The organism is Streptomyces sp. NBC_00210 (genome assembly GCF_045160975.1).
Taxonomy (GTDB): Bacteria; Actinomycetota; Actinomycetes; order Streptomycetales; family Streptomycetaceae; genus Streptomyces.
In genome coordinates this window covers 2,601,495-2,716,837 of record NZ_CP108120.1, presented here as the reverse complement: position 1 = coordinate 2,716,837, position 115,343 = coordinate 2,601,495, and the positions used below count along the sequence as shown (strand labels likewise).

Sequence of the window (115,343 nt, the reverse complement as noted above, 5' to 3'; positions counted from 1 at the left end):
CGACGAACTCAACCGCGATTTCGCGGAATGGGACGCGCGCGCCGAATTCCCCTGGGAGAAATGGAAAACGATCCAGCGCTCGGGAATTCTCGCCGTCCCCTTCGAGGAGCGGTACGGCGGCCGTGCCCACACCCTGACTGAGACGATGCGCGCCTTGGAGGGACTCGGCCACACGTGCCGCGATGCAGGTCTCAGCTTCTCCACCTCCACTCAGATCGTCAGCGTCGGCGTCCCGATGCAGGCTTTTGCCAAGCCGGAGCTCAAGTCGCGGTTCCTGCCGAAGATCGTCTCGGGTGAGTCGATCACTGCGCACGCCATCACCGAGCCCGGCAACGGCTCGGACGCCATGAACATCACCACCACCGCGAAGCGGGACGGCGACAACTACGTCATCGACGGCGGGAAGATGTTCATCACCAATGCGCCGATCGCCGATCTGTTCATGCTGTACGTACGCACAGGGACAGCCGGACCGTTCGGCCTGAGCGTCTTTCTCGTCGAGCGGGACGCCCCCGGCCTCCGGGTCGGCGAGCCGCTGGGCAAAATGGGCCTGCGCACCTCTCCACTGAGCGAGGTCACCTTCGACGGACTGCGCGTACCGGCCGAGCGCCGCATCGGCCAGGAGGGCGCCGGCTTCCTGATCCTCGACCACGTGATGAAGCGGGAGATCCTGTTCTCCTTCTCCATCACGCTCGGCGAGATGACCCACCGCCTGGAGCGCGTGGTCCAGTACGCGAAGTCGCGACACCAGTTCAGCCAACCCATCGGCGCGTTCCAGGGCGTCTCGCACAAGATCGCCGACATGAAGATCGCCGTGGAGACCGCCCGCAAGTGGCTCGCCGACACGGGTGCCAAGGTGGAGTCCGGCGAGGACGCCGCGATCGACATCGCCGCCACCAAGACCGTTGTCAGCGAGGCCAATACGCGTACGGCCCTCGACGCCGTCCAGATCTTCGGCGGCAAGGGCTATCTGACCAGCACCGGAATCGAGCAGGAGGTGCGCAACGCGGTCGGCGGCACCATCTACTCCGGCACCAGCGAGATCCAGCGCAACCGCATCGCCTCTCTCCTGGGCCTGTGAGGCAGGGGCTGACGAAAGGGCAACCCATGAACGCGATCACGGTCGACGAATTCGAGCAGCTCACCGCTCCCACAGCCTTCCTGGACTACGAGACCGAGGCGGTGCAGGGCTTTGTCGGCGGCGCAGTGAAGGACCGTGCCGCCGACAAGCGCCAGCTGGCCGTCGAGCTGTACTACGCAGTCCGCGACGACATCTTCTACGAGGTGTACGGAGCCGACCTATCCCGCGACGGCCTGAAGGCGAGCCACACCGCCTCTGTGCAGCAGGGTTTCTGCCTGCACAAGTCGGTGTTGTTCGCGGCAAGTTGCCGGGCGGTGGGCATCCCGGCGAGGGTCCACTACGGCGACGTACGCAATCATCTCGCCTCCGACCGGCTGCGGCAGCACATCGGCGGTGACGTCTTCTTCCACGGCCTTAACTCCGTATATCTGGACGGGAAGTGGGTGAAGGCGACACCGGTCTTCAACAACATTCTGTGCCGCTTGTACGGGATGAAACCGCTGGAATTCGACGGCACGGCCGACAGTCTGCACCACCCCTTCGACGACCAGGGGCGCAAAAGCATGGAGTTTCTGGTCGACCACGGGGGTTTTGACGACGTCCCCTACGAGTTCGTGATGTCGAACATGACGCGCAAGCACCCGAACTTCCTGGACAGCAGCGGCACGGGCACGGTACGCGGCGGCTCACTGACTGCCGAAGCAACGCCCTGAGCACGTCCGCTTCCACGAGTTCCCGCGGCTTCCACGGGTTTCCATGAAAGGAGAAACAGCGATGAGCAACTTGCAGTCGGAAAAGGACGGTTGGGAGGCGCGGGCCCGCGTGGGCGTGGTCGTGCCGCACGCGGACGTCGGCCCGGAGTCGGAGTTCCAGGCGATCGCACCGCACGACGTCTTCATCCACGGCTCGCGTGTGCACTTCGGGGCAATGCGGGCCGGCGGCGAGATGGACCCGAAGATCCCGCACGACCCGGTGCAGGCGTTCGTCGAGCCGCCGCACATCGACAACGCGGTGGAACTGCTCGCCGCGTCCCCGCTCGATGTGATCGCGCTCGGCTTCACCAGCTCCGCGTACGTGCTGGGAGCAAGCGGGGAGAAGGAACTCTTCGGGCGGCTGTCGCAGTACACACGGGGACTGCCGGTCACCGGCACCACCAAGGCGGCCGTCGCGGGCTTCACCGCGCTCGGCGCGCAACGGGTGGCGATCGTCAATCCGCCGTGGTTCGACGACAAGCTGTCAGGTCTGGGCTCCGACTACTTCACCGAACAGGGCTTCACGGTCGTCCATCACGGGCCGTGCGGCCTGCCGAGCAACCAGAAGCTGATCACGCCCGAGGCGCTGTCGGACTGGATCCGTACTACGGTGGCAGGGCACCGGCCGGACGCGGTGCTGGTCGCGGGGAACGGTATCCGGGCAGTGGGTGTCATCAACTCTCTGGAGAAGGAACTGGACTTCGCCGTACTGACGGCCAATCAGGTGCTGTTCTGGCATGCACTGCACCTGGCCGCCGCCGGCGAGGTGGCACGCGGGATCACGGACTACGGCAGCCTGTTCTCCGTCGCGCCCACGGACCGAGAGGCATGAGCCTGCTGCCGCCTGACGGTCATGTGGCGGACTTCGCCACCGCCGAGGGAGATACCTACCGCATTCCCCTGGTGTACTGGCGCGACGACGGCAGCTCGATGTACGGGATGGTCCTGTATCGGGGTTCGCTGCGCCGTGCCGACCAGGTGCCGGAATTCCGCCGCTACGCGATGGCTTCGGAGTTCGAAGGGCCCCGGCGCGGCCGATGAGGCGCCGCGGTTGGCGGCCGCAGAGAGATGGGCGGGGTGGCCCGCCGAGCTCGGACGGAATTGACCGTACGAGCTGTGGCGGGCTGCCGCCCACGGGCGAGACGTTCCGCTCTGCGAAATCCAGTCGGCCTCGCCCGCGGCCCGGTCCGTGGATGGTCACCGCAATCGGCGGAAGCCCGCTCAACTGCAACGGCTATCGCGCGGCTGGGTGATCCCCAACCACTCCTCGACTTCATCGAGCGGTCCATGGCCGGTGACGACGACGGAGAGACGGCGAATCTCAGCTACTGGGCATACTGGCTCGGGGCATTCACCCAACCCCAAGCCGATGACGTGGTCAGCGTGCCGGCCGCGTAGAGAGCCCGAGGCGAACCTGGCGCAAGTGGACGTTGATCGCGGCGATTTCGACGTCGACCTCGTCGCCGGGCCGCAGCTCGCTGCCCGCGAGATCGTCGTGCGGGACCAGGCCCACGATGCCCTCCTGCACTTCTACGAAAGCTCCCCACTCCATCACCTTGGTCACCCGGCCCGGCACGACGTCTCCGAGCCGCGTACGCGCCAACTCCCGCATCGGGTCGGGCGTCAGGTCCTTGAGCGAGAGCGAGACCCTCTCGCGTGACATGTCGACGCCCAGGACCGTGAAGGGCAGCTCCTCTCCCTCGCGGATCACGTCGGCCGGTGAGTCGACGGGGCTCCAGGACACCTCGGGAATGTTCATCTGCGCCTCTACGCCGCCCAGTTCCACGAAGGTGACACCGAAGCTCGCGATGTGGGAGACCACGCCGGCGACGACCTGGCCCCGCTCAAGGCCCTGGAGAAAATCGAGCCGTTCACCGTCCCGCAGGGTGAGCACCTCGCGTACGTCCGCCCACGCCGCCTCGCTCAGCAGCCCGCGCCACCTCGTGAACAGCCGCAGCAGCTCCCCGCCCCACCGCGCCCGGAACGCAGCGTCGCCCCGGGCCAGGTCGAGTTCATTGACCGCCGTCAGTTCGGCGAAGTCCTGCCGCTGAGCAAGACTCGGCGTGTACGTCACTCCCGTGAAGCGGTCGCGGAAGGCCGCGTCGGCGTCCGCGAGCGTTGCGTACGAAGCCGACCGGTCGCAGCTCGCGTAGAAGTACACGAGTGCCTCCGCCTCCGTGCCGATCACCGCCGCCAGCTCGGCCCGCCTCTCCAGTGGCAGCAGCCCGGTCGCGAAGCCGTCCGTGCCGTAGAACGCATGGCACAGGCCGGCCAGTTGGAGTTCCGGGCGGGCGCCCCACTCCGACAGGCGCTGCCGGACCCGGTCCAGGTGGGCGAGCAGTGTGCCGCCGGGGTGGTCCAGGTCTCCGGCGCCGCGGCTGCGCAGCAGTGCGGTTGCTTCTGTTGTGCTCCCCGATATGTCCACGAACACAAAAATACCCCGGAACCGAATTGACGGCCGGGGTCTTTCTCTGGGTATATTTGGTGTTTGAGTGTTCGCATGCGCTAAAGAACACAGAGAAGTTCAATAAAGGCACTGTATCGCGTCAGGAGCTGAATTGTCAACCGGGGAAATGCGGCAGGAACAACAATTCGTCTCGCTCGCCCACGAGCGGCTCGACCAGCTCAGGGCCGAGGCCGAAGCCGCCATGAACGCCACGATCGCGCAGGTCAGCACGGGTCGTCAGGCGCGTGTGGAACGCGATGTCGGCGTGCTCGAGCACTCCGCATCGCTCGCCACGCTGAATGCCGCCGATGCCGGGCTCTGTTTCGGGCGGATCGACCGGCGTGACGGAGTCACGTACCACATCGGGCGCACGGGAATCCGGCGGGACGATGCCGAACGGACTCCGTTGCTGATCGACTGGCGGGCTCCCGTCGCGCGGCCGTTTTATCTCGCGACCGGATATGAACCGATGGGGCTGCGCCGCCGCAGGCACATCACCACCCAGGGGCGCACCGTCACCGCCCTGCACGACGAGATCATGGATCTCGCCGACACCACCCGCACCGGATACGAGTCGCACGACGCCGACGAGGTGCTGCTCGCCGCACTGAACAGCGCCCGTACCGGCCGCATGGGCGACATCGTGTCGACCATCCAGGCCGAGCAGGACCACATCATCCGCGCCCCGCAGCGCGGCGTGCTCGTCGTCGAGGGCGGGCCGGGGACCGGGAAGACCGCGGTCGCTCTGCACCGGGCCGCGTATCTGCTGTACGCGTACCGCGAGCAACTGGCCAAGCGCGCCGTGCTGATCGTCGGGCCCAATCCGGTCTTCCTCGGCTACATCGGCGAGGTGCTGCCCTCGCTCGGTGAGACGGGCGTGCTGCTGGCCACGGTCGGCGAACTGTTCCCCGGCGTCACGGCCACGGGCACGGACAGTCCCGCGGCCGCGGCCGTCAAGGGCCGGGCGGACATGGCCGGCGTGCTGGCCGAGGCCGTACGGGAACGGCAGCAGGTGCCCGAGAAGGATGCGCCGATCGTCATCCGGCACGACGACGGGGATCTGCTGCTCGACTGGGACATGGCCGTCGAGGCCCGGCACAAGGCCCGTGAGACCGGTCTGCCGCACAACCTGGCCCGGCCGCACTTCGTCTTCCGGATCATCGACGACCTGACCACCCAGCTCGCCGACCGGATCGGCGCCGACCCGTACGGCGGCCCCAACTTCCTCGGCCCCGACGACATCGCCCAGCTCGGCAAGGGCATCGCCGCCAGCGCCGAGGTGCATTCCGCCATCGCGTCTCTCTGGCCCCCGCTCACCCCGGAGGGGTTCCTCGCCGAGTACCTGGAGAATCCGGCCCATCTGCCGGAAGACGATGCGGAGTTGATCCGGCGCACCAGCACCCCGCGCACCGCTACCGCGCGCACCGGCACCGCGTGGACCCCCGCCGACGTGCCCCTCCTCGACGAGGCCGCCGAGCTCCTCGGCGAGGACAACTCCGCCGCCCTGGCCGCCGCCGAGGCCGAGCGGGCCCGGCAGATCGCCTACGCACAGGGCGTTCTCGACGTCTCGTACGCCTCCCGTACCTACGAGTTCGAGGACAAGCAGGACATCGACGAAGACGCCTCCGAGGTCCTCGCCGCGCACGACGTCATCGACGCCGAGCGTATGGCCGAGCGGCACGAGGAGGCCGACCACCGCAGCGCCGCCGAGCGCGCCGCCGACGACCGGACGTGGGCCTTCGGGCACATCATCGTCGACGAGGCGCAGGAACTGTCGGCCATGGCCTGGCGGCTGCTGATGCGGCGCAGTCCGACCCGCTCGATGACCCTCGTCGGCGACCCGGCGCAGACCGGGGACCTGGCCGGCTGCGACTCCTGGCAGGAGATCCTCGCCCCGTACGTCCAGGACCGCTGGGAGCTGGCCCGGCTCGGCGTCAACTACCGCACACCTGCCGAGATCATGGAGTACGCATCCCAGCGGCGCCGGGTCACCGACCCCGCCTTCGAGCCGCCGCGCTCCATCCGCTCGACGGGGGTACCGCCCTGGGAGCGCACCCTGCCGCTCGGCGAGGTGGCCCGGCTCGCCGCCGAGGAGACCCCCGAGGAGGGCAGGCTCGCGGTGATCGCCCCGCGCGAGCGGCACGCCGAACTCGCCGGGCTGGAAGCGAACGACGGACCGCTGGATCTGTCCCGGCCCGTCGTGCTCATCGACCCCCGCCAGGCGAAGGGCCTCGAGTTCGACACCGTCCTCGTCGTCGACCCCGACCGGATGAGCGCCAACGACCTCTATGTGGCGCTCACCCGGGCCACCCAGCGACTCGGGGTCATCAGACCGGCCGCAGCCACACCGTAGCCAGCGGCGGCAGCGTCAGCTGGATGCTCCCGGGGCGGCCGTGCGACGCGACCGACTCGGGCTTCAGCGGGTCCGGGTTGAGCACGTCGCCGCCGCCGTAGCGGGCCTCGTCCGTGTTGAGGACCTCCGTCCACGCCTGAGCCGCGTCCGGCACGCCCAGGCGGTACTCATGGCGCACTACCGGCGAGAAGTTGCTCACGGCCAGCAGCGGGGAGCCGTCCGCGGCATGGCGCAGGAAGGCGAAGACATTGTCCTCGGCGGCGTCGCCCACCACCCAGGCGAAGCCCTCGGGGACGGTGTCACGCTGCCAGAGCGCGGGGGTCGCCGCGTACACCGTGTTCAGCTCGCGGATCAGGTCCCGTACACCCCGGTGGTCCGCCTCCGCCGCGTACGACGGGTCGAGCAGCCACCAGTCGGGGCCGTGGCCCTCCGACCACTCCGCGCCCTGTGCGAACTCCTGTCCCATGAAGAGCAGTTGCTTGCCCGGATGGGCCCACATGAAGCCCAGATACGCGCGATGGTTGGCGCGCTGCTGCCACCAGTCGCCGGGCATCTTGCTCACCAGCGCCTGTTTGCCGTGCACCACCTCGTCGTGCGAGATCGGCAGCACATAGTTCTCGCTGTACGCGTACACCATCGAGAAGGTCATCTCGTTGTGGTGGAACTTGCGGTGCACCGGCTCGTGCGCGACATAGCCCAGCGAGTCGTGCATCCAGCCCATGTTCCACTTCAGGCCGAAGCCGAGACCGCCGAAGCCGCCCGGGCCCACATGGTGGGTGGCGCGCGTGACCCCGTCCCAGGCCGTGGACTCCTCGGCGACGGTGACGACGCCGGGGCAGCGCCGGTAGACCGTGGCGTTCATCTCCTGCAAAAAACCGACCGCGTCCAGGTTCTCCCGCCCGCCGTGCTCATTCGGCGTCCATTCGCCATGCTCGCGGGAGTAGTCGAGGTAGAGCATCGATGCGACGGCGTCGACGCGCAGCCCGTCGATGTGGAACTCCTCGCACCAGTACACGGCGTTGGCGACCAGGAAGTTGCGCACCTCCTTGCGGCCGTAGTCGAACTCGAGCGTGCCCCAGTCGGGGTGCGCGGCCCGCGCCGGGTCCGCGTGCTCGTACAGCGGGCGGCCGTCGAACTGCGCCAGCGCCCAGTCGTCCTTCGGGAAGTGCGCCGGCACCCAGTCCACGATCACGCCGATGCCCGCCCGGTGCAGGGCATCCACCAGATGGCGGAAGTCGTCGGGGGTGCCCATCCGGGCGGTGGGGGCGTAGAAGCCGGTGACCTGATAGCCCCAGGAGCCGCCGAAGGGGTGCTCGGCGACCGGCATCAGCTCCACGTGGGTGAAGCCCAAGTCCTTGACGTACGCGGGTAGTTGGACGGCGAGCTGGCGGTAGGTGAGTCCGGGGCGCCAGGAGCCCAGATGCACCTCGTACACGGAGAGGGGGGACTCGTGGACCGGCCGGTCGGCGCGGTGTGCCAGCCACTCCTCGTCGTGCCACACATGGTGGGACTCCGTCACGATCGAGGCGTTGGCGGGCGGCACCTCGGTGCGCCGGGCCATCGGGTCGGCGCGCAGGGTGTGCGAGCCGTCCGGCCGGGTGATGTCGAACTTGTAGAGCGCGCCCTCGCCGACCCCCGGCAGGAACAGCTCCCACACGCCCGACGAGCCGAGCGAGCGCATCGGATACCCGGTGCCGTCCCAGTAGTTGAAGTCGCCCACCACCCGCACCCCTTGGGCGTTGGGTGCCCACACCGTGAAGCGGGTGCCGGTCACGCCCTGGTGCGTCATCGGGTGCGCGCCCAGCGCCCGCCACAGCTCCTCGTGCCGCCCCTCGCCGATCAGATGCAGATCGAGCTCCCCGAGCGAGGGCAGGAAGCGGTACGGATCCTGCACCTCGATCTCGATCCGGGCCCGGGTCCCGTCCGAAGCGTCGTCCGTGTCGCCGCCGATCTCGTCGTCCGACGCCTCGTCCGAGGTCTCGCCGCTGTCGTAGGCGACAAGCAGCTGGTACTCCGGGGCGGTGCGCAGTGGCAGCACCCCGGAGAAGAACCCGTCGCCGTCCTCGTGCAGTTCGGCCCGCAGGCCCTTGGCCAGCATGGTCACCGACCGTGCGAACGGACGCAGTACGCGCAGCTCCATGCCGCCGCGCACCGAGTGCACCCCCAGCAGGGCGTGCGGATCGTGGTGGGAGCCGGCCAGCAGCCGCCCCCGGTCCCCGTCCGCGAGCGGGCGGGCGGCCCGCACTCCATGGCTGGCCCCGGTGCGCGGACGTGGCGCCGCGCTCTGCCGGCGGCCGGGCCCGGTGTCGGACGTCCGCTTGGGCCCATCGGGGTCGGAGGAATTACGGGACGGGGGTCGGGCGGTCACGGGGGTCGGCCTCCTTGGGCAGTGGGATTCAGGTGAGGGCGGCGAGGCGGTCGATCGCCGCCATCGGCACCGGCAGCCAGTCGGGGCGGTGCCGGGCCTCGTAGACGACCTCGTACACGGCCTTGTCCGTCTCGTAGGCGCGCAGCAGTTCGGGCTCGGCGCGTGGATCGGCGCCGTCTGCCTCGGCATAGCCCTCGCAGTACGCCGTACGGCAGCGCTCGGCCCAGGCCGGGTTCCACGGGCGGTGGGTGCGCGCCGCGTAGTCGAACGAACGGAGCATGCCCGCGACATCGCGCACCGGGGGCTGCGGCCTGCGGCGCTCGCCGAGCGGGCGCGCGGGCTCGCCCTCGAAGTCGATGACCGACCAGTGGCCGTCGCCCCGCGCGCCGCCGCCGCGCAGCGTCTGCCCGAGATGGAGGTCGCCGTGGACGCGCTGGGCCCGCCAGGAGCGGCCGCGCATGCCCAGCGTGGCGATGGCGTCGAAGGCCGCGCGCAGCCGGGGTGCGTACGGCTGCAGGGCGGGCACCGCCTGCGCGGCCGCCTCCAGACGCTGGGTCATCGCGGCCGCCAGGTGCTCCGTCTGCGGCCGGGTCAGCATCACCGTGGGCAGTTCGCCCGCGAGCGCGGTGTGCACCTCGGCGGTGACCCGGCCGAGTGCGCGGGCCTCGTCGGCGAACGAGTGCCCGCCGGCCAGCGAGTCCAGCGCGAGCAGCCAGCCGTCCCGCGAGCCGCGCAGGAAGGGCTGCAGCACCCCGAGGGTGTACGGCTCGGGCGCGGTGGTCTCGTACCAGGCGACGGGCGCGGGCACCCGGCTGCACCCGGCGCGGGCCAGCGCGAGCGGCAGCTCCAGATCGGGGTTGGGGCCGGGTTGCACCCGGCGGAAGAGCTTGAGGATGTACGCATCGCCGTAGACCAGCGAGGAGTTGGACTGCTCGGCCTCCAGCGGGCGGGCGGCCAGGCCGCCGGGGATGGCCGGGGCCACCTCGGACCGGTCGAAACGCAGCGGCCCGAGCGCGCCCGGCGTACGCAGCCGCTCCAGGATCAGATCCGCCAGCCGCGGGTCGTGCAGGCCCTCGTAGACCGTGCGCCCGGCCAGCGGACCCTCGGTGAGATGGCCGATCAGCGCGGGCGCGAGATGCGGCGGCAGTGTCGTGCGTACGCCGAGGAGCAGTTGGTAGCAGTCCTGCGCCGAGGGGGCGGGCAGCCCCGGCTGCTGGACGCGCAGCAGCAGATGGAGCAGTCCCGGACCGGGCGCCGAGTCCAGGGGCAGCAGCTCGGTCGCGGAGACGAGCGAGAAGCCGGTGACGGGGTGCCCCTTGCCGGCGAACCACCGCTGCCTCGGCAGCCAGCTGTGCAGGAGTGGGGCGAGTGACGGGAGAAGAGCGACGGGAGTCCGGGTGGATGCAGCCTCCGACATGGCATCGCGTCCTTTCCCCGAGATGCACTCCAATGGCGCTGTATGCGCAGAGTGTCCCGGATTACAGCAGTGGCTGTCCGGCGGCGCGCGGGGATGAAGGGGAGAGTGCCCGGTGCGGGGCGGCGGAAACCGCCCCGCGGGAGGTACCTCTCGTTACACGTGCATCATGTGGCGCCGGCGTCCTTCCTCAGCCGGAACCAGTAGAAGCCGTGGCCGGCGAGCGTCAGCAGATAAGGCCACTGGCCGATGGCGGGGAAGCGGACTCCGCCGATCAGCTCCACCGGATGCCGTTCGGCGAAGGCGCGCAGATCGAGCTCGGTGGGCTGCGCGAACCGGGAGAAGTTATGCACGCAGAGCACGAGATCGTCCTTGTACTCGCGGGTGAAGGCGAGCACCGCCGGGTTCGACGAGGGCAGTTCCGTGTACGAGCCGAGCCCGAAGGCGCGGTTCTGCTTGCGGATCTCGATCATCCGCCGGGTCCAGTGCAGCAGCGAGGACGGGGACGCCATCGCCGCCTCCACATTGGTGACCTGGTAGCCGTAGACCGGATCCATGATCGTGGGGAGGTAGAGCCGGCCCGGGTCGCAGGAGGAGAAGCCCGCGTTCCGGTCCGGGGTCCACTGCATCGGCGTCCGCACGGCGTCCCGGTCACCGAGCCAGATGTTGTCGCCCATCCCGATCTCGTCGCCGTAATAGAGAATCGGCGATCCGGGCAGCGACAGCAGCAGCGCCGTGAACAGCTCGATCTGGTTGCGGTCGTTGTCCAGCAGGGGCGCGAGCCGGCGGCGGATGCCGATGTTGGCGCGCATGCGCGGGTCCTTGGCGTACTCCGCGTACATGTAGTCGCGCTCTTCGTCCGTGACCATTTCGAGCGTGAGCTCGTCGTGGTTGCGCAGGAAGATGCCCCACTGGCAGTTCTTCGGGATGGCCGGGGTCTTGGACAGGATTTCTGAGACCGGGTAGCGGGACTCGCGCCGTACGGCCATGAAGATCCGGGGCATCACAGGGAAGTGAAAGGCCATGTGGCACTCGTCGCCGCCGGCCGGAAAGCTGCCGAAGTAGTCGACGACGTCCTCGGGCCACTGGTTGGCCTCGGCGAGCAGCACGGTGTCGGGGTAGTGCGCGTCGATCTCCTTGCGCACCCGCCTGAGGAAGGAGTGGGTGGCGGGGAGGTTCTCGCAGTTGGTGCCCTCCTCCTGGTACAGGTAGGGCACGGCGTCGAGACGGAAGCCGTCGATGCCCAGGTCCAGCCAGAAGCGCAGCGCCGAGATGATCTCCTCCTGCACCGCGGGGTTCTCGTAGTTGAGATCGGGCTGGTGGGAGAAGAAGCGGTGCCAGTAGTACCGCTTGCGTACCGGGTCGAAGGTCCAGTTGGACGTCTCGGTGTCCACGAAGATGATCCGGGCGTCCTGGAACTGCTTGTCGTTGTCCGCCCAGACGTAGTAGTCGCCGTACGGCCCTTCGGGGTTGCTGCGGGACTCCTGGAACCACGGGTGCTGGTCGCTGGTGTGGTTCATGACGAAGTCGATGATGACGCGCATGCCACGCTGGTGCGCGGCGTCGACGAACTCCACGAAGTCGGCGAGGTCGCCGAAGTCGGGGAGGACCGCGGTGTAGTCGGACACGTCGTAACCGCCGTCCCGCAGAGGGGACTTGAAGAACGGTGGCAGCCAGAGGCAATCGACCCCCAGCCACTGCAGATAGTCAAGTTTGGCGGTGATGCCCTTGAGGTCGCCGATGCCGTCGCCGTTGCTGTCCTGGAAGGACCGCACCAGGACTTCGTAGAACACGGCCCGCTTGAACCAGTCGGGGTCGCGGTCCTTGGCGGGGGTGTCCTCGAACTTGTCGTGGACGGGCTCGTTGACGATCATGATGTGGGTGACCCTCCGGTCGGCGGGGACGGTCGCAGGACGACGATGTGCGCGGGCGTGACACCCGGCTCGAGGCGCACATAGGTGGCTCTGCCCCAGTGATAGGTCTCGCCGGTGAGCTCGTCGCGCACCGGCGCACTCTCGTGCCATTCGAGGCCGAGGTGCGGCATGTCCAACGAGACCGTGGCCTCCTGGGTGTGGTGGGGGTCGAGGTTGGCAATCACGATGACGGTGTCGCCGGTGTTCGACCCCGAAGGGCTCCCGGCGGATTTCGAATACGCGATCACCGCCTCGTTGTCGGTGTGATGGAAGTGGATGTCCCGCAGCTGCTGGAGAGCGGGGTGGCGGCGCCTGATCCGGTTGAGCGCGGTGATCAGGGGCGTGATGGTGCGGCCCTCGCGCTCCGCCGACTCCCAGTCCCGCGGTCGCAGTTGGTACTTCTCCGAGTTCAGATACTCCTCGCTCCCGTCCCGCAGGGGAGCGTTTTCGCACAGTTCGTAGCCCGCGTACACACCCCAGGAGGGCGACATGGTGGCGGCCAGTACGGCCCGCACCTCGAAGGCCGGGCGGCCGCCGTGCTGGAGGTAGGCGTGCAGGATGTCGGGCGTGTTCACAAAGAAATTGGGACGCATGTACGAGGCGGCGTCGCCGGACAGCTCGGTGAGGTAGTCGGTCAGCTCCTGCTTGGTGGTACGCCAGGTGAAGTACGTGTACGACTGCTGAAAGCCGATCGCGCCCAGGGTGTGCATCATCGCCGGACGGGTGAATGCCTCGGCCAGAAAGACCACATCGGGGTCGGTGCGGTTGATGTCCGCGATCACCTTCTCCCAGAAGACGACGGGCTTGGTGTGCGGGTTGTCGACGCGGAAGATCCGTACACCGTGGTCCATCCAGAAGCGCAGCACCCGCAGGGTCTCGTTGACCAGACCGCGCATGTCCTTGTCGAACGCGATCGGGTAGATGTCCTGGTACTTCTTTGGCGGGTTCTCGGCGTACGCGATGGTGCCGTCGGCGCGGTGGTGGAACCACTCGGGGTGCTTGTCGACCCAGGGGTGGTCCGGCGAGCACTGCAGCGCGAAGTCGAGGGCCACCTCCATGCGCAGGTCCCGCGCGGTCTCGACGAAGTGGTCGAAGTCGTCGAACGTGCCGAGGTCGGGGTGGAGCGCGTCGTGGCCGCCGTCGGCGGAGCCGATGGCCCAGGGGACGCCGACGTCATGGGCCGCCGGGGAGAGGCTGTTGTTCGGGCCCTTGCGGAACGTGGTGCCGATGGGGTGGACGGGCGGCAGATAGACGACGTCGAAGCCCATCGCGGCGACGGCGGGCAGCCGTTCGGCGGCGGTGCGGAAGGTGCCGGAGACGGGCGGGGCGCCTTCCTCGACGACGGCGCCCTCGGAGCGCGGGAAGAGCTCGTACCAGGAGCCGAAGAGCGCCCGGCGGCGCTCGACCTGCACGGTCAACGGGCGGGAGCACGTGACCAGTTCGCGCAGTGGGTGGCGGGTAAGGGCGGCGGTGGCGTCGGGGGCGAGGGCGGCGGCGAGCCGGGCGGCGGCGGACCGATCCTCGTCGCGCAGCGCGTCGACGGCGGCCAGTACGGCCTCCCGGCCGTCGCGCTTGGGGACGTCGGCGGCGGCCCGCTCGTACAGCTCCGCGCCCTCGGCGAGGACCAGAGCGGTGTCGATGCCGGCGGGGATTTTGATCTGGGCGCCCCGCCGCCAGGTGGCGACGGGGTCGCTCCACGCCTCGACGGCGTAAGTCCAGCGCCCCTCGGCGTCCGGGGTGACGTCGGCGCCCCACCGGTCGGTGCCGGGGGCGAGCTCGCGCATGGGGGTCCAGGGCCCGGGGTGCCCGCTAGGGTCGCGCAGCACGACATTGGCGGCGACCGCGTCATGGCCTTCGCGGAAGACGGTGGCGGTGACCGGGAAGGTCTCACCTTCCACGGCTTTCGCGGGCCTCCTGCCGCAGTCGACTTGAGGGCGGACGTCGAGGACGGGGATGCGACCGATCATGGGATCACCTGAGGGCTGAGCGGGCAGGGCGGTTTGAGCGGGTTGTTCCTTTTTGTGGGGCTGGTGGGTTCTTTGTAGCTGCTCAGTCGACGACTGGCGGGCTGCGGGCATGGCCGCTCCTGTCCGCGTTCACTCGGGTGGGCGGAAGAATGTTGAGAAGCGTGCGGTGGCCCCCGTACCGAATGAGCCTTCCCACGGTCTTCGGGTGGGCAATCCGGTGCTTTGTTAACTACTAGGACGTAGGTGCTCGCACAAGAGAGGAGGGACGCGGAGAGACCGGCCGCGTCCTGATGACGAGGCCGGTCCCAGTGGTCCGGTTCTGCTTCCTACGCGCCCCAGCTCGGCTCGGGCCTCGTTCGGCTCACGGCTGCTCACCCGACCACATCTGCCACGGCTGGCGTGCCACCCACTCGTCCACCTCGGCCGGCTTCAGCGACAGAGCCGCCGCCGACTCCCCCTGGTCGCCGGCCATCAGGCCCGGCTCCAGGCCCGTCGCCATGTAGTGGTAGATCCCCGCCACCCCGGCCGCCGACTCCCGGCCCAGGATCTGTGCGAGTCCCTGCTCGAAGACGGCCGGCTCCAGATGGACGTAGCGGATCTCGCGGCCCAGACCCTGGCCGAACGCCTTCGCCAGCTCGTCGCCCGTCAGTGTCTGCGCGCCGCCGATGTCGAACGTACGGCCCGCCACGCCGTCCACGGTGAGCGCCGCATAGACCGCCTCCGCCAGGTCGAGGTGGGAGATCCACGCCGTGGGCGCGTCGGCGGGCAGCGGATAGGCGAGCACGCCCTCGTTCACCAGGGCCGGGCCGTTCCACGGGCTGAAGAGGTTGTCCAGATAGATCGGCGGACGTACCACCACCAACTCCACGCCGCTCTGCGCAAGGCTCTCGCGGAACACGGTCTCCGCCAGGCGGCGCGTCTCGAAGGCCGCCACATTCGTTGTGCGGTCCGGGACACGGGTGTTGGAGTTGTAGACGAGCCGCCGCACGCCCGCCTCGCGCGCCGCCTTCGCGATGTGCTGGGCGTACCGCATGACCTTCTCGGCCTGGTACACCAGAGGCATCATCACCGCCGCGTGCGTGGCCCCCTCGAAGAGCTGGCGTACGTCCTCGTAGCGCCCGAGGTCGCCGCCCGCGACCGAGACGCCGGGGAGCTCCGGCCGGTCCGCCTCTGGTTTGCGGCTCAGCGTGCGTACCCGGTGGTTCCGCTCCGCCAGCAGACGGGCCGTCGCACCGCCCTGGAAGCCGGTCGCCCCCACGACCGCTACGCGCATCGGATTGTGATCGGACATGAGTCTGAAGAGCCCTTCGATAGGGTGTGGCTGCTGCCGTGAACGGCTCTTCCAGGCTCGCTTCGGCGGCTTCGGCCGATCAATTAACAAACCGGGGCGGGGGTTGAAGGATCGTCCATGGAACCGACGGAGCGCGAAAGCGAGGATCTCCTCAGCGAGCTGCTCAAACCCCTGCGTCTCACCGGGGTCTTCGACAGCCGCTGGCATGTCCGCGCCCCCTGGGCCATCGAGGGCGACGCAGAACAGAGCTGCGCCGTACTCCACTTCATCACCCAGGGCGGCTGCTGGATCACCGGCGAGGACCAGCCCCCGATCGAGATGCACGAGGGCGACCTCGCCGTATTCCCCACCGGGACCGCCCACCGGCTCGCCGACCGGCCCGACCGCCGGGGCCTCGCCCTGGCCGCCGTGCTGCCCGAGCGGGCCCCCGGCACCTCGGGCGAGATCCGGATCGACGGAGAGGGCCCCGAGAGCAGGCTGCTGTGCGCGGGGCTGCACTACGACGCCTCCGCGGCCACCGGCCTCTACCAGGCGCTGCCCTGGGCACTGGTGCTGGATCGCACCCAGGTGGACAAGGAGCCGCTGCTGCGGGACACGCTGCGGCTGCTCGCCGCCACCGACCGCCCGGTCGGACCCGGCGACCGGCTGATCACACTGCGCGCCTTCGAGATGGCACTGGTGCTCGCGCTGCGGCCGCTGCTGCGCGAACTCGCCCGCAACCCCTCAGCGCTGCCCGTGTTACGCCATCCCGGCATCAGCAAGGCGATGGTCATCATCGCCACCCGGTTCGCCGAGCCCTGGACCATCGAGTCGCTCGCCCGCGAGGTCGGCATGTCCCGCTCCGCGTTCACCGCCGCTTTCCGGGAGCTCGTCGGCGAGGCGCCCGCCCGGCATCTGACCGGCCGTCGGATGCAGGAGGCGGCCCGGCTGCTGGCCGAAACCACGCTGCCCCAGTCGGCGGTGCCGGAGCGCGTCGGGTACCACAGCGCTGTCGGCTTTCACCTCGCCTTCCGCAAGTGGTACGGCATGACGCCGGGAGAGTACCGAACGGGAAGCCCCTCAACTGCATCACTGGCCGGTTCTTAATCACCGCTGGACGGTCGTTCATTGCCCAGCGTCCATGGCTGGAGCGAGGCTCGGCTGTGTCGGGGGACATTCCGTTTGAGGAGAGACGTTGACCAGGTCCGGCCATGAATACCTCGAATCGCTCCAGGACGGGCGAGAGGTGTGGCTCGACGGCGAGCGCGTCAAGGACATCACCACTCACGCCGCGTTCCGCAACACCGCCGCGTCCGTCGCGCACCTGTACGACCTGGCGCACGACCCCGTCCACCGCGACGTACTCGTATCCGGCGGCGTCCACCGCACCTACGCCGTGCCGCGCAGCTACGAAGACCTCGTCGGGCGCCGCAGGGCGTACAAGGTGTGGGCCGAGTCGAGCTTCGGTTTCCTGGGCCGTACGCCCGACTACATGGCGGGCGGCGCCGCGGGCTTCGCCGCCGTGCCGCACATCTTCACCACCGACACCTTCGACGGCGCCGCCAACGCCCTCGCGTACCACCGCAGGCTCGCCGAGGGCGGTCTGTACTGCGCGTTCACCATCACCAACCCGCACTCGGGCAAGGGAGACGACGACCTGGTGGTGCGGGTCGTCGAGGAGAAGGACGGCGGGATCGTGGTGCGCGGCGCCAAGATGATCGGCACCGGCGCGGTCTTCGCCGACGAGGTGATCGTCGGCACCATCGAGCCGCTCGCCCCCGGGGACGTCGACCACGCCCTCTGCTTCTCCGTCCCGGTCGACACCGGCGGGCTGAAGTTCGTCTCGCGCACCTCGTACGAGGCCCAGGCGCGTGGCGTCTTTGACAATCCGCTCTCGTCCCGCTTCGACGAGAACGACTCGCTGCTGGTGTGCGACGACGTCTTCGTGCCCTGGGAGCGGGTGCTGACCTACCGCAACGTGGAGGCCACCGCCGCCATGTGGTGGCAGACCCCGGCCTACCTCAACTTCGTGCACCAGGCCGCCACCCGCTTCTGGACCAAGCTCGAATTCCTCACCGGCCTCGCCATCCTGCTGACCCGGGCAGGCGGCACGTACCAACTGCCGCCCGTGACCCAGGCGGTGGGACGGCTCCTCGGCATGGTCGCCCAGGCCAAGGCCTTCGTACTGGCCGCCGAGGCCTCGTACGAACAGGTCGACGGCGGCCGCGGCGGGGTGATGCCGGGGACGGAGATCTCCTATGCCCAGCGCATCATGGCCGGCGAGCTGTATCCGCGTGCCGTCCAGGAGATCAAGCAGCTCGCGGGCGGCTCGGTCATCCAGCTGCCCGCCTCGGCCGAGGACCTGCTCCACCCCGAGATCGGCCCGGTTCTCTCGACATATCTGCGGGCGCCCGGCACCGCGGCCGAGGACCGGATCAAGCTGCTCAAGCTGGCCTGGGACGCGCTCGGTTCGGAGTTCGCCGCGCGCCACGAGCAGTACGAGCGCTTCTACCACGGCGCCCCGCATGTCTATCTGACCATGCAGACATGGGCGGGCGGCGCCGAGAGCTGCGAGAACCTGGCCCAGAGCTGTCTCGACGGATATGGCCTGAGCCTTGGGACCGGCCAGTGACCTCGGCCCGCCCGGGTGCCGCCTGGGACCGGCCAGTGACCTCGGCCCGCCCGGGCGCCGCGCTCGCGCTGCTCGCGTCCACCCAGCTACTGCTGATCATGGACACGGCGATCATCAATGTCGCGCTGCCGTCGGTCGGCGAGGACCTCGGTTCCGGCTCGGCCGGACTGTCCTGGGTGGCAAACGCCTATCTGATCACCTTCGGCGGGCTGCTGTTGCTCGGCGGCCGCGCCGCCGATCTCCTCGGCCACCGGCGGCTCTACCTCACCGGCCTCGGCCTGCTGGCCGCCGCCTCCGCGGCCGGGGGCCTGGCCGGGACCGAGGGCATCCTCATCGCCGCGCGGGCCGTGCAGGGCATGGGCGCGGCCCTCGCCGCCGCAGCCGCCTTCGCGCTGCTGCTGGGCCTCTTCCCCGACGGGCCCGCACGGCACAAGGCACTCGGCGCGTTCGCGGCGATGGGCGGACTCGGCGGCGTCACCGGCACCGTGCTCGGCGGTGTGCTCACCGATCTGTTCGGGTGGCGTTCCACGTTCTGGCTCAATGTGCTGCTCGGCCTTGTCCTCGCGGCACTGGCACTGCGCGTTCTCAACGGGGGGACGCGCAGCGCCGGTGCCGGCTTCGACATCGGCGGAGCGCTCACCGCCACCGGCGGCCTGGGCCTGATCGCGTACGCACTCGTCGGCGCGGGTGAGGCGGGCTGGACCGGCCCGCGCACCCTCGCCGCGGGCGGCGCGGGACTCCTCCTGCTCGCCGCATTCGCCGTACTCGAGTCGCACATCGCCCGCCCACTGGTGCCGCCCGCAGTGCTCCGGCGCCCCGCACTGCGTGACGCCAACATCCTCAGCGCGCTGGCCCAGATGGCACTGTTCCCGATGTTCTTCCTGGTCAGCCTCTATCTGCAGAGCGTGCTCGGACAGACCCCGCTGACCGGCGGCCTCGGACTGCTGCCGCTGTCGCTGGTCGTCGTCGCCGTCGCACCGGGGACCGGCCGCCTCATCCACCGGATCGGGCTCAGGCCCGCCATGACGCTCGGCTTCGCACTCCTCTTCGCGGGAATGATGTGGCTCGCGCTCGCACTCACCGCCGACGGCACCTTCTTCACCACCGTCCTCGCGCCCAGCCTGGTCATCGGCGTCGCCCTGCCCCTGGTCATGGTCACCACCAATGTGGCCGCCACCGCCGAGGCGGCGCCCGAGGAGACCGGACTCGCCTCCGGACTCATCAACACCAGCCAGCAGTTCGGCTCGGTCCTCGGGCTCGCCGTCCTGGTGGCCGTCGCCACCGCCGGGCATGGCGCGACGGTCGCCGCTCAGACGGCCGGCTTCCGCTCCGCGCTGCTGGTCGCAGCCGCCTTCGCGGCCCTGGCCGCCCTGCTCTCCGTACGGCTTCGGCTGCCCGTGCCCGCCATGGCGCCCCCGCGCCAGGACCGTGTGGGCGGCGCCTTGGAGTGACCGTGTGAGGCGAGAGCGTGCGGCATACGCGCACGCAGGCGGCGGAAGCGTCCGGTGACCGCGTGACGCGAGCAACCCCGCATTCCACCCATTGAAGTGACATTGCCCGAGGGGGGCATTCCGTTGACCCTGTACGACCTAGTCGCGCCCGGTCCCGATCTCAGGGGCGAACCGCGCTACCGGATAGCCGAGATACGTGCGGCCGATCCGCTCGGCGCCGACGCCCTGCTCGCCGCACTGCCCGCGATGAATGCCGACGCCGATGTGCCCGCGCTCACCGTCGCCCTGCGCACCCTGGTGCCCGACCCCGACCGGGTCGCCGTCCTCGCCGTCACCGACGCGCTCGCCGCGATGCGCGACCTGGGCTTCCTCCTCGGCTCGCTCAAACGGCACGGCACCGAGCCCGTCGCGGCGGTCCCTGAAGTCCTGCCGGTGCTTCAGGAGCTGGGCAGGCGCACCGACATGGTGCCGCGCGACACGGTGCACCACTACACGACGTGGAACCCCCTCGGCGCCCGGCAGCGCATGTACACCGGCCACCCGATGGAGGGCAATCTCCAGGACGCGGTCCGGATGGTCTTCCCCAGCCTGGTGGCCGCTCTCGACACCTGCGCCGAGCTCGCCCGGAGGGAGCCGTACGAACCGGGCTTCTCCCTCGCGCTCGACCGCACCGCCCAGCATGTGCAGTCCATGGTCGACTCCATCGACTTCACCGTCGCCAATGTCTCCCCGGTCTTCTTCGCCAAGGAGATGCGCTCCTACTTCGAGGAGATCGACATCGCGGGCGTCGACTACCTCGGCCCGGCCGCCGCCCAGGTGCCGCTCTGGCTGGTCGATCTGACGCTGTGGCAGAGCGACCGCAGCAACCCCGCCTACGACGCGTTCCTCGACGATTCGGTGCAGTACAGCCTCCCCTCCTGGCGCGACCACTACGCCGCGCACAGGGGCGGCACCTCCGCGGTCTCCAAGCTGTCCGCCGCCATCAGCTGGGAGGACGCCGAGCGGCTGCCGCCGCAGCTCGCCGCGTCCGCTGTTTCCCTCACGCGCGTGCTGCGCATCCTCAAGACCTTCCGCGCCCGCCATATGACCATCGCCCGCAAGGCGTACAGCGAGGACGTGCGTCAGTATGAAGTGGGCAGCGGAGGGGCTCCGATCGAACTTCTACGCGCGGTGCTCGACCTGACCCGGGACAACGAGACCCTCGTGCGCCAGTCTGCCGAGCGGCCGCGGACCCCCGTCGCCTGACCGTCCCCAGGAGGTCCTCCCCATGCCCCACATAATGATCGCCGGCGGTGGAATCGCCGGTCTGACCGCGGCACTCGCCCTGCACACCGCCGGATTCCAGCGCATCACCGTCGTCGAGACGGTCCGCGACATGCAGCCGATCGGCGCCGGGCTGAACATCATGCCCAACGCGGTCCGCGAACTCGACGCACTCGGCCTGCTCGACCGGCTCGAAGAGCGCGCCGTACGCACCCGGGAACTGCGCTACTACCACTGCAGCGGCGGTCTCATCTCCCGCGACCGGCGCGGCCTGGGCGCCGGTTACCACTGGCCTCAGCTCTCCATCCACCGCGGCGAACTCCAGCTCGCGCTCGCCGAGGCGGTACGCACCCGGCTCGGCCGCGGAGCTTTGGTCGGCGGCGTCAAGGTCACCGGCGTCGAACCGCTGCCCGACGGCAGACCCCGGGTCCAGCTGGAGCACCGCGACGGCGCCCGGCGCGGCAAGGCATCGCTCGAACCCGATGTCCTCATCGGAGCCGACGGCATCCGCTCGGCCGTCCGGGCCGCGCTCAACCCGGACGAGGGCGAACCGCCGTGGAACGGCATGCTCATCTGGCGCGGCGTCTCCCGGATACCCGCCCACCGCATCGGCACCTTCATGTTCATCGCGGGCGACGACCGCCGCAAGGCCGTGGTCTACCCCATCACCGAGCCCGCCGGGGACACCGGCGAGGTGCTCGTCAACTGGGCGCTCGTGATGCCGGCCGACTCCGTCGAGGACGCCTGGCGCGGCGACTGGAACCGGCGGGTCCCCGTCGAATCGTTCCTGCACCACTACGAAGGCTGGGAGTTCGACGGAGTCAGCGTCCCCGACGTGGTCCGGGCGGCCGACACCGCGTACGAGTACCCCATGGTGGACCGCGAACCGCTCGCGCGCTGGTCCCACGGCCGTACGACGCTGATCGGCGACGCGGCCCACGCGATGTACCCGGTCGGCTCCAACGGCGCGACCCAGTCCATCGTCGACGGTCGCGCCCTCGCCCATGCCATGGCGCTGCACACCGACCCCGCCGACGCGCTCGCGGCATTCGAGGCCGAGCGCAGGCCCGCCATGACCGAACTCCAGCAGTCCAACCGGCAGCTCGGCCCCGAGGTCGTCATCAGCCTGGCCCATCAGCGGGCCCCCGGCGGCTTCAGCGACATCGACGAGGTGATCCCGCAGGCGGAACTCGCCGAGATCGCCGCCCGGTACGCGGCCACTGGAGCCTTCGACCCGGGGACCGTCAACCGCGGGTCCCCGTACGACCTGGCGATGCGTTCGCCGCGCTGAATGCCCCGGCGAGCGCCCCTCGGACGGCCGCGCGCCGTGGTTGCGGAGGGCGGGGTACAGATACCGTCATGGGTGACGGAAAGGACGCACACCGTCGTGCGTCCCCTCGGATGCGTACCTCCCCTGCAAAGGTGGAACCTGTGAAGGCCATTCGTCGATTCACCGTCCGCCCCGTCCTCCCCGAGCCGCTCCGGCCGCTCAGCGACCTCGCGCGCAATCTGCGCTGGTCCTGGCATGCCGAGACCCGAGACCTCTTCCAGTCCGTCGACCCCGAGGAATGGCAGGCGGCGGGCGGCGACCCCGTACGGCTGCTCGGGGCCGTATCCGCAGCCCGGCTCACGGAACTGGCCGGCGACCGGCCGTTTCTGCGCCGGCTGGCCGCCGTCGCCGACGACCTGGACGACTATCTGCACGGACGCAGGTGGTACCAGGCGCACAGCGGCGCCGGCGCACCCGAGGGAACCGAATTCCCTGCCGCGGTCGCCTACTTCTCGCCCGAGTTCGGCGTCACCGCCGCACTGCCCCAGTACTCCGGCGGTCTCGGCATCCTCGCCGGCGACCATCTCAAGGCAGCCAGCGACCTCGGCGTACCGCTGATCGGCGTCGGGCTGCTCTACCGGCACGGCTACTTCCGCCAGTCCCTGTCCCGCGACGGCTGGCAGCAGGAGCACTATCCCGTCCTCGACCCGAACGAGCTTCCCGTCAGTCTGCTGCGGGAGCCCGACGGGACACCCGCCCAGGTCTGTCTCGCACTTCCCGGCGGCCGCTCGCTGCGTGCGCACATCTGGGTCGCGCACGTCGGTCGCGTACCGCTGCTGATGCTCGACTCGGACGTCGAGGAGAACGGCTCGGGCGAGCGCAATGTCACCGACCGGCTGTACGGCGGCGGCAGCGAGCACCGGCTGCTCCAGGAGATGCTGCTGGGCATCGGCGGCGTACGCGCGGTGCGTACCTACTGCCGGCTGACAGCTCACCCCGAGCCCGAGGTGTTCCACACCAACGAGGGGCATGCCGGCTTCCTCGGCCTGGAGCGCATCCGCGAGCTCGGCGAGTCACCGCAAGACGGCGGCCGGGGGCTGGACTTCGACGCCGCTCTCGAATCCGTGCGCGCCGGGACCGTGTTCACCACCCACACCCCGGTGCCCGCGGGCATCGACCGTTTCGACCGGGAACTTGTCGCCCGTCACTTCGGCGAGCGCGGGGAGCTGCCCGGGGTCCCGGTCGAGAAGGTGCTCCAGCTCGGCATGGAGACCTATCCGGGTGGCGAGCCCAACCTCTTCAACATGGCGGTGATGGGGCTGCGGCTCGCCCAGCGCGCCAACGGGGTCTCCACCCTCCACGGCGCCGTCAGCCGCGGCATGTTCGCCGGGCTGTGGCCCGGCTTCGACGCCGAGGAGGTGCCGATCACCTCCGTCACCAACGGCGTGCACGCGCCGACGTGGGTGGCGCCCGAGGTGTTCCGGCTCGGCGCGCGCCAGATCGGCACGAGCCGCGCCGAGGACGCCCTGTCCGTCGGCGGCCCGCAGCGCTGGGACACCATCACGGACATCCCGGACGCCGAGATCTGGGAGCTCCGCCGGGAGCTGCGCGAACAGCTCGTCATGGAGGTGCGCGACCGGCTGCGTGCCTCCTGGCGGCAGCGTGGCGCCGGCGCCGCCGAACTGGGCTGGATCGAGGGGGTCCTCGACCCCGATGTGCTCACCATCGGCTTCGCCCGCAGGGTCCCCTCGTACAAGCGGCTCACGCTCATGCTGCGCGACCGGGACCGGCTGATGGAGCTGCTGCTGCATCCGACCAGACCGATCCAGATCGTTGTCGCGGGCAAGGCGCATCCGGCGGACGACAGCGGCAAACGCCTCGTACAGGAGCTGGTGAAGTTCGCGGACGACCCGCGGGTGCGGCACCGGATCGTCTTCCTGCCCGACTACGGCATGGCGATGGCAAAGAAGCTCTACCCCGGCTGCGACGTGTGGCTGAACAACCCGCTGCGACCGCTCGAGGCGTGCGGGACGAGCGGGATGAAGGCGGCGCTGAACGGCTGCCTCAATCTGTCCGTCCTGGACGGCTGGTGGGACGAGTGGTTCGAGCCGGACTTCGGCTGGGCGATCCCGACCGCGGACGGCTCGGCGACCGACGAGGACCGCCGGGACGAGCTGGAGGCGGCCGCGCTGTACGAGCTGATCGAGAACCGGGTCGCGCCGCGCTTCTACGACCGTGGGGTCGGCGGACTGCCCCAGCGCTGGATCGAGATGGTCCGCCGCACTCTGTCCACGCTCGGCCCCAAGGTGCTCGCGGGCCGCATGGTGCGCGAGTACGTGGAGCGGCTGTACGCCCCCGCCGCCCAGGCCCACCGGGCCCTGGACGCGGACACGGCACGGGAGCTGTCGGCCTGGAAGGCACGGGTGCGGGTGGCCTGGCCGCAGGTGGCCGTCGACCATGTGGAGGCCCTTGAACAGGCCGCGGCATCCGGCACGGCGGAGCTCGGCGACACGCTCGCGCTGCGGGTGCGGGTCGCCCTCGGCGGACTCCAGCCGGACGATGTGGAGGTGCAGGCGGTGGCGGGCCGCGTCGACTCCGACGATGCGATCGGCGACGCGCAGACCTCGCCGCTGAAGCCGGCGGGCGGCCCGGACCTGGAGGGCCGCTGGGTGTACGAGGGGCCGCTCTCCCTCGGCCGCACGGGGCCCTTCGGCTATACGGTGCGCATTCTGCCCGCGCATCCGCTGCTGGCGGCCAGCGCGGACCTGGGTCTGGTCGTGCTGCCGACGGAGGCGACGGGGGAGGGTGCGGGAGTACTGATGCGCTGAAGGGTGGCGCAGTGCGCTGATCCGTGGTGCGGACGGGCCGAAGCCCGTCCGCACCACGCCTTTTTCACGGCGTGAAGTCAGAGTCTTGACGTGCCCATGGGATGGCCTTAGTTTCCTGAGCCACCGCAGAGTTCACTCTCCCGCCCAACGTTCATATGGGTGAACCCAGTTGACCACCCCCACACCCCCGGAAGGCAAACCCCCATGCGTACCGGATCACGCGCCCTGCGCAGACCGAAGGCGCTGCTGTCGGCGCTCGCCGCCGTCCTGGCAGGAGTGCTGGCCGCCGTACTGGCGGCCCCGGCCTCGGCCGTGAAAGACCCCGCTCAACAGGCCGCGAAGGCGCAACAGGCCGCCGCACCCGGGAACTTCACCCACCCCGGGGTGCTTGTCAGCCGCCCCCAGCTCGACTTCGTCAAGGCCAAGGTCAGGGCCGGAGCCCCGCCCTGGAAGTCCGCCTACGACCAGATGCTCGGCAGCAAGTACGCCTCCCTCACGCGCACCGCCAAGCCCCGAGCCGTCGTCGAGTGCGGCTCGTACTCCAACCCCAACCACGGCTGCACGGACGAGCGCGAGGACGCGATAGCCGCCTACACCCTCGCCCTCGCCTGGTACATCGGCGGCGACAGCCGCTACGCCAAGAAGTCGATCGAGATCATGGACGCCTGGTCCGCCGTGATCAAGGACCACACCAACAGCAACGCCCCGCTGCAGACCGGCTGGGCGGGCTCCTCCTGGCCTCGGGCCGCCGAGATCGTCAAGTACACCTACAGCACCTGGCCGAACTCGGCCCGCTTCGGCACCATGCTGCGCAATGTCTACCTGCCCAAGGTCATCGGCGGCTCGCAGTCCAACGGCAACTGGGAGCTGAGCATGATGGAGGCGGCGATCGGCATCGCCGTCTTCCTGGAGGACCGCGGCGCGTACGACAAGGCCGTCGCCAAGTTCCGCGGGCGCGTCCCCGCGTACATCTATCTGACCTCCGACGGCTCCCTGCCCAGGACGGCGCCCGGCTCCGGCCTGGACACCCGAGAGAAGATCATCAAGTACTGGCAGGGCCAGTCGACCTTCATGAACGGGCTCGGCCAGGAGACCTGCCGCGATCTCACCCACACCGGATACGGCTTCTCGGCCATCTCGCACATCGCAGAGACCAGCCGCATCCAGGGGCAGGACCTCTACCCGGAGATCGCCGACCGCTTGCGGTACGCGCTGGGTCTGCACGCCAGGTACCAACTCGGCGAGCCGGTGCCGGGCAACCTCTGCAACGGCAGCCTCAAGGACAAGCTCGGCCCGGTCACCGAGGTCGGCTTCAACGCCCTGCACACCCGGCTGGGCTTCGACATGAGCAACACCCAGCGCCTCACCGAGCAGCAGCGGCCCGCGGGCTCCAACAACCTGTTCGTCGCCTGGGAGACGCTGACCCACGCGAACAACCCGACTTAGGGCGGGCCTGTCTTCCGGGTGGCACGAAACGAGCCACAGTTCGAAACGGCCGCGGCGACCGCCAACTACCCTCTGCCAACACCCTGTTCACAATTGGGGAGTCCGACCCGGACCTCGAAACACTCTTCGAGTTCGGGCTCCACCGAACCCTTGACGGCATCGCGATGATGATCGGCGAAACGTCCGCTTAACGAACATGACCATTCGGGCAACGGACGAATTCTGGCCAACTTGTTGACGCGCTCCTGACAGATGGCAGTGATTGCTGTCACTCTTCCCCCGATCCACGCTCCACATGCTCCGCATGCTCTGCCCGGCCGGCCCACCCAGTCGCCCGGTACCCCCCTCGCAGAAGGAGTTCGCGTGAGACCCACGCCTCGCCGCCGCACCACCGCGACCGGAGCTCTCATAGCCACCGCCGCCCTCCTGGCGGTCGGATTCCAGACCGGCACCTCCGCAGCCGAACCGGCGTCAACCGCCGCACCGGCAGCGGCGAAAGCAGGCAAGGCCAACCCCGGCGCCCTGCCGTTGAACCTCAGCCCGGCCCAGCGGGCCGAGCTGATCCGCAAGGCGAGCGCCACCACGGCGGCCACCGCCAAGGAACTGGGCCTCACGGCCCAGGAGAAGCTCGTCGTACGGGACGTCACCCAGGACCGCGACGGCACCACCCACACCCGCTACGAGCGCACCTACGCCGGCCTCCCGGTGCTCGGCGGCGACCTGCTGGTCGCGGAGACGAAGGCCGGTGCGACCGAGTCGGTCACCAAGGCTTCGGCCGCGGTCCTCAAGAACGTCGACACCAGCGCCGATGTCGCCCCGGCCACCGCCGAGAAGCAGGCGCTGGGCGCGGCCAGGGCGGAGGGCTCGGCGAAGGCCAAGGCCGACCGCGCGCCCCGCAAGGTGGTCTGGATGGCGCAGGGCAAGCCGACGCTCGCGTACGAGACCGTCGTCGGCGGCCTCCAGCACGACGGCACCCCGAACGAGCTGCACGTCGTCACCGACGCGACCACCGGCAAGAAGCTCTTCGAGTGGCAGGGCGTCGAGAACGGCACCGGCAACACGCAGTACAGCGGCTCGGTGACGGTCGGCAGCGTGCAGTCCGGCTCCACGTACAACCTCACCGACACCGGGCGCGGCAGCCACAAGACGTACAACCTGAACCACGGCAGCAGCGGCACCGGCACCCTGTTCTCGGGTTCCGACGACGTCTGGGGCAACGGCCAGGCCTCCGAGCCCGAGACCGCGGGCGCGGACGCGGCCTACGGCGCCGGGCTCACCTGGGACTACTACAAGAACGTGTACGGCCGTTCCGGCATCCGCGGTGACGGCGTCGGCGCGTACTCCCGGGTGCACTACGGCAACGCCTACGTCAACGCGTTCTGGCAGGACAGCTGCTTCTGCATGACGTACGGCGACGGCTCGGGCAACGCCAAGCCGCTCACGTCGATCGACGTCGCCGGGCACGAGATGACCCACGGTGTCACCGCCGCCACCGCGAAGCTCGTGTACAGCGGCGAGTCCGGCGGCCTCAACGAGGCGACGTCCGACATCTTCGCCTCGGCTGTCGAGTTCTACGCCAACAACGCCACGGACAAGGGCGACTACCTCATCGGCGAGAAGATCGACATCAACGGCGACGGCACCCCGCTGCGCTACCAGGACAAGCCGAGCAAGGACGGCGCGTCCAAGGACGCCTGGTACTCGGGCATTGGCAACATCGACGTCCACTACTCCTCGGGTCCGGCGAACCACTGGTTCTACCTGGCCTCCGAGGGCAGCGGCCCCAAGACCATCAACGGCGTCAACTACGACTCGCCGACCTCCGACGGACTGCCGGTGACCGGCATCGGCCGGGACAAGGCCGCGCTGATCTGGTACAAGGCGCTCACCACGAAGTTCAACTCCACGACCAACTACGCGGCGGCGCGCACCGGCACCATCGCGGTCGCGACGGAGCTGTACGGAGCCACCAGCGCCGAGGTCAAGTCCGTGACCGACGCATGGGCCGGCATCAACGTCGGCTCCCGTCCCGGCGGCGGCGACCCCGACCCCGGCACGGTCTTCGAGAACACCGCCGACGTCTCCATCCCGGACAACGGCGCCGCGGTCACCTCTTCGGTCACGGTCACCGGCCGTACGGGCAACGCCCCGAGCACGCTCAAGGTCGGCGTGGACATCATCCACACCTGGCGCGGTGACCTGGTCGTGGACCTGGTCGCCCCGGACGGCACGGTGTACAACCTGAAGCCGTTCAGCTCCTCCGACTCGGCGGACAACGTCCAGGCGACCTACACGGTCAACGCCTCCTCCGAAGTCGCCAACGGCACCTGGAAGCTGCGCGTCCAGGACAAGGCCGCGTGGGACACCGGCTACATCAACAGCTTCAAGCTCACCTTCTGAGGCTGCTGAACCTGTCGTACGAGGCTGCCCGGGGGCATCTGCCCCCGGGCAGCCTCCGCGTTTCGCCCGACGACGCACTTCCTCCGGAGCCGATCGCCGCGAAGTAGTCCGCCGGTGCTCACGCAATCGCGGATCCTGCACCTGGCTCACCCCACCAGACTGTCGCGCCACGCCCGGTGCAGACCCGCGAACCGGCCTTCCCCGCCGATCAGTTGATCCGGTGCGCCGTCCTCCACGATCCGCCCGTTCTCCATCACAAGGACCCGGTCCGCGATCTCGACCGTCGACAATCGGTGGGCGATCACGACGGCCGTACGCCCGTGCAGCACCGTGTCCATCGCGCGCTGCACCGCCCGTTCGCCCGGGATGTCGAGCGAACTCGTCGCCTCGTCGAGAATCAGCACGGCCGGGTCGGCGAGCAACGCGCGTGCGAAGCTCACCAGTTGCCGCTGACCGGCGGAGATCCGGCCGCCCCGTTTGCGTACGTCAGTGTCGTACCCGTCCGGCAGACCGCTGATGAAGTCGTGCGCGCCGATCGCCTTCGCGGCCCGCTCGATCTCCTCGCGGGAGGCGTCCGGCCGCCCGATCGCGATGTTCTCGGCGACCGTTCCGGAGAACAGGAAGGCCTCCTGGGTCACCATCACCACGCCGCGCCGCAGTTCGGGCGTGGACAGCGCGCGCAGGTCGACGCCGTCGATCAGTACCCGCCCCTCGCTCGGGTCGTAGAAACGGGCCAGCAGCTTGGCGAGGGTGGACTTGCCGGCGCCGGTCGAGCCGACCACGGCGACCGTCTGCCCGGCCGGGATCGTCAGATCGAAACGGGGCAGCACCTCGCCGCCGGTGCGGTAGGCGAAGCGGACGCCCTCGAAGACGACCTCGCGACCGGGGTGCTCGCCGTCGAGCGCGGGCAGCTGCGCGGGCTCCCGAGCCTCGGGCACGGACGGGGTCTGGGCCAGCAGCCCGGCGATCTTCTCCAGCGAAGCCGCCGCGGACTGGTACGAGTTCAGGAACATCCCGAGCCGGTCGATCGGGTCGTACAGCCGCCGCAGAAAGAGCACGGCGGCGGCCAGCACACCGAGCGCGAGCGTCCCGTCGGCGACCCGGTACGCGCCCCAGAGCACGATCCCAGCGACCGCGGTGTTGGCGACGATCCGCGAGCCGACCACATAGCGCGCCATCTCCATCAGGCTGTCGCCGTTGCTGCGCTCATGGCGGTGGTTGAGTACCCGGAAGTCCGCGTCGTTGGCGCGCTCGCGCCGGAAGGCCCGCACGGGGCGGATGCCGTTCATCGTCTCCGCGAACTTCACGATGACCGCGGCGATCGCGGTGGAGCGGACGCTGAAGACGACGCCGACACGGCGCTGGTAGCGGCGGACAAGCAGATACAGCGGTACGAAGGAGAGCACCGCGAGCCCGCCGAGTCCGAGGTCGAGCCAGAGCAGCATCGACGAGATGTAGACGAAAGCGAGAACGACCGTGATCAGCTCCTGGAGCCCTTCGCCGAGCAGCTCACGCAGGGACTCCACGTCTGCGGTCGAACGGGAGATCAGCCGTCCCGAGGTGTAGCGCTCGTGGAAGTCGACGCTCAGGGCCTGGGCATGGCGAAAGATCCGGCCGCGCAGGTCGAGAAGGACGTCCTGATTGACTCGGGCGGCGGCGGTGATGAAGCAGTACTGGAACAGCCCGGCACCGAGCGCGCACACGGCGTACCCGACAGCGACGGCGATCAGCGGTCCGTAGTCGTGTGCCCGGAAGGCGGGCACGCCGCGGTCGATGGCGTACGCGACGAGAAGCGGCCCGGCCTGGACGGTGGCCTGCTGGAGCAGCAGGAGCAGCCCGGCGAGTGCGACGCGCGCGCGGCGGGGCGCGAGGAGGGACCGCAGCAGGGCGCCGGTCGCGCCCTTGGGCGTGGGCAGGGCATCCCGGTCGAAGGGATCGTCCCCGCCGGACGCGGGCGTCCGCTGCTGTGGCTGCTCCGGCTCCTCCGGCTGCTCGACGGGCGGCGCGGCGGTCGTCGACGACGTCATCGGACACCTTCCTCGGCGCCTGCTTCCACGCCGGACATGAGCCACGCGTATTCGGCATTCGTACGCAGCAGTTCCTGATGTGTGCCCACCGCCGCGATGCGGCCCTGCGAGAGCAGCGCCACGCGGTCCGCCAGCATCACTGTCGACGGGCGGTGCGCCACCACCAGAGCCGTCGTGTCCTCGAGCACCCTGCGCAGGGCCGCCTCCACCAGTGCCTCCGTATGCACGTCGAGTGCTGAAAGGGGATCGTCGAGCACCAGGAAGCGCGGTCGGCCGACCACGGCCCGGGCCAGCGCGAGGCGTTGGCGCTGGCCGCCGGAGAGGCTGAGGCCCTGTTCGCCGACCTGGGTGTCGAAGCCCTGCGGCAACGAGCCGACGAAGCCGGCCTGGGCGATGTCGAGCGCCCGCTCCAACTCCGCTTCGCCCGCTGCTTCCCCGGTGCCCATCAGGACGTTCTCGCCGACGCTCGCCGAGAACAGCGTCGGCTCCTCGAAGGCGACGGACACCAGCTCGCGCAGCCGCTCGCGCGGCATCGCGGCGATGTCCTCGCCGTCGAGCGTGATCCGCCCCTCGGTCACCTCGTGCAGCCGCGGTACGAGCGCGGTGAGGGTGGTCTTTCCGGAGCCGGTGCCGCCGACGAGGGCCATGGTCTCGCCCGGCCGCACGCGCAGGTCGATTCGGGCGAGCACGGGCGTGGAGTCCGCTGGTGCGTCGGGATAGCGGAAGATGACCCCTTCGAACGCCAGACCCGCTGCCCCGGACGGCCCCGTCTCGGCGGGCACCACGCGCACTTCCGCGGACGGCCCCGTCTCGGCGGGCGCCAGGCGCGTTTTCGCGGACGGCAAGGCTTGCGCGAAAGCGTCCGACTCCTCCTTCGCGTCCATCACCTCGAAGTACCGCTCGGTCGCTGTCGCCGCCTCCTGGCTCAGCGCCAGCAGAAAACCGATCGAATCCACCGGCCACCGCAGCGCCAGCGCCGTCGACAGGAAGGCCACCAGCGTGCCCGCGGACAGTTCGCCGTCCGCGACCTGGACCGTGCCCAGCACCAGTGCCGCGCCGATGGCCAGCTCGGGGATCGCCGTGATCAGCGCCCAGATGCCGGCCAGCAGCCTCGCCTTGCCGAGCTCGGTGCCGCGCAGCCGCTGCGAGAGCTCCCGGAAGGCGCGGGCCTGGCTGCGGTGGCGGCCGAAGCCCTTGATGATGCGGATGCCGAGCACGCTCTCCTCGACGACCGTCGTCAGATCGCCGACCTGGTCCTGTGCCTGCCGCGCGACGATCGAGTACCGAGACTCGAAGAGCCAGCAGAGAATCACCATCGGCACGATCGGCGTGAGCAGCACCAGCCCCAGCGTCCACTGCTGGGCCAGCAGAATGACGATCCCGACGAGGATCGTCGTCGCATTGACCAGCAGGAAGGTCAGCGGGAACGCCAGGAACATGCGCAGCAGCATCAGGTCGCTCGTGGCGCGCGAGAGCAGCTGGCCCGAGGGCCACCGGTCGTGGAAGGCCACCGGGAGCCGCTGCAGATGCCGGTAGAGGTCGGCCCGCATCGCCGCCTCGACCCCCGCGAGCGGCCGTGCCACCAGCCATCGCCTGAACCCGAAGAGCACCGCCTCGGCGATCCCCAGTAACAGCAGCGCCAGCGCCCCCAGCCAGACCCCGCCGGGGTCACGGCCCGCGACCGGGCCGTCCACCATCCACTTCAGTACGAGCGGAATGACCAGGCCCAGACAGGAGGCCACGACGGCGACAAATGCCGCACTGAACAGGCGAGTTCGGATGGGGTGTACATACGGCCACAGCCGCAGCAGCGTGCGCACGGCGGACCGGTCCTTGGCAGTTGCGTGTGTTCTGGGCATCAGTTGCGAGCCTACGGTTCACCACTGACAGCGCTCATGTGGTTTTCCGGGGGCATCGGCCGGCGCCGAGCACCTCCTACGTCCTGACCTTCAGCAACAGCACCGACCGGGGCGGCACCGTCAAGGTCTCGCCGCCCCGGTGCACCGTCCCCGGCGCCGAATCCTGGTCCTCCCGCGAGGTGTCGACCACCAGCTCGTAGGCCTGCGCCCAGGGCGGCCCGGGGAGCTGGAAGCTCACCGGGCGGTCCGCCGAGTGCAGGATCGTCAGGAAGCTGTCGTCCGTCACCTCCGCGCCACGCGCGTCACGTCCCGGGATGTCGCGGCCCGACAGATAGAGCGCCAGGGTCGACGCCGGTGCGTACCAGTCCTGTTCCGTCATCTCTCTGCCGTGCGGCGTGAACCAGGCCAGGTCCCGCAGGCCGTCCGCCGCATGGGCGCGGCCCGAGAAGAAGGCGCGCCGGCGCAGCACCGGGTGAGTGTGGCGCACGGCCAGCAGCCGGGTGGTCAGCTCCAGCACCCCGCGCGGTCCCGGGCGCTCCAGCAGGGACCAGTCCAGCCAGCTCACCTCGTTGTCCTGGCAGTACGCGTTGTTGCTGCCGCCCTGCGTACGGCCCATCTCGTCGCCCGCGACCAGCATCGGCACGCCCGTCGACACGAGCAGAGTGGTCAGCAGGTTGCGCACCTGGCGCCGCCGCAGCGCGTTGATGTGCGGATCGTCCGTCTCGCCCTCCGCGCCGCAGTTCCAGGACCGGTTGTCGTTCGTGCCGTCGCGGTTGCCCTCCACGTTGGCCTCATTGTGCTTCTGCTCGTAACTGACCAGGTCGCGCACGGTGAACCCGTCGTGCGCGGTGACGAAGTTGATGGAGGCGTACGGCCGCCGCCCGCCCCAGGCGTACAGATCGCTGGACCCCGAGAGCCGGTATCCAAGGTCGCGTACGTCGGGCAGCGCGCCGCGCCAGAAGTCCCGTACGGCGTCCCGGTACCGGTCGTTCCACTCGGTCCACAGCGGCGGGAACGCGCCCACCTGGTAGCCGCCATTGCCCACGTCCCACGGCTCGGCGATCAGCTTGACGCGCCGCAGCACGGGGTCCTGGGCGATGACCGCGAGAAAGGGGGAGAGCATGTCGACGTCGTGCATGGAGCGGGCCAGTGCCGCCGCCAGGTCGAAGCGGAAGCCGTCGACACCCATCTCGGTCACCCAGTAGCGCAGCGAATCGGTGATCAGCCGCAGCACATGTGGCTTCACCACATGCAGGGTGTTGCCGCAGCCGGTGTAGTCCGCGTACGCCCGGGCGTCCGACTGGAGCCGGTAGTAGCCGCGGTTGTCGATGCCGCGCAGGGACAGCGTCGGCCCCAGCTGACCCGCCTCCGCAGTGTGGTTGTAGACCACATCGAGGATCACCTCGATCCCGGCGGCGTGCAGCGCCCGCACCATCCGTTTGAACTCGCCGACCTGCTCACCGCGGGTACCGCTCGCCGAGTACGCGGCATGGGGCGCGAAGTAGCCGATGGAGTTGTAGCCCCAGTAGTTGCGCAGCCCGCGCTTGAGCAGATGGTCCTCGTGGGCGTACTGGTGCACGGGGAGCAGTTCGACCGCGGTGACTCCGAGCCGTACGAGATGACCGATCGCCGCCGGATGCGCCAGGCCGGCGTAGGTGCCCCGCAGCTCGTGCGGAATCCCGGGATGCAGCTTGGTGAAGCCGCGCACATGGAGTTCGTAGATGACCGAGTCCGCCCACGGGGTCTTGGGCCTGCGATCGTCCGACCAGTCGTCGTCATCGTGGACGACAACGCCCTTGGGTACGAACGGGGCCGAGTCCCGGTCGTCGCGCACGGTGTCGGCGACATGCTGCTGCGGCCAGTCGCGCACATGCCCGTACACCTCGGCGGGCAGCTCGCAGTAGTCGTTCCCCCGGCCCGCGTCCACCGCGCGTGCATACGGATCGAGCAGCAGCTTCGCCGGATTCCAGCGGGCGCCGGTCCACGGGTCCCAGCGCCCGTGCACCCGGTAGCCGTACCGCTGTCCCGGCCGGATCCCGGGCACGAAGCCGTGCCAGATCTCATGGGTCAGCTCGGTCAGCGGCAGCCGCGTCTCCACCCCCGTGTCGTCGAAGAGGCACAGCTCGGCCGCCTCCGCTCCGCCCGCCCAGAGCGCGAAGTTGGTCCCCGCGACCCCGTCGGGGCCGACCCGGAAACGGGCCCCGAGCGGCGTCGGCGCGCCCGGCCACACCGACAGCCTGCGGGTGTCCGGCTCCCGATGGCGGCCGTTGACGCCGGCCGTGGTTCCGGCCGTGTCCCCGGCCGTCAGGAGTGGGCCGGGAAGGTCGCCCGGCACCTCCTCCTGCACTGTCTCCTGCTCGGCTGCGCTCGACACCTGCCGGCCTCCCGCGGCTCGTCGGGCCCCGCTGACGTGAAGGGGCTCACGGCGTCCCGGCCGCAGCGTCCCACGCGTGGTCCTCCCACCTGTTCTGCCCGCGCTGCTCTTGTCCCAACATGCCCCTGCGCTCACGTTTCCCCTGGAGGGGCGTGGTCGTTGGGCGGTATGTGAAACACGTACTGAAGCGGGCACGGCAGGGCATGACCTTCGCCCTGGCATGGGCAGGACTGATGGCCGGGCTCACCGGCTGCACCGGCGGGGACCTCGACATCGGCAACAAGCCGCGGTCGGCCGAGGAGGTCATCCGAGTGACCCCCGAGGACGGCGCGAAGGGGGTCGGCCCCCGGGGCCCTCTCGAGGTGCGACTGCCCAGCGGGCGTCTCGAGCGGGTCAAGGTGGTGCAGATCGAGGATGCTCAGCCCACCGAGATCCACGGCCTGATCTCCGAGGACGGCCTGCGCTGGACTCTGGACAGGGGTACCCGGCTGGACCTCGCCGCCAAGTACAGCGTCGACGTGGTCGCCCTGGACGCGCACGGCCGTCGCTCGGCCCGCCACACCACGTTCACCACCCGGGTCCCCGAGCGCCGGTTCATCGGCTACTTCAAGCCGGAGAACCGCGCGACCGTGGGCACCGGAATGATCGTCTCGTTCGACTTCAACCGGGAGATCGAGGATCGTGCGGCCGTCCAGCGCGCCATCCGCGTCAGCTCGGAGCCGCCGGTCGAGATCGTCGGCCACTGGTTCGGCAAGGAGCGCCTGGACTTCCGCCCGCGCGAGTACTGGAAGCCGGGCACCAGGGTCACGGTCGACCTGCGGCTGCGCGACGTCGAGGCGGCGCCCGGCGTCTACGGCATCCAGCAGCGGACCGTCGCCTTCACCGTGGGCCGCTCGCAGGTCTCACGGGTCGATGCGGCGGCGCACACCATGGAGGTCCGGCGCGACGGGGGGATTCTGGCGAAGGTGCCGATCACGGCCGGGGCGCCCAAGTCGACCACGTACAACGGAAAGATGGTGGTCACGGAGATGTTCGACGTGACCCGGATGAACGGTGCGACGGTCGGCTTCAAGAAGCGGAACGGAAAGGGCGAGTACGACATCAAGGACGTTCCGCACGCCATGCGGCTGACCGACTCGGGCACCTTCATCCACGGCAACTACTGGGCCGCGTCCGACACCTTCGGCTCGGTGAACGTCTCGCACGGCTGTGTCGGACTGCGCGATGTGAAGGGCGGCAGTGAGGACACCCCGGCCGGCTGGTTCTTCGACCGGACCCTGATCGGTGATGTGGTCGAGGTGGTCAACTCGAAGGACAAAAAGGTCGATCCCAGCAATGGCCTCAGCGGCTGGAACCTGGGCTGGCCGGAGTGGAAAGCCGGTTCCGCGCTGAACTGACCCTCGCCAGGACCTCGCTGACCTGCTGGACCCGCACCGCTTCAGATGAGCTCCCCGGACAAGTTGGGACTGAACGGTGACATTCGTGGGGACGATCCACTACCCACGGTGTGATTATCTATCGCCGTGCGTGCGTGAGGCGCGCGGGGGTGCGGGCCGTGGCGGGGCCAGGCCGTGCGAGGGGAGAGACCATTTTGAACGGGCAGCCGATATCGGGGGCGTCGGCCAGGGGCTTCGGCGGGCGCAGGCGTGGGGGCGCCGCTGTGCCGGCTCTGGTGCTGGGGGCGCTGCTGGTGCTTGTGACGGCGTGCGGGGGCGGCGACGACAAGGGCGGCGACGGCAAGGGCGGTAAGGACGGCGGGCAGGTCGGGAACGCGGCCTCCCAGGCGGTGGTGACCATCGCGCCCAAGGACGGCGCCTCCTCGGTCGCCACCAGCGGTGTACTCAAGGTCACCGCGGCCAAGGGCAAGCTGATCACGGTCACGGTCCAGGACGACAAGGGCGCCGCGATCGAGGGCAAGGTCGCCGCGGACGGCGCCAGTTGGCAGCCGCTGCAGCATCTGGCGGGCTCCACCAAGTACAAGGTGCACGCGGTCGCGAAGGACGCGGACGGACGTGAGTCGGCGAAGGACACCACCTTCACCACGCTCGTACCGAAGAACACCTTCCTCGGGCAGTACACGCCCGAGGACGGTGCGACGGTCGGCGTCGGCATGCCGGTCTCGATCAACTTCACCCGCGGCATCACCAACCCGGAGGCCGTCGAGAAGGCCATCAAGGTGACCGCGGTGCCGGCGGTGCCGGTCGAGGGCCACTGGTTCGGCAACGACCGCCTCGACTTCCGCCCGGAGAAGTACTGGGCGGCGGGCACCAAGGTGACCGTGAAGCTCAATCTGGACGGCGTCGAGGGCCGCCCCGGGGTGTACGGCAAGCAGTCCAAGACGGTGAAGTTCACCATCGGCCGCAGCCAGGTCTCCACCGTGGACGCGAAGGAGCACCGGATGAAGGTCGTCCGGGACGGCAAGGAGATCAAGGACATCCCGATCACCGCGGGCGCGCCGTCGACCACCACGTACAACGGCGAGATGGTCATCAGCGAGAAGTACAAGGTGACCCGGATGAACGGCGCCACCGTCGGCTTCGGCGGCGAGTACGACATCAAGGACGTGCCGCACGCGATGCGTCTGTCCAACACGGGCACGTTCGTGCACGGCAACTACTGGGCCTCGTCCGGGACCTTCGGATCGGCGAATGTCAGCCACGGCTGTGTGGGCCTGCGGGACGCACGGGGCGCGGGGGACAGCAGCACCCCGGCGGCCTGGTTCTTCGACAGCTCGATCATCGGCGACGTGGTGATCGTGAAGAACTCCAAGGACAAGCAGATCTCCCCGGAGAACGGCCTGAACGGCTGGAACATGTCCTGGGCCGAGTGGACCAAGTAAAAGCTTCGCCCGCCGGGCCCGGTGCTGTGAGCAACAGCACCGGGCCCGTTCGCGTTAACGGGGACTAACCTCGCCTTCATGACTGTTTCTCTCGAGGTCTCCGAAGGCGTCGGCACCATCCGTCTCGACCGCCCGCCGATGAACGCGCTGGACATCGCCGTCCAGGACCGGCTGCGCGAGCTGGCCGAGGAGGCGACCCGCCGCGACGACGTACGGGCCGTGATCCTGTACGGCGGCGAGAAGGTGTTCGCGGCCGGCGCGGACATCAAGGAGATGCAGGCCATGGACCACGCGGCGATGGTCGTACGGTCCCGGGCCCTGCAGGACTCCTTCACCGCCGTCGCCCGTATCCCCAAGCCCGTCGTCGCGGCCGTCACCGGCTATGCACTGGGCGGCGGTTGCGAGCTGGCGCTCTGTGCCGACTTCCGGATCGCGGCGGACAACGCCAAGCTCGGCCAGCCGGAGATCCTGCTGGGCCTGATTCCGGGCGCCGGCGGCACCCAGCGGCTGTCGCGGCTGATCGGTCCCTCCAAGGCCAAGGACCTGATTTTCACCGGTCGCATGGTGAAGGCGGACGAGGCGCTGGGACTGGGTCTGGTCGACCGGGTGGTCCCCGCCGCCGAGGTGTACGAGCAGGCGCGCGCCTGGGCCGCGAAGCTGGCGCAGGGGCCGGCGCTGGCGCTGCGTGCCGCCAAGGAGTCCATCGACGCGGGTCTTGAGACGGACATCGAGACGGGCCTGGCCATCGAACGGAACTGGTTCGCGGGCCTGTTCGCGACGGAGGACCGCGAGCGCGGGATGCGCAGCTTTGTGGAGGAGGGTCCGGGTAAGGCCAAGTTCCTCTGAATTAAGTCCTGTTGGGTGCTTGCGCATCCGGCGTCAACCCTGTGTGTGGCTTAGCTGAGTCTTAAGACAGCCTTAAGTCCCCGCGGCCCGCTGCTCTTTGTGATCATTCGCAAGCAAGGCGTCAGGGCAGCTCAGGATGGGTATCAGGGTTGGTATGAGGCCACAGTCATATGCCAACAGGTCCCCCCGGAACGTCTGGTTCCGGGGGCCCTATTCCGCTGGAACGGCCCCGTCGGTCACTCTTTGCGGCCATGATGGGGGCATGGCGGGCCTCGAAGGTGTGGAACAGCCGCGGCAGCGCGGCAGCTCTGCCGCGGCGCGGTGGGCGCCAGTGGTCGAGGACGAACAGGCCCTCAAGGCGCTGGAGTTGTTCGGCAACCCCACGGACGAGGAAGTGCGACTTCCCTCCCGCCCCGAGTCCGCCGCCACCGCCCGGCGACTGACCCAGTGCGTTGTGCTGCGTCAGTGGGCGCTTCCCGCGCAGACCGCCGAGCACGCGGTGTTACTGGTGTCGGAGCTGGTGGGCAACGCGGTACGCCATACCGGCGCGCGGGTCTTCGGGTTGCGGATGCTGCGCCGCCGTGGCTGGATCAGGATCGAGGTCCGCGATCCCTCGCGCGGTCTGCCGTGTCTGATGCCGGTCCAGGAGATGGACACCAGCGGCCGCGGGCTCTTCCTCGTCGACAAGCTCTCCGACCGATGGGGTGTGGATCTGCTGCCGCGCGGCAAGACCACCTGGTTCGAGATGCGGGTCACCGACCGCTGACACACAGAAGCCCCCTGAACGGGGGCTTCTGCGGAGCGCCGTGGATCGGGGGGGTGTATCCACGGCGGCCTTCGACGACCTCGCCCGGGTCAATGGGGGTCGTATCACCGACTATGGCAGACGGGGGCTCTCTCGCCAAAAGTCCTTACACGGATATAAGTCGGCAAACAGCACCATGTTCGAAATGGATCGTAGGTGAGATGGGCCACCCGCCTCATAAATGGTGAATAGAAATGGGATCGGGCGGGTGATTCATTGATTTCCTTGCCTGTCGGGTGATGTCGGCAGCGATGACCGGCAAACGTCCCGAATTGGGTCAATCGTTATATTTGGCCCACTTCGCCCCTACTGTGCTTTCCCGTGACCCCGAGCTTTCCCGTGACCCCGATCGACCGCCGCGGCGCACTGCGCGCCGGAGCGGGAGCCGTCGCCGCGGGCGCCCTCGCCTCGGGCTGTACCGGCAGCGGTCCCGCTCCGGCGTCCCCTGCCGCCCCGGCCCCGCCGTCCCGTTCCGCCCGTTCTGCCCGCCCGGCACCCGCCCCCCGTCGCTTTCCCGGACAGCCCGCCCAGATCACGCACGGCCCGCGCGAACGCGACGGGGTGGCCCTGACCTTCCACGGCCAGGGCGACCCGGCCATCGCCCAGGCCCTGCTCGCCGAGGCCGAACGGGTCGGCGCCCGCATCACCGTGCTCGCCGTCGGCAGCTGGCTCGACCAGTACCCGCGGATCGCCCGCCGGATCCTCGACGGCGGCCATGACCTCGGCAATCACACCCAGCGCCATCTGGCCGTCTCGACGATGCCCGAGACCGAGGCATACGCCGAGATCACCGACTGTGCCGAAAGACTGCGCCGGCTCACCGGCTCCGTCGGCACCTGGTTCCGCCCCTCCCGTGCGAAGGACGCGACCCCTCTCGTCACCAGACTCGCCGCCCGGGCGGGCTACCCGCACGTCCTCTCGTACGACGTCGACTCCCTCGACTTCACCTCACCCGGCGCCGAAGCCGTCATCGGCAATGTCACCGGGCAGATCCAGCGCGGATCGGTGGTGAGCCTGCACTTCGGCCATGCGGACACGGTCGCCGCACTGCCCGCCATCCTCGACGACCTCCACCGCCGCGGGCTGCGCGCGGTCACCACCACGGAGCTGCTGAGCTGATGCACCCGACCACTTCCCTCGCCAAGAGGACCCCCCGGCGTACCGCCAGGAGAATCGCCATGAGGAGCGCAACGCGGGCCGCGGCGCTGTTCGCCGGCGCACTGCTCGCTCTCCTCGCGGGCTGCAGCTCACCTCCCGCCAGGACGGAGGCGCTCGACACCAAGGCCGCGGTGCCGCCCGACAGGCCGAAGAAGGCCGCCCCGGCCGGGCTTCCCGGCATGCCTCCGGTGCTCGACCCGAAGGACATCTACGCGGCGGACCGGCCGGGTCAACTCTCGCCGGTGGTCCGGGACTTCCCGTCCCGGGTGTACGTCCCCAACACCAACTCCAACTCCGTCTCGGTCATCGACCCCACGACGTACAAGGTCATCGAGACGATCCCGGTCGGTGTCCAGCCGCAGCACGTCGTCCCGTCCTGGGACATGAAGACGCTCTGGGTCAACAACAACCGCGGCCATACGCTCACTCCGATCGACCCGGCCACCGGAGTCGCGGGCAAGCCGGTCGAGGTGCACGACCCGTACAACCTCTACTTCACGCCCAACGGCAAGTACGCCATCGTCATGGCATCGCTGGACCGTGAACTCGTCTTCCGCGACCCGCACACGATGAGCCCCCTCAAGGTCACCCCGGTCTCCTGCTACGGCGTCAACCACACGGACTTCTCCGCCGACGGCAAGTACTTCGTCGTGTCCTGCGAGTTCTCCGGTGAGCTGCTCAAGGTCGACACGGAGACGATGGAGGTCATCGGCCAGCAGAAGCTGCCCTTCCACGGCGCGATGCCGCAGGACGTGAAGCTCTCCCCGGACGGCAAGACCTTCTACATCGCCGACATGATGGCGCACGGCGTGTGGGTGCTCGACGGCGCGAAGTTCACCACGCCCATGCTGCTGCCCACCGGCAAGGGGTGCCACGGGCTTTACATCAGCCGGGACTCCAGGGTGATGTACATCTCCAACCGCGGCGAGGGATCCATCTCGATCTTCGACTTCGCGCAGGACAGGCTGACCGACAAGTGGTGGCTGCCGGACGGCGGCAGCCCCGACATGGGCGGTGTGTCGGCGGACGGCAAGGTGCTGTGGCTGTCGGGGCGTTACGACGCGGAGGTGTACGCGATCGACACGACGACCGGCAAGCAGCTGGCGCGTATCCCGGTGGGGAGCGGCCCGCACGGCCTCGCGGTCTATCCACAGCCGGGACGCTATTCGCTGGGCCACACGGGCGTCTTCCGCTAGCGCGGGGCGCGGGGGCCCGCTCCGGCCACCCGCGCCTCAATCGTCGGCGGTGCTGGTTTTCGGGGCTCTGCCCCGGCCAAGGTCCTCAATCGCCGGACGGGCCGGCTTTCGGGGCTCCGCCCCGGACCCTCCCCTACGCCCTGCGGGTGTGGGGGACCCCCACCCTCAAACGCCGACGGGGCTTGAATTTCCCGCCAGTCGGCCTGAGCCTGCAGGCCGACCGGCGGAAATCAAGTTCGTGGCCATTGAGGACACTCCCCCTATGCCCGGCGAGCGTGGGGGGACGCCCCGCTCCTCAATCGCCGAAGGGGCTCATTTTGAGCCTGTCCGGCGATTGAGGACACGGCCGAAGGGCGTCCGGGGTCCAGGGGCGAAGCCCCGGGGGCCGCGCCGCGCAGCCGGCGCGCGGGGGGCTGGGGGCTTGCCCCAGTTACGGGCTGGGGGTACCTCCCACGGCCGCCAGGCCGTAGGGGGAGGGCGGGGTGGGGAAACGCCCCCGCTCACCACAGCACCGGCAGCCTCTCCGGCAGCCGTTTGATGAACCCCGTACGCCACACCAGCTGATCGTCCGGCACCGCGAGCCGCAGCCGCGGCAGCCGGTCGACCAGCGCGGCCAGAGCCGTCTCGGCGTGCAGCCGGCCCAGTGCCGAGGCCGGACAGAAATGGCGGCCGCCCCCGAAGGACAGATGCGGATTGCGCTCCCGCCCCAGGTCCAGACGCTCGGGATCCTCGAAGACCTCCGGGTCGAAGTTCGCCCCCTCCACCAGGACAAGCACCAACTCGCCCTTGCGGACCAGGACATCGCCGAGCTGCACGTCGGCGACGGCGAGCCGGGGCAGTCCGTCGCCGATCGACAGGTTCCAGCGCAGCAGCTCGTCGACGGCTGGCCCCATCCGCTCCGGGTGCCGGCGCAGATAACCGATCAGCTCGGGGCGCTGGAGCAGCGCAAGCACGGCAAGCACCAGGAAGGCGGACGTGGAGACCGCGCCCGCGCCGAACAGCGACACGGCGACGGTGGCGAGCATCTCGTCGGTCAGATGCGCCGACTCCTCGTCCTCGCGCAGGGCCGCCAACTGGCCCAGCAGACCAGAGCGTTCGGCCTCCGGCACGTTCAGCCGCTCGACCATGTAGTCGAGGTCCTTGTACCAGTTCAGGCCCGCGCCCTCGAAGGGGCGGGCGCTGGTCATGAAGGCGATGTCCAGGCCCGACATCAGCCGCCGCCAGTCCCGGAACGGGACCCCGATCACCTTGCAGTGCAGCGCGGCCGAGAACGGGTCGGCGAAACCGGCGCGCAGATCGACCGGCGGGCCCTCGGTGAACAGCCTGTCGATGAGCGCGTCCGCCTGGCCGCGCAGCCAGTCGTGCAGCCCGTCGTCGGCCCGTGGACTGAGTGCCCTCATCACCGCGCCGCGCAGCCCGGCGCTGTTGATGTTCCCCATGTTGTTGACGACCTCGGGCGGGATCGTCAGCGCATATTGGCGGGGCACTCCGAGGGTGGCGGTGTCCTTGAGGCTGAACCGCTCGTCCTCCAGGACCTGTTTGGCCAGTCGATAACTGCTCACCAGCCAGGCGCTGTCGCCGGTGATGGTGCGCACCTTGGCCACCGGCTCCTTCTCGCGCAGCTGGGCGCACTCCGCGGGGAGCACGTCGCCCCGCCGGGAAAGCGGGAAGTCAAGCTGCTCGTGCTCGGCTGTCATCGGTTGCGCTCCTTTCGGGTGCTTCGGGTGCTTCGGGTGCTTCGGGTGTGTTCGGGGCTTCGGGTGCTACGGATACCTCGGGCTGCACGACCGCGTAGGCCTGATTGCGGGCGGCCCGCAGTCCGCCGCCCTTTCCGAAGAGAAGTTCCGTCAGCGGCATCAGCACGTGGTAGCAGGAGACGGAGGAAGGGACGCCGAGAATCCCCGGAGTGTCGAGGAAGAAGGGGAGTTCGGCCGCGATGTAGTCGAGACACGCGGACCGCTGTTCCGGCGTGACGGATTCCCCGGCGGCCAGTTTGGGCGCCAGAAACTGCTGGACCATCCGGTCGCAGCTCTTGCGGAAATCCTCGTCCGTGTCGGTGGCGAGGAAATGCTGTACGCGCCGGTGCAGCAGCGCGTACACGGGATCGTCCGAGAATTCCGACAGCGCCCGCACCCCGATCTGCCGGCCCGGCGGCCCGGCCGCCTCAACTCCGGCCAGGATCCGCCTCCTTACGGCCTTGAGCTCCTTGGTCGCGCGCCGGGCCGCCTGCTCGGGAGCGTGCCCGAGCGCCGCGAAGACGGCCGCCACATGCAGATCGGCATACACGAAATCCACCGCGGTGAAGCGCGGGGACGCCCAGCGCGCGAGTTCTGTGATGCGTGCTGCGGAGAAATAGCTGTTCCCCGGGGAAACCCCGATCAGGACATGGTCGCCTTCGCCCCAAATGAACTGACAGTTACGGGTGAAGGGCCGGACCGTGAATGAGTCGGTTGTGATCGTCACTGTTGACATCACCCTTGCGCCGCTTGTCCCTGGGAGCCCTGTGCTCCTGGTGTGGCGGCGACGCCACGAAGTTAACGCCGTGCGGCGGAGAGTGACGAAGGTCCACCGGGGGTTTGGCGAGAACCGATTCCAGCGGGACCGAAAATCAACTTCCGCTCTACGGAAGGATAGTTGAAGCCTTTTCTGTCAGCTTCTGTCGGCCGGCCATTGAGTCGGCCTTTCAGCCGGCCATGAACAGTGCCTCCGAGCCCACCGGCCGGAAGCCCGCCGCCTGGAAGGTCCGCACGCTGCGGGCGTTGCCGGGCGACTGCTGGGCCCACACCACCGAGTCCGGCACCACGTGACGGGCAGCCGTCGCCAGCGCCAGGCCGAGGCCCCGGCCGCGTGCCCGTTCGTCCACCTCGATCGCGGTCTCCCATCGGCCGGTCACGCCCCGGCCGAGGATCACCACACCGCCGTCGGCGGCCCACACCCGTACGCCGTCGCGGTACTTCATGGCCCGCGCAACCCGCGGGTGGTCCGGGTCCTCGATCTCATGCAGCTCGAGCTCGGGCCGGCCGGGCAGCGCCGGGGCGACCGTCACCAGGTCGATGGTGTTCATCGAGCGGCCGGTGCGGGCCAGCATGGCGGCCAGGAACGACGGGTTCATCGCGGCTGCCAGCCGGTCGGAGTCGGTCGCGGCGAGCTCGGCCCGTACCCACTCGGGATCCTCGTCAGTGAAGATCACCGAGTGCGCGGTGAGGGCCAGTACGCCGGCGTCGCGGGCGTTCGGCTGCCCGATCACCGTCGTACGGCCGTCCGCGGGCGGGAACTCCCCGGCCGCCGCGGCTGCCAGGATCCTCGCCAGTGCCTCGCTCATTTCCGTGTCCTTTCTCCTCATGAGTCTCCACCCGCGGAGGCCCAGGTCTCTCCCCTGAGGACGTAGGACGGGTGCATGCGGGTGAGCGGAGCGTGGGCCGATAATCTGACCTCGTCAGTAAGGCACGAAGAAGGGGCGGAAGCAGTGGCGGACATCGAAGAGGCGCGCAGGGCGTTCGAGCGCTACGACCTGAACGGCGACGGCCTGATCACGGCTGCGGAGTACAAGAGCGTGATGGCGCAGCTGGGCGACTTCCATGTCACCGAGACGGTCGCCGAGGCAGTGATCAAGACGAAGGACGGGAACGGCGACGGTCAGCTGACGTTCGAGGAGTTCTGGGACTCGCTGAACAAGGCCTGATCCACCTGGGGACCCCTCCCGGGCCGAAGGCTCTGGGGGAGGCCCCCCGGCCCGCCGGGGACCGACGGCGCTGCGGCCGCTCAGTCAGCCGCAAGCGCCGCCTCCAGCGTCGGCAGAGTGCCGAAGGCCTCCAGCACCCCGCCCGCCCGGAACACCCGCAGGACCGCCGGCCGGCCGCACACCACCCACATCCGCCCGCCGTTCTCGTGGGTGCGCCGCCGCGCCCGGCACAACAGCGCAAGGCCGGAGCAGTCGAAGAACGCCACATGCGTCAGATCGACCACCACTTCGTGCTCGCGTATGGCGGTGACGACATCCAGGTACGCCCCGATCAGCGTGGCCGCGGCGATGTCGATCTCACCGTGCAGCTCGACGACGGTACGGGTACGGCTGCGGTAGAGGCGGCCGTACGGCCCCGGAAGGGGCGCGCGTAAGTCGTACGAGCTGGAAGTCAGCCCCTCGGTCATGGCTGTGCCTCCTTGGTGCGGCGGGCGTGGTCTGGCGGCCGGGGGCCTGGGTGAACAGGCCCCGACATTAGTGCGAGGCACTGGGGGCGCGGAGGAGAAAAAACGTTCGGAGCTCCTGAAGCTCCCCCGTGCGGGTGAATTCCAGTGAACTGGCTTGACCGGCCGAGGGCTTGGTCAGCGGTGACGATCACCGCTGACCTACTCCGAACCCAGGGGCTGCCCCGCCGAGCCTGCCGCCGGGGTCTCAGCACTCGATGATGTTCACCGCGAGACCGCCGCGCGCGGTCTCCTTGTACTTCACCGACATGTCCGCGCCCGTGTCCTTCATCGTCTTGATGACCTTGTCCAGCGAGACCTTGTGGCTGCCGTCCCCGCGCATCGCCATCCTCGCCGCCGTCACGGCCTTCACCGCCGCCATTCCGTTGCGCTCGATGCACGGGATCTGGACCAGACCGCCGACCGGGTCACAGGTGAGCCCGAGGTTGTGCTCCATGCCGATCTCAGCGGCGTTCTCGACCTGCTCGGGGGTGCCGCCGAGTACCTCCGCGAGTGCGCCCGCGGCCATCGAACAGGCGGAGCCGACCTCGCCCTGGCAGCCGACCTCGGCGCCGGAGATCGAGGCGTTCTCCTTGAAGAGCATGCCGATCGCGCCCGCGGCGAGCAGGAAGCGGACCACGCCCTCCTCGTCGGCGCCGGGCACGAAGTTCATGTAGTAGTGCAGCACCGCCGGGATGATGCCCGCGGCGCCGTTGGTGGGGGCGGTCACGACGCGCCCGCCCGCGGCGTTCTCCTCGTTCACGGCCATCGCGTACAGAGTGATCCACTCCATGGCGCGGGCCAGCGGGTCGCCCTCGGCGCGCAGCTGGCGCGCGGAGTTCGCCGCGCGGCGGCGGACCTTGAGGCCGCCGGGCAGGATGCCCTCGCGGGACATGCCGCGCGAGACACAGGCCTGCATGACCTGCCAGATCTCCAGGAGTCCCTCGCGGATCTCGTCCTCGGAGCGCCAGGTCTTCTCGTTCTCCATCATCAGGGCGGAGATGGACAGGCCGGTGTCCTTGGCCATCCGCAGCAGCTCGTCGCCGGTGCGGAAGGGGTACTTCAGCACGGTGTCGTCGAGCACGATCCGGTCCTCGCCGACGGCGTCCTCGTCGACGACGAAGCCGCCGCCCACCGAGTAGTACGTCTTCTCCAGGACCGTCTCGCCCTTGGCGTCGTACGCGAAGACCGTCATGCCGTTGGCGTGGTACGGCAGCGCCTTGCGGCGGTGCAGGATCAGGTTCTTGCCGAAGTCGAAGTCGATCTCGTGCATGCCGAGGATGTTGATGCGTCCTCGCTGCTTGATCCGCTCCACCTGGTCATCGGCGCTCTCGACGTCGACCGTACGGGGGGAATTGCCCTCGAGCCCGAGCAGTACGGCCTTCGGGGTCCCGTGGCCGTGGCCGGTCGCGCCCAGGGAGCCGAAGAGCTCGGCGCGTATCGCGGTGGTGTGAGCCAGCAGGCCCTCGTTCTTGAGCCGCCGCGCAAACATACGGGCGGCGCGCATCGGCCCCACCGTATGGGAGCTGGACGGGCCGATGCCGATCGAGAACAGGTCGAAGACCGAGATGGCCACGGAGAACTCCTAGCGGGGTTGGTAGACGCCGTTGTCTGCCGGGTGGTGCAGAGGGCAGTGCGTGGTGCGGGGCACCGCGCGCACAGTCCAGTGTGCGCGGTGCCCCGTTTGTTTTGCTTCGGGCTGTTACAGCCCAGGGTAAAGCGGGTGCTTCGCGGCCAGGGCGGTAACCCGGGCGCGCAGCGCCTCCGCGTCGGCCGCCCCGAAGGGAGAGGGCGCCTTCAGCGCCTCGGCGATGATGTCAGCGACCTCGCGGAAGTCCTCGTCCTGGAAGCCGCGGGTGGCCAGCGCCGGGGTGCCGATCCGCAGACCCGAGGTGACCATCGGCGGCCGCGGGTCGTTCGGGATGGCGTTGCGGTTGACCGTGATGCCCACCTCGTGGAGCCGGTCCTCGGCCTGCTGGCCGTCCAGCTCGGAGTTGCGCAGGTCGACCAGGACCAGGTGCACGTCCGTGCCGCCCGACAGGACCGAGACGCCGTGCTCGGTCACATCGGCCTGGACCAGACGCTCGGCGAGGATCCGCGCGCCGTCCAGCGTGCGCTGCTGGCGCTCCTTGAAGTCGTCGGAGGCCGCGACCTTGAAGGAGACCGCCTTCGCCGCGATCACATGCTCCAGCGGACCGCCCTGCTGACCCGGGAAGACCGCCGAGTTGATCTTCTTGGCGAGCTCCTGCGTCGACAGGATGACACCGCCGCGCGGACCGCCGAGGGTCTTGTGCGTGGTCGTGGTCACGACATGGGCGTGCGGCACGGGGTTGGGGTGCAGACCCGCGGCGACCAGACCCGCGAAGTGGGCCATGTCGACCATCAGATACGCGCCGACCTCGTCCGCGATCCGGCGGAAGGCCGCGAAGTCCAGCTGACGCGGGTACGCGGACCAGCCGGCCACGATCAGCTTCGGACGGGACTCCTTGGCGAGCCGCTCGACCTCGGCCATGTCGACCTGTCCGGTCTCGCTGTCCACGTGGTACGCGACCACGTTGTACAGCTTGCCAGAGAAGTTGATCTTCATGCCGTGGGTCAGATGACCGCCGTGGGCGAGGTTCAGGCCCATGATCGTGTCGCCCGGCTTGAGCAGCGCGAACATCGCGGCCGCGTTCGCCTGGGCGCCCGAGTGCGGCTGGACGTTGGCGTGCTCGGCGCCGAAGAGGGCCTTGATGCGGTCGATGGCGATCTGCTCGACGACATCGACGTGCTCGCAGCCGCCGTAGTAGCGACGGCCCGGGTAGCCCTCTGCGTACTTGTTGGTGAGGACGGAGCCCTGGGCCTCCATGACCGCGACCGGAGCGAAGTTCTCCGAGGCGATCATCTCGAGGGTGGACTGCTGGCGGTGGAGCTCGGCGTCGACAGCGGCGGCGACGTCCGGGTCCAGCTCATGGAGAGGGGTGTTGAGAAGCGACATCAGGCGATCCCTAGAGTCGTGGTCGGTCGGCGAACGTGGTCAGCCGGCGAACTCGGTGTACTCGTCCGCGGAGAGCAGGTCCTTCGGCTCCTGTGCGACACGCACCTTGAAGAGCCAGCCGCCCTCGAACGGTGCGGAGTTCACCAGCGACGGGTCGTCCACGACGTCCTGGTTCGCCTCGACGACCTCGCCGCTGACCGGCGAGTACAGGTCGCTGACGGACTTGGTCGACTCCAGCTCGCCGCAGGTCTCGCCCGCGGCCACCGTGTCACCGACCTCCGGGAGCTGTACGTACACCACATCGCCGAGCGCGTTGGCCGCGTGCTCCGTGATGCCGACCGTCGACACGCCGTCCTCGGCGGCCGACAGCCACTCGTGCTCCTTGCTGTAGCGCAGCTGCTGGGGGTTGCTCATGGCCTGAATTCTCCTGTATGCGGGGGAGTGCTGATGAACGATGGCTCGGTGCGCAGTGTCACTTCTGGCGCTTGTAGAACGGCAGCGCCACGACCTCGTACGGCTCGTGCGTGCCGCGGACGTCGATGCCGACGCCGGGGGTGCCAGGGGCGGCGTGCGCCGCGTCCACATACGCGATGGCGATCGGCTTGCCGAGCGTGGGGGACGGAGCGCCGGAGGTGACCTCGCCGATCACCCGGCCGTCGGCGACCACGTTCATGCCGGCGCGGGGAACCCGGCGGCCTTCGGCGATCAGGCCGACGAGCTTGCGCGGCGGGTTGGTCTCCGCGCGCTCGGCCGCGGCGCGCAGCGCGTCGCGGCCGACGAAGTCCCCCGCCTTCTCGAACTTCACGACCCGGCCGAGGCCCGCGTCGAAGGGGGTCAGCGCGGTCGTCAGCTCATGCCCGTACAGCGGCATGCCCGCCTCCAGGCGCAGCGTGTCGCGGCAGGAGAGCCCGCAGGGGATGAGGCCCACCGGGGCCCCCGCCTCGGTCAGTGCCTGCCAGAGCTTCTCGGCGTGCTGCGGCTCGACGAAGAGCTCGAAGCCGTCCTCGCCGGTGTAGCCGGTGCGGGCGATCAGCGCCGGGACGCCGGCCACCGTGCCGGGCAGGCCCGCGTAGTACTTGAGACCGTCCAGGTCGGCGTCGGTGAGCGACTTCAGGATGCCGGGGGACTGAGGGCCCTGGACGGCGATCAGCGCGTACGCGTCACGGTCGTCGCGCACCTCGGCGTCGAAGCCGGCAGCGCGCTCGGTCAGCGCGTCCAGGACGATCTGCGCGTTGCCCGCGTTGGCGACGACCATGTACTCGGTCTCGCCGAGGCGGTAGACGATCAGGTCGTCGACGATCCCGCCGTCCTCCTGACAGATCATGGTGTAGCGCGCGCGGCCCACGGCGACGGAGCCGATGTTGCCCACCAGCGCGTAGTCGAGGAGGCCCGCGGCCTGCGGTCCGGTGACGGTGATCTCGCCCATGTGCGAGAGATCGAAGAGACCGGCCTTGGTGCGTACGGCGTTGTGCTCATCGCGCTCACTGCCGTACCGCAGCGGCATGTCCCAGCCCGCGAAGTCGGTCATGGTCGCACCCAGCGAACGGTGCAGGGCATCGAGGGCGGTGAGACGGGGGGCGTTGCTCATAGATATGGCTCCCAGGGCAGGCCGGCGAGGACAATCCTCCCCATCTGTCATCGGAACCTGAGAGGTTCGTCTCGACCGCACGTAGTGGTGGTCGTGACTTGCACCTTGGGTGGAGCCACTCGACAGCGGCTCGCTTTTCAGATCTGCCTCATCACACGCGGTACGGGGCCTGAGAGATTCAAGGGAGGAACTTGCTCCTTCGGCGCCCGGCACACAGTGGCCAGGACTCTCCCGCGTGGATTCAAGCGGCCGGTATGCAGTTGGCGGGCACATCATTGCACGCATCGTCGCCATGTGGGGTGTCCGGCCCCGATCCGGGCAGCCGCACTTCACAGGCAGTCCTCGGCTGCAAAACGGTTGTGCCACATTACCGATTCTTTACACTTCATGGGCAAGGGTGAGGGTGACCCGAGACAGGGGAGGGCGATGACGTTGCAGCGGTCCGGTGCATACGTGACGACCGCGGGGGTGTCCGTCCAGCAGGACGCGCCCGTGCGGGAGCTTTCCGGGGCGCCCGTGCCCGTGCTGCGCGACCTGAGGGACCGCTCGGGGCGCAGTCCGCACACCCTGCGCTTCGTCGCCGGTGATGTCGTGGTCGTCTCCGGCCTGCCGGGCAGCGGAAAGTCCACGCTGATCAGACACGCGGCGAGCGGCAGGGGGATCGACTCGCAGGACACCCGGGACCGCTGGGACGCGTGGATGCCACGGCTGCTGCCGTACGCCGTCTACCGCCCGCTGGTGCGGATCGCCCACTACGCGGGACTGCGGCGCGCGCTCCGTTCGGGTCTGGGCGTGGTCGTGCACGACTGCGGCACCCAGGCGTGGGTGCGGCGCTGGCTGGCCCGGGAGGCGCGCCGCCGCGGCAGTGGCCTCCATCTGGTCCTGCTCGACGTCACGCCCGTGGTGGCCAGGGAGGGCCAGCGCGAGCGCGGCCGCGGGGTCTCCGGCTATGCCTTCGCCCGGCACAGACGGGCGGTGGGCCGGCTGATCCGCGACGCGGAGGCCGGGCGGCTGCCTGCGGGCTGCGCATCGGCCGTCCTGCTGGACCGGGACGCGGCGGCGGCGCTGACGCGGGTGGGCTTCGAGGAGTCGTAGTGCCGTGACCGGCAGGGGTGCCCGGGTTGCCGGACAGGCGGGGTGCCCGGGTGGGCCGGACGGGCCGGGTGCCCGGGTGGGCCCGGCATCGGGACCGAGGGGCCCGCACCCACCCGCTCCGGTGGGCCCCGGCGGCGTTAGGGTCGATGGCGCCAGACCGTACGAAGCCGGGGGAGAAGGACGCACATGCACACACCGGAGCAGGCCCATCCGCATCCGTATGGGGGCTGGCCGGCGAACGAGCTCGAAGAGGTGCTCGCCGTGTCCCTCGGCAACCCTTCGGCCGGAGGCCGCCTCGTCGAGGTGCTCGGCCGCAGCCACATCTGGGTGCCGCTGCCCAACGGCGGCAGCCCGGACAGCCCGAACCTCGATCTGCCCACGATGGACATCGAGGGCGCCGCGTACGTCCCGGTCTACAGCTCCGAGCAGCAGTTCATGGCATGCGTCGGCAGCCATATGCCCTTCACCGTCGCCCCCGCCCGCGAATTCGCCCGGGGCCTGCCCCCGCAGCTCGGCATCGCGGTGAACCCGGGCGGCGCCGTCGGTGCCCCGCTTCCGCCGCCGGCCGTCGCCGAGTTGTGCCGGGTGGGGCGCACTGTGCTGGACGGGCCCGCGACCGGCGGCCGGGTGCGGCTCTTCGAGCCCGACTGGCAGGAGGAGCCGGTCGACTTCCTCGCAGCCGCGGCCGGTGAGTTCGAGGCATCCCATGTCGTCCTCACCGCCCGCCGTGCCCTCGCCTCCATCGAGGGCGACCCGCCGACCCTCTTCATCGGCGTCCAGGTCTCCTCCTGGGAAGCCGCCGAACGCAACGCGCCGACGGACGCCCTCGGCCGGGCGCTGAGCCGCGTCCAGGTGAGCTGGCCGGTCAATCTCGTCCTTCTCGATGTGGCACAGGACCCCGTCGGCGAATGGATGCTCGAGCGGGTGCGTCCCTTCTACCAACGGCAGCACATGTAGTCGTCAAGCACGTGCAGTCGTCAAGTCGGTGTCAGGACTCCCGATTAAGCTGGTTTGATGGCAGACCCGCCGCACTCGTGTGCCGGGTGGATCGAAGAGGGGCGGAACCCAGGGTGAGTGCGTCAGGCACCGCGGCGGCGGGGCAGGTCGAGCACATGCTGCGCCAGGTGACACCCGGACGCTACGACGCGTACGAGGCGCTGCTGCAGGCGATCGCCGACGCGGCGGGCGGCAGGCTCTGGATGCTGCTCTGGCACGGCCAGGCCGGCTCGCCCGACGCCCAGTACGGGAACATGGAGGTCGACGGCGTGGGCTACGCGCCGTGCGTCACCTCCGCCCAGGAACTCGCCGTCTCCGGCTGGAACCGCGCCCACGAAGTGATCAGCGGCCCCGACGTCGCCCGCGCCCTCTACCCCGAGCGCTGGGGTATCTGGCTCAACCCGCATGCCCCCGGCGGCGGTGTGGGCATCCCCTGGCTGGATCTGCGCCGGATCGCGACCGGTCTCGACCGGATGCCCGCCGGACCCCTGCGGCTGTCCGAACCGGCCATCGACATCCCGCATTTCTATGCCCTGCTCTCGCAGAACGCCCACCGCACCCCCGCGGTCCGCTCGTTGCGCCGCGCCTGGGTGCAGCCCGCGCTCGGTGCTCCGTACCTCGCCATCGGTCTCGATCTGTACGACACGAGCAGACAGTCCGTGGACGCGGTGCGGGCGATGATGCAGCAGTCGATCGGCTCGGTCCCGGACGGGCTGCCGGTCTCCACGGTCGCGATGTCCGACGAGTACGACCCGGTCACGATGTGGCTGCGGGCCAACTCCCGTCCCTTCTACGACCGGGAGGCGCACGTCGGTGCACCGGCCCCCGGCCCGGTCGGTGGGACCCCGCTGCACGGCCGCTGACGGAACCTCTCTGCACGGCCGCTGAGCCGGAGACACTTCCATGCTGTGCGTGAAGGCTTGGGTGGGATTGTGTGCGCCCAGGACCTCGAACGCCTTGCAATCGAATGAGCCGCAGTCGTCCGCATCGCGGTACCTCGCTCAACTTTCGCCCGATATGCGGCAGATGACGTTCCGCTCAGCCGGTGTCTCCGTCCGTATAACGGAAACCCTCACTGTGCATCACGTTTGAGCAAACATTCCCCGGGGGGACTGGTGCGTGATCGCGCGACCATTGAAGACTCCCGCACCAAGGGGAAATTCGCCCCTGTGTGCGGCGCGCTTCACGCGTTCTTCTCGTGCCAGAGCTCCACGTGCACCACATGTTGTGAAAAAAGCCGCTACAGCGGCGGGTACGGGCCGGTCACCTCCGGCCGAGAGGGGTCCCCACCACGATGACGGCACCATTGCACGACACGAGCGCGGACGCGGACAAGACCGCGGCCGTCGATGTCGCGGCGGCTGAAGTCAAGAAGTCGGTAGAAGGGCGGTCGCTCCGGCAGATTGCCTGGACCCGTCTGAAGCGGGACAAGCTGGCACTGGCGGGCGGCATCGTTGTCATCTTCCTCGTGCTTGTGGCGATCTTCGCGCCCTGGATCGTGAGCCTGCTCGGCCACCCGCCCAACGAGTTCCACCAGGACCAGATCGACCCGCTGTTCGGCACTCCCAAGGGCTCCTTCGGCGGCATCAGTTCGGACTTCCTGCTGGGCCTCGAGCCGCAGAACGGCCGCGATGTGTTCAGCCGCATCGTCTACGGCGCGCGCATCTCGCTCCTGGTGGCCTTCCTCGCGGCACTGGTCGCCGTACTGCTCGGGACCATCTTCGGCATCGTCGCGGGCTACTTCGGCGGCTGGGTCGACGCGATCATCAGCCGGGTGATGGACATGCTGCTGGCCTTCCCGCAGCTGCTCTTCATCATCTCGCTGGTCTCCGTGCTCCCCAGCGACCTGTTCGGCCTCACCGGCAGCAATGTCCGTATCGCCGTCCTGGTCATGGTGATCGGCTTCTTCGGCTGGCCGTACGTGGGACGCATCGTGCGCGGTCAGACCCTCTCGCTGCGCGAGAAGGAGTACGTCGAGGCAGCCCGGAGCCTGGGAGCCGGCCAGCGGTATGTGCTCTTCAAGGAGCTGCTGCCCAACCTGGTCGCCCCGATCACCGTCTACACCACCCTGATGATCCCCACGAACATCCTCACCGAGGCGGCGCTCAGCTTCCTTGGGGCAGGTGTGCGGCCGCCCACGGCCTCCTGGGGGCAGATGCTCTCCAAGGCCGTGGAGTACTACCAGGAAGACCCGACGTTCATGGTCGTCCCGGGTCTGGCGATCTTCGTCACGGTACTGGCCTTCAACCTCTTCGGCGACGGCGTGCGCGATGCGCTCGACCCCAAGGGCACCCGTTGACGGCCACTCACCCCGCGGCGCCGTCCGGCCGCAGACAACTGAACGTGCCCCTGCCACAGACGTCAGGCGGCTCCCAGATGGTTCCTCGGCGTCCAGCCAAGAACCGCGCTATCCCGGAGGTTGCAGGAACAATGACAGCCCTACGTTCGTCGAGAACCAGGCGGATCGCCGGAGCGGCGCTCGTCGTGGTCGCGCTCACGGCCACAGCGGCATGTGGTGGCGGCGACAAGGACGACAACGGCGGCAAGGCCGCCGGGTACAACGCCGGTGCGAAGGGTGTTGCCAACGCGTCCGCCAAGAAGGGCGGCACGCTGAAGTTCATCGGCAAGCAGGACTTCGACTCCACCGACCCGCAGCGCCAGTACTACGGCATGGCCTGGGACTTCTCCCGGTTCTACGCGCGCCAGCTGGTTTCCTACGCGCCGAAGCCGGGCGCCGGCGGCGCCGAGCTGGTGCCCGACCTCGCCAAGGCCAAGGGTGCGGTCTCCAACGGCGGCAAGACGTACACGTACGAGCTGCGCGACGGGATCACCTGGGAGGACGGCACGCCGATCACCTCCAAGGACATCAAGTACGGCATCGAGCGCATCTGGGCCACGGACGTCATCACCGGCGGTCCTGCCTACCTGCGTCAGGTCCTCGACCCCAAGACCGAGTACAAGGGTCCCTACAAGGACACGACGCCGGACAAGCTCGGTCTGAAGGCGATCCAGACGCCGAACGACAAGACCATCGTCTTCAACCTGGCGACGCCCAACGGTGACTTCGAGCAGATGCTCGCGATGCCGGCCGGCTCCCCGGTGAAGAAGGAGAAGGACACGGCGGGCAAGTACCAGCTCAAGCCGTTCTCCTCGGGCCCGTACAAGTTCGAGTCGTACACGCCCAAGAAGGGCGCTGTCCTCGTCCGCAACGACAAGTGGCAGAAGGCCTCCGACCCGATCCGCCCGGCGCTGCCGGACAAGATCACGGTCACGATCAACTCCAACATCGAGGCGATCGACCAGCTGCTCATCAAGGGCGAGTACGACGTCGACCTGAACGCCACCGGCATGTCCCAGTCGGGCCGTACCTCGGCGCTCAAGCAGCACAAGGACAACGTCGACAACATCTCGACCAGCTTCATCCGCTACGTCGACATCGCCACCAAGGTCGCGCCGTTCGACAACATCGAGTGCCGCAAGGCCGTGCTCTACGCGGCCGACTACAAGTCGATGCAGACGGTCCGCGGTGGCCCGGACGCCGGTGGCGACATCGCCACCAACATGCTGCCCAAGTCCATCGCGGGCTCGGACGACTACGACCCGTACGGCATCCTGGCGCGCGGCGGCAAGCCCGACGTCGCCAAGGCCAAGGCGGCCCTGGCCAAGTGCGGCAAGCCGGCCGGCTTCTCCACCGTCATCAGCGCCCGCAGCAACAACCCGGGCGAGGTCCAGGTCGCCGAGGCCCTGCAGCAGTCCCTGCAGGCGGTCGGCATCAAGGCCGAGGTCGAGCCGATCGACGGCGCCGAGTCCTCCAGCATCACCGGTTCGCCGGCCGTCGTGAAGAAGCGCGGTCTCGGACTGGTCATGACCGGCTGGGGCCCGGACTTCCCGACCGGTCAGGGCTTCTCGCAGCCGCTGATCGACGGCCGCTTCATCGTGCCGAACGGCAACTACAACGTCTCCGAGACGAACGACCCGAAGATCAACAAGTTCTTCGACGACGCTCTCAAGGAGACCGACCCCGCGAAGGCCGCCGAGATCTACAAGCAGATGAACCACGCGGTCGCGGACCTCGCCGTCCAGATGCCGTTCATCTACGAGAAGAACTTCACCTGGCGCGGCTCGAACCTGACGAACGCCTACTCCACCGCGGCGTACAACGGCCGTTACGACTACGTCTCCCTGGGCGTCGTCAAGTAACCGTCACTCGTGACGAGTCACACCCCACCATCGCCCAACCCGCCAGTCCCGAAGGGCAGGTGATGGCCTCGGGCGGCGGTCCGGGGAACCCGTAATCCGGGTTCCCCGGGCCGTCGCCGGGCCGCGCACAGTGCTTGCTTATGTCATCCGGCGTTTGTTCGCCGTCGCCATGATGCTGATGGTCGTGACTCTGACGACCTTCGTCATCTTCTTCGTGCTCCCGAAGTGGGCCGGTTCCGACCCGGCGTATCTCTTCGCCGGCAAGCAGACCGACCCCGCCTCCATCGAGGGAATCCGGCAGAAGCTGGGCCTCTCCGACCCGGTGCTGGTGCAGTTCTGGCACTTCGTCCAGGGCCTGTTCGCCGGTCGGGACTACGCCAACGGCGCGGATGTCACCCACTGCCCTGCCCCCTGCTTCGGCTACTCCTTCCGCACCGAGCAGGAGGTCTGGCCGCAGCTGACCGAGGCGATCCCGGTCACCCTGTCGCTCGCCGCGGGCGCCTGCCTGCTGTGGGTCGTCGGTGGTGTCGCCGCCGGCGTCGTCTCCGCGCTGCGCCGGGGCACCCTGTGGGACCGGACCGCGATGACCGTCGCACTGGCCGGCGTCTCGCTCCCCATCTACTTCACCGGTCTGCTCTCGCTGGCGATCTTCAGCTACCAGCTGGACTGGGTCAGCGGTGAGTTCAAGGCCTTCGGCGAGGACCCGGCCCAGTGGTTCCAGACGCTGATCCTGCCGTGGATCACGCTCGCCTTCCTCTACGCGGCGATGTACGCCCGGCTCACCCGGGCGACCATGCTGGAGATCATGGGCGAGGACTACATCCGTACGGCCCGCGCCAAGGGCCTCACGGAGCGGGTCGTCATCGGACGGCACGCGATGCGCTCCACCTGGACGCCGGTGCTGACCCTGCTGGGCCTCGACCTCGGCGCGCTGCTCGGTGGCGCGGTCCTCACCGAGTCCACGTACAACCTGCCCGGCCTGGGCCGGCTCGCGATCGACTCGATCAACACCAAGGATCTTCCGCTGATCCTCGGAGTCACGCTGTTCGCGGCCCTGTTCATCTGTGTGGCGAACCTCCTCGTGGACCTTCTGTACGCCGTGATCGACCCGCGAGTGAGGATCGGATGAGGCTGCGTTTTCCCGGGGGTAACCCCCGGACCCTCCCCCTGCCTTCGGCGGGGGGACCCCCGAGCCGGAATGACCGGCAGTCCGGCGTGACCAGTACGACATGGCGAGGTGAGTCGCAGTGAAGGACCCCGGCGCCAGCCCTGAGAAGAAGCTCGACGGTGAGCTTCTCGACGTCGACAAGCCCAGTGGCGAGCTTCCGGTGACCGGCACCGCGCTCGGCGAGCCCGCCGCGGTGGGCTCGCCCGCCCCCACGGCCTTCCTCGAAGTACGCGACCTCAAGGTCCACTTCCCGACCGACGACGGCCTGGTCAAGTCCGTCGACGGCCTCAGCTTCCAGCTGGAGAAGGGCAAGACCCTCGGTATCGTCGGCGAGTCCGGCTCCGGCAAGTCCGTCACCTCGCTCGGCATCATGGGCCTGCACACCGCGGGTCAGTACGGCCGCCGCAAGGCGCAGATCTCCGGCGAGGTCTGGCTCGACGGTCAGGAGCTGCTCGGCGCCGACCCGGACGAGGTACGCAAGCTGCGGGGCCGCCAGATGGCGATGATCTTCCAGGATCCGCTCTCCGCGCTGCATCCGTACTACACGATCGGCCGCCAGATCGTGGAGGCGTACCGCGTCCACAACGACGTCGACAAGAAGGTCGCCCGCAAGCGGGCCATCGAACTGCTCGACCGGGTGGGCATCCCGCAGCCCGACAAGCGCATCGACAACTACCCGCACGAGTTCTCCGGCGGTATGCGCCAGCGCGCGATGATCGCCATGTCGCTCGTGAACAACCCCGAACTGCTGATCGCCGACGAGCCGACGACGGCGCTGGACGTGACCGTCCAGGCGCAGATCCTCGACCTCATCCGGGATCTGCAGAAGGAGTTCGGCTCGGCGGTCATCATCATCACCCACGACCTCGGCGTCGTCGCCGAGCTGGCCGATGACATCCTGGTGATGTACGGCGGCCGGTGCATCGAACGCGGTCCGGCCGACAAGGTCTTCTACGAGCCGCAGCATCCCTACACCTGGGGCCTGCTGGGCTCGATGCCGCGGATCGACCGGGACCAGACCGAGCGCCTCATCCCGGTCAAGGGCTCCCCGCCCAGCCTGATCAACATCCCCGACGGCTGTGCCTTCAACCCGCGGTGCCCGTACGCGGATGTCCCCAAGGACAACCTGACGCGCACCGTCCGCCCCGAACTCCGCGAGGTCGGCAGCCGGCACTTCTCCGCCTGCCACATGTCGCAGGACGAGCGCACGCGGATCTGGACCGAAGAGATTGCGCCCAAGCTGTGAGCGAGAACGAAGTGAAGATCCCCGAGCAGTCGACCGGCGAGCCCGAGGCGCTGCTGAAGGTCGAGGGCCTGGTCAAGCACTTCCCCATCAGGAAGGGGCTGCTGCAGCGGCAGGCCGGGGCCGTCCAGGCGGTCGACGGGCTGACCTTCGACGTCCGCCCGGGCGAGACGCTGGGCGTGGTGGGCGAGTCCGGCTGCGGCAAGTCGACGATGGGCCGGCTGATCACCCGGCTGCTCGAACCGACCGGCGGGAAGATCGAGTTCGAGGGTCATGACATCACGCACCTGGGCGTCGGCAAGATGCGCCCGCTGCGTCGTGACGTCCAGATGATCTTCCAGGACCCCTACTCCTCGCTGAACCCGCGGCACACGATCGGCACGATCGTCTCCGCGCCGTTCAAGCTCCAGGGGGTGCGGCCCGAGGGCGGTGTCAAGAAGGAGGTCCAGCGCCTTCTCGAGCTGGTGGGCCTCAACCCCGAGCACTTCAACCGCTATCCGCACGAGTTCTCCGGCGGCCAGCGCCAGCGCATCGGCATCGCGCGTGCGCTCGCGCTCAAGCCGAAGCTGGTCGTGGCGGACGAGCCGGTCTCCGCGCTGGACGTGTCGATCCAGGCGCAGGTGGTGAACCTGCTGGACGACCTCCAGGACGAGCTCGGCCTGACGTATGTGATCATCGCGCACGACCTGTCGGTGATCCGGCATGTCTCGGACCGGATCGCGGTGATGTACCTCGGCAAGATCGTGGAGCTTGCGGACCGCAAGTCGCTGTACGAGTCGCCGATGCACCCGTACACCAAGGCGCTGCTGTCGGCGGTACCGGTGCCGGACCCGCGCAGGCGGGGCGGCAAGAGCGACCGGATCCTGCTGAAGGGCGATGTGCCGTCGCCGATCTCGCCGCCGTCGGGGTGCCGGTTCCATACGCGGTGCTGGAAGGCGACGGAGATCTGCAAGAAGCAGGAACCGCCACTGATCGCGCTTCGCCCGGGCCAGCAGGTGGCCTGCCATCACCCGGAGAACGCGCAGGACCGGGCGCCGGAGGATGTGGCGCTGCCGTCGGCGCGTGAGGCGATCGACATCGTCGCCTCGACACCGAAGTCCGAGGAGTCGGCGGACTCAGTGTCCGAGGTGGCCGAAGGTGCAGCCACGGCAGGCCTTGCGAAGGTCGACGCTGACGCGGAAGGCGACGACAAGCCCTAGGGGGTGAGCGTTGTCTGGCACCACCTTTCCCGAAGGGCACGGGGGAGAGGTGCCGTGCCAGGCGCGCCCTGACCCGGGGCGGGGCGGGTGGCCGGGCCGTCGGCTCAGGCACGCGGCGGCGAGCTCCGCTCCGTTCAGGCACGCGGCGGCGAGCTCCGCTCCGTAGAACCGGCACAATCGTTCGGTGCTCCTTGAACTGTTCACGCCCTCCGTCCAGCACGCGCTCGACCTCGCCGGGATCTTCGTATTCGCGATCTCCGGCGCACTGCTCGCCGTACGCAAGAACTTCGACGTCTTCGGAATCGCCGTGCTCGCCGAGGCCACCGCGCTGGGCGGAGGGCTGCTGCGTGACCTGATCATCGGGGCCGTCCCCCCGGCAGCCTTCGCCGATCTCGGGTACTTCCTCATGCCCCTCGTGGCGGCCGCCCTCGTCTTCTTCCTGCACCCGCACGTCGAGCGCATCCAGAACGGCGTCAACGTCTTCGACGCCGCCGGCCTCGGGCTGTTCTGCGTCACCGGCACCACCAAGGCGTACGAGTACGGGCTCAGCCTCACCTCGTCCGCCGTCCTCGGCCTCACCACCGCCGTCGGCGGTGGTGTGCTGCGGGACGTGCTCGCCAACGAGGTGCCCTCGCTGCTGCGCTGGGACCGCGACCTCTACGCCGTCCCCGCCATGGTCGGCGCCACCATGGTCGTCCTCAGCATCCGCTTCGACGCGTTGAACGCGGCCACCAGCGGACTCGCCGTGGTGACCGCATTCGTTCTGCGGCTGCTCGCCATGCGATTCCACTGGCGCGCGCCCCGCGCCTGGAACCGCCGATCCTCCGCCGCCGAGGAGGCGTAGGGCATCGGGGATCGCTGCCCGATGCCGTAGCGGCCCCTGCCGGGCCGCTCGTGCACAGCCTTCAAAAAGCTACCGCTCAGTAATTTTCTGTTGTACCGTGCCGCCATGGCACAGGCAGTACAGGCATCCATCGGGGACAGTGAGTTCGACCGCGACACCGCTGTCACCCTGCGCGCACCGGGCGTCTACGACGCGGAGCTCTCGGCGGGCTGGACGATCATCCACGCCGTCAACGGCGGCTATCTGCTGGCCTTGCTCGGCCGTGCGCTGGGCGACGCGCTGCCGCACGCCGACCCGTTCACGGTCTCGGCGCACTATCTGACGGCGTCCCAGCCGGGCCCCGCGGTGATCCGCACCGAGATCGTACGCACCGGCCGCACCCTGTCCACCGGACAGGCCTCGCTCTTCCAGTACGCGGAAGACGGCACCGAGGTCGAGCGCATCCGCGTCCTCGCGACGTACGGAGACCTCGACGCGCTCCCCGGCGACGTACGCACGACGGCGAAGCCGCCCGCGATGCCGGCGTTCCAGGACTGCCTCGGGCCGAGCGACGGGCCCGCGCCGAAGATCCCCGGCAGCTCGGCGATCACGGAACGCCTGAACATCAAGCTCGACCCGGCGACGGTCGGCTGGGCGGTCGGCGCGCCCTCCGGCAAGGGCGAGATGCGCGGCTGGTTCTCCCTGGCGGACGGCCGGGACGCGGACCCCTTCTCGCTGCTGCTCACGGTCGACGCGTTGCCGCCGACCTCGTTCGAGCTGGGCCTGAAGGGCTGGACGCCGACGGTCGAACTCACCACCCACATCCGCTGCCGCCCGGCGCCGGGCCCGCTGCGCGTCTCGATCACGACGCGCAATCTGGCGGGCGGGTTTCTGGAGGAGGACGCGGAGGTCTGGGACAGCGAGGACCGGCTGGTGGCGCAGTCGCGTCAGCTGGCGAAGGCGCCGCGCGACTGAGGATGCATACCCTTGTGGCTATATAACCACTGAGGTATGTTCGGGCTATGTCCATACCGTTCGACGTGCTGGCGGAGCCGAGCCGACGCAGGATCCTCGATCTGCTGCTGGAGCGACCGCATCTGGTCGGTGAGCTCACCGACCGGCTCGGCCTGAGCCAGCCCGGCACCTCGAAGCATCTGCGGGTGCTGCGGGAGGCCGGTCTGGTGCGGGTCCGCCGGGACGCGCAGCGGCGCTGGTACGAGCTGGCGCCCGAGCCGCTCGCGGAGCTCGACGCCTGGCTGGCGCACTACCGCCATCTGTGGGCCGGTCGCCTCGACGCTCTCGAACGGCATCTCGACGCGATGGAGGACGACTCCTCATGACCCCGCACCCCGAGCACTCCGAGCACCCCGACACCATCACCACGGCGGACGGCCGGACCGCGCTGCGGATGGAGCGCCGGCTCGCGCATCCGCCGCAGCGGGTCTGGGACGCGATCACCCAACCCGCGCATCTCGCCCAGTGGTTCCCCTCCGAGGTGACCGTGGAGCTCAGGCCCGGCGGGGCGATGGGCTTCCTGTTCCCCGGCGACAGCGAACCGGCGATGACGGGCACCGTGACCGACGCGGACGAGCCACGGGTCTTCGCCTTCAACTGGGGCGAGGACCATCTGCGCTGGGAGATCACCCCGGACGGCGAGGGCTCGCTGCTGACCCTCGTCCACACCTTCGGCGACCGCTACGGCGCGGCGAGCTTCGCATCCGGCTGGCACCTGTGCATGGCCGCGTTGGCGCAACACCTGGACGGCGAGCGGGCCGACGTCCGCCGCGACACGGGGGGCGAACTGCACGAGGCGTACGTCGAGCGGTTCGACCTGGGCCGCGGCGTCGTGGAGCACACGGCCGCCGGTAGCCGTATCCGCTTCGAACGCCAGCTGGTACGTCCTGTGGAGACGGTCTGGTCCGAACTGACCGCGGGCAGTGAGCCGTTGGAGGGCGAGCCGGCCCCGGAGGGCTTCACCACCCCGGCGACCCCACCGGGCCCGGTGACCGAGCTCCATGCCCCGGACCTGCTGGCGTACGCGGCCCCCGCCGGCGGCGAGGTCCGCTGGCAACTCACGAAGGGCACCGGCCACGGCCCACGCCTGAACCTGACCCAGACGCTCCCGCGACCGTCGGACGCGGAGGCCACGCTGTCTGCGTGGCAGACGCGCATCGACGAACTGGCGGCGACGCTGCGGAAGGGGTAGGGGCGCGACCTCGGGCCCGGCGTGCGGGAGGCCGCCGACCGAGCCCGGACCAGGGCCCGGGTCTCGCGTGGGGTGGGACACCTCGTGCCTCCCCGCGCGAAGCGGCCGCGGAGGGCGAGCGCGAGCCTCGCGGGGCGCGGGCCCCGTGCCTCCCCGAGGCGCGAAGCGCCCGCCGCCGCGGGGGCTGGGAACCTCGCACGCCCCGCGGCGCGAAGCTGCCGCCAGCCCGAGGGAGGGGGTGCCCTGCACTCCCACGGGCACTGCCGGCCCGGCCCGTTCTCGTCGTACGTCACTGCCCTGCTCGGGCTCGCCGTGGCGGGCCTTGCCGGCGGTGACCCTTCCGCGCTGCGGTCGCTCGCGCCGGCCCAACGGCTCGGCGAGCTACGGGAGTTCCAGCTGCGATGTCTGCGGAGCGGGCCCGGCGGATGGCGGAACCGACGGGGTGTCGGTGTACGCCGCCCTGGGGCGCGACGAGTTGCGGGCAGCGGCGCTGCGCGCGATCAGTGCGCCGCCGGGTCGCGATTGAACAGCGACTTCGACCAGAGGTAGCCGAGCACGGTCAGGGCCAGGCACCAGACGATGGCGAGCCATCCGTTGTGGCCGATCTCGGTGCCGAGCAGCAGGCCGCGCAGGGTTTCGATGGCGGGTGTGAAGGGCTGGTATTCGGCGATCGGCTGGAACCAGCCCGGCATTGCGTCGGCCGGGACGAAGGCGGTCGAGATGAGCGGGAGGAGGATCAGCGGCATGGCACTGTTGCCGGCCGCCTCGGCGTTCGGGCTGGCCATTCCCATCCCGACCGCGATCCAGGTGAGCGCCAGGGCGAACAGCGCGAGCAGCCCGAACGCCGCCAGCCACTCCAGAGCGGTTGCGTTGGTGGACCGGAAGCCGATGGCCACGGCGACGGCACCGACGAGGACCACGCTGGCAAGGCACTGCAGCACGCTGCCGACGACGTGCCCGATGATCACGGAGCCGCGGTGGATCGCCATCGTACGGAAGCGGGCGATGATGCCCTCGGTCATGTCGGTGGAGACGGACACCGCGGCCCCGACGACGGTGCTGCCGATGGTCATCAGCAGCAGGCCCGGGACGATATAGGCGATGTACTCGGAGCGGTCCGCGCCGCCGCCGCCGATGCCCGCGCTCATCGTGTCGCCGAAGATGTAGACGAAGAGCAGCAGCAGCATGATCGGCGTGAGCAGCAGGTTCAGGGTGAGGGACGGGTAGCGCCGGGCGTGCAGCAGGTTGCGGCGCAGCATGGTGTTCGAGTCGCGTACGGCGAGGGAGAAGGCGCTCATCGGACAGCCTCCTTGGGCTGGTTGGTGCCGCCGGTCAGGGCGAAGAAGACGTCGTCGAGGTCGGGGGTGTGCACGCTCAGCTCGTCCGCCTCGATGCCGGCCGCGTCCAGCCAGTCGAGGATGGAGCGCAGTTCGCGCTGGCTGCCGTCGCTGGGGATCTGCAGCGCCAGTGCCTCGTCGTTGCGGGTGACCTCGCGCAGGGCGACGGTGGCGGACTGGTATGCGGCCGGGTCGGTGAAGCGGAGCCGGACGTGCCCGCCGGGGATGAGCCGCTTCAGCTCCTCGGCGGCGCCCTCGGCGACGATCTTCCCGTCGTTGAGCACGGCGATACGGTCGGCGAGCTCGTCGGCCTCCTCCAGATACTGGGTGGTGAGGAAGACGGTGACGCCGTCGGAGACCAGACCGCGGATGATCCCCCACATGTTGTGGCGGGCGCGCGGGTCGAGGCCGGTGGTCGGCTCGTCGAGGAAGATGATCCGCGGGCCTCCGACCAGCGTCATGGCGATGTCGAGGCGGCGCTTCATGCCGCCGGAGTAGGTCGAGGCCGGCTTCTTCGCGGCCTCGGTCAGATCGAAGCGCTCCAGCAACTCGGCTGCCACCCGGCGGCCTTCACCGCGCGAGAGGTGGTGCAGGTCGCTCATGAGGAGCATGTTCTCTTCGCCGGTGATCAGGCCGTCGACGGCGGAGAACTGCCCGGTGACACCGATCGCGGCCCGCACCGCCTGCGGCTCGGCGGCAAGGTCGTGCCCGCCGACCCGCAGCTCGCCGGCGTCGGCGGTGATGAGGGTGGAGAGAATCTTGACGGCGGTGGTCTTGCCGGCGCCGTTCGGGCCGAGCAGGGAGAAGATCGTTCCTTCACAGACGGCCAGGTCGACGCCGTCGAGCACGACCTTGTCGCCGTAGGACTTGCGCAGCCCGTTCGCCGCGATCGCCCAGTTGGTCATGAGGGGCGCTCCTTAGAAGCTGCGGGCGGTGATGTCGCCGTGGTCGGTGGTCGCGTGGATGTTCAGGCCGGCGGCGGCGCCTTCGGTGTTCTTCAGCGCGTTGTGAATCCGGCCGTAGCCGGTGCCGGCGTCCAGGGAGGCGGAAACTCCGGCCGCGGCGCCGACCGACACGTCGCCGGCCTGGGTGCGCAGCACGACCGTGCCGGACGCGGCCTCGGTGATGTGGATGTCGCCCTGTTGGGTGCTGATCTCCGCGGGGCCGGTAAGGCGGCCGACCGCGACGTCACCGGCGTAGGCGGTGAGGCGGACGCTCGCGGCCTCGTCGATCTTGATCGCGCCGTGTGCGCCCTCGCAGGCGACGTCGCCGAGGCGTCCGACGGCCCGGAATTCGGCGCAGGACGCCTTCGCTTCGATTCTCGAGCCGGCGGGCAGCTGGATGGTCACCTCGATGGACCCGGAGGGGCCGAAGTACTGGCTCTTCGCCGCCGGGGCCTCGATCCGCAGGACGCCGTCGCCGTATGCGACCGTGGACTGCTCCGCCGCCTTCACATCGCGGCCCTTCGAGGCGTTTGCGGGCAGGACATCCACCGTCGTGTCAGCGCGGTCGGCGGCGATGAACTGGATGCGCCCCGCGGGAATGTCCAGGACGGCGGTGATCGGGGCGGGGGTGTCGAACGTCTGCATCGTGCTCTCCAGTGTTCGTTGTTTCTGACACCGGAAACGCTACGTTGCATTCAAGGATCACTCAACATACTTGTTGCGCAGAATCATCATCTGTGCAGGTAGATGTCAGTGCATCGTTGCAATGGTGCTGCGGCTTAACGCAACAACAGCTCCTTGATGCGTTGCAATGATCTGGAAGTGAACGCTATGTTGGGGGCATCAAGGAAGCGTGAAGGGAGATCGTGATGCCGGGAGGCAGGCTCACCCAGCAGGAACGCCGGCAGATCGCACTGGGGTTGGCCGACGGCCTCGCCTACGCGGAGATCGCCCGAGGTCTCGAGCGCCCCACCTCGACGATCACGCGTGAGGTGATGCGCAACGGCGGCCCCACCGCCTACCGTGCCGACCTGGCCCACCGCGCCACCGAACGCCGCGCCCACCGGCGCAGGCAGACCGCGCACCGCGGGCAGGGGGCCCCGGCGCAGGCCCACGGACGCGACGACGAGGCCGTGCGCGAGTACGAGGAGATGTTCACCACCATCCTCATGCAATCGGGCCTGCCCAAGATGATGGCCCGGGTGCTGACCTGCCTCTACATCACCGACGCCGGCAGCCTCACCGCCTCCGAGCTCGTCCAGCGCCTCCAGGTCAGCCCGGCGTCCATCTCCAAAGCCATCACCGCGCTCGAGAGCATGACCCTCATCCGCCGGGAACCAGGCGAACGCCGCCGCGAGCGCTACGTCGTCGACGACGACATCTGGTACCAGTCGATGATCGACAGCGCCCGATCCAACGCCCAGCTCGCCGAGGCCGCGCGGCAGGGCGTCGGCATCCTCGGCCGCGACACCCCGGCCGCCGCCCGCCTCGAGAACGTCGCCCGCTTCCTCGACTTCGTCGGCGAGAGCATCATCCGCGCCGCGGAGCAGGCCCGCGAGGTCCTCTACACGAAAGCCGAAGCGACCTCGGGCGGCACTGCCGAGTCAAGTTCAGAACCCGGATAGACAGCCATCTCGATGGTCACAGCCAGTGGTGCCCGCGCCGGACCCGTCAACCTGAGCCGACCTCACCGCGCGCCCGCCAGGCGGCCTCGTTCATGCGGGGGTCGGTCAGGTCGGCAAAGTATGCGGCTGGTGTCTGGGCCAAGGACTCCGGGGCCGGGTCAGACCTCGCGGCCCAGCCACGCCGCCAAGCGCGCGTACGCATCCGCGTCCGGCCCCGCCTCCCGCACCGTCCCGAACGGCACATCCTCCCCCCGGCTGTCCGCCGGCAGGACCTCCCGGGCGATCGGCAGGATCACCTCCGCCAACTCCGCGTCCAGGGCCAGCGGATGCCCCAGCGCCTGCGACAGATCCCACGTATGCGTCACCGTCTCCATCACATAGCCCCCGACCGCCGCCGCCCCCGGCAGCGCCGTCGCCCACGGCACCGCCACCAGCCCGCCAAGCTTCGCGTCCTGCGACCACCCTGCCGTGAAGCGGGCCCTCGCCTCCTCGTACGCCGCGCTCCAGCCGTCGTCCGCGATGCCGTCCATCCGCGCCGGCACCGACAGCCAGTCGCCGCCCTCGCCGATGTGCGCGATCCGGTGCGTACCGCCGACGACATGGGACACCAGCGCCCGTACGTCGTACTCCGTACACGGCGTCGGATCGCCCAGCCGCTCCGGCGTCACCGTCTTGAGCAGGCCCGCGAACTGGTCGGCCGCGCGCTCGTACAGGGGGCGGGGGTCCTGCATGGTGTTCTTGGCGTTCATGGCGTCCGTCTTCTCCTCATGTCCCGGTCTCGCTGACGGCACGCACTCTGCACGGATAACCTGACACCCACCGTCAAGTTTTCCGGAGACCCTCTCACCTGTGAAATCAGACCGGCTGCTCTCGATCCTGCTGCTGCTCCAGACCCGCGGTCTCGTCCCCGCCGCCGAGCTCGCCGAGCGGCTCGAAGTCTCCGTACGCACCATCTATCGCGACATCGAGTCGCTCTCCGCCTCCGGCGTGCCCGTCTACGCCGAACGCGGGCGGCACGGCGGCATCGCGCTGCTGCCCGGATTCCGTACCGACGTCACGGGACTGACCGCCGACGAGTCCCGCGCCCTGTTCGTGCTCGCGGCCCAGGGCGCGCACTCCGCGCTCGGCCTCGACGAGGCGCTCGGCTCGGCCTTGCGCAAGGTCATGGCGGCGCTGCCCGAACCGCACCGGCCCGCCGCCGAGTTGACGAGCCGTCGGATCCTGGTGGATCCGGCCCGCTGGATGCGCGGGACGCAGCCTGCCGTGGATCTGGACGTGCTGAACTCCGCGGTCTTCACCGACCGGCGGCTGCGGCTGCGCTACCGCCACAGCGGCACGACCGAGCCGCGGACGTACACGCTCGATCCGTACGGACTCGTCGTCAAGGCGGGCGTCTGGTACCTGGTCGCCGATCACCGGGCCGCGCCCCGGCTGTTCCGGGCGGACCGGGTGCTCGCAGCGACCCTGACCGACGCCCCGGTGCGCCGGCGTGCCGGGCAGGAGCTGGCGGACGTCTGGGAGGTGCTGCGCCGTCAGGTCGAGGACCGGCCCGCGGACGTACGTGTGACGGTGCGGGTGCGGGCGGACCGGCTCGACCTGTTCCTGCGCATCCAGGCGAGTCAACTCGCCGCGGAGCCGGTGCCGGCGGGGGAGTGGGCGCACGTGGAGCTCGCCCTTGCGTCGACGATGGCGGCTCGCGCGCTGCTGGCGTTCGGCGAGAGCGTGGAGGTGCTTTCGCCGCCCGAGGCCCGCGAGGAGCTGGCCCAAGCCGCCGCCGCGGTCGTCGAGTTGTACGGCAACCGCGCGCCCGGTCCGGCCGATGCCGGCGTCCGCGTGCCCCGTCCGGCCGACGGGGGCGAAGGCGACCGCGTGCGCGGTCCGGCGGCCGACGGGGGCGAAGGCGACCGCGTGCGCGGTCCGGCCGGCGGAGGCGAAGGCGTCCGTGCCGTCAGTCCAGCCAGTGGCGGCGGCCCAGGCTGATCAGCCGCAGTTGACGCCGCGCCAGCGATCCGACCTGCTCCTCGCCCTCCGGACCCGCCTCCAGGAACGTGTACGCGGTCACCACCATGTGGTCCACATACAGCCCCGCCAGCATCATCAGGTCCGCCTCGCTCCATCCCGCTGCCTCCGGCTCCCGGGCGAACGCCGCCGCCACCTCCTCGGCGAACCGCCGCAGTTGGGCGCCGATGGCCTCCCGTACGGGCTGCACACCGCCGGACCGCTCGCGTGCGATGAAGCGGACGTGAGCGGGGGATGTCCGCACCAGCTCGGCGATGAGCCCGACGGTCCGGTCGATGCGTACGTCGTCGCCGTTCTCGGCGAGCGCCTCGCCGATCGTGGCGTGCAGACTGCCCAGCGCCTCCTCGACGAGTGCGACGCCGAGGTCGGCCGTGTCCCGGAAGTGCCGGTAGAACGCCGTCGGGGCCACACCCACTGCCCGGGTCACCTCACGCAGTCCGAGGCTGCTCAGACTCTGCTCCTCGAGCAGCTGCAGCGCGGCGTCCAGGAGAGCCTGACGGGTCTTCTGTTTCTGGGCCTGACGAATCCCGAGGGTGTGACTCATAACATTCAGTAAACAACCGTTCTCTCAAAAAAGGAAGTGTAGACTCAGCAGTCAGTGAACAGTCGTACTCTCAAGTGTTCACCAAGAATTCGAAAGGAAGACGATGATCGCCCTCGTCGCAGCGCTTCTCCTGCTGGGAATTCTGCTGGGCGCCGTGGCCCAACTTCCCGTCTCCGTAACCATCGTGGCGTGCTCCGTCATCGGCGCATGGCTGCTCGTCTTCGCCGTGCGCGAGCGTCGCGCACGCCACCACTGACCCGGAAGGAGCAGAACCACCATGCAACTCACCGCTATCGCCCGCGCCGCGCGCACCACACGCACGGAGAGCACCCTCGGGGACGCCGCCGTCCGGGGCGTCGACCGTGACCCCGTCCGCGAGCCCGACCGTGACGCGGGCAGTTCCAACGCCGAGCCCGAGGCCCGGCGCGCGTTGCGCCGGGACGCCGACGGCATGGCCGTCGCCGCCTTCGTGCTCGGCCTCGTCGGCCTGCTTGTGATGAACATCCTGCTCGGCCCGATCGCCATCGTGCTGGCGGGACTCGCCCTCTGGCGCGGCACCGCACGTCGCGGCCGTGCCCTGCTCGGCCTCACCCTCGGCCTCGCCGATCTGGCCGTCCTCGCCGTGCTGATCAGCGCGAACGGAACCGTCGTCTGGGGCCTCGGCGACTGACACCGCAGTCGGGGAACGCCTCAGAAAGATCAGGGGAAAGCCGGGGAAAGGCAGAGAAAGCCGGGGAAAGGCAGAGAAAGCCGGGGAAAGCCCGGGGAAAACGGCGCCCGCACGCCCGTGCCTCCCTGCGCCGAGTCCGCGCCCCCGCCGGGCCTCGTAGAATCGTGGCCACCATGGCATACCTCGACCACGCTGCGACCACTCCGATGCTGCCGGAGGCCGTCGAGGCGATGACCGCGCAGCTCACCGTCACCGGCAACGCCTCCGCGCTGCACGCGGCCGGGCGCCGGGCCCGCCGCGCGGTCGAGGAGGCCCGCGAGACCCTGGCGGACGCGCTCGGCGCGCGGCCCAGCGAGGTGGTCTTCACCTCCGGCGGCACCGAGGCCGACAACCTGGCCGTGAAGGGCCTGTACTGGCAGCGGCGCGACGCCGACCCGGCCAGGACCCGGGTCCTGGCCAGCCCCGTCGAGCATCACGCCGTCCTCGATGCCGTCCACTGGTTGGGTGAGCACGAGGGCGCGACGATCGAGTATCTGCCGGTCGACGCGTACGGACGGGTGCACCCCGAAACCCTGCGCGAAGCCATCGGGCGCAACCCCGACGATGTCGCTCTCGCCACCGTGATGTGGGCCAACAATGAGATCGGCACCGTCATGCCGGTGGCCGAACTGTCCGCCGCGGCAAGGGAGTTCGACGTCCCGCTGCATGCCGACGCGGTTCAGGCGTTCGGCCAGCTCGACATCGACTTCGCCGCGTCGGGACTGGCCGCGATGACCGTGTCCGGGCACAAGATCGGCGGTCCGTACGGCATCGGCGCGCTGCTGCTCGGACGCGAGTACACCCCGGTTCCCGTCCTGCACGGCGGCGGCCAGGAGCGCCACGTCCGCTCCGGCACCCTGGACGCCCCCGCGATCGCCTCTTTCGCCGTGGCCGGCCGCATCGCCGCGGAGCGCCGCGAGGAGTTCGCCCGCGAGATCGGCGCACTGCGCGACGAACTTGTCCAGGCGGTGCGTACGGCGGTCCCGGACGCGATCCTCGGCGGTGACCCGGACGACCGCCTCCCCGCCAACGCCCACTTCACCTTCCCCGGCTGCGAGGGCGACTCGCTGCTGCTGCTCCTGGACGCGCAGGGCATCGAGTGCTCCACCGGCTCCGCGTGCACCGCCGGAGTCGCCCAGCCCAGCCATGTCCTCCTGGCCACCGGCACCGACCCCGACCTGGCGCGCGGCACGCTGCGCTTCAGCCTCGGGCACACTTCCACGAAGGCGGATGTGGACGCGGTCGCCGAGGCCATCGGCCCGGCGGTGGAGCGGGCCCGCACGGCGGGACTCAGCTAGTCCGTACGGCGGGCCCGGCCCGTTTCCGTACGACAGGATCAGCCGCTGTGCCCCGCGACCTCGCGCGCTCTCGGCAGCGCCTTCCGCACCAGCGCCAGATACCGGTTCCAGTCCCAGTGCGGACCGGGATCCGTGTGGTCCGTCCCCGGTACCTCCACATGCCCGATGATGTGCTCCCGATCCACCGGGATGTCGTACCGCGCACAGATTCTTGCCGTGAGCTGCGCCGATGAGCTGTACATCGCGTCCGTGAAGTCCGCAGGCCGGTCCACGAAGCCCTCGTGCTCTATGCCGATGCTGCGTTCGTTGTACGAGCGGTTTCCCGAGTGGAAGGCCACATCCAGCTCGCGGATCATCTGCGCCACATGCCCGTCCTTGCGAACGACGTAGTGCGCCGCGGCCCCGTGCCCCGGGTCCTTGAAGACCTTCAGCGCCGTCAGAAAGCTGCCCTGGACGACATGGATGACCACGCGGTCGATGACATAGTCGTCGGGCCGGTCGGCGAGCCGCCAGTTTGCCCGGGAGGCCGCCGTCCACTCGGCGCCGGGGTAGTCGAGCTCACCCTCCTTACGCGGCTTCGCCATCCCCGGCAGCCGCCACCAGGCACGTCTCAGCTCGTCCTGCAGCAGCGCACCGGTCCCGAGCACCACGGCCCCGCCGCCGATCAGCACGGCACGCCTGCTTGGCCTCCGCCCGCCCCCGCGCTTCGATTCGCTCCCCATGCGATCCACAACGCATACTCGCGAGCTTTCGGTTCCCCGGGCCCCTTACCCTGGTAGAGCTATGACTCCTCAGACTCCCCAGCGCCCCCTCCGAGTACTCGCCGCCATGTCGGGCGGCGTGGACTCCGCCGTCGCCGCAGCCCGGGCCGCGGAGGCCGGACACGATGTCACCGGTGTGCACCTGGCGCTCTCCGCGAACCCGCAGTCGTTCCGTACGGGCGCGCGCGGCTGCTGCACCATCGAGGACTCGCGCGATGCCCGCCGCGCCGCGGACGTCATCGGCATCCCGTTCTATGTGTGGGATCTCGCCGAGCGCTTCCGCGAGGACGTGGTCGAGGACTTCATCGCGGAGTACGAGGCGGGCCGCACGCCCAATCCCTGTCTGCGCTGCAACGAGAAGATCAAGTTCGCGGCCCTGCTGGACAAGGCCCTGGCGCTCGGCTTCGACGCGGTGTGCACGGGCCACTACGCGACGGTGATCGTCGACGAGGACGGCTCGCGCGAGCTGCACCGGGCGTCCGACATGGCCAAGGACCAGTCGTACGTCCTCGGAGTGCTCGACGAGCGGCAGCTGGCGCACGCCATGTTCCCGCTGGGCGACACCCTCACCACCAAGGGCGAGATCCGGGCGGAGGCCGAGCGCAGGGGCCTCGCGGTCGCGAAGAAGCCCGACAGCCACGACATCTGCTTCATCGCGGACGGCGACACCCAGGGCTTCCTCGCGAGCCGCCTGGGCACGGCGGAGGGCGACATCGTCGACGAGTCGGGCGCGAAGCTGGGCACACACGACGGGGCCTTCGGCTTCACCATCGGCCAGCGCAAGGGGCTGCGCATCGGCCACCCCGCCCCCGATGGCAAGCCGCGCTACGTCCTGGACATCTCGCCGGTGAACAACAGAGTGACGGTCGGCCCGGTCGAGGCGCTGGACGTCACGGCCCTGACGGCGATCAAGCCCCGCTGGTGCGGGACGGCTCCGGCCGGCCCGGGTACGTACACGGCACAGCTGCGCGCCCACGGCGGCGAGACACCGGTGACCGCCGAGCTGGTCGGTGACGAGCTCCAGGTCTCCTTCGACGAGCCGGTCCGGGGTGTGGCGCCCGGCCAGGCGATCGTGCTGTACGACGGCACGCGGGTGGTCGGCTCGGCGACGATCGCGACCACCGAGCGTGCGGCTGTGCCTGCCGCCTAGCCGCACCCACGGCTGTGCCTGCCGCCTAGCCGCACCCCGCCGGCGCCCGTTATGCCGTGAAGAACTCGGTCAGCAGCGGCGCCAGCACGTGCGGCGCCACCTCGTGCGTCTGGCCGGTGAGCGTGTGATGCCGGCCGTGCGGCAGGCACTCCGACACCGCGCCGGCCGCGTCCCGCAGCCAGTCCGGGCTCGCGCCGCCGTCCACGACCATCACGCGCTGGGCGACCGTACGCAGCTGCTCGACCGGCACCCGGCCGTCGCCCAGCACCTCGTGGTCGTAGGGGAGGGTGTGCGCCACCGCTTCCAGCCCGGCCCACATCGGCGCCTGACGCATCCCTTCGACCGCCTCCGGCGGCATCCCGGTCCCCGCCAGGAAAAGCGCGAGCGCGTCGCCGGGCCGCCCCTGCTCCACCAGCTCACGCAGCCGCGCGGACTGGGCGGCGCGTCCTTCATAGGCCGCCGGGTCGGTCGTGAACGGCGGCTCGTACGCCGAGAGCTGGGTGATCGCCAGCCCGGCCGCGGCCGCCTTCAGGACCAGCGCCGCGCCCGACGACATGCCGTGCACCGAGGCACTGCCGCCGGCCGCGGCGATGACGGCGGCGAGATCCTCGATCTCGCGCTCCACGGCGTACGGAGCGGTGTCACCGCTCGCGCCACGGCCGCGCCGGTCGTAGGTGAACACGCTGAAGGCCGGGGCGAGGAGCCCGGCCAGCGGCGCATCGCTCGCGGCGGTGCACAGCGCACCGCCGACCAGAACCACCGGCGGCCCGTCGCCCCGCTGGTCATACGCGATGAGGGTGCCGTCACCCGACTTCGCCTTGTTCAGTGCCCTGTTCGTGTTGTCCATAAGAGTGCTGACCGTCGCTCTGCGCGGAACTCATCGCCCGGGCACGAGATTCTTCCCGTCAGTCTTCGAACCTCGGTCAGTCTTCGAACCTCGGTCAGTCCTCGCCCCTCGGTCAGTCCTCGACGACCTCGGTGTCGTAGAAGCAGAAGTGCCCCTTGATCTCGGCGACATCGTCGATCGGCTCGAGGTAGGCCCAGACCAGATCGAGTGCGTCCGGCAGGGACCAGTAGGAGGCATCGCCCTTGAAGGGACAGTGGGTGTGGTGCCCGGAAGGGGTGAGCAGTTCGGTGCGTACGTCCTCGGGCGGGAGGTAGTACCGGACCGGCAGGCCCGTTTCGCGCAGCAGGAGGGGCCGCCTGCTCTCCGCCAGCACCTGACCGTCGCGCACGACGCGCACATGGGTCGTGCCCGGCTCCACCGTGATGCGATGTCCACCGCGTGTCTGTGTCATGGCAGTCACAGCGTCGGCGGGCGCCTGTGTTGTTCCCGGCCCGCACTGCCGTACCTGCGCCGTACGGTGCAGCTGGGACGCTTTCTGCCGCCGCCACTGACTGACCTGGTGTTCTTCGCTCAGGACGGTGTCTCGGCGCTCGCCCACCTGGAGGAGTCCGCAGGAGTGCAGTAGTGCGAGCATGTCCCGTATGGCTACACATCTGATCACCGGGGCAGGCTCCGGCATCGGCGCCGCCGTCACGCGCCGCCTGCACGAGCGCGGCGACGAGCTGATCCTGCTGGCGCGCGACGCCGGCCGCGCCAAGGAACTCGCCGCCCAGTACGAGGGCGCCCGTACCCTCGTCGCCGACCTCTCGGATCCGGACCGCATCTCCCGGTCGCTCGGCATGCAGCCGATGCCGGACCACCTCGACTCCCTTCTGCACATCGCGGGCATCGTCGACCTGGGCCCGATCGCCGAGCTGCGGCCCAGGACCTGGCACCAGCAGCTCAACGCCAACCTGATTTCGCCCGCTGAACTGACCCGGCTTTTCCTGCCCCAACTACGGGCCTCCCAGGGCCATGTGCTGTTCGTCAACTCGGGCGCGGGACTCAAGGCCCATGCGGAATGGGGCGCTTACGCCGCCTCCAAGCACGGCCTCAAGGCGCTCGCCGACTCGCTGCGCGAGGAGGAGCACCCGGGCGGCGTGCGCGTGACCTCGGTCTACCCGGGCCGCACCGCCAGCCCGATGCAGGCCAAGGTGCACTCCCAGGAGGGCAAGGAGTACGACGCGTCCCACTGGATCAGCCCGGAGTCGGTGGCCATGACGATCCTGACGGCGCTGGACCTGCCCCGGGATGCCGAGATCAACGACCTGACGGTGCGGCCGGGACGATGAACGCATTCCCCTGGGGCCCCGCCACCGGCGTCGGGTCCATGCCCGGCGGTGACGCCCGCGAGGCCGCCAAGACCGTCGCCGGTTCCGTCGAGGACTTCCCCCACCTGCCCGAGCTCCCTGCCCGTGGGCCCGGCGCCGACATGATCGGGCGCAGCATCGGGCTGCTCGTCGAGATGTACGCGCATGTCGAGCCCAGCGGCTGGCGGATCAGCGACCGGCCGGGGCGCGACACCCGGCGCGCCCACTCCTGGCTCGGCGAGGACCTCGACGGGCTGGAGGAGTTCACCCAGGGGTACGAGGGCGCGCTGAAGGTACAGGCGGTGGGCCCCTGGACGCTCGCCGCCGCGCTGGAGCTGCGGGGCGGCGAGGCCGCGCTGGGCGACCCCGGCGCTGTGCGGGATCTCGCGGGCTCGCTCGCGGAGGGGCTGCGGTCACATCTGGCGGACGTACGCCGCCGGGTGCCCGGCGCCCGCGTAGTGCTTCAGCTCGACGAGCCGTCGCTCACCGCCGTACTGCGCGGCCAGATCAGGACCGCCAGCGGGTATCGCACGCACCGGGCGGTGGACCGCCAGATCGTCGAAGGCACCCTGCGGGATGTGATCGGCGTGAGCGAGGATCCGGTCGTCGTCCACTCCTGCGCGCCGGACGTGCCCTTCGCGCTGCTGCGCCGGGCCGGGGCCGCGGGCGTCTCGTTCGATTTCGGATTGCTCACCGAACGTGACGATGAACAGATCGGTGAGGCGGTCGAGGGCGGTACCAAGCTGTTCGCGGGCGTCGTGCCGTCCGCCGACGCTCCATTGTCAGACCCTGCCGGTAGCGTCATGGGTGTCAGGACGCTGTGGCGCAGGTTGGGGCTGAATCCGGGGACTCTCACCGAGTCCGTCGTGATCACCCCGTCGTGCGGCCTCGCGGGTGCCTCGCCCGCGTACGCACGCGCGGCGCTCGCCCACTGCGTCCGGGCCGCGAGATCGCTCGCAGACAACCCTGAGTAACGGGAGGACGAGACGGTGGCTGTCGAACAGCAAGGGTCTGTGCCCGCCGAGGCACGGGAGAAGCATGCCCAGCTGGCCGAGCAGGTCGAAGAGCACCGCTTCCGGTACTACGTGAACGCCCAACCGGTCATCAGCGACGCCGAGTTCGACAAGCTGCTGCGCGAGCTGGAGGCGCTGGAGGACACCTATCCGGAGCTGCGTACGCCCGACTCGCCGACCCAGAAGGTCGCCGGGCAGTACGAGACGGAGTTCGGCGCGGTCGAGCACCGCGAGCGGATGCTCTCCCTCGACAACGCCTTCGAGGAGGCGGAGCTCACCGCCTGGGCCGAGCGCATCGCGCGTGACCTCGGCTCGCAGGAGTACCACTTCCTGTGCGAGCTCAAGGTCGACGGCCTCGCCGTGAACCTGACGTACGAGAAGGGCCGGCTGACCCGCGCGGCGACCCGGGGCGACGGCCGCGTCGGCGAGGACATCACTCCCAATGTCCGTACGATCGCGGACATCCCGGACAGGCTGCAGGGCGAGCGCATCCCGGATCTCGTGGAGATCCGCGGCGAGGTCTACTTCCCGATGGAGAAGTTCGAGGAGCTCAACGCCCGCCTGGTCGAGGCCGGTGACAAGCCCTTCGCCAACCCGCGCAACGCCGCGGCGGGTTCACTGCGCCAGAAGGACCCGAGGGTCACGGCGACCCGCCCGCTGCGCATGGTGGTGCACGGCATCGGCGCGCGCGCGGGCTTCGGCATCGAGCGCCTGTCGGGGGCCTACGACCTGCTGCGCGAGTGGGGCCTGCCCACCGCCCGGCACAACAAGGTCGTGGACTCGCTGGAGGCTGTACGGGAATTCATCGCCTACTTCGGCGAGCACCGCCACTCGGTGGAGCACGAGATCGACGGTGTGGTCGTCAAGCTCGACGAGATTCCGCTGCAGGGGCGGCTCGGCTCCACCTCGCGCGCGCCGCGCTGGGCGATCGCATGGAAGTACGCCCCGGAGGAGGTCAACACCAAGCTGGTCAACATCCGCGTGGGTGTCGGCCGCACCGGGCGCGTCACGCCCTATGCGCAGGTCGAGCCGGTCACGGTCGCCGGCTCCGAGGTCGAGTTCGCCACCCTGCACAACCAGGACGTGGTCAAGGCCAAGGGCGTGCTGATCGGCGACACGGTGGTGCTGCGCAAGGCCGGCGACGTCATTCCGGAAATCCTCGGTCCGGTCGTGGATCTGCGGGACGGCAGCGAGCGGGAGTTCGTGATGCCGTCCGAGTGCCCCGAGTGCGGGACGGCGCTGCGGCCGATGAAGGAGGGTGACGTCGATCTGCGCTGCCCCAACGCCCGCTCCTGCCCGGCCCAGTTGCGTGAACGTCTCTTCTATCTGGCCGGCCGCAAGTCGCTGGACATCGAGAACTTCGGCTATGTGGCGGCGGCCGCGCTCACCAAGCCGCTGGAGCCGCCGACACCGCCGCTGACCGACGAGGGCGATCTGTTCGACCTCACCATCGAGCAGCTGCTGCCCATCGAGGCGTATGTCCTGGACCAGGACAGCGGACTGCCCAAGCGTGACCCGAAGACCGGTGAGGAGAAGGTCGCCAGGGTCTTCGCCAACAAGGAGGGCGAGCCGAGGAAGAACGCCCTGGCGATGCTGGAGAACATCGCGGCGGCCAAGGAGCGACCGCTGGCCCGGATCATCACGGGCCTGTCCATCCGTCATGTCGGCCCGGTCGCGGCCGAGGCGCTGGCCCGCGAGTTCCGGTCGATCGATCGGATCGAGCAGGCCACCGAGGAGGAGCTGGCGGCGGTCGACGGAGTGGGCGACATCATCGCGGCCTCGGTCAAGCAGTGGTTCGCGGAGGACTGGCACCGCGAGATCCTGCGCAAGTGGCGGGCTGCGGGCGTCCGTATGGAGGAAGAGGGCGCGGGCGAGGACGAGGGGCCGCGGCCACTGGAAGGACTCACCGTCGTCGTCACCGGCACCCTGGAGAACTACACCAGGGATGGCGCAAAAGAAGCCCTCCAGAGCCTCGGAGCAAAAGTGGCCGGTTCCGTTTCGAAGAAAACGGCCTTTGTCGTGGTCGGGGACAACCCCGGTTCCAAGTACGACAAGGCGATGCAGCTGAAGGTGCCGGTTCTGGACGAGGACGGTTTCGTCGTACTCCTCGAACAGGGCCCGGATGCGGCACGTGAGGCCGCTGTGCCTGCAGAGGCGTAACGGAGGGGGCGTGCGCGGGGCTTGGGAGGGGCTCGTACAGGGAGCCGGAGGGGGCGCACGGGACGGGAATCGGACGCGGGTTTCGGCCCTTGAACGACCGGTACAGGTCACCCGTTCAGCGCATACCAGATGGATAAGGGTGGCCGGGTCGCATTCGGGCAAGAGCTGTAGAGCGCTGCCCGTCCGAGCCCCCTGCGGCCTACTGTTGAGATGTGCGCCTGTCGTGCACGGCTGCGTGGTGGGATTTCAGTCGTGGTGGCATGACAACGGGAGCCATCGCGAGGCATCGGCACCGCCGGCTGTGAGAGGGACGGGAATGAAACCGACCGAGAGCACCGCCACGGTCTCACGGCCGCGTGGATTCGCGGCCCTTGCCGGCCTGACGCCGGGTCTGCCCGTCGCCGCCGTCGTATGTGCCGCCGTCCTGCTCACCCTTGGCGTCGTCAGCACACTCAGGGAAGGCCAGTCGCTGTTTCCCGGCGCCACGGTGGGCTGGTCGCTCGCCGTCCTCACCGGGATCATCGTCGGGCATCTGGTCGCGCTCGGCCGGGACCGCTGGTGGGGCGGCACCGGCTCCGGCGCCGCCCTGACCCTCGCCGTCCTGCTGCTCTTCGGCTGGGTGCCTGCCGGACTGGTCAGCCTGGCCGTCGTGGCCCTGGTCGGCGCGGCCCGCCGACACCGCTGGCGCCAGGGCGTGTTGCACGGCTCCGTGGACATCATCGGCATCGGCGCCGCCGCCCTCGTTCTGGCCGTCTTCTCGGTGGAGCCGAGCGTCGAACAGCCCTGGTCGCCACTCGAATGGAGTATCGCGGCCGCACCGGGAGTCGTCCTGGCGGCCACCGCCTATCTCGCGGTGACCCGGCTGCTGCTGTGGTATGTGCTGGCTCCGCAGGGCGGCGGCCTGCCCACCGTCGCCCGTACAGCCCTGCTCAGGCAGGGTCTCGTCGCGGTCGCTCTGCTCGGCATCGCCCCGCTGATCTGCGTTGTCGCGGTCGCCCTGCCGCTGATGCTGCCGCTGTTCGCGGTGCCGCTGATCGCGCTGGACTCCACGCTGTGGATCGCCCGGGCCAGAGCCGAGGAGCAGCTGCGCGACCCGCTGACCGGGCTGCCGAACCGGCAGTGGCTCCTTGAGCGGACCTGGGCGGCTCTGGAGGACGCGGAGGGCAGCGGTGCGCGTTCGGCTCTCGTACTGATCGACCTCGACCGCTTCCGTTCCGTCAATGACACGCTCGGCCATCTCGCGGGCGACCGGCTGCTGTTGCAGATAGCCGACCGGCTGCGACTCGCGCTGCCGCGCGGCGCGGAGGCGGCCAGGCTCGGCGGCGACGAGTTCGCCGTACTGCTCCCGACCGCAGACTCCACCACCAGCGCCCAGCGCGTCGCCCGGCATCTGGTGGCCGAGCTCTCCTCGCCGCTCGACCTCGACGGGCTCACCCTCGTCCTGGAGGCGAGCGCCGGCGTCGCCGTCTTCCCCGAGCACGCGCTGGACGCGGAGGGGCTGCTGCGGCGCGCGGACGTGGCGATGTACCAGGCGAAGCGGGACCGTACGGGCGTGGAGGTGTACGAGTCCAAGCGGGACAGCAACACCCCCGACCGGCTCGGCCTGCTCGGCGATCTGCGCCGGGCTCTGGACGCCGGCGACGTGGAGCTCCACTACCAGCCCAAGGTGCGCTTCGACGGTCATGTCGCGGGACTCGAGGCACTGGTCCGCTGGGTCCACCCGGAACGCGGCCGGGTGCCCCCGGACGAGTTCATCGCCATCGCCGAGTCCTCCGGTCTGATGCCGCATCTGACGGAGTACGTGCTCGACACGGCTCTCGCCCAGGTGGCGAAGTGGCGCGCGCAGGGCCTGAACGTCCCGGTCGCCGTCAATGTCTCGCCGCGCGACGTCCACACCCCCGGCTTTGCCGGATCCGTCGCCGCCCGCCTCGCCCGGCACGGCGTCCCGGCGGGCTCCCTGCAGCTGGAGATAACGGAACACGTGCTGCTCGAGGACCCGCAGCGGGCCGCCGACACCCTCGCGGGGCTGACCGACCACGGCGTGAAGATGTCGCTGGACGACTTCGGCACCGGGTATTCCTCCCTGGTGCATCTGCGCCGTCTCCCCGTCAGCGAGCTCAAGATCGACCGCTCCTTCGTGGCCCGGCTGGCCGTCGACACCGAGGACGCGGAGATCGTCCGTTGCACCGTCGACCTGGCGCACTCGCTCGGCCTGATGGTGGTCGCCGAGGGCGTCGAGGACGACGAGACCTGGGAGCGGCTGCGCGATCTGGGCTGCGACGCAGTGCAGGGCTGGCTGGTCGCGGCCGCGATGCCGCCGCAGGAGACCACGGCGTGGCTGCGGGCCAGGGGCGAGCGCGGCTGGCACCGCCCGGCGGAGCTGCCCGCCGCGTCGGATGCGGACGAGCCGTCCGGCCAGGTCGTTCCCTGACGCTTTTGTGCACCGCGGATGCCGGGAAAGGGCCCGGTCCGAGGCCGGTGCAGGGCCAGCTTTGACGCGGGTGCAGGGCCAGGTTCGAAGCCGGGGCAGGGTCCGGTCTCATAACCGTTTCGTGGGCAGGGGCCCCGGCCCCATAGGATTGGGGCCAAACACACACACTCACCCCTGAGGATCGCTGCATGCCTGGCATTACGCGCGAGGAGGTCGCCCACCTCGCCCGGCTGGCGCGTCTGGAGCTGTCCGGCGACGAGCTCGACCACTTCGCCGGACAGCTCGACGACATCATCGGCGCGGTCGCCCGCGTATCCGAGGTCGCCGACCAAGACGTACCCCCGACCTCGCACCCGCTGCCGCTGACCAATGTCATGCGCGCGGACGAGGTCCGTCCGTCGCTCACCCCCGAGCAGGCGCTCTCCTGCGCCCCGGCCCAGGAGCAGCAGCGTTTCAAGGTGCCGCAGATCCTGGGGGAGGACTAATCACCATGACGGACATCATCAAGCTCACCGCGGCCGAGATCGCGGCGAAGATCGCCGCCGGCGAGCTCACCGCCGTCGAGGTCACCGAGGCCCATCTGGCCCGGATCGAGGCCGTCGACGAGAAGGTGCACGCCTTCCTGCACATCGACCGCGAGGGCGCGCTCGCGCAGGCCCGCGCCGTCGACGCCAAGCGCGAGGCGGGCGAGAAGCTCGGCCCGCTGGCCGGCGTTCCGCTCGCGCTCAAGGACATCTTCACCACCGAGGGCATCCCGACCACGGTCGGCTCCAAGATCCTCGAGGGCTGGATCCCGCCGTACGACGCGACCCTGACGCGCAAGCTGAAGGAAGCCGACGTCGTCATCCTCGGCAAGACCAACATGGACGAGTTCGCCATGGGGTCGTCGACCGAGAACAGCGCGTACGGGCCGACCGGCAACCCCTGGGACCTGACCCGGATCCCCGGCGGCTCCGGTGGCGGATCCAGCGCCGCCCTCGCTTCGTACCAGGCCCCGCTCGCCATCGGCACGGACACCGGCGGCTCGATCCGCCAGCCCGCCGCCGTCACCGGCACGGTCGGCGTCAAGCCCACCTACGGCGGGGTGTCCCGCTACGGCATGGTCGCCTTCTCGTCCTCCCTGGACCAGGGCGGCCCCTGCGCCCGTACGGTCCTGGACGCGGCCCTGCTGCACGAGGTCATCGCCGGTCACGACCCGCTCGACTCGACATCCATCGAGGCCCCGGTCCCGCCGGTCGTCGAGGCCGCGAAGAACGGTTCGGTCGCCGGCATGCGCGTCGGTGTCGTCAAGCAGTTCCGCGGCGAGGGCTACCAGGCCGGTGTCGTGCAGCGCTTCGACGAGTCCGTCGCGTTGCTGCGCGAGCTGGGCGCCGAGATCGTCGAGCTGGACTGTCCGTCCTTCGACCTGGCGCTCTCCGCGTACTACCTGATCGCGCCGTCCGAGTGCTCCTCCAACCTGGCCCGCTTCGACGCCATGCGCTACGGCCTGCGGGTCGGCGACGACGGCACGAAGTCCGCCGAGGAGGTCACCGCGCTGACCCGTGAGGCGGGCTTCGGCGACGAGGTCAAGCGCCGCATCATGCTCGGCACGTACGCGCTCAGCTCCGGCTACTACGACGCGTACTACGGCTCCGCGCAGAAGGTGCGCACACTCATCACCAGGGACTTCGAGAAGGCCTTCGAGCAGGTCGACGTGATCGTCTCGCCGACCACGCCGACCACCGCCTTCCCGATCGGCGAGCGCGCCGATGACCCGATGGCGATGTACCTCGCGGACCTGTGCACCATCCCGACCAACCTGGCCGGCAATTCCGCGATGTCGCTGCCCTGCGGCCTCGCGCCGGAGGACGGCCTGCCGGTCGGACTGCAGATCATCGCCCCCGCCATGAAGGACGACCGGCTGTACAAGGTCGGCGCGGCCGTCGAGGCGGCCTTCGTGGAAAAGTGGGGCCACCCGCTGCTCGAGGAGGCTCCGTCGCTGTGAGTAAGGCACTGACCAAGGCCAAGGGCTTCAAGAAGTCCAAGACCGGGACGTATCTGTCGATCGGCACCACCGCCTTCGGTGCGATCAGCGTCGCCAAGCAGGCCAAGAAGGCCCGCAACGAGGGCGACACGCTCCGGCTGATCGACGCCGTCATCTCTGCCGCCGCCATCGCCACCGGCGTCGCACTGCTCGTACGCGAGCTGAAGCGCCTGGGCGACGACGACGTCCTGCTGGGTTGAGAGGGAAAGTTTCACCGTGACCGTCACTGAACTGGTGTCGTACGAGGACGCCCTCGCTGCCTACGACCCCGTCATGGGCCTCGAGGTCCATGTCGAACTCGGCACCAAGACCAAGATGTTCTGCGGCTGTTCGACCGAGCTGGGCGCCGAGCCCAACTCGCAGACCTGCCCGACCTGTCTCGGCCTGCCCGGCTCGCTCCCGGTCGTCAACGAGATCGCCGTCGAGTCGGCAGTCAAGATCGGCCTCGCGCTGAACTGCGAGATCGCCGAGTGGTGCCGCTTCGCCCGGAAGAACTACTTCTATCCGGACATGCCGAAGAACTTCCAGACCTCGCAGTACGACGAGCCGATCGCCTTCAACGGCTATCTGGACGTCCAGCTGGAGGACGGCGAGGTCTTCCGTGTGGAGATCGAGCGCGCGCACATGGAGGAGGACACCGGCAAGTCGACACACGTCGGCGGTGCCACCGGCCGAATCCACGGCGCGTCCCACTCGCTGCTGGACTACAACCGCGCCGGCATTCCGCTGATCGAGATCGTCACCAAGCCGATCGAGGGCGCGGGAGAGCGTGCGCCGGAGGTCGCCAAGGCGTACGTGGCCGAGCTGCGCGAGCTCATCAAGGCGCTCGCGGTCTCCGAGGCGCGCATGGAGCAGGGCCAGATGCGCTGCGACGTGAACCTTTCGCTGCGCCCGCACGGCGTCGTGAAGTTCGGCACGCGCTCCGAGACGAAGAACGTCAACTCCCTTCGTTCGGTGGAGCGTGCGGCCCGCTTCGAGATCCAGCGCCATGCCGCGGTGCTCTCGTCCGGCGGCACGATCGTGCAGGAGACGCGTCACTTCCACGAGGAGGACGGCTCCACGACGTCGGGCCGGGTGAAGGAGGAGGCCGAGGACTACCGGTACTTCCCGGAGCCCGACCTCGTCCCGGTGGCCCCCGCGCGCGAGTGGGTCGAGGAGCTGCGTGCCTCTCTGCCCGAGCTGCCGCGGGTGCGCCGGAACCGGCTGCGCGAGGAGTGGGGCATCTCCGAGCACGACATGCAGTCGATCCTCAACGCGGGTGCGGTCGACCTGATCGTCGCCACGATCGAGGCGGGCGCGGATGCGGCGTCCGCGCGCAAGTGGTGGACGGGTGAGCTGGCCCGCCGCTCCAACGAGGACGGTGTCGAGCTCGCCTCGCTCCCGATCACGCCGGCGCAGGTGGCCCGGGTGGCCGAGCTGGTCGCTGCCGGAGACCTCAACGACAAGCTGGCCCGTCAGGTCATCGAGGGCGTCCTCGCGGGCGAGGGCGACCCGGACACCGTCGTCGAGAAGCGCGGCCTGAAGGTCGTCTCGGACGAGGGTGCGCTCGGCGCTGCCGTCGACGAGGCGATCGCGGGCAACGCGGCGATCGCCGACAAGATCCGTGGCGGCAAGGTCGCGGCGGTCGGTGCGCTGGTGGGCGCGGTCATGAAGACGACCCGCGGCCAGGCGGACGCGGCGCGTGTGAAGGAACTGATCCTGCAGAAGCTGGGCGTCGAGGGCTGACGCGAGGCGCTTGCGGGCAGACGGAGGCGGCTTGCACCGGAAGGTGCGGGCCGCCTCTGCTGTGGGCGGCGGGACCGCGTTCCTGTGGGGCGGCCGACCGGGGTTCCTGGGGGCGGCGGGCGCGGGCCTCCGTCGAGCGCTGCGGCCATCTGTACGTCCGGCGCGCTGTACGTCCGGCGCTCGGCTCGCGCTGTATACGGCACCGGATCGGCGGCCCGCCGCGGCCGGGGTCCGCGGTCCGGCTATGCCGGGGCACGCGGTCGGCGGCCCGCGTTCCGCACGATGTCGCGCTTGCGCGTCCGGGCTGCGTGACGACCGCGTCCGCACAGCATCGGCCTCGCGGTCCGCTCAGTGGCGTATGCCCAGGCCCGGGAGCCACAGCTCGCCGCGGTCCTTGCAGCTCGCGTCCCTCGCCCGCAGTTCGTCCGGCTCCTTCGTGCCGCGGGCCCGCAGTTCCGTGATGGCCAGGTGCGCCACCGCGGAGGCCTCCTGGCGGTCCGGCTCCGGGAAGTCCGTCTGCCACCAGCCGCGGTCGCGGGACTGCCAGCCGCGTGAGTGCATCAGCTGCGCGCGCTCCGGGCTGTCCTCGCCGTCGCGGTCGTCGACCGAGATGTGCAGCCCGTCCTCCAGGGCGTACGAGATGAGCAGCTGCCGGCCGCGGTCAGCCGAGCTGTACACGCTGAAGCTCGCCCAGTCGTCGCCGACCTGAACGGCAAGCTGCTCCACCCACGCCGCGAGGAGCAACTCCAGCGCGCTCTGGAAGTGTTCGAGGCAGGACGCCAGTCGGCCGCCGGGCAGTTCGATGGGGCGCTCGCCCGGACCGCTGCGGTCCAACTGCCAGGTGTACGGCAGCAGGTCGAAGTCGTACGGCTCGCTCGCCGACCACGCGCCGCCCCACTCGAACGACCGCCGCTCATCGCCTTCCAGGGCGTCCGTGTGGTGGACCGACAGCTGGGCCCGGTGGTAGGAGCCCGCGAGCAGGACCACCCTCCTGCAGTCCCGCCAGCGGACGTTGGGGCCCTCCGCCGAGCCGCCGTACAGCGTCGGCTCGCCGATCCGCGCCACTATCGCGCCGTACACCTGACGAAACGCCTCCCGCCGCTCGCGCAGCGAGGCCCCCGGCTCGTAAGCGAGCACCTGGACAGGCTCACTGCCGAAGTAGAGATCGGGCGCGTCATGGAACGCCAGGGCGAACTCCGCGGCGTCGCCAAGCGAAAGCATCGGTTGGTTGGTCCCCGTGTTTTCCATGTCACTCATCGTGCCAGCCGCCACCGACAACGCCTGCTGCTCGCTTGGGGATTTACGCCTCTGGAACCTGCAGGGTCGAGTTCAGGACAGATTCAGGACAGATTCAGGACAACGGCGCAAGGCGTCGCAGACATCGTTGTCGCCCAACGGCCGCCGGACCCCGGTCCGCACCGTTAGGACTCCTTGTACGAGCACTTGGACGTTCACCACCGCGCCGTCCACGGGTCTTCCCGAGGCCACCCGGCCTGATTACGTTCCCGGGCAGCAACAGCGGATTCGGGAGGATCACTTGGCCACGGACATGTCACGGCGGCGTCTGCTCGCACTCGGTACAGGCGCGATCGGCGCGGCGGCCGGGTCGCTGCTGCCGCCGTCACTGCAGGCCGCGCTCGCCGCCGAGCCCGCATCGGGCGGGCTGCGTGCGGTCAAGCACGTGGTGATCCTCATGCAGGAGAACCGATCCTTCGACCACTACTTCGGAACGCTCCGCGGCGTACGGGGCTTCGGTGACCGCAATGCCGTCGAGCTCCCCTCCGGCAAGCCCGTCTTCGAGCAGCCCGGCCCGCTCGGCGGCACCGTGCTGCCCTTCCCCGTGCGCGACGCCGCCGAGGCACAGAAGCAGGACCTCCAGTACATAGGCGCCCTCGACCACTCCTGGAAGGGCGGCGCGAAGGCCTGGCGCAACGGCTGGATGGACGGCTGGGTCTCCGCGAAGACCGCCGCGACCATGGCGTACTACGACCGCCGCGATCTGCCCCTGCACTACGAGCTCGCCGACACGTTCACCATCTGCGACGCGTACCACTCCTCGACCCACACCTCGACGAGCCCGAACCGCAACCATCTGTGGAGCGGCAAGACCGGCTTCGAGGCGAACGGCGACCGGGCAGTCGGCAACGACGCGTACGACGAGGGCACGCACCCCGGCTACGACTGGGGCACCTACGCCGAGCGGCTCGAGAAGGCCGGCCGCAGCTGGAAGACGTACACCGAGTGGGAGAACTTCACCGACAACCAGATCGAGTTCTTCACCACCTTCAAGGCGATCGCCCGCAAGGCGCTCGCCAAGACCGGTGGCCACACCTTCATGGAGTCGTTCTACGCGGCCGTGCGTGACACGACGGACAGCGCGGAGCGCGACCGGCTGCTCGGTCTGCTGGAGGCAGGCGTCGCCACGCTCGACACGGCGGAGCGACAGCTCTTCGAGCGCGGGCTGCGGCGTGTGCCCACCGGCACGCTCGCCGAGGAGTTCGCCAAGGACGTGGCAGCGGGCACGCTGCCCGAGGTGTCGTATCTCGTGCCCTCCGCGGTCGACTCCGAGCACCCGAGCGTGTCCTCGCCGATCCACAGCGCGACGATCGTCTACAAGGTGCTCGACGTGCTCGGCTCGCACCCCGACGTATGGCGGCACACCGTCGTCCTGATCAACTACGACGAGAACGACGGCTTCTTCGACCACGTTCCGCCGCCCGTGCCGCCCGCCGACAACCGGGACGAGCGCTGGCAGGGGCTGCCGACCGGGCTCGGCATCAGGGTGCCGATGCTCGTCGTCTCGCCCTGGTCGGTCGGCGGCCATGTCTGCTCCGAGGTCTTCGACCACTCCTCGGTGATCCGGCTGCTGGAGAAGTGGACGGGCGTCGAGGAACCGAACATCACCCCCTGGCGGCGCGCCGTCACCGGCGATCTCACCTCGGCCTTCGACTTCCGCCGCGGCAGGCCCCAGCCCGAGGTGGAGCAGCCGGGCGCGATACCGCCCTTCACGGGACGCTGGCGGCCCGTGCCGCCGAAGGTGCAGCAGATGCCCGTACAGGAGGAGGGGATCCGTCCCGCGCGGCCGCTGCCGTACCAGCCCGATGCGCACGGCAGGGTCAGGGGCGACGTCTTCAGCGTCGAGCTCAGCAACAGCGGGCGCGCGAGCGCGCACTTCGCTCTGTACCCGTACGCCGGTGAGTTCCCCGTTCCGCAGCACAAGGACGTAAGGGGCAGGGCGCAGTGGTCGGTGCCCCTTACCGGGGCCACGGGAGGCACCGGGGGCGCGGGGGACGCGTACCACTTCACGATCACCGGGCCGAACGGCTTCCGCCGCGAGTTCGCGGGCAGCGCGGGTGGTCCGGCGGAGGTCGCCACCTCCATCGACCACCATCACCGCGATCTGCACCTCACGCTTCGCAACGAGGGCAGCAAGCCGGTCACGTTCACCATCCGGCCGCTGGCCTACGTCGACGAGGCCGACCTCCACGACTGGACCCGCACCATCACGGTCAAGGCGGGCCGCAGCCGCACCGTCGTGCACTCGGCGGCCGACGCGCACGGCTGGTACGACATCGAGGTGACCGCCGACCGGGACGAGAGCTTCCGGCGCCGTCTGATGGGTCACATCGAGAACGGGCGGGCGAGCGTGTCGGGCTGAGTCCCGGACGGAAAGAGCGCAGGCAACGAGCGGTGCGCCGGGGTCCGCAGCCCATGTCCCGGGCTCTGGCGCAGCGCTGTGAGTAAGCCCACGAAACGGACAAAGGATCACTATTGACTGCCAGAGTGTCTCTTTGTAGGTCATGAGTTCTTTGCGGGCTGTTCCCGGTCAAAGATCCACGAACCACCCAGGGAGCACGCACGTTGGCAGCAATCGCCCGGTGGTGCATCAAGCACCGCCTTGTAGCCGTCGTGCTCTGGCTCTTCGCTCTCGGCGGCGTCGCGACCGCGGCGGGAGTCGCGGGATCGGCCTACTCCAACGACTACGAGGTCCCGGGCACCGAATCCGGCCGCGCCGCGGCCCTCCTGGAGGAGGGCTTCCACGGCCAGGGCGGCGACAGTGACACCATCGTGTGGCACACGGACACCGGCAGCGTCCGCGCCGACGGCATCCACCAGCGGATGTCCGGGATGCTCCACGAGGTCGCCGGGCTCGACGGGGTCGCCTCCGTCGTCAGCCCGTACGGCAACGAGGGCGCCGGCCGGACCAGCCCCGACGGGCACACCGCCTACGCCACCATCACCTTCGACCAGCAGGCCGACAACGTTCCCAAGGCGCAGGCCGAGGCGGTCGTCGCCACCGCGAAGGCAGCCGAGAGTGACGGGCTCCAGGTCGAGCTGGGCGGCAGCGCCATCGCGCCGACCGAGGGGTCGAGCGCGCATGTGGCCGAGATCATCGGCGTGGTCGTCGCCGCTGTCGTCCTCTTCCTGGCCTTCGGCTCTCTCGCCGCCAGCCTGCTGCCCATCGCCACCGCCCTCGTTTCGGTCGGCACCGCCTTCGCGGGCATCGTGCTCCTCGGGCATGTGATGACCGTGGCCGACTTCGCCCCCATGCTCGGCATGCTGATCGGGCTCGGCGTCGGCATCGACTACGCGCTGTTCATCGTGACCAGACACCGCAAGGGCCTGCGGCGCGGACTGCCGGTGGCGGAAGCGGCCAGGGACGCCGTCGCCACCACCGGCCGTGCCGTGGTCTTCGCCGGCGCCACCGTCTGCATCGCGCTGCTCGGCATGCTCATCCTGCAGCTCAGCTTCCTCAACGGGGTCGCGATCGCGGCCTGTCTGACCGTCGTCCTCACCGTGGCTGCCTCGGTGACCCTGCTGCCCGCGCTGCTGTCCTTCATCGGCATGCGGGCGCTCAGCAGGCGTGAGCGGCGCCGGCTCATCGAGCACGGTCCGCAGCCCGAGCTGCCGACCGGCTTCGCCGCCCGCTGGTCCGCCTTCGTCGAACGCCATCCGAAGCTGCTCGGAGCCGTCGCCGCGGTGGTCATGCTGGTGCTGGCCCTGCCGACGTTCTCGCTCCACCTCGGCACCTCGGACCAGGGCAACGGCCCTTCATCGGCGACCACCCGCCAGGCGTACGATCTGCTGGCGGAGGGCTTCGGCCCGGGCGTCAACGGCCCGCTCACCCTCGTCGCCCATCTCGACGGCGCCGACGACCGGCTGGCCATGGACAAGCTGCCCAACGCCCTTCGGGGCGCCGATGGCATCACATCCGTCGGCCCCGTCACGTACAACGGCAGCGGCGATACGGCGGTGCTCACCGCCGTACCGGACTCGGCACCCCAGTCGAAGGCGACCAGTGAGCTCGTCGACCATCTGCGCGACGACGTCCTGCCCGCAGCGTCGGACGGCACCTCCCTCCAGGTGCACGTCGGCGGTGTGACGGCGAGCTACGACGACTTCGCCGAGATCATCGTCGGCAAGCTGCCGCTCTTCGTCGGCGTTGTCATCGCGCTCGGCTGTCTGCTCTTGCTGCTGGCCTTCCGCTCCATAGGCATCCCGCTGAAGGCCGCGTTGATGAATGTGGCCGCCGTCGCCTCCTCCTTCGGGATCGTCGTCGCGATCTTCCAGTGGGGGTGGGGCAGCGAGTTTCTCGGTCTCGGCCGGGCGGGCCCGATCGAGCCCTTCCTCCCGGTGATCATGGTCTCGGTGCTCTTCGGGCTCTCCATGGACTACCAGGTCTTCCTGGTCAGCCGGATGTACGAGGAGTGGCTGGAGACGGGCGACAACCGGCGGGCGGTCCGGGTCGGCCTCGCCGAGACCAGCCGTGTGATCAACTCCGCGGCCGTGATCATGATTTCGGTCTTCGGGGCCTTCGTCCTCAGCGGCGATCGGGTCATCGCGATGTTCGGCATCGCACTGGCGGCGGCGGTCGCCCTGGACGCCTTTGTACTGCGTACGCTCCTGGTGCCCGCCCTCATGCACATGCTGGGCGGCGCGAACTGGTGGCTGCCGCGCTGGCTGGACCGGCGGCTGCCGCGGATCAGCATCGAACCCCCCGAGTGCCGTGTGCATGCGAAGATCCCTGGGCAGCGCGCGAGCGAGGACGGGCAGCTCGTGCCGTAAACGGGCCGGCTCGTGCCGTAAACCGGCCGGAGGAGAACGATGTTCGCGATATCACTGGGCGACGGAGCGGAACTGCGCCCCCTTGAGCCGTGGCAGGCCGAGGAGTTCCTCGCCCATATGGACCGTGGGCGGGAGTTCATCGGCGAGTACATCGCCTTTGCGGCGGCTGCCGCGGATCTCGAATCGGCGCGTGCCCTCCTCCAGTCGTACGCGGACAAGCAGGCCGCGGACGCGGGTCGGATCTACGGGATCTGGCTCGACGGGACCCTCGTCGGCGGTGTGCTCTTCCGGATCTTCGAACCCGCTTCGGGCAACTGCGAGGCGGGCTGCTGGCTGGAGCCGTCCGCTGCCGGGCGCGGTCTGGTCACACGGGCGGCACGGGTGCTGATCGACTGGGCCGTGGAGCAGCGCGGGATGCACCGGGTCGAGTGGGTGGCCGCCTCGGCGAACACCGCGAGCATCAACGTCGCGAAGCGGCTGGGGATGACGCGGGAGGGGGTGCTGCGGGAGAACTATCTCTACCGCGGCGTGCGGCACGACATGGAGGTGTGGTCGGTGCTGGCGCCTGAGTGGCGGGAGCTGCGGTCGCAGACCGGTCGTTAAGCGGAATCTCAGACAGGCCACCTAGCGTGCGGCGCATGAATCCCACCGAGACCAAAGAGACCACCGACACGACCGCGCCGGACGAGGCTGCGGAGGCGACCGACACGAGTGCCGAGCCCACATCGGACGGGCACGACGGGCAAGCCACCGACACCGACCAGGCAGAGCCGGCGGAGAGCGGTTCGGACGACGCAGAGGAGACGCCCCGCGCCTCCTCGGGCCTCGGCTCAGCCGCCGCCGGCGTCGTCGCGGCCGGTCTGGGTGTCGTGGCCCTCAGCGGCAGCTGGGTCGGTAGGGTCGCCGCCGAGCGGCAGACGCTGATCGGCCAGATCAAGACCTCGCAGGGCGGCACCCCGGCCCAGCAGATCTCGGCGGTCTACGGCGACGCCTGGCACACCACCGCCCTGACCAACGGCATCTTCGCGCTCCTCGCCCTGATCGTCGGCGCCGCCGTGCTTGCCCTGCCGCAGAAGGCCGGCTGGGTAAGGGCATTCGCCGTGGCCGGTGTCGTGCTCGGCGCCCTGGGGATGATCGTCTCCGCCGGGATGTATTTCGACCTCTTCCTGGCACTGCCCAGTACCGGCTCCTGAGCCGCCGGCGGGCTGAAATCCGTTGGTGCGCCTGTCCGCCGGGTGCTGCACTGAGCGGATGGATCATGACGAGGTGCTCGGCCTGTTCGACCGGCAGCTGCGGCAGGGCGTGAGCGCCGACGACCCGGGAGCCGGGGTCGAACGGAGCGGCGACGTGGTGCGCCAGGGCGGCGCCGACGGCGAATGGAACGGCGTCGTCTGGTCCGGCCTGGACGCGGCCACGGCCGACGCGGCGATCGCCGAGCAGGTGCGGCACTTCACCGCCCTGGCGCGCGACTTCGAGTGGAAGCTCTACGCCTACGACCAGCCCCACGACCTCGGCGCGCGGCTGCGGGCAGCAGGCTTCACGCCCGAGCCCGAGGAAACCCTGATGGCCGCCGAGATCCGCGACCTGCCCACCGATGTGGAGCTGCCTGAGGGCATCCGGCTGGAAACGGTCACCGACCCGGCGGGCGTGGAACTCCTCGCGGACGCACACGAGCAGGCCTTCGGCACCAGCAGCTCCCGGCTGCGGGAACAACTCCTCGCCCAGCTGGCGCGGACCCCGGACAGCGTGTTCATGACCGTCGCGATGGCCGGGGACCAGCCGGTGAGCGGCGCCCGGATGGAGCTGCACCCGGGCACCGACTTCGCCAGTCTCTGGGGCGGCGGCACCGTGGCCGCGTGGCGCGGCCGCGGCATCTACCGGGCCCTGATCGCTCACCGCGCCCGCCTCGCCGGCGCGAGCGGCTACCGCTTCCTGCAGGTCGACGCCTCCAGCCGGAGTCGGCCGATTCTGTCGCGGCTGGGCTTCGCCGCGCTGAGCATCACCACGCCGTACGTATACGAACACCGATCCCGGCCCGACCAGCGGCCCTAAGGCCCCTCGGCCGGGGGCCTTAGGGCGTGGGCGCACGACTCCACGGGCGTCTAAGGACCCCGCGGCCGCGAAGATGCGGAATGCTCCCGATGTGGCAGACCCCCCTGGGGAACGAAAGTTGAGGCATCGCAAGACGCCAAGACGATTCACCACCAGGGAGTACGAGATGTTCCAGAACCAGATCCACAAGATCCGCCAGGCCGAGCTCATCCGTCAGGCCGAGGTGGAGCGGCTCGCGCGGCAGGTGCGCAAGGCCCGTCGTGCTGCCAGACGAGCGGCCAAGGAATCAGGAGAGGGTCCGGTGAGTTCGGACAACTCCGGCTATGCACGCGCCGCGTAAGCCGACGGGACCTCCCGTGATGACTGTCATCCCGATCACCGGTGCCGCGTTGTCAGAGGGCTGTGCGATGCTCGGCGACGTGGAGACCAGGTCAGTAAGCCCGGTGTTCGTCGGCCGCGCCGGCGAACTGACCGCGCTCACCAGTGCGCTCGCCCGCGCCGCAGCGGGCGAGCCGCAGCCGTTGCTCGTCGGCGGTGAGGCCGGAGTCGGCAAGACCCGGCTCGTCGAGGAGCTGCTCGCCGAGGCGTGCCGCCGTGAGGCCGTCGTCGCGGTCGGCAGCTGCGTCGAGATCGGCGCGGACGGGCTGCCGTTCGCACCCTTCTCGACCGCGCTGCGCGCGCTCCACCGGCAACTGCCCCAGGAGCTCGCCGCGGCCGCCGCCGGGCAGGAGGACGAGGTGGCGCGGCTGCTGCCGGAGCTGGGGGAGACCCCGCGCGGCGAGCGCGGCCGGCATGACGAGGAGGGCACGGCCCGCCTCTTCGAGCTGACCGCGCGGCTGCTTGAGCGCGTTGCCGCGGACCGCACGGTCGTCCTGGTCCTCGAGGACATGCACTGGTCCGACGCGTCCACGCGCCACCTGCTCGCCTATCTCTTCCGCACGCTGCGCCGCGGCCGACTGGTCGTGATCGCGACCTACCGCTCGGACGATGTCCACCGGCGCCACCCGCTGCGGCCGTTCCTCGCCGAGCTCGACCGGATGCGCACCGTCCAGCGCATCGAGCTGACCCGCTTCAACCGCGCGGAGGTCCACCGCCAGATGGCCGGCATCCTGGCCGTCGAGCCCGAACCGGCCATGGTGGACCGGGTCTTCCAGCGCTCGGACGGCAATGCCTTCTTCGTCGAGGAGCTGGCCTGCAGCATCACTGACGACGGCTGCTCCAAGGGCCTGCCGGACACGCTGCGCGACATCCTGCTCGTCCGCATCGAGGCGCTGCCGGAGGACGCCCAGCGGGTGTCTCGCATAGTCGCGGAGGGCGGCTCGACCGTGGAGTACGGTCTGCTGTTCGCCGTCGCCCGGCTCGGTGAGGACGACCTCATCGAGGCGCTGCGGGCCGCTGTGGGGGCGAACATCCTGCTGGCCACGCCCGACGGGGGCGGCTACCGCTTCCGGCACTCCCTCGCACGCGAGGCCGTCAGTGACGATCTGCTGCCCGGTGAGCGCTCCCGGCTCAACCGGCGGTATGCGGAGTCGCTGGAGGCCGATCCGTCGCTCGTCCGGGACGAAGAGCGGGCGATGCGGCTTGCGACGTACTGGTACCACGCGCACGACGCCGCCAAGGCGCTGCCCGCCGTGCTGCGCGCCTCCGTCGAGGCGCGCCGACGCCACGCATACTCCGAGCAACTGCGGCTGCTGGAGCGGGCGATGGAACTGTGGGACGGTGCGCCCGATGAGGTGCGGGGCGAGCTGCGGCCCGTCGACTACGCGGAGGCGTATCCGCCGTGCGGCTGCGACAGCTGCGATCCCGCCACCACGCCGCTGCGCTTTCTGGACCTGATGGCGGAGGCGGCCGTCGCGGGCCGCCTCAGCGGTGAGCGGGAACGCGCACTGAAGATCACCAAGCGCGGGCAGCGGCTGGCGGAGGCGGATGACGACGCGTTGCGCGCCGCCTGGTTCTCCGTCCAGCGCTCCCTGCTGGTCTCGTCGCTGGGTCGTGGCGACGGCTGGGCAGAGCTCGCCGCCGCACAGGAGCTGGTGCGCGGACTGCCGCCGTCCGCTGTCCACGCGGAGGTGCTCGCGGAGGCTGCGGGCTGGGGCATGGTGCACGACCCCGGACCCGGGAGCCTGGCAACCGCCGAGCTCGCCGTGGAGTACGCGCGCATGGTCGGCCTGGAGGACAACGAACTGCGTGCCCGCCTCACCCTCGGCAGCCTGATGGTCGACGCCGGCCACGTCGACGAGGGGCTCACGGAGATGTACGCGGTCAAAGAGCGGGTCGTCTCCCTCGATCTGCCCTCACTTGTGGGGCGCACCCATGTGAATCTGCCGTCCGTGCTGGAGGGGATCGGCCGCTCGCAGGAGTCCGTGGCAGTCCTCACCGAGGGGGTCGAACTCTCCCGCAACTACGGCCTGTTGGACACCGAGGCGTGGATCCTGAACAACCTGGCCGAGTCCTACCAGTCGCTCGGGCGCTGGGACGAGACAGCCGAGGCCACGGACCGGGCGGCGCGGATCGCGCTGAGCCCCAAGCCCCGGGGGTACGCAGCGATCCGGTGTGCCGAACAGGCCCTGGCCCGGGGCGATGTGGCGAAGGCGTCGGAGCATCTGAAGGCGGCGCGAGAGCACTTCGGACCCAATGACCCGATGCCGCAGACCAACCTCCCGATGCACACGCTTGCGCTGGGCATCGCGGCGGCACAGGGGCGTGTGCTGGATGCGCGGGCGGAGTTCGAGCGGGCAGCGAGCGAGGGCTTCCCGCCGGGCACCCAGCGGTACGCGTGGCCGCTGCTGCGGGCCGCGGCCACGCTGGAGGCGGACACACGCGGCCTGCCCATAGCGGAGACGGGCCGCACCGAGGCGCTCGAACGGATCCGTAAGGCGGCGACAGGGCTTGTCACCGCGGTGCCGGTGTGGGTTGCCCATGAGCGCTGGGTTCGCGCCGAACTGCTGCGCGCGGGCGGTGAGGACACGGCCGTCGACTGGGCGGAGGCGGGCGCGGCCTTCGAGGCGGTGGAGCGCCCGTACGACCTGGCGAGGGTCCGTCACCGCTGGGCGGAGGCGCTGCTCCAGTCGGACCGCGCTGTCGCGGGGGATCTGCTGCGCCAAGCGGCCGCGACGGCGAAGAAGTTGGGCGCGCGTCCGCTGTCCGAGGACATCGCCCTGCTGGCCCAGCGCGCCCGCATCTCCCTGATGGACGCCCCCACCCCTCCGGCCGCCGCCCCAGCACAGGGCCCGGCGCTCGGCCTGACCCGCCGCGAGGAGGACGTGCTGCGCCTGGTGGCGGCGGGTCGCAGCAACCGTCAGATCGCACAGGAGCTGTTCATCTCCCCGAAGACCGCGAGCGTCCACGTCTCCAACATCCTGTCCAAACTGGGCGTCTCGGGCCGCGGCGAGGCAGCAGCGATGGCCCACCGGCTGCGCCTGTTCCAACCCTCGGACGACCCGACCCCTCACGCCGCGGCCTCGGCCTGACGACGCACCGGGGTCGCCCCGCCCCGGCCCCGCCAGACCGCGCCGCCGCCGGCGCGGGTCCCCCGGGTCACCCCCGCCCCGGCCCCGCCGGGCCGCGGCGCCGACGGCCACGCGGGGGAGCCCTGTGCTCCGTGGCCGCCACGCCCCTGACCGCGACGCCGCTGACCGCCGGGCCGCGGCTCCGATGGCCACGCGGGGGAGCCCTGAGCTCCGTGGCCGCCACGTCCCGGGCGCAGTCCTGGCCTGCTTGTCCGCACCCTCGGCCCTTGCCCGCCTGTCCGCACCCTCGGCCCTTGGCGCAGGCATCGCGCCCATCGTCAGGACGTGTCGTCGTCCTTTGGAGGGCGGATCGTGACCTTGCCCGAGGCCAGGTCTATCGGGCCGCGGCTCGGGTCGTTGTCGCCTATGTCGACCCTCGTCAGAGCCAGGCGGTTTTGCTCCTCGTCGGTGTGCTTGCGGCCGGGTGCGAAGAACTCCTCGAAGACGTTGAACACAAGCCGTTCACCCCCTACTTCACCTCCAGCTGGAGGATCTTGTCGTCCCCCGGCTCGGGCGTACCCCGGGTGTCGGTCTCGCTCGTGACGAGCCAGACCTTGGCGCCGCCCGCCGACAGGACCGTGCGCAGGCGGCCGTACTTACCTTGCAGAAACGCCTGGGGCGGCGCCGAAGGTTCCGTGCCCGCCAGCGGGATCCGCCAGAGCCGCTCGCCCCTCAGCGACGCCATCCAGATCGAGCCCTCCGCATACGCGATGCCGCTCGGCGACGCGTCCGCCGTCTTCCACTGGGCCACCGGATCGACGAAGCCCGGCTTGCCGCCCTTGCCCTCCACCTCCGGCCAGCCGTAGTTCTTGCCCGGCTCGATCAGATTGAGCTCGTCCCAGGTGTCCTGGCCGAACTCGGCGGCCCACAGGCGTTTGTCGGAGTCCCAGGTCAGTCCCTGCACATTGCGGTGGCCCCATGAGTAGACGACTGAGTCCGCCTCCGGATTGCCGTGCACCGGCTGGCCGTCCGGGGTCATCCGCAGGATCTTGCCGCCCAGCGACTTCTTGTCCTGCGCGAGCTCCCTGTCACCCGTCTCGCCCGTGCCCGCGTAGAGCATCTTGTCCGGGCCGAACGCGATCCGCCCGCCGTTGTGTACGCGCCCCTTGGGGATGCCCCTCAGGATCGTGTCGGGTGCGCCCAGTTGCTGATCGGCCGGTTTCTTCTCGTCGTAGAGCATGCGGGCGATGCGGTTGTCCGACTCCGTCGTGAAGTACGCGTACACCTGGTGGTCAGAGGCGAAGGACGGGGAGACGGCCAGGCCGAGGAGTCCGCCCTCGCCGCCCGGGGAGACGCCGGGCACGGAGCCGATCTGAGTCTTCTTGCCGGTCTCCACGTCGACCCGGGTGATCGTCCCCTCGTCACGCGAGGCGACCAGAAGATCACCGTCAGGCAGCGCAGCGACACCCCATGGCGACTTCAGGTCCTGGGTCAGCGTGGACACGACCTTCACCGAGCCCTTCGCGGGCGGGCCTGTGGGACTCGGCGAGCCGGCCGAGCCGGATGCGGAAGGGCTCGGGGTGGCGGATGTCGCTCCCTGGCCGGCCGCCGCGGTGTCGTCGCCGGACGAGCACCCGGTCGCGATCAGAAGCACGGCGGCGGCCAACACGGCCGTCACAGCAGGACGTTGCACGGTTCTGATCCCTTCGACGGCTGCATGATCTGCCCGACTACTGTTCTTACACCGCTCACGGCTCCCAGGTTCCCGATCTTGGGTTCCCGATCCCGTCCGCGATCTCAATCCCAGGATCCCCGCGCCTTCGGCAGCCTCGCCACTTCGGCCACGTCCCGGGCCGTCAGCCCGAGCCCCGCCGCGGCCGCGTTCTGCGCTGCCCACTCCTCGCGCTTCGTCCCCGGCACGGCCACCACATGCCGTCCCTGCGCCAGCACCCACGCCAGTGCCACCTGCGCCGGTGTCACACGCGGGCCGTGCCGCTCGGCGATCCTCCGGAGCCCCGCCACCACCGGCTGGTTCGCGGCCATCATCTCCGCCGTGAACCGCGGATGGCGTGCCCGCACATCGTCCGGCTCGAAGCCCTGCCCGGGCGTGAGCGTTCCCGCGAGGAAGCCGTTCCCGAGCGGCATCGCCGCCAGGTACCCCACGCCACGCGCCTCGCACCACGGCACCAGTCGCTCCAGCGCCTCCGGCGACCACACCGACAGCTCCGCCTGCACCGCGCTCACCGGAAAGACCTGTTGCACCCGCTCCAGCTGCCGGATCGTTCCGTCGTACCGATGCGCCCCCGCGCGAGCCCCCGAACCCCCCGGAGCTCCCGCGCGTGCCCCCGAAGCCCCTGAAGTCCCGGCACGTGCTCCCGAAGCCCCCGATGTACCCGCACGTGCCCCCACGCGTGCCCCCGGGCGCCGGGACGCGCGCGCCCCCACCGCGCAGAACCCCAGGGCCCGCACCTTCCCCGCCGTCACCAGCTCCGCCATCGCGCCCCAGGTCTCCTCCACCGGTACCTCAGGATCCGCGCGGTGCAGCTGGTAGAGGTCGATCACATCCGTCTGCAGCCGCCGCAGCGAGGCGTCACAGGCCCGCTTCACATACCCCGGCCGCCCATTGGCGACCACATGCTGATCGCCGACGAGCAGCCCGACTTTCGTCGATACGAACGCCTCCCGGCGCCGCTCCTTAAGCGCCCGCCCGATCAGCAGCTCATTGGTGAAGGGCCCGTACATATCGGCCGTGTCCAGCAGGCTGGAGCCGGCATCCAGCGCGGCGTGCACAGTAAGCAGCGACCGGTCGCTGCGCTGCTGGGAGCTGCTGTACGCCCAGCTCATCGGCATACAGCCGAGCCCGATCGCGCCCACTTCGAGGGCCGCCGCACCGATTGTCCTGCGCTCCAACTGCCCGTACCCCTCCCTTGGCCGCTGACCAAACTAACGAATGCGGACCGCCGGGATGCGCCCAGCCTCATGAGGATTAGCCTCCTGACCATGACTGCAGACGTGTGGCTCCCGATTCCGGCCGACGAGATCGAGGGGCTTCCCACCCCCTCCGACGCGGGCCTCAACTACCTCTTCTGGGACGGTGGTCCGGACTTTCCCGGTGACCCCGCCGACTGTGTCTTCTACGCCGTCCCCTACATGAAGGGCACGGAGGTCGCGGTCCGCCCGCTGGCCGCCATGACGTCCGTGCGCGTCGTCCAGACGCTCTCCGCCGGAATCGATCACGTCGAGCCCGGGCTCGGCCTGCTGCCCCCCGGCGTACGCCTGTGCAACGCCAGGGGAGTCCACGAAGCCTCCACCGCGGAGCTCACCCTCGCCCTGATCCTCGCCTCGCTGCGCGGCTTTCCCGGCTTCGTACACGGCCAGGACAAGGAGGAATGGCGCGCCGGCTTCTATCCGGCGCTCGCCGACAAGTCGGTTCTGATCGTCGGATACGGATCGATCGGCGCCGCGATCGAGGACCGGCTCGCGCCGTTTGAATGCGCGCGGGTGGCGCGCGTCGCGCGCTCCGCACGCGCCACGGAGCGCGGCGAAGTGCGCGCACTCACCGATCTGCCCGCCCTGCTACCGGATGCGGATGTGGTGATCCTTTCGACCCCGCTCACCGAGCAGACGAAGGGCCTGGCGAACGCCGGGTTCCTGGCCCGGATGAAGGACGGCGCACTTCTGGTGAACGTCGCGCGCGGCCCCGTTGTGGACACCAAGGCCCTGCTGGCCGAGGTGGAGAGCGGACGTCTGACCGCCGCGCTCGATGTCACCGACCCCGAGCCGCTGCCTGCGGGACACCCGCTCTGGCACGCCCCGGGCGTCCTTATCAGCCCCCATGTGGGCGGCTCCACCTCCGCGTTCATGCCGCGCGCCAAGCGGCTGCTGGCCGGACAAATCACCCGGTTCGCCGCGGGCGAGCCGGTGCGCAACGTGGTGTTCACGACGGAATAGCCACGCGGCCCGCCCCTCTTCCGGCACTCTGTGAAGTCACCCGGATGCGCCGCGTGCCGACAGTGGTATTCATCGTCACGGAGAGTAGAGGAGCTATGTCCCTGAGTGACCGTTCTGGTGTATCGTCCCGAACTGGGGGCTGCACCTGGCAAGGGGCGGTGCGTTAGCGAGACCTGACTGCCGATCAGACTTCGAGGGGGGCGACGGGCGATGTACGGCCTATGGACGAACAATCCGACGCGGCGGGGCCACCGACGGCGACCCTCGCACGCTCCGAAGCGCAGATCCCATCCGATGTCTCACCCACCGGTGGCGGTGCTCCCCGGGGCGGCCCGGTGAGCGCCCAGGGGGCGATCATGGCCCGGCGGCCCGTGCCCGGTGGTAGCACGGGCCCGTTCTCCCAGCTCCTCCTGGCCGGCGTTTGCGGCGGTTACGGCATCGGCTCCGCCTTCGGCTGGGGCTCGCGCGAAGTCGCCTTGGTCATGGGCGACTTCGGCCTCAGTGCCGCCGCCCTGATCGCCGCCGTCTCCTGCTTCCTCTACGCCCGCGCGAGTCAGAGCCGCTTTCGGCTCGCCTGGCTGCTGTTCGCGGTCTCCTCCGCGATGGCCGCGGCAGGCAATGCGGTGTGGGGCTGGTACGAGGTGGTGCTGGACCGTGAGGTACCGAGCCCCTGCATCGCCGACCTGTTCTTCCTGTGCTTCGCGCCGCCCGCCATCGTCGGCCTTCTCGTTCTCGCCAAGCGCCCGGTCACCAGGGCGGGTTGGGTCTGCCTCGCGCTGGACGCCTGGCTGATCGGCGGCTCGCTGCTCACGCTCTCCTGGAGCCTCGCGCTCGCCCACAGCGCACATGTGCAGGGCCAGAGCGTGGCCCCGGCGGCACTCTCCCTCGCCTATCCGCTGCTCGACATCGTGCTGGTCAGCATGCTGCTCGCGCTGCACTTCCGCCGCTCCGCCACCAACCGCTCCGCCGTCAACACGGCCATCGCCGCCCTCGCCCTGACCGTCCTGTGCGACGCGCTGTTCACCTCGCCGCTACTGCGCGAGAACTACCGCTCGGGTCAGCTCCTCGACGCCGGCTGGTTCGCCGGTTCGCTGCTGCTCGCGTACGCCCCCTGGGGCGCACGCCGCACGCCCGAGGCGACGCGGCACCCGCACGGACCTCGCCACCTCAGCCGCCCCGTCGCGGGCTCGCTGGCCGCCCTCACGCCGTATCTCGCCGCCGCCGTCTGCACCCTCGGCATCCTGTACAACGTCATCGAGGGCCGCCGGGTGGACCGGGTCGTCGTCCTCACGGGCTGCACGGTCGTCCTCGCCCTGGTCGTCCGGCAGGGCATCATGCTCCTCGACAACATCGCCCTCACCCATGAACTGGCGCAGAAGGAGAACCACTTCCGCTCGCTGGTGCAGGGGTCGAGCGATGTCATCATGATCGCCGCCCCGAGCGGGATACTGCGCTATGTCAGTCCCGCCGCCGCCGGTGTGTACGGCCGTGAGGCCGAGGAGCTGATCGGCTCCGAGCTGGCCTCGATCATCCACCCCGAGGACCTGGGCCGGGTGGTCCATGAGGTGCGCCGGTTTCTGGCCGCTCCTCCGGCAGAGGAGCCCACCACCCGGATCGAGTGCCGCTTCAAGTCGGGCAACGGCGAATGGCTCAATGTGGAGTCCACGGTCAATCGCCACCAGGGCGGCCTGATCTTCAACAGCCGCGATGTCACCGAACGGGTCCGGCTCCAGGCCCAGCTGCAGCACAACGCCGAGCACGACCCGCTCACCGACCTGCCCAACCGCGCCCTGTTCACCGAGCGCGTCCGCCAGGCCCTCACCGGCCGCCGCGCGGGTGACTCCGGTACCGCGGTCCTCTTCATCGACCTCGACGGCTTCAAGGGGGTCAACGACCGCCTGGGCCACCAGGCCGGCGACGAGCTGCTGATCCAGGCGGCCCGCCGCCTCCAGGACTCGGTGCGGACCGGGGACACCGCCGCCCGTCTCGGCGGGGACGAGTTCGCGGCCCTGATCGTCGGCGACGGCGGCCGGGACCGGACCGCCCGCGAGTACCAGGTCCAGGAGATCGCCGACCGGCTGCGCCTCACCCTCTCCCAGCCGTACCGCATCGACGGCAACGAAGTGCGGGTGGCGGCCTCCATCGGGGTGGCCTTCGCCGAGCCCGCCATCACCCCCAACGACCTCATGCGCAACGCCGACCTCGCCATGTATCGCGCCAAGGCGGCAGGCAAGGACCGGGTCGAGCTGTACGCGCCACAGATGCAGGACGAGGTGGTCCGCCGCTCCGAGCTGGCCGCGCGCCTGCGCAGCGCCCTGCACGAGGGCGAATTCGCGCTGCTCCATCAGCCCGTGGTCAACCTCGCCACCGGCCGTATCGCCGCCGTCGCCGCCCAGGCCCGCTGGCGCTCCGCCCAGGGCATCCTGTTCACCCCGGCCGAATTCCTGCGGGTCGCCGACGACGGCGACCGCAGCGCCGAGATCGGCCACTGGCTGCTCGAGGAGGCCGTGGAGCAGGCCGCCGAGCGCGGCAGACTGGGCCATCTGGTGGCTGTCTCGGTCCGGATGTCGGCCCGCCGGCTGCTGGACAAGTCCCTGCCGCTCGGCTCCGTCGAGGCCCTTCTCACCCGGCACGGACTGCCGTCCGGAGCGCTGATCATCGAGCTCGCCGACAGTGATCCGCGGATCTCCTTCGACGATCTGGAGCAGCGTCTCGCCTCGCTGCGCAGACTCGGTGTACGGATCGCCCTGGACGGCTTCGGCAGCGGATACGCCGCGATCAACGCACTGCGCAGGCTCCCCGTGGACGTACTGAAACTGGACAGAGGTCTGGTCGAGGGTGTCGTCGAGTCCGCCCGGCTGCACAAGATCACAAGCGGGCTCCTCCGTATCGCCTGCGACCTCGGCATGCAGTCCGTGGCGGACGGCGTCGACGTGCCCGAGCAGGTGATTGCCCTCCGAGCCATGGGTTGCACGCACGGCCAGGGCATGGCCTTCTCGGGGCCGCTGGACGAGTACCGGCTGCGCCGCTCGCTGCTTCGGGAGGACTTCCCGGTGCCCGGCGGGATCGCCCTGCCCGTCCTGACGGGTGGCGCATTCACCGCACGCAATGGCTCAAATAATGAGACGCGCGTCCCACCCACTTGACAGTCATGGCGCGCCGGGGGGAGGGTCAGTGCCATGCGCACCCGAATTCTCGTACTTGGAAAGCGCGTCGGCTGAGCAGGGTCCCCTAAGACCCTGCGGACCCCTCCCGACGCGCTCCCCTCGCTTGCCTCACGGCACGAGGGGTTTTTTGTTGCACTGGCACACCCCAAACCCTCGCAAAAACCCTCAGCTTCGAGAAGAGAATGCCGATGACCGAGCAGGCCACCGGGGCCCACCATCCGCAGCCGCGGGCCCGTACCGGCGGACACCAGACCGCTGCAGTTGAGCACGTCACGGGCGCGCAGTCCCTCATCCGTTCTCTCGAGGAAGTAGGGGCCGACACGGTCTTCGGCATCCCCGGCGGTGCCATCCTCCCCGCGTACGACCCGATGATGGACTCCACCAAGGTCCGTCACGTCCTGGTCCGCCACGAGCAGGGCGCCGGCCACGCGGCCACCGGCTACGCGCAGGCCACCGGCAAGGTCGGCGTCTGCATGGCCACCTCGGGCCCCGGCGCCACCAACCTGGTCACCCCGATCGCCGACGCGCACATGGACTCGGTGCCGCTGGTCGCGATCACCGGCCAGGTGGCCTCCAAGGCCATCGGCACCGACGCCTTCCAGGAGGCGGACATCTGCGGCATCACGATGCCGATCACCAAGCACAACTTCCTGGTCACCAAGGCCGACGACATCCCGCGCACCATCGCCGAGGCCTTCCACATCGCCTCGACCGGCCGCCCGGGACCGGTCCTGGTCGACATCGCCAAGGACGCACTCCAGGCGCAGACCACCTTCAGCTGGCCGCCGCAGCAGGACCTGCCCGGATACCGCCCGGTGACCAAGCCGCACGCCAAGCAGATCCGCGAGGCCGCCAAGCTGATCGTCCAGGCCCGGCGCCCCGTCCTGTACGTCGGCGGCGGCGTCCTCAAGGCCGGCGCCACCGCCGAGCTGAAGGTCCTCGCAGAACTCACCGGAGCGCCCGTCACCACCACCCTGATGGCGCTCGGCGCATTCCCCGACAGCCACCCGCTGCACGTGGGAATGCCGGGCATGCACGGTTCGGTCACCGCCGTCACCGCGCTGCAGAAGGCCGACCTGATCGTCGCCCTCGGAGCCCGCTTCGACGACCGCGTCACCGGCAAGCTGGACAGCTTCGCGCCGTACGCAAAGATCGTCCACGCCGACATCGACCCGGCCGAGATCGGCAAGAACCGCACCGCGGACGTCCCGATCGTCGGTGACGCCCGCGAAGTCATCGCCGACCTGGTGCAGGCCGTCCAGGCCGAGCACAGCGACGGACACGCCGGGGACTACAGCACCTGGTGGAAGGATCTCAACCGCTGGCGCGAGACCTACCCGCTCGGCTACGACCAGCCGAACGACGGCAGCCTCTCGCCGCAGCAGGTCATCCAGCGCATCGGCGAGCTCGCCCCCGAGGGCACCATCTACGCCGCGGGCGTCGGCCAGCACCAGATGTGGGCCGCGCACTTCATCCAGTACGAGAAGCCCGCGACCTGGCTGAACTCCGGCGGCGCCGGAACGATGGGATACGCGGTCCCGGCCGCGATGGGTGCCAAGGCCGGCAAGCCGGACCACACGGTCTGGGCGATCGACGGCGACGGCTGTTTCCAGATGACCAATCAGGAGCTCACCACCTGCGCCCTGAACAACATCCCGATCAAGGTCGCGATCATCAACAACGGCGCGCTGGGGATGGTCCGCCAGTGGCAGACCCTCTTCTACAACCAGCGCTACTCCAGCACCGTCCTGCACGCCGACGACACGGGTCACCACGTGGCGGGCTCCCAGGTCGGCGCGAGCACCTCGGCGCGTCAGGGCACCCGTGTCCCCGACTTCGTGAAGCTGTCGGAGGCCATGGGCTGCCACGCGATCCGCTGTGAGTCCCCGGACGACCTCGACAAGGTCATCGCCGAAGCCAATGCGATCAACGACCGCCCGGTCGTGATCGACTTCATCGTCCACGAGGACGCCCAGGTCTGGCCGATGGTCGCCGCAGGCACCTCCAACGACGAGGTCATGGCGGCGCGCGGCGTCCGCCCCGACTTCGGCGACAACGAAGACGACTGAGAGCAGTAGGAAGAGGTACGACGCACCATGTCCAAGCACACGCTCTCCGTCCTGGTCGAGAACACGCCAGGCATCCTCGCCAGGATCGCCGCACTGTTCTCCCGTCGCGGCTTCAACATCGACTCGCTCGCCGTCGGTGTCACCGAGCACCCCGACATCTCCCGCATCACGATCGTGGTGAATGTCGAGGACCTGCCGCTGGAGCAGGTGACCAAGCAGCTCAACAAGCTGGTCAACGTTCTGAAGATCGTCGAGCTCGAGCCCGGCGGCGCGATCCAGCGCGAACTGGTGCTGGTGAAGGTCCGCGCGGACAACGAGACCCGCTCCCAGATCGTCGAGATCGTCCAGCTGTTCCGCGCCAAGACCGTGGACGTCTCGCCCGAGGCGGTCACCATCGAGGCCACCGGTTCGAGTGACAAGCTGGAGGCGATGCTCAAGATGCTGGAGCAGTTCGGCATCAAGGAGCTCGTCCAGTCCGGCACGATCGCCATAGGGCGCGGCGCCCGGTCCATCACGGACCGGTCCCTGCGGGCCCTGGACCGTTCCGCCTAGGCAGCCCCGCACAGGCGGACCGTTCCGCCTGGCGAGACCCCGAAACGTCCCCATCCCTCCTCGCCGTACGGTGGGACGTAACACCAGCACTCCAAGGAGATATCCCAGTGGCCGAGCTGTTCTACGACGACGACGCCGACCTGTCCATCATCCAGAACCGCAAGGTCGCGGTCATCGGCTACGGCAGCCAGGGCCACGCCCACGCGCTGTCGCTCCGTGACTCGGGTGTCGACGTCCGCGTCGGTCTGCACGAGGGCTCCAAGTCCAAGGCCAAGGCCGAGGAGCAGGGCCTGCGCGTGGTGACCCCCGCCGAGGCCGCGGCCGAGGCCGACGTCATCATGATCCTCATCCCGGACCCGATCCAGGCCCAGGTCTACGAGGAGTCCATCAAGGGCAACCTGAAGGACGGCGACGCGCTCTTCTTCGCCCATGGCTTCAACGTCCGCTTCGGCTTCATCAAGGCTCCGGCCGGTGTCGACGTGGCCCTGGTCGCCCCGAAGGGCCCCGGCCACCTGGTCCGCCGCCAGTACGAAGAGGGCCGCGGCGTCCCGGCGATCGCCGCCGTCGAGCAGGACGCGACCGGCAGCGCCTTCGCGCTGGCGCTCTCGTACGCGAAGGCCATCGGCGGCACCCGCGCCGGCGTCATCAAGACGACCTTCACCGAGGAGACCGAGACCGACCTCTTCGGCGAGCAGGCCGTCCTCTGTGGTGGTACGTCCGCGCTGGTCAAGGCGGGCTTCGAGACGCTGGTCGAGGCCGGCTACCAGCCGGAGATCGCGTACTTCGAGTGCCTCCACGAGCTGAAGCTGATCGTGGACCTCATGTACGAGGGCGGCCTGGAGAAGATGCGCTGGTCGGTCTCCGAGACCGCCGAGTGGGGCGATTACGTCACCGGCCCCCGCATCATCACCGACCAGACCAAGGCCGAGATGAAGAAGGTCCTCACCGAGATCCAGGACGGCACCTTCGCCAAGAACTGGATGGACGAGTACCACGGCGGTCTGAAGAAGTACAACGAGTACAAGACGCAGGACGAGAACCACCTGCTCGAGACCACCGGCAAGGAGCTGCGCAAGCTCATGAGCTGGGTGGACAACGAGGAGGCGTAAGCCGCAGGCGGGGGGCCGGGACAACAGCGTCCCGGCCCCCCGCCCAGTTGTTCTCGCCGCGCTCCAGCGCTTCTCCACTCTGTCCAGCCACGGACGGGTGATCCTGCCTTGGAGGCGCAAGACGCACCCCACTGCACCACTACACTGCTCAACACATACGCGTCAGGCCCACAGTGTCGTGCGTCTTCCACGCGGCTAGCCCCCTCCACCGCCTGCGGCCGTCGGGACGGCCGTCCGCACTGGACTAGTGAGGACTCACGTGAGCTCGAAACCTGTCGTACTCATCGCTGAAGAGCTGTCGCCCGCCACCGTCGACGCGCTGGGCCCGGACTTCGAGATCCGGCACTGCAACGGCGCCGACCGCGCGGAGCTGCTCCCCGCCATCGCCGATGTCGACGCGATCCTCGTACGCTCCGCCACCAAGGTCGACGCCGAGGCCATCGCCGTGGCGAAGAAGCTGCGTGTCGTCGCCCGCGCGGGCGTCGGTCTGGACAACGTCGACGTCTCCGTCGCCACCAAGGCCGGCGTGATGGTTGTCAACGCCCCCACGTCGAACATCGTCACCGCCGCCGAGCTCGCGTGCGGTCTGCTCGTCGCCACCGCGCGCAATATCCCGCAGGCCAACACCGCCCTGAAGAACGGCGAGTGGAAGCGCTCCAAGTACACCGGCGTCGAGCTGAGCGAGAAGACCCTCGGCGTCGTGGGCCTCGGCCGGATCGGTGTCCTGGTCGCCCAGCGGATGTCCGCCTTCGGGATGAAGATCGTCGCGTACGACCCCTACGTACAGCCCGCGCGCGCCGCGCAGATGGGCGTCAAGCTGCTCTCGCTCGACGAGCTGCTCGAGGTCTCCGACTTCATCACCGTCCATCTGCCGAAGACCCCCGAGACCCTCGGCCTCATCGGCGACGAGGCGCTGCACAAGGTCAAGCCGACCGTCCGCATCGTCAACGCCGCTCGCGGCGGGATCGTCGACGAGGAGGCGCTGTTCTCGGCGCTCAAGGAGGGCCGGGTCGCGGGCGCGGGCCTCGATGTGTACGCGAAGGAGCCGTGCACGGACTCCCCGCTGTTCGAGCTGGACCAGGTCGTCTGCACCCCGCACCTCGGCGCGTCCACGGACGAGGCGCAGGAGAAGGCGGGCGTCGCCGTCGCGCGTTCCGTGCGTCTCGCGCTCGCCGGTGAGCTCGTGCCGGACGCCGTCAACGTCCAGGGCGGCGTCATCGCCGAGGACGTACGGCCCGGTCTGCCGCTCGCCGAGAAGCTCGGCCGCATCTTCACCGCGCTGGCGGGCGAGGTCGCGGTCAGGCTCGATGTCGAGGTGTACGGCGAGATCACCCAGCACGACGTCAAGGTGCTGGAACTGTCCGCGCTCAAGGGCGTGTTCGAGGACGTCGTCGACGAGACCGTCTCGTACGTCAACGCTCCGCTGTTCGCGCAGGAGCGCGGTGTCGAGGTGCGGCTGACGACGAGCTCGGAGTCGCCGGACCACCGCAACGTCGTCACGGTCCGCGGCACGCTCTCGGGCGGCGAGGAGGTCGCGGTCTCCGGCACACTGGCCGGCCCCAAGCACCTCCAGAAGATCGTCGCGATCGGCGACTACGACATCGACCTGGCGCTCGCCGACCACATGGTCGTGCTGCGCTACGAGGACCGCCCCGGCGTCGTCGGCACGGTCGGCCGGATCCTCGGCGAGGCCGGACTGAACATCGCGGGCATGCAGGTCTCGCGCTCGGAGGAGGGCGGCGAGGCGGTCGTCGTGCTGACCGTGGACGACACGGTGCCGCCGCAGGTGCTGTCGGAGATCGCGGACGAGATCGGCGCGGCCTCGGCCCGTTCGGTGAACCTGACGGACTGATCCGTACATCGCGAAGGGCCCGGCTCACTGTGGTGAGCCGGGCCCTTCGCGATGTCGGGTGTCAGTGCCCGAGGACCGGCTCGGGTGTGGGCACCTCGCTGCTGCTGTCCTTCTGTGCGCCCCGCAGCAGCGTCGCCGCGAGCACCGCCGCCGCAACCAGCAGCACCCCCGCGCCCACCGACGCCAGCTGCATGCCGTGCGTGAACGCCTCCCGGGCGACGCCCAGGACCGAATCGCCGAGCCTCCCCGGCAGTTGCCCGGCGACCGCCGACGCGCCGCCCAGCGTTTCGCGGATCGTGTCCAAGGCGTCAGCCGGTACACCCTTCGGCGCGGAGTCCCCGAGGTCCGCGCGGTAGACCGCCGTACCGATGGAGCCGAGGACCGCCATGCCCAGCGCTCCGCCGAACTCCTGACCCGTCTCGAGCAGGGAGGCGGCCGAACCGGCCTTCTCCATCGGGGTGGCGGACAGTGCCAGGTCCGAGACCAGCGCCATGACGGTGACGATGCCGCAGCCGATGACGGCCGCGCCGGCCAGCAGCAGCCAGAGCGAGTCCGTGCCGGTCAGGGTGAGCAGGGCGAACCCCGCGGCGGCGATGAGGAATCCGGCCGCGACGACATGGGCCCGGTCGATCTTCTGGGCGAGCGCGGACGCGGTCGGGGCCGCGGCGCCGACCGCGAAGGACGGGGCCATGCTCCACAGCGCGGCCTCCATGGTGCCCATGCCGAGCACGGACTGGAGGTACTGGGTGGTGAAGTAGGCCGAGCCCATCATCGCGAAGGCGGCGGCGGTGTTGAGCGCGATCCCGGAGCCGAAGACGCGGTTCCGGAAGAGCTCCCGGCTGATCATCGCGTCGGTACGGCTCCGCTGGCGGTGTACGAAGAGCGCGCCGACAGCCAGACCGGCCGCGATGCACAGCGCCATGGCGATGCTGAAGCCCTCGGCCGCGATCTCCTTCAGTCCGTACACCACAGGCAGGACCGCACCCATCGACAGCGGCACGCTCAGCAGGTCGAAGCGGCCGGGGGCGGGGTCCTTGAACTCCGGTACCAGCACCGGCACCAGGACCAGCAGAAGGAGCATCGCGGGCACATTGATCAGGAAGACCGAGCCCCACCAGAAGTGGTTGAGCATGACGCCGCTCATCACCGAACCGAGGGCGATACCACCGGCCATGGCGCCCGACCAGATGCCGATCGCCTGGCTGCGCTGCTTGTCGTCCTGGAACATGTTGCGGACCAGGGCCATGGTGGAGGGCATCAGGGTGGCGCCGCCGATGCCGAGCAATGCCCGTGCGGCGATGAGCATTTCGGCGCTCTGTGCGTACGCCGCGCCGACTGAGGCGATCCCGAAGGCCGTTGCCCCGATCAGCAGGAGCTTGCGGCGGCCGATGCGGTCGCCGAGCGAGCCCATGGTGATCAGCAGGCCGGCGAGGGCGAAGGCGTAGATGTCGAAGATCCACAGCTGCTGGGTGCTGCTCGGATCCAGTTCGCGGCTGATCGCCGGGATGGCGAAGTAGAGGACCGAGACGTCCATCGAGACCAGGAGGAGGGGCAGCAGGAGGACGACGAAGGAGGTCCATTCCCGGCGGCCGGCGCGAAGTGCGGTGGAGTTCGTCATGCAGAGCAATGTACGGGCGTCTTAAACGCTTGTCTAGTACGAGCGTTTAAGACGTTCGTATGGGACGGCTGTATGTCTGCGGAGTACGCTGCTGACATGGGACATCGTGAGGATCTGCTCGAAGGCGCCAAGCGCTGCCTGCTGGAAAAGGGCTACGCCCGGACGACCGCGCGCGACATCGTCGCCGCCTCCGGCACGAATCTGGCTTCCATCGGTTACCACTACGGCTCCAAGGAGGCCCTGCTCAACCAGGCCTTCCTGGCGGTCACCGAGGAGTGGGGTGACGCGGTCGGGCCGGCCAACAAGGAAGCGGCCGCGTTGCCCAAGGATCCGATCGAGCGTTTCGAGAAGACCTGGGAGCAGGTCATCGCCGCGTTCGACGCCAGTCGGGCGGTCTGGAAGCTCCAACTGGAGGTCGTGTCGCGGCTGGACGAGGACGAGCAGCTGCGCCAGGCGATCCTTGGGCCGCAGAAGGAGGGCAGGGCGGGCATGGCCGAGGGCTTCCTCGGCCTGGACCCGCAGGCCGATCCGGAGAAGGCCCGGGTGGCGGGCCTCTTCTACCAGGCGCTGGTGGCGGGCGTGATGATCCAGTGGATGGTCGACCCCGAGACCGCGCCGTCGGCGAAGGACCTCACGGACGGGCTGCGGGCGGTTCTCGAGAGCCAGGCCTGACAAGTCGGGCCCGAGCGCGGGTTGACCGACGCGGGCGGCTACAACCGCGCCGCCTTCAGCGCCATGTGCAGCAGCAGTCTGTCCTCGCCCTCCGCGAGATCGAGTCCGGTGAGCTGCTCCACCCGCGAGAGGCGGTAGTAGAGCGTCTGCCGGTGGATGCCGAGCGCCGCGGCCGTGCGGCTCGCCTGGCCCGCGCAGTCGAGGAACATCTCGGCGGTACGGGCCAGTTCGGCATGGGAGGGGTCCAGCAGCTCGCGTACGGCTGGGTCGTGCGCGGTGTCCGCGGGCAATGCGGTCAGCATGCGGTACGGACCGATGTCCGCCCACTGGGCGACCGGGCCGAGCCGGGGCTGGGCGTGCGCGGTCCGCGCGGCTGAAGTCGCCTCCAGCCAGGCGGTGTTGAGCTCGGCGAGACCGCGGCGGGGGACGGCGACCCCGGCGGCCGCCCGGCCCGCGCCCGCGGAGTCGCGGAGCCGGTCCGCGGCGGTGAGGACGGGGGAGAGGGCATCGGCCGACCGGAGCCGGACGAGTACGGCAAGCGCGTGGGTGTCCGGCGCGTCCTCCGCGGGGACCGCGACGGCGGATGCGCGGCGGTCCGCCGCGCCTGCCGGGGCGTCCGCCCCGGCGCCTTCCGCCTCGCCTGCCGCGCCACGGCGGGCCGCTGCTCCCAGACGGCCACCCGGCTGTCCGGCCCAGGCCGCACCGGCGACGGGGTGCATGCCCGCATCCCACCGCAGCGTGCACAGCGCCGCCGTACCCGGCAGGGAGCGGGACGACGGTGCGTCCGCCTCCGTCCACGGTGTCACGCACACCACCGCGTGCAGGCCGTCCGCCTCCGCGCCCCCCAGCGCCGCCCGCAGCGCGGACACCGCCATGTCGTACTGCCAGCCGCCCTCCGCCGTCAGCACCGCGCGGAACTCGCGGGACAGGTCCGACCCCGCCCGCTCCTCGTCCGCCAGCAGCGTGCCGATCCTCGCCGTCACCTCCATCGCCGCCGCCAGCTGTTCCTCCGTGGGGCCCGGCGTCGCGTCGAGCAGCCATACGTAACCGAGCACGATGCCCCGGTGGCGTACGGGAAGGCAGATCCGGTCCCGGAAGACCCCCGCGTCCGGGGCCGCCGGGATGCGGACCGGGCCGGTCGCGCGCGCGATGCCGAAGCCCTCGAACCAGGCGCGGACCGCGGGCGTGGACTTCCGGGTCAGGATCGAACGCGTCCTGACCGGGTCCAGCGTGGTTTCGTCGAATTCGCTGTCGCTGTCGTGCGCGAAGGCGATCAGGCCGAAGTCCCGGTCCTCCAGCGTCGCGGGGACGGCAAGCAGCGCCGAGATTTCGTCGACCAGTTCCTGGTAATCGCCCTTCATCCGGACATTCTCGCACCCTCTTCAGACATATGTCTGAGATCCGGGCCACGGATGCGTGACAGCTGTCGATGGCCCAGGATCAAAGCGATCCTTAGGTTTCACGGTGGTTCTTCGTGCTGTTCCCGATTCGTTCGGGTCCGGTCTCCCTCAACCCCTGTTTCCGTGGAGGTGCCCCGTGCTGGGTCCCGTGATCCTCGCCGCGTCGCGCAGCGACAAGATGCGCCGCTTCGTCTCGGCAGCCCCGGGGACCAAGCAGGTCGTCGCCCGGTTCATCGCCGGTGAGACGGTCGAGCAGGTCATCCCGATCGTCGAGGAGACCGTGGGCAAGGGCCTTGAGGTCACCCTGGACGTGGTGGGCGAGGACATCACCACCCGCGAGCAGGCCGCCGCCGCGCGCGACGCCTACCTTCGGCTGATCGACCACCTCAAGGACCTGGGCCTGGGTACCAAGGCCGAGATGTCCGTCAAGCTGTCGATGTTCGGCCAATCCCTGGACGACGGTCACGAACTGGCCCTCGCCAACGTCCGCCCGGTCGTCGAGGCGGCCGCCGCCATCGGCACCACGGTCACGCTGGACGCGGAGGACCACACCACCCTCGACTCGATGTTCGCCATCCACGAGGAGCTGCGGCAGGACTTCCCGCAGACAGGCTGTGTGATCCAGGCCTATCTGTTCCGCACCGAGGACGACGCACGCCGCCTCGCCGCGGCCGGCAGCCGCGTACGCATCGTGAAGGGCGCGTACAAGGAGCCCGCCACGGTCGCGTACCAGGACAAGGCGGAGATCGACAAGGCGTACGTCCGCATCCTGCAGATCCTGATGGACGGCGACGGCTACCCGATGATCGGGTCCCACGACCCGCGTCTCATCTCCATCACTCAGGAGCTTGCCCGCCGCGCCGGGCGCAAACTGGATGAGTACGAGTTCCAGATGCTGTACGGGATCCGCAGCGACGAGCATGTCCGGCTCGCGGCCGAGGGTCACCGCATGCGCGTCTACACCGCTTACGGCACCGACTGGTACGGCTACTTCATGCGCCGTCTCGCCGAGAAGCCCGCGAACCTGCTGTTCTTCGTCCGGTCGATGATCACCAAGGGCTGAGCCCCACCCCTCACAAAGGAGTTACGGAACTCATGGACGCTGTGACCCAGGTCCCCGCCCCGGTCAACGAGCCGGTGCACGGCTACGCCCCCGGTTCGCCCGAGCGCGCCCGCCTGGAGGCCAAGCTCAAGGAGCTGGCCGAGAACCCGATCGAGCTGCCGATGACGATCGGCGGTGTGAATCGGATGGGCGGCGGCGAGCGCGTCGACGTCGTACAGCCGCACAACCACAAGGCCGTGATCGGCACCTTCGCCGGCGCGACCCAGCAGGACGCGCAGGACGCGATCGACGCCGCGCTGGCCGCCGCGCCCGCGTGGCGTGCGATGTCCTTCGACGACCGCGCCGCGATCATCCTGCGCGCGGCCGAACTGCTGGCGGGCCCGTGGCGCGAGACACTCGCCGCCTCCACCATGCTCGGCCAGTCGAAGACCGTGCAGCAGGCCGAGATCGACACCCCCTGCGAGCTCGTCGACTTCTGGCGCTTCAACGTCAAGTACGCCCGCGACCTGCTCGCCGAGCAGCCGGTCGCCAACTCGCCCGGCGTGTGGAACCGTCTGGACCACCGCCCGCTCGAGGGCTTCGTCTACGCGATCACGCCGTTCAACTTCACCGCGATCGCCGGCAACCTGCCGACCGCCCCCGCCCTGATGGGCAATGTCGTCGTGTGGAAGCCGTCCCCGACGCAGACCCACGCCGCCGTGCTGCTGATGCAGCTTCTGGAGGAGGCAGGTCTGCCCAAGGGCGTCATCA

Annotated in this window: 92 protein-coding genes, 2 pseudogenes and 1 riboswitch (2 of these 95 cut by a window edge); of the genes and pseudogenes, 62 read left to right on the top strand and 32 right to left on the bottom strand. The window is 69.9% G+C overall.

Annotation, left to right across the window (positions count from 1 at the left end; all coding sequences use genetic code 11):
* The 4 genes from OG729_RS12105 to OG729_RS12090 form a co-directional block, all read left to right on the top strand.
* Positions 1-1,081, top strand: partial view of an acyl-CoA dehydrogenase family protein gene (locus tag OG729_RS12105; RefSeq protein WP_405805952.1) — the 3' portion only. It extends 74 nt beyond the left edge of the window; the window shows 1,081 of its 1,155 coding nt (coding positions 75-1,155); its start codon lies beyond the left edge, outside the window; it ends in the stop codon at positions 1,079-1,081.
* A 26-nt stretch (positions 1,082-1,107) separates the two neighbouring features.
* Positions 1,108-1,794 (top strand): transglutaminase-like domain-containing protein, encoded by a 687-nt coding sequence (locus tag OG729_RS12100; RefSeq protein WP_360871982.1) that lies wholly within the window; start codon positions 1,108-1,110, stop codon positions 1,792-1,794.
* A gap of 61 nt (positions 1,795-1,855) precedes the next feature.
* Entirely contained in the window at positions 1,856-2,665 is an 810-nt protein-coding gene (locus OG729_RS12095) for a maleate cis-trans isomerase (RefSeq protein ID WP_360871979.1), read from the top strand.
* Positions 2,662-2,874 carry a DUF6253 family protein gene (locus tag OG729_RS12090; RefSeq protein ID WP_405805950.1) on the top strand — a complete coding sequence of 71 codons (213 nt, stop codon included), beginning with the start codon at positions 2,662-2,664 and terminating at the stop codon, positions 2,872-2,874. The genes OG729_RS12095 and OG729_RS12090 overlap by 4 nt, the downstream gene beginning before the upstream one ends.
* A 337-nt stretch (positions 2,875-3,211) precedes the next feature.
* On the opposite strand, the gene OG729_RS12085 is transcribed toward OG729_RS12090, so the two are convergent.
* Together OG729_RS12085 and OG729_RS12080 are read right to left on the bottom strand one after the other, a co-directional pair.
* Positions 3,212-3,727, bottom strand: a complete 516-nt coding sequence (locus tag OG729_RS12085; RefSeq protein WP_405811116.1) for a S1 RNA-binding domain-containing protein — start codon at positions 3,725-3,727, stop codon at positions 3,212-3,214.
* Positions 3,722-4,258, bottom strand: a pseudogene (locus tag OG729_RS12080) (DUF6817 domain-containing protein); the annotation flags it as partial. The gene OG729_RS12085 and the pseudogene OG729_RS12080, both read right to left, overlap by 6 nt.
* Before the next feature lie 148 nt (positions 4,259-4,406).
* On the opposite strand from OG729_RS12080, the gene OG729_RS12075 reads away from it, so the two are divergent.
* Positions 4,407-6,632, top strand: coding sequence for a HelD family protein (locus tag OG729_RS12075; RefSeq protein ID WP_405811115.1), 2,226 nt, complete (start codon positions 4,407-4,409; stop codon positions 6,630-6,632).
* On the opposite strand, the gene glgB is transcribed toward OG729_RS12075, so the two are convergent.
* The 5 genes from glgB to OG729_RS12050 form a co-directional block, all read right to left on the bottom strand.
* Positions 6,607-9,000 carry a 1,4-alpha-glucan branching enzyme gene (gene glgB / locus OG729_RS12070; protein ID WP_405805949.1) on the bottom strand — a complete coding sequence of 798 codons (2,394 nt, stop codon included), beginning with the start codon at positions 8,998-9,000 and terminating at the stop codon, positions 6,607-6,609. The genes OG729_RS12075 and glgB overlap by 26 nt on opposite strands.
* Positions 9,001-9,028: 28 nt before the next feature.
* Positions 9,029-10,417, bottom strand: a complete 1,389-nt coding sequence (locus OG729_RS12065) for a maltokinase N-terminal cap-like domain-containing protein (protein WP_405805948.1) — start codon at positions 10,415-10,417, stop codon at positions 9,029-9,031.
* A gap of 164 nt (positions 10,418-10,581) precedes the next feature.
* Positions 10,582-12,288: a maltose alpha-D-glucosyltransferase gene (gene treS / locus OG729_RS12060; protein WP_360871968.1), complete on the bottom strand. Its 1,707-nt coding sequence runs from the start codon at positions 12,286-12,288 to the stop codon at positions 10,582-10,584.
* Positions 12,285-14,294 carry a maltotransferase domain-containing protein gene (locus OG729_RS12055; RefSeq protein ID WP_405805946.1) on the bottom strand — a complete coding sequence of 670 codons (2,010 nt, stop codon included), beginning with the start codon at positions 14,292-14,294 and terminating at the stop codon, positions 12,285-12,287. Before OG729_RS12055 ends, treS begins: the two co-directional genes overlap by 4 nt.
* A gap of 361 nt (positions 14,295-14,655) precedes the next feature.
* A complete protein-coding gene (locus OG729_RS12050) occupies positions 14,656-15,585 on the bottom strand; it encodes an NmrA family NAD(P)-binding protein (RefSeq protein WP_360871962.1) in 930 nt (309 codons plus the stop codon).
* A 117-nt stretch (positions 15,586-15,702) separates the two neighbouring features.
* Here OG729_RS12050 and OG729_RS12045 point away from each other — a divergent pair, with 117 nt between their 5' ends.
* The 8 genes from OG729_RS12045 to OG729_RS12010 all read left to right on the top strand — a co-directional run bounded on the left by OG729_RS12045 (position 15,703) and on the right by OG729_RS12010 (position 28,854).
* Positions 15,703-16,671 carry an AraC family transcriptional regulator gene (locus tag OG729_RS12045; RefSeq protein WP_360871959.1) on the top strand — a complete coding sequence of 323 codons (969 nt, stop codon included), beginning with the start codon at positions 15,703-15,705 and terminating at the stop codon, positions 16,669-16,671.
* 88 nt (positions 16,672-16,759) lie between these two features.
* A complete protein-coding gene (locus tag OG729_RS12040) occupies positions 16,760-18,196 on the top strand; it encodes a 4-hydroxyphenylacetate 3-hydroxylase family protein (protein WP_405805944.1) in 1,437 nt (478 codons plus the stop codon).
* Entirely contained in the window at positions 18,193-19,647 is a 1,455-nt protein-coding gene (locus tag OG729_RS12035; protein ID WP_405805942.1) for an MFS transporter, read from the top strand. The genes OG729_RS12040 and OG729_RS12035 overlap by 4 nt, the downstream gene beginning before the upstream one ends.
* A 123-nt stretch (positions 19,648-19,770) precedes the next feature.
* Positions 19,771-20,892, top strand: coding sequence for a monodechloroaminopyrrolnitrin synthase PrnB family protein (locus tag OG729_RS12030; protein WP_360871950.1), 1,122 nt, complete (start codon positions 19,771-19,773; stop codon positions 20,890-20,892).
* Positions 20,893-20,914: 22 nt separating this feature from the next.
* Positions 20,915-22,201: a flavin-dependent oxidoreductase gene (locus tag OG729_RS12025; RefSeq protein ID WP_360871947.1), complete on the top strand. Its 1,287-nt coding sequence runs from the start codon at positions 20,915-20,917 to the stop codon at positions 22,199-22,201.
* A 140-nt stretch (positions 22,202-22,341) separates the two neighbouring features.
* Positions 22,342-25,008 carry an alpha-glucan family phosphorylase gene (gene glgP, locus OG729_RS12020; protein ID WP_360871944.1) on the top strand — a complete coding sequence of 889 codons (2,667 nt, stop codon included), beginning with the start codon at positions 22,342-22,344 and terminating at the stop codon, positions 25,006-25,008.
* Positions 25,009-25,212: 204 nt separating this feature from the next.
* On the top strand, positions 25,213-26,454 hold the full coding sequence (locus OG729_RS12015) for an alginate lyase family protein (protein WP_405805940.1): 1,242 nt from the start codon (positions 25,213-25,215) through the stop codon (positions 26,452-26,454).
* Between the two features lie 363 nt (positions 26,455-26,817).
* A complete protein-coding gene (locus tag OG729_RS12010) occupies positions 26,818-28,854 on the top strand; it encodes a M4 family metallopeptidase (RefSeq protein ID WP_405805939.1) in 2,037 nt (678 codons plus the stop codon).
* Between the two features lie 146 nt (positions 28,855-29,000).
* Here the strand turns inward: OG729_RS12010 and OG729_RS12005 are convergent, their stop codons facing one another.
* The 3 genes from OG729_RS12005 to glgX all read right to left on the bottom strand — a co-directional run bounded on the left by OG729_RS12005 (position 29,001) and on the right by glgX (position 35,114).
* Complete coding sequence (locus tag OG729_RS12005; protein WP_405805938.1) at positions 29,001-30,881, bottom strand: ABC transporter ATP-binding protein; 1,881 nt, start codon at positions 30,879-30,881, stop codon at positions 29,001-29,003.
* Positions 30,878-32,740, bottom strand: coding sequence for an ABC transporter ATP-binding protein (locus OG729_RS12000; protein ID WP_405805937.1), 1,863 nt, complete (start codon positions 32,738-32,740; stop codon positions 30,878-30,880). Before OG729_RS12000 ends, OG729_RS12005 begins: the two co-directional genes overlap by 4 nt.
* A gap of 76 nt (positions 32,741-32,816) precedes the next feature.
* Entirely contained in the window at positions 32,817-35,114 is a 2,298-nt protein-coding gene (gene glgX / locus OG729_RS11995) for a glycogen debranching protein GlgX (RefSeq protein WP_405805936.1), read from the bottom strand.
* A 170-nt stretch (positions 35,115-35,284) separates the two neighbouring features.
* Between glgX and OG729_RS11990 the strand changes: the two genes are divergently transcribed.
* From OG729_RS11990 to OG729_RS11965, 6 genes are all read left to right on the top strand, one after another.
* Positions 35,285-36,511, top strand: a complete 1,227-nt coding sequence (locus tag OG729_RS11990) for an Ig-like domain-containing protein (protein WP_360881279.1) — start codon at positions 35,285-35,287, stop codon at positions 36,509-36,511.
* A 194-nt stretch (positions 36,512-36,705) separates the two neighbouring features.
* Entirely contained in the window at positions 36,706-37,953 is a 1,248-nt protein-coding gene (locus OG729_RS11985) for an Ig-like domain-containing protein (protein WP_405805935.1), read from the top strand.
* 78 nt (positions 37,954-38,031) lie between these two features.
* Positions 38,032-38,799, top strand: coding sequence for an enoyl-CoA hydratase-related protein (locus tag OG729_RS11980; protein WP_360881261.1), 768 nt, complete (start codon positions 38,032-38,034; stop codon positions 38,797-38,799).
* Between the two features lie 262 nt (positions 38,800-39,061).
* Entirely contained in the window at positions 39,062-39,565 is a 504-nt protein-coding gene (locus OG729_RS11975; RefSeq protein ID WP_360881259.1) for an ATP-binding protein, read from the top strand.
* A 378-nt stretch (positions 39,566-39,943) separates the two neighbouring features.
* Positions 39,944-40,723: a polysaccharide deacetylase family protein gene (locus OG729_RS11970; protein WP_405811114.1), complete on the top strand. Its 780-nt coding sequence runs from the start codon at positions 39,944-39,946 to the stop codon at positions 40,721-40,723.
* Positions 40,724-40,782: 59 nt separating this feature from the next.
* Complete coding sequence (locus OG729_RS11965; RefSeq protein WP_405805933.1) at positions 40,783-41,958, top strand: YncE family protein; 1,176 nt, start codon at positions 40,783-40,785, stop codon at positions 41,956-41,958.
* Positions 41,959-42,458: 500 nt separating this feature from the next.
* Here the strand turns inward: OG729_RS11965 and OG729_RS11960 are convergent, their stop codons facing one another.
* The 3 genes from OG729_RS11960 to OG729_RS11950 all read right to left on the bottom strand — a co-directional run bounded on the left by OG729_RS11960 (position 42,459) and on the right by OG729_RS11950 (position 45,280).
* Positions 42,459-43,655, bottom strand: coding sequence for a cytochrome P450 (locus OG729_RS11960; protein WP_405805931.1), 1,197 nt, complete (start codon positions 43,653-43,655; stop codon positions 42,459-42,461).
* The gene (locus OG729_RS11955) at positions 43,630-44,421 is read right to left on the bottom strand and encodes a tRNA-dependent cyclodipeptide synthase (protein WP_405805929.1); all 792 of its coding nucleotides are present in this window, start codon (positions 44,419-44,421) and stop codon (positions 43,630-43,632) included. The genes OG729_RS11960 and OG729_RS11955 overlap by 26 nt, the downstream gene beginning before the upstream one ends.
* Before the next feature lie 220 nt (positions 44,422-44,641).
* Positions 44,642-45,280 (bottom strand): GNAT family N-acetyltransferase, encoded by a 639-nt coding sequence (locus OG729_RS11950; RefSeq protein WP_405805928.1) that lies wholly within the window; start codon positions 45,278-45,280, stop codon positions 44,642-44,644.
* A gap of 144 nt (positions 45,281-45,424) precedes the next feature.
* Here OG729_RS11950 and OG729_RS11945 point away from each other — a divergent pair, with 144 nt between their 5' ends.
* On the top strand, positions 45,425-45,640 hold the full coding sequence (locus OG729_RS11945; RefSeq protein WP_405805926.1) for an EF-hand domain-containing protein: 216 nt from the start codon (positions 45,425-45,427) through the stop codon (positions 45,638-45,640).
* An 80-nt stretch (positions 45,641-45,720) separates the two neighbouring features.
* Here OG729_RS11945 and OG729_RS11940 read toward each other — a convergent pair whose 3' ends face one another.
* From OG729_RS11940 to gcvT, 5 genes are all read right to left on the bottom strand, one after another.
* On the bottom strand, positions 45,721-46,107 hold the full coding sequence (locus OG729_RS11940; protein ID WP_360881245.1) for an STAS domain-containing protein: 387 nt from the start codon (positions 46,105-46,107) through the stop codon (positions 45,721-45,723).
* Positions 46,108-46,351: 244 nt separating this feature from the next.
* Complete coding sequence (locus OG729_RS11935) at positions 46,352-47,719, bottom strand: L-serine ammonia-lyase (RefSeq protein ID WP_405805924.1); 1,368 nt, start codon at positions 47,717-47,719, stop codon at positions 46,352-46,354.
* Positions 47,720-47,845: 126 nt separating this feature from the next.
* Entirely contained in the window at positions 47,846-49,120 is a 1,275-nt protein-coding gene (glyA, locus tag OG729_RS11930; RefSeq protein ID WP_360881241.1) for a serine hydroxymethyltransferase, read from the bottom strand.
* Positions 49,121-49,159: 39 nt separating this feature from the next.
* Complete coding sequence (gene gcvH, locus OG729_RS11925) at positions 49,160-49,534, bottom strand: glycine cleavage system protein GcvH (protein ID WP_360881239.1); 375 nt, start codon at positions 49,532-49,534, stop codon at positions 49,160-49,162.
* Between the two features lie 58 nt (positions 49,535-49,592).
* Positions 49,593-50,708: a glycine cleavage system aminomethyltransferase GcvT gene (gene gcvT / locus OG729_RS11920; protein ID WP_405805922.1), complete on the bottom strand. Its 1,116-nt coding sequence runs from the start codon at positions 50,706-50,708 to the stop codon at positions 49,593-49,595.
* A 148-nt stretch (positions 50,709-50,856) separates the two neighbouring features.
* Positions 50,857-50,952, bottom strand: a riboswitch (glycine riboswitch).
* 182 nt (positions 50,953-51,134) lie between these two features.
* Here gcvT and OG729_RS11915 point away from each other — a divergent pair.
* The 12 genes from OG729_RS11915 to OG729_RS11860 all read left to right on the top strand — a co-directional run bounded on the left by OG729_RS11915 (position 51,135) and on the right by OG729_RS11860 (position 63,638).
* Positions 51,135-51,803, top strand: a complete 669-nt coding sequence (locus OG729_RS11915) for an AAA family ATPase (protein ID WP_360881235.1) — start codon at positions 51,135-51,137, stop codon at positions 51,801-51,803.
* A gap of 186 nt (positions 51,804-51,989) precedes the next feature.
* Complete coding sequence (locus tag OG729_RS11910) at positions 51,990-52,760, top strand: enhanced serine sensitivity protein SseB (protein WP_405805920.1); 771 nt, start codon at positions 51,990-51,992, stop codon at positions 52,758-52,760.
* Between the two features lie 113 nt (positions 52,761-52,873).
* On the top strand, positions 52,874-53,662 hold the full coding sequence (locus OG729_RS11905; protein WP_360881232.1) for an enhanced serine sensitivity protein SseB C-terminal domain-containing protein: 789 nt from the start codon (positions 52,874-52,876) through the stop codon (positions 53,660-53,662).
* 431 nt (positions 53,663-54,093) lie between these two features.
* A complete protein-coding gene (locus OG729_RS11900; RefSeq protein WP_360881230.1) occupies positions 54,094-55,098 on the top strand; it encodes an ABC transporter permease in 1,005 nt (334 codons plus the stop codon).
* Between the two features lie 131 nt (positions 55,099-55,229).
* Positions 55,230-56,999 (top strand): ABC transporter substrate-binding protein, encoded by a 1,770-nt coding sequence (locus OG729_RS11895; RefSeq protein WP_405805918.1) that lies wholly within the window; start codon positions 55,230-55,232, stop codon positions 56,997-56,999.
* Positions 57,000-57,129: 130 nt separating this feature from the next.
* Complete coding sequence (locus tag OG729_RS11890; protein ID WP_360881226.1) at positions 57,130-58,128, top strand: ABC transporter permease; 999 nt, start codon at positions 57,130-57,132, stop codon at positions 58,126-58,128.
* 199 nt (positions 58,129-58,327) lie between these two features.
* Positions 58,328-59,413, top strand: a complete 1,086-nt coding sequence (locus tag OG729_RS11885; RefSeq protein WP_360881277.1) for an ABC transporter ATP-binding protein — start codon at positions 58,328-58,330, stop codon at positions 59,411-59,413.
* A complete protein-coding gene (locus OG729_RS11880) occupies positions 59,410-60,609 on the top strand; it encodes an ABC transporter ATP-binding protein (RefSeq protein ID WP_405805917.1) in 1,200 nt (399 codons plus the stop codon). Before OG729_RS11885 ends, OG729_RS11880 begins: the two co-directional genes overlap by 4 nt.
* A gap of 184 nt (positions 60,610-60,793) precedes the next feature.
* Positions 60,794-61,453 (top strand): trimeric intracellular cation channel family protein, encoded by a 660-nt coding sequence (locus OG729_RS11875; RefSeq protein WP_360881222.1) that lies wholly within the window; start codon positions 60,794-60,796, stop codon positions 61,451-61,453.
* Positions 61,454-61,558: 105 nt separating this feature from the next.
* Complete coding sequence (locus OG729_RS11870) at positions 61,559-62,407, top strand: thioesterase family protein (RefSeq protein ID WP_405805915.1); 849 nt, start codon at positions 61,559-61,561, stop codon at positions 62,405-62,407.
* A gap of 47 nt (positions 62,408-62,454) precedes the next feature.
* Positions 62,455-62,772: a metalloregulator ArsR/SmtB family transcription factor gene (locus tag OG729_RS11865; protein WP_360881218.1), complete on the top strand. Its 318-nt coding sequence runs from the start codon at positions 62,455-62,457 to the stop codon at positions 62,770-62,772.
* On the top strand, positions 62,769-63,638 hold the full coding sequence (locus tag OG729_RS11860) for an SRPBCC family protein (RefSeq protein ID WP_405805913.1): 870 nt from the start codon (positions 62,769-62,771) through the stop codon (positions 63,636-63,638). Before OG729_RS11865 ends, OG729_RS11860 begins: the two co-directional genes overlap by 4 nt.
* A 500-nt stretch (positions 63,639-64,138) precedes the next feature.
* On the opposite strand, the gene OG729_RS11855 is transcribed toward OG729_RS11860, so the two are convergent.
* From OG729_RS11855 to OG729_RS11845, 3 genes are read right to left on the bottom strand one after another with little or no spacing between them, the layout of a single operon-like run.
* Positions 64,139-64,936 carry an ABC transporter permease gene (locus OG729_RS11855; RefSeq protein WP_405805911.1) on the bottom strand — a complete coding sequence of 266 codons (798 nt, stop codon included), beginning with the start codon at positions 64,934-64,936 and terminating at the stop codon, positions 64,139-64,141.
* The gene (locus OG729_RS11850) at positions 64,933-65,880 is read right to left on the bottom strand and encodes an ATP-binding cassette domain-containing protein (protein ID WP_405805910.1); all 948 of its coding nucleotides are present in this window, start codon (positions 65,878-65,880) and stop codon (positions 64,933-64,935) included. Before OG729_RS11850 ends, OG729_RS11855 begins: the two co-directional genes overlap by 4 nt.
* Positions 65,881-65,892: 12 nt before the next feature.
* Positions 65,893-66,564, bottom strand: a complete 672-nt coding sequence (locus OG729_RS11845; protein ID WP_405805909.1) for a DUF4097 family beta strand repeat-containing protein — start codon at positions 66,562-66,564, stop codon at positions 65,893-65,895.
* Positions 66,565-66,788: 224 nt separating this feature from the next.
* Between OG729_RS11845 and OG729_RS11840 the strand changes: the two genes are divergently transcribed.
* Entirely contained in the window at positions 66,789-67,544 is a 756-nt protein-coding gene (locus tag OG729_RS11840; protein WP_405805908.1) for a helix-turn-helix domain-containing protein, read from the top strand.
* Positions 67,545-67,702: 158 nt separating this feature from the next.
* On the opposite strand, the gene OG729_RS11835 is transcribed toward OG729_RS11840, so the two are convergent.
* On the bottom strand, positions 67,703-68,293 hold the full coding sequence (locus OG729_RS11835; protein WP_405805907.1) for a TIGR03086 family metal-binding protein: 591 nt from the start codon (positions 68,291-68,293) through the stop codon (positions 67,703-67,705).
* Positions 68,294-68,393: 100 nt separating this feature from the next.
* On the opposite strand from OG729_RS11835, the pseudogene OG729_RS11830 reads away from it, so the two are divergent.
* Positions 68,394-69,338: pseudogene (locus OG729_RS11830) on the top strand (helix-turn-helix transcriptional regulator); the annotation flags it as partial.
* Positions 69,339-69,492: 154 nt separating this feature from the next.
* On the opposite strand, the gene OG729_RS11825 reads toward OG729_RS11830, so the two are convergent.
* Entirely contained in the window at positions 69,493-70,107 is a 615-nt protein-coding gene (locus OG729_RS11825; RefSeq protein WP_360881204.1) for a TetR family transcriptional regulator, read from the bottom strand.
* 103 nt (positions 70,108-70,210) lie between these two features.
* Between OG729_RS11825 and OG729_RS11820 the strand changes: the two genes are divergently transcribed.
* The 3 genes from OG729_RS11820 to OG729_RS11810 all read left to right on the top strand — a co-directional run bounded on the left by OG729_RS11820 (position 70,211) and on the right by OG729_RS11810 (position 72,114).
* Positions 70,211-70,363, top strand: a complete 153-nt coding sequence (locus OG729_RS11820) for a hypothetical protein (RefSeq protein ID WP_360881202.1) — start codon at positions 70,211-70,213, stop codon at positions 70,361-70,363.
* Positions 70,364-70,384: 21 nt separating this feature from the next.
* Positions 70,385-70,777 (top strand): hypothetical protein, encoded by a 393-nt coding sequence (locus tag OG729_RS11815; RefSeq protein ID WP_405805906.1) that lies wholly within the window; start codon positions 70,385-70,387, stop codon positions 70,775-70,777.
* Positions 70,778-70,950: 173 nt separating this feature from the next.
* Positions 70,951-72,114 carry a cysteine desulfurase family protein gene (locus OG729_RS11810; RefSeq protein WP_405811112.1) on the top strand — a complete coding sequence of 388 codons (1,164 nt, stop codon included), beginning with the start codon at positions 70,951-70,953 and terminating at the stop codon, positions 72,112-72,114.
* A gap of 38 nt (positions 72,115-72,152) precedes the next feature.
* On the opposite strand, the gene OG729_RS11805 is transcribed toward OG729_RS11810, so the two are convergent.
* Positions 72,153-72,836, bottom strand: coding sequence for an N-acetylmuramoyl-L-alanine amidase (locus tag OG729_RS11805; RefSeq protein ID WP_405805904.1), 684 nt, complete (start codon positions 72,834-72,836; stop codon positions 72,153-72,155).
* Between the two features lie 61 nt (positions 72,837-72,897).
* Between OG729_RS11805 and mnmA the strand changes: the two genes are divergently transcribed.
* Positions 72,898-74,025: a tRNA 2-thiouridine(34) synthase MnmA gene (gene mnmA / locus OG729_RS11800; protein ID WP_360881194.1), complete on the top strand. Its 1,128-nt coding sequence runs from the start codon at positions 72,898-72,900 to the stop codon at positions 74,023-74,025.
* Positions 74,026-74,074: 49 nt separating this feature from the next.
* Here mnmA and OG729_RS11795 read toward each other — a convergent pair whose 3' ends face one another.
* Entirely contained in the window at positions 74,075-74,872 is a 798-nt protein-coding gene (locus tag OG729_RS11795) for an alpha/beta fold hydrolase (protein ID WP_405805902.1), read from the bottom strand.
* A gap of 112 nt (positions 74,873-74,984) precedes the next feature.
* A complete protein-coding gene (locus OG729_RS11790; RefSeq protein ID WP_405805900.1) occupies positions 74,985-75,323 on the bottom strand; it encodes a DUF427 domain-containing protein in 339 nt (112 codons plus the stop codon).
* Between the two features lie 190 nt (positions 75,324-75,513).
* On the opposite strand from OG729_RS11790, the gene OG729_RS11785 reads away from it, so the two are divergent.
* The 8 genes from OG729_RS11785 to gatB all read left to right on the top strand — a co-directional run bounded on the left by OG729_RS11785 (position 75,514) and on the right by gatB (position 85,573).
* Entirely contained in the window at positions 75,514-76,203 is a 690-nt protein-coding gene (locus OG729_RS11785; RefSeq protein WP_405805898.1) for an SDR family oxidoreductase, read from the top strand.
* Positions 76,200-77,195: a methionine synthase gene (locus OG729_RS11780; protein WP_405805897.1), complete on the top strand. Its 996-nt coding sequence runs from the start codon at positions 76,200-76,202 to the stop codon at positions 77,193-77,195. The genes OG729_RS11785 and OG729_RS11780 overlap by 4 nt, the downstream gene beginning before the upstream one ends.
* Positions 77,196-77,210: 15 nt before the next feature.
* Entirely contained in the window at positions 77,211-79,394 is a 2,184-nt protein-coding gene (ligA, locus tag OG729_RS11775) for an NAD-dependent DNA ligase LigA (RefSeq protein ID WP_360881184.1), read from the top strand.
* Positions 79,395-79,710: 316 nt separating this feature from the next.
* Positions 79,711-81,825 (top strand): putative bifunctional diguanylate cyclase/phosphodiesterase, encoded by a 2,115-nt coding sequence (locus OG729_RS11770; protein ID WP_405805895.1) that lies wholly within the window; start codon positions 79,711-79,713, stop codon positions 81,823-81,825.
* A 188-nt stretch (positions 81,826-82,013) separates the two neighbouring features.
* On the top strand, positions 82,014-82,310 hold the full coding sequence (gene gatC / locus OG729_RS11765) for an Asp-tRNA(Asn)/Glu-tRNA(Gln) amidotransferase subunit GatC (RefSeq protein ID WP_360881180.1): 297 nt from the start codon (positions 82,014-82,016) through the stop codon (positions 82,308-82,310).
* A gap of 5 nt (positions 82,311-82,315) precedes the next feature.
* Positions 82,316-83,809 carry an Asp-tRNA(Asn)/Glu-tRNA(Gln) amidotransferase subunit GatA gene (gene gatA / locus OG729_RS11760; RefSeq protein ID WP_405805893.1) on the top strand — a complete coding sequence of 498 codons (1,494 nt, stop codon included), beginning with the start codon at positions 82,316-82,318 and terminating at the stop codon, positions 83,807-83,809.
* A complete protein-coding gene (locus tag OG729_RS11755) occupies positions 83,806-84,048 on the top strand; it encodes a hypothetical protein (protein ID WP_360881176.1) in 243 nt (80 codons plus the stop codon). Before gatA ends, OG729_RS11755 begins: the two co-directional genes overlap by 4 nt.
* 16 nt (positions 84,049-84,064) lie before the next feature.
* Complete coding sequence (gene gatB, locus OG729_RS11750) at positions 84,065-85,573, top strand: Asp-tRNA(Asn)/Glu-tRNA(Gln) amidotransferase subunit GatB (protein WP_405805892.1); 1,509 nt, start codon at positions 84,065-84,067, stop codon at positions 85,571-85,573.
* Between the two features lie 348 nt (positions 85,574-85,921).
* Here the strand turns inward: gatB and OG729_RS11745 are convergent, their stop codons facing one another.
* Positions 85,922-86,830 (bottom strand): hypothetical protein, encoded by a 909-nt coding sequence (locus OG729_RS11745; protein WP_405805891.1) that lies wholly within the window; start codon positions 86,828-86,830, stop codon positions 85,922-85,924.
* A 280-nt stretch (positions 86,831-87,110) separates the two neighbouring features.
* Between OG729_RS11745 and OG729_RS11740 the strand changes: the two genes are divergently transcribed.
* The 7 genes from OG729_RS11740 to OG729_RS11710 all read left to right on the top strand — a co-directional run bounded on the left by OG729_RS11740 (position 87,111) and on the right by OG729_RS11710 (position 97,161).
* Positions 87,111-89,231: a phosphocholine-specific phospholipase C gene (locus tag OG729_RS11740; protein WP_405805890.1), complete on the top strand. Its 2,121-nt coding sequence runs from the start codon at positions 87,111-87,113 to the stop codon at positions 89,229-89,231.
* A 203-nt stretch (positions 89,232-89,434) separates the two neighbouring features.
* Entirely contained in the window at positions 89,435-91,639 is a 2,205-nt protein-coding gene (locus tag OG729_RS11735) for an MMPL family transporter (RefSeq protein ID WP_405805888.1), read from the top strand.
* A 39-nt stretch (positions 91,640-91,678) separates the two neighbouring features.
* Positions 91,679-92,242 (top strand): GNAT family N-acetyltransferase, encoded by a 564-nt coding sequence (locus OG729_RS11730; RefSeq protein ID WP_405805887.1) that lies wholly within the window; start codon positions 91,679-91,681, stop codon positions 92,240-92,242.
* 35 nt (positions 92,243-92,277) lie between these two features.
* A complete protein-coding gene (locus OG729_RS11725) occupies positions 92,278-92,832 on the top strand; it encodes a hypothetical protein (protein ID WP_405805886.1) in 555 nt (184 codons plus the stop codon).
* Between the two features lie 58 nt (positions 92,833-92,890).
* Positions 92,891-93,691: a GNAT family N-acetyltransferase gene (locus tag OG729_RS11720; protein WP_405805884.1), complete on the top strand. Its 801-nt coding sequence runs from the start codon at positions 92,891-92,893 to the stop codon at positions 93,689-93,691.
* A 166-nt stretch (positions 93,692-93,857) separates the two neighbouring features.
* A complete protein-coding gene (locus OG729_RS11715) occupies positions 93,858-94,031 on the top strand; it encodes a hypothetical protein (RefSeq protein WP_405805882.1) in 174 nt (57 codons plus the stop codon).
* A gap of 19 nt (positions 94,032-94,050) precedes the next feature.
* Positions 94,051-97,161 carry an AAA family ATPase gene (locus tag OG729_RS11710; RefSeq protein ID WP_405805880.1) on the top strand — a complete coding sequence of 1,037 codons (3,111 nt, stop codon included), beginning with the start codon at positions 94,051-94,053 and terminating at the stop codon, positions 97,159-97,161.
* A gap of 317 nt (positions 97,162-97,478) precedes the next feature.
* Here OG729_RS11710 and OG729_RS11705 read toward each other — a convergent pair whose 3' ends face one another.
* From OG729_RS11705 to OG729_RS11695, 3 genes are all read right to left on the bottom strand, one after another.
* On the bottom strand, positions 97,479-97,655 hold the full coding sequence (locus OG729_RS11705; protein ID WP_360877738.1) for a DUF6191 domain-containing protein: 177 nt from the start codon (positions 97,653-97,655) through the stop codon (positions 97,479-97,481).
* Positions 97,656-97,669: 14 nt separating this feature from the next.
* The gene (locus tag OG729_RS11700; protein ID WP_405805879.1) at positions 97,670-98,818 is read right to left on the bottom strand and encodes a PQQ-dependent sugar dehydrogenase; all 1,149 of its coding nucleotides are present in this window, start codon (positions 98,816-98,818) and stop codon (positions 97,670-97,672) included.
* A 119-nt stretch (positions 98,819-98,937) separates the two neighbouring features.
* Positions 98,938-100,050: an aldo/keto reductase gene (locus tag OG729_RS11695; protein ID WP_405805878.1), complete on the bottom strand. Its 1,113-nt coding sequence runs from the start codon at positions 100,048-100,050 to the stop codon at positions 98,938-98,940.
* 90 nt (positions 100,051-100,140) lie between these two features.
* Between OG729_RS11695 and OG729_RS11690 the strand changes: the two genes are divergently transcribed.
* From OG729_RS11690 to serA, 6 genes are all read left to right on the top strand, one after another.
* A complete protein-coding gene (locus OG729_RS11690) occupies positions 100,141-101,091 on the top strand; it encodes a 2-hydroxyacid dehydrogenase (RefSeq protein ID WP_360877729.1) in 951 nt (316 codons plus the stop codon).
* Between the two features lie 335 nt (positions 101,092-101,426).
* Entirely contained in the window at positions 101,427-104,237 is a 2,811-nt protein-coding gene (locus OG729_RS11685) for an EAL domain-containing protein (RefSeq protein WP_360877725.1), read from the top strand.
* A gap of 203 nt (positions 104,238-104,440) precedes the next feature.
* Complete coding sequence (locus OG729_RS11680; RefSeq protein WP_360877722.1) at positions 104,441-106,327, top strand: acetolactate synthase large subunit; 1,887 nt, start codon at positions 104,441-104,443, stop codon at positions 106,325-106,327.
* A 27-nt stretch (positions 106,328-106,354) separates the two neighbouring features.
* Complete coding sequence (gene ilvN, locus OG729_RS11675) at positions 106,355-106,879, top strand: acetolactate synthase small subunit (RefSeq protein ID WP_005311534.1); 525 nt, start codon at positions 106,355-106,357, stop codon at positions 106,877-106,879.
* 107 nt (positions 106,880-106,986) lie between these two features.
* Entirely contained in the window at positions 106,987-107,988 is a 1,002-nt protein-coding gene (ilvC, locus tag OG729_RS11670) for a ketol-acid reductoisomerase (RefSeq protein ID WP_360877718.1), read from the top strand.
* Positions 107,989-108,247: 259 nt separating this feature from the next.
* Entirely contained in the window at positions 108,248-109,840 is a 1,593-nt protein-coding gene (gene serA / locus OG729_RS11665; protein WP_360877715.1) for a phosphoglycerate dehydrogenase, read from the top strand.
* A gap of 61 nt (positions 109,841-109,901) precedes the next feature.
* Here the strand turns inward: serA and OG729_RS11660 are convergent, their stop codons facing one another.
* Entirely contained in the window at positions 109,902-111,458 is a 1,557-nt protein-coding gene (locus tag OG729_RS11660; RefSeq protein ID WP_405805876.1) for an MFS transporter, read from the bottom strand.
* Positions 111,459-111,554: 96 nt separating this feature from the next.
* On the opposite strand from OG729_RS11660, the gene OG729_RS11655 reads away from it, so the two are divergent.
* Complete coding sequence (locus OG729_RS11655; RefSeq protein WP_405805874.1) at positions 111,555-112,130, top strand: TetR/AcrR family transcriptional regulator; 576 nt, start codon at positions 111,555-111,557, stop codon at positions 112,128-112,130.
* Positions 112,131-112,168: 38 nt separating this feature from the next.
* On the opposite strand, the gene OG729_RS11650 is transcribed toward OG729_RS11655, so the two are convergent.
* Positions 112,169-113,491, bottom strand: a complete 1,323-nt coding sequence (locus OG729_RS11650; RefSeq protein ID WP_405805873.1) for a PucR family transcriptional regulator — start codon at positions 113,489-113,491, stop codon at positions 112,169-112,171.
* A gap of 175 nt (positions 113,492-113,666) precedes the next feature.
* Between OG729_RS11650 and OG729_RS11645 the strand changes: the two genes are divergently transcribed.
* Together OG729_RS11645 and pruA are read left to right on the top strand one after the other, a co-directional pair.
* Positions 113,667-114,593: a proline dehydrogenase family protein gene (locus OG729_RS11645; protein ID WP_360877702.1), complete on the top strand. Its 927-nt coding sequence runs from the start codon at positions 113,667-113,669 to the stop codon at positions 114,591-114,593.
* A gap of 32 nt (positions 114,594-114,625) precedes the next feature.
* On the top strand, positions 114,626-115,343 hold the 5' end (the start) of the coding sequence (gene pruA / locus OG729_RS11640; protein WP_405805871.1) for an L-glutamate gamma-semialdehyde dehydrogenase. Its footprint extends 914 nt past the window's final position; 718 of the gene's 1,632 nt are visible here — the first part of the coding sequence; its start codon is at positions 114,626-114,628; the stop codon falls past the right edge of the window.

Coding starts and splice junctions, on each gene's coding strand:
- OG729_RS12015 (WP_405805940.1), top strand. CDS start 25,213: ATGCGTACCGGATCACGCGCCCTGCGCAGACCGAAGGCGCTGCTGTCG.
- OG729_RS12005 (WP_405805938.1), bottom strand. CDS start 30,881: ATGACGTCGTCGACGACCGCCGCGCCGCCCGTCGAGCAGCCGGAGGAG.
- OG729_RS11770 (WP_405805895.1), top strand. CDS start 79,711: ATGAAACCGACCGAGAGCACCGCCACGGTCTCACGGCCGCGTGGATTC.
- OG729_RS12000 (WP_405805937.1), bottom strand. CDS start 32,740: ATGCCCAGAACACACGCAACTGCCAAGGACCGGTCCGCCGTGCGCACG.
- OG729_RS11865 (WP_360881218.1), top strand. CDS start 62,455: ATGTCCATACCGTTCGACGTGCTGGCGGAGCCGAGCCGACGCAGGATC.
- OG729_RS12095 (WP_360871979.1), top strand. CDS start 1,856: ATGAGCAACTTGCAGTCGGAAAAGGACGGTTGGGAGGCGCGGGCCCGC.
- treS (WP_360871968.1), bottom strand. CDS start 12,288: ATGATCGTCAACGAGCCCGTCCACGACAAGTTCGAGGACACCCCCGCC.
- OG729_RS11965 (WP_405805933.1), top strand. CDS start 40,783: ATGAGGAGCGCAACGCGGGCCGCGGCGCTGTTCGCCGGCGCACTGCTC.
- OG729_RS12100 (WP_360871982.1), top strand. CDS start 1,108: ATGAACGCGATCACGGTCGACGAATTCGAGCAGCTCACCGCTCCCACA.
- OG729_RS11730 (WP_405805887.1), top strand. CDS start 91,679: ATGTTCGCGATATCACTGGGCGACGGAGCGGAACTGCGCCCCCTTGAG.
- mnmA (WP_360881194.1), top strand. CDS start 72,898: ATGACTCCTCAGACTCCCCAGCGCCCCCTCCGAGTACTCGCCGCCATG.
- OG729_RS11805 (WP_405805904.1), bottom strand. CDS start 72,836: ATGGGGAGCGAATCGAAGCGCGGGGGCGGGCGGAGGCCAAGCAGGCGT.
- OG729_RS11780 (WP_405805897.1), top strand. CDS start 76,200: ATGAACGCATTCCCCTGGGGCCCCGCCACCGGCGTCGGGTCCATGCCC.
- OG729_RS11655 (WP_405805874.1), top strand. CDS start 111,555: ATGGGACATCGTGAGGATCTGCTCGAAGGCGCCAAGCGCTGCCTGCTG.
- OG729_RS11785 (WP_405805898.1), top strand. CDS start 75,514: ATGGCTACACATCTGATCACCGGGGCAGGCTCCGGCATCGGCGCCGCC.
- OG729_RS11725 (WP_405805886.1), top strand. CDS start 92,278: ATGAATCCCACCGAGACCAAAGAGACCACCGACACGACCGCGCCGGAC.
- OG729_RS11790 (WP_405805900.1), bottom strand. CDS start 75,323: ATGACACAGACACGCGGTGGACATCGCATCACGGTGGAGCCGGGCACG.
- gatC (WP_360881180.1), top strand. CDS start 82,014: ATGCCTGGCATTACGCGCGAGGAGGTCGCCCACCTCGCCCGGCTGGCG.
- OG729_RS12075 (WP_405811115.1), top strand. CDS start 4,407: ATGCGGCAGGAACAACAATTCGTCTCGCTCGCCCACGAGCGGCTCGAC.
- ilvN (WP_005311534.1), top strand. CDS start 106,355: ATGTCCAAGCACACGCTCTCCGTCCTGGTCGAGAACACGCCAGGCATC.
- OG729_RS11940 (WP_360881245.1), bottom strand. CDS start 46,107: ATGACCGAGGGGCTGACTTCCAGCTCGTACGACTTACGCGCGCCCCTT.
- OG729_RS12065 (WP_405805948.1), bottom strand. CDS start 10,417: ATGTCGGAGGCTGCATCCACCCGGACTCCCGTCGCTCTTCTCCCGTCA.
- OG729_RS11650 (WP_405805873.1), bottom strand. CDS start 113,491: ATGAAGGGCGATTACCAGGAACTGGTCGACGAAATCTCGGCGCTGCTT.
- gcvH (WP_360881239.1), bottom strand. CDS start 49,534: ATGAGCAACCCCCAGCAGCTGCGCTACAGCAAGGAGCACGAGTGGCTG.
- glyA (WP_360881241.1), bottom strand. CDS start 49,120: ATGTCGCTTCTCAACACCCCTCTCCATGAGCTGGACCCGGACGTCGCC.
- OG729_RS11825 (WP_360881204.1), bottom strand. CDS start 70,107: ATGAGTCACACCCTCGGGATTCGTCAGGCCCAGAAACAGAAGACCCGT.
- gcvT (WP_405805922.1), bottom strand. CDS start 50,708: ATGAGCAACGCCCCCCGTCTCACCGCCCTCGATGCCCTGCACCGTTCG.
- OG729_RS11835 (WP_405805907.1), bottom strand. CDS start 68,293: ATGAACGCCAAGAACACCATGCAGGACCCCCGCCCCCTGTACGAGCGC.
- OG729_RS12045 (WP_360871959.1), top strand. CDS start 15,703: ATGGAACCGACGGAGCGCGAAAGCGAGGATCTCCTCAGCGAGCTGCTC.
- OG729_RS12025 (WP_360871947.1), top strand. CDS start 20,915: ATGCCCCACATAATGATCGCCGGCGGTGGAATCGCCGGTCTGACCGCG.
- OG729_RS11860 (WP_405805913.1), top strand. CDS start 62,769: ATGACCCCGCACCCCGAGCACTCCGAGCACCCCGACACCATCACCACG.
- OG729_RS12055 (WP_405805946.1), bottom strand. CDS start 14,294: ATGATCGGTCGCATCCCCGTCCTCGACGTCCGCCCTCAAGTCGACTGC.
- OG729_RS11745 (WP_405805891.1), bottom strand. CDS start 86,830: ATGAGTGACATGGAAAACACGGGGACCAACCAACCGATGCTTTCGCTT.
- OG729_RS12050 (WP_360871962.1), bottom strand. CDS start 15,585: ATGTCCGATCACAATCCGATGCGCGTAGCGGTCGTGGGGGCGACCGGC.
- OG729_RS11950 (WP_405805928.1), bottom strand. CDS start 45,280: ATGAGCGAGGCACTGGCGAGGATCCTGGCAGCCGCGGCGGCCGGGGAG.
- OG729_RS11690 (WP_360877729.1), top strand. CDS start 100,141: ATGACTGCAGACGTGTGGCTCCCGATTCCGGCCGACGAGATCGAGGGG.
- OG729_RS11850 (WP_405805910.1), bottom strand. CDS start 65,880: ATGACCAACTGGGCGATCGCGGCGAACGGGCTGCGCAAGTCCTACGGC.
- OG729_RS12090 (WP_405805950.1), top strand. CDS start 2,662: ATGAGCCTGCTGCCGCCTGACGGTCATGTGGCGGACTTCGCCACCGCC.
- OG729_RS11870 (WP_405805915.1), top strand. CDS start 61,559: ATGGCACAGGCAGTACAGGCATCCATCGGGGACAGTGAGTTCGACCGC.
- OG729_RS11960 (WP_405805931.1), bottom strand. CDS start 43,655: ATGACAGCCGAGCACGAGCAGCTTGACTTCCCGCTTTCCCGGCGGGGC.
- OG729_RS11915 (WP_360881235.1), top strand. CDS start 51,135: ATGACGTTGCAGCGGTCCGGTGCATACGTGACGACCGCGGGGGTGTCC.
- OG729_RS11715 (WP_405805882.1), top strand. CDS start 93,858: ATGTTCCAGAACCAGATCCACAAGATCCGCCAGGCCGAGCTCATCCGT.
- OG729_RS11895 (WP_405805918.1), top strand. CDS start 55,230: ATGACAGCCCTACGTTCGTCGAGAACCAGGCGGATCGCCGGAGCGGCG.
- OG729_RS11815 (WP_405805906.1), top strand. CDS start 70,385: ATGCAACTCACCGCTATCGCCCGCGCCGCGCGCACCACACGCACGGAG.
- OG729_RS11710 (WP_405805880.1), top strand. CDS start 94,051: ATGACTGTCATCCCGATCACCGGTGCCGCGTTGTCAGAGGGCTGTGCG.
- OG729_RS11840 (WP_405805908.1), top strand. CDS start 66,789: ATGCCGGGAGGCAGGCTCACCCAGCAGGAACGCCGGCAGATCGCACTG.
- OG729_RS11855 (WP_405805911.1), bottom strand. CDS start 64,936: ATGAGCGCCTTCTCCCTCGCCGTACGCGACTCGAACACCATGCTGCGC.
- OG729_RS11975 (WP_360881259.1), top strand. CDS start 39,062: ATGGCGGGCCTCGAAGGTGTGGAACAGCCGCGGCAGCGCGGCAGCTCT.
- OG729_RS11820 (WP_360881202.1), top strand. CDS start 70,211: ATGATCGCCCTCGTCGCAGCGCTTCTCCTGCTGGGAATTCTGCTGGGC.
- OG729_RS11910 (WP_405805920.1), top strand. CDS start 51,990: ATGCACACACCGGAGCAGGCCCATCCGCATCCGTATGGGGGCTGGCCG.
- OG729_RS11660 (WP_405805876.1), bottom strand. CDS start 111,458: ATGACGAACTCCACCGCACTTCGCGCCGGCCGCCGGGAATGGACCTCC.
- OG729_RS11720 (WP_405805884.1), top strand. CDS start 92,891: ATGGATCATGACGAGGTGCTCGGCCTGTTCGACCGGCAGCTGCGGCAG.
- OG729_RS11845 (WP_405805909.1), bottom strand. CDS start 66,564: ATGCAGACGTTCGACACCCCCGCCCCGATCACCGCCGTCCTGGACATT.
- OG729_RS11680 (WP_360877722.1), top strand. CDS start 104,441: ATGCCGATGACCGAGCAGGCCACCGGGGCCCACCATCCGCAGCCGCGG.
- OG729_RS11900 (WP_360881230.1), top strand. CDS start 54,094: ATGACGGCACCATTGCACGACACGAGCGCGGACGCGGACAAGACCGCG.
- OG729_RS11795 (WP_405805902.1), bottom strand. CDS start 74,872: ATGGACAACACGAACAGGGCACTGAACAAGGCGAAGTCGGGTGACGGC.
- OG729_RS11980 (WP_360881261.1), top strand. CDS start 38,032: ATGACTGTTTCTCTCGAGGTCTCCGAAGGCGTCGGCACCATCCGTCTC.
- gatA (WP_405805893.1), top strand. CDS start 82,316: ATGACGGACATCATCAAGCTCACCGCGGCCGAGATCGCGGCGAAGATC.
- OG729_RS11810 (WP_405811112.1), top strand. CDS start 70,951: ATGGCATACCTCGACCACGCTGCGACCACTCCGATGCTGCCGGAGGCC.